113 protein-coding genes and 1 pseudogene (2 of these 114 cut by a window edge) are annotated in these 108,677 nt (G+C 66.7%); 58 read left to right on the top strand and 56 right to left on the bottom strand.

Going from position 1 to position 108,677, the window contains the following annotated elements:
- The 5 genes in view from ACZ5TO_RS03670 to ACZ5TO_RS03650 are tightly spaced (at most 49 nt apart) and all read right to left on the bottom strand, a layout consistent with a single transcriptional unit that may run on beyond the window.
- On the bottom strand, window positions 1-827 hold the 5' portion of the coding sequence (locus ACZ5TO_RS03670) for a substrate-binding domain-containing protein (RefSeq protein ID WP_464799577.1). The gene continues 304 nt to the left of window position 1, outside the view; 827 of the gene's 1,131 nt are visible here — the first part of the coding sequence; the start codon lies at window positions 825-827; the stop codon falls past the left edge of the window.
- Between the two features lie 49 nt (window positions 828-876).
- Window positions 877-1,860, bottom strand: a complete 984-nt coding sequence (locus ACZ5TO_RS03665; RefSeq protein ID WP_464799576.1) for an ABC transporter permease — start codon at window positions 1,858-1,860, stop codon at window positions 877-879.
- Window positions 1,857-2,834 (bottom strand): ABC transporter permease, encoded by a 978-nt coding sequence (locus tag ACZ5TO_RS03660; protein WP_464799575.1) that lies wholly within the window; start codon window positions 2,832-2,834, stop codon window positions 1,857-1,859. The genes ACZ5TO_RS03665 and ACZ5TO_RS03660 overlap by 4 nt, the downstream gene beginning before the upstream one ends.
- On the bottom strand, window positions 2,831-4,348 hold the full coding sequence (locus tag ACZ5TO_RS03655; protein ID WP_464799574.1) for a sugar ABC transporter ATP-binding protein: 1,518 nt from the start codon (window positions 4,346-4,348) through the stop codon (window positions 2,831-2,833). Before ACZ5TO_RS03655 ends, ACZ5TO_RS03660 begins: the two co-directional genes overlap by 4 nt.
- Window positions 4,345-5,205: a sugar phosphate isomerase/epimerase family protein gene (locus ACZ5TO_RS03650; RefSeq protein ID WP_464799573.1), complete on the bottom strand. Its 861-nt coding sequence runs from the start codon at window positions 5,203-5,205 to the stop codon at window positions 4,345-4,347. The genes ACZ5TO_RS03655 and ACZ5TO_RS03650 overlap by 4 nt, the downstream gene beginning before the upstream one ends.
- A gap of 139 nt (window positions 5,206-5,344) precedes the next feature.
- Between ACZ5TO_RS03650 and ACZ5TO_RS03645 the strand changes: the two genes are divergently transcribed.
- Window positions 5,345-6,361 carry an AraC family transcriptional regulator gene (locus tag ACZ5TO_RS03645; RefSeq protein WP_464799572.1) on the top strand — a complete coding sequence of 339 codons (1,017 nt, stop codon included), beginning with the start codon at window positions 5,345-5,347 and terminating at the stop codon, window positions 6,359-6,361.
- Window positions 6,362-6,427: 66 nt separating this feature from the next.
- On the opposite strand, the gene ACZ5TO_RS03640 is transcribed toward ACZ5TO_RS03645, so the two are convergent.
- Window positions 6,428-7,324, bottom strand: coding sequence for a LysR family transcriptional regulator (locus tag ACZ5TO_RS03640; protein ID WP_464799571.1), 897 nt, complete (start codon window positions 7,322-7,324; stop codon window positions 6,428-6,430).
- Between the two features lie 53 nt (window positions 7,325-7,377).
- Between ACZ5TO_RS03640 and ACZ5TO_RS03635 the strand changes: the two genes are divergently transcribed.
- The 3 genes and pseudogenes from ACZ5TO_RS03635 to ACZ5TO_RS03625 form a co-directional block, all read left to right on the top strand.
- Entirely contained in the window at window positions 7,378-8,271 is an 894-nt protein-coding gene (locus ACZ5TO_RS03635) for an NAD(P)H-binding protein (protein ID WP_464799570.1), read from the top strand.
- Between the two features lie 344 nt (window positions 8,272-8,615).
- Window positions 8,616-9,233: a flavodoxin family protein gene (locus tag ACZ5TO_RS03630; RefSeq protein ID WP_464799569.1), complete on the top strand. Its 618-nt coding sequence runs from the start codon at window positions 8,616-8,618 to the stop codon at window positions 9,231-9,233.
- A 237-nt stretch (window positions 9,234-9,470) separates the two neighbouring features.
- A pseudogene (locus tag ACZ5TO_RS03625) lies at window positions 9,471-9,776 on the top strand (molybdopterin cofactor-binding domain-containing protein); the annotation flags it as partial.
- A 50-nt stretch (window positions 9,777-9,826) separates the two neighbouring features.
- Here the strand turns inward: ACZ5TO_RS03625 and ACZ5TO_RS03620 are convergent.
- The 5 genes from ACZ5TO_RS03620 to ACZ5TO_RS03600 form a co-directional block, all read right to left on the bottom strand.
- Window positions 9,827-10,525 (bottom strand): ABC transporter ATP-binding protein, encoded by a 699-nt coding sequence (locus ACZ5TO_RS03620; protein WP_184144973.1) that lies wholly within the window; start codon window positions 10,523-10,525, stop codon window positions 9,827-9,829.
- The gene (locus tag ACZ5TO_RS03615; RefSeq protein ID WP_464799568.1) at window positions 10,522-12,378 is read right to left on the bottom strand and encodes a branched-chain amino acid ABC transporter ATP-binding protein/permease; all 1,857 of its coding nucleotides are present in this window, start codon (window positions 12,376-12,378) and stop codon (window positions 10,522-10,524) included. The genes ACZ5TO_RS03620 and ACZ5TO_RS03615 overlap by 4 nt, the downstream gene beginning before the upstream one ends.
- An 11-nt stretch (window positions 12,379-12,389) precedes the next feature.
- On the bottom strand, window positions 12,390-13,265 hold the full coding sequence (locus ACZ5TO_RS03610) for an ABC transporter permease subunit (RefSeq protein WP_184144971.1): 876 nt from the start codon (window positions 13,263-13,265) through the stop codon (window positions 12,390-12,392).
- Between the two features lie 118 nt (window positions 13,266-13,383).
- Complete coding sequence (locus ACZ5TO_RS03605; RefSeq protein WP_184144970.1) at window positions 13,384-14,727, bottom strand: substrate-binding protein; 1,344 nt, start codon at window positions 14,725-14,727, stop codon at window positions 13,384-13,386.
- A 210-nt stretch (window positions 14,728-14,937) separates the two neighbouring features.
- Window positions 14,938-16,041: a response regulator gene (locus ACZ5TO_RS03600; RefSeq protein ID WP_464799567.1), complete on the bottom strand. Its 1,104-nt coding sequence runs from the start codon at window positions 16,039-16,041 to the stop codon at window positions 14,938-14,940.
- Window positions 16,042-16,196: 155 nt separating this feature from the next.
- Between ACZ5TO_RS03600 and ACZ5TO_RS03595 the strand changes: the two genes are divergently transcribed.
- The 7 genes from ACZ5TO_RS03595 to ACZ5TO_RS03565 all read left to right on the top strand — a co-directional run bounded on the left by ACZ5TO_RS03595 (window position 16,197) and on the right by ACZ5TO_RS03565 (window position 22,450).
- The gene (locus ACZ5TO_RS03595; protein WP_464799566.1) at window positions 16,197-16,577 is read left to right on the top strand and encodes a response regulator transcription factor; all 381 of its coding nucleotides are present in this window, start codon (window positions 16,197-16,199) and stop codon (window positions 16,575-16,577) included.
- 14 nt (window positions 16,578-16,591) lie between these two features.
- Window positions 16,592-16,822, top strand: a complete 231-nt coding sequence (locus tag ACZ5TO_RS03590) for a hypothetical protein (protein WP_464799565.1) — start codon at window positions 16,592-16,594, stop codon at window positions 16,820-16,822.
- Window positions 16,819-19,554, top strand: coding sequence for an ATP-binding protein (locus ACZ5TO_RS03585; protein ID WP_464799564.1), 2,736 nt, complete (start codon window positions 16,819-16,821; stop codon window positions 19,552-19,554). Before ACZ5TO_RS03590 ends, ACZ5TO_RS03585 begins: the two co-directional genes overlap by 4 nt.
- Window positions 19,555-19,957: 403 nt before the next feature.
- Entirely contained in the window at window positions 19,958-20,299 is a 342-nt protein-coding gene (locus tag ACZ5TO_RS03580) for a hypothetical protein (RefSeq protein ID WP_464799563.1), read from the top strand.
- A 70-nt stretch (window positions 20,300-20,369) separates the two neighbouring features.
- Window positions 20,370-21,116 carry a class I SAM-dependent methyltransferase gene (locus tag ACZ5TO_RS03575; RefSeq protein WP_464799562.1) on the top strand — a complete coding sequence of 249 codons (747 nt, stop codon included), beginning with the start codon at window positions 20,370-20,372 and terminating at the stop codon, window positions 21,114-21,116.
- A 93-nt stretch (window positions 21,117-21,209) separates the two neighbouring features.
- On the top strand, window positions 21,210-21,506 hold the full coding sequence (locus tag ACZ5TO_RS03570) for a cupin domain-containing protein (RefSeq protein ID WP_464799561.1): 297 nt from the start codon (window positions 21,210-21,212) through the stop codon (window positions 21,504-21,506).
- An 8-nt stretch (window positions 21,507-21,514) separates the two neighbouring features.
- Window positions 21,515-22,450 carry an MBL fold metallo-hydrolase gene (locus tag ACZ5TO_RS03565; protein WP_464799560.1) on the top strand — a complete coding sequence of 312 codons (936 nt, stop codon included), beginning with the start codon at window positions 21,515-21,517 and terminating at the stop codon, window positions 22,448-22,450.
- Window positions 22,451-22,520: 70 nt separating this feature from the next.
- Here ACZ5TO_RS03565 and ACZ5TO_RS03560 read toward each other — a convergent pair whose 3' ends face one another.
- Window positions 22,521-23,426, bottom strand: a complete 906-nt coding sequence (locus tag ACZ5TO_RS03560) for a DUF1499 domain-containing protein (protein WP_464800326.1) — start codon at window positions 23,424-23,426, stop codon at window positions 22,521-22,523.
- Between the two features lie 362 nt (window positions 23,427-23,788).
- On the opposite strand from ACZ5TO_RS03560, the gene ACZ5TO_RS03555 reads away from it, so the two are divergent.
- Complete coding sequence (locus ACZ5TO_RS03555) at window positions 23,789-24,169, top strand: hypothetical protein (RefSeq protein ID WP_184147116.1); 381 nt, start codon at window positions 23,789-23,791, stop codon at window positions 24,167-24,169.
- Between the two features lie 62 nt (window positions 24,170-24,231).
- Window positions 24,232-24,495 (top strand): hypothetical protein, encoded by a 264-nt coding sequence (locus tag ACZ5TO_RS03550; RefSeq protein WP_464799559.1) that lies wholly within the window; start codon window positions 24,232-24,234, stop codon window positions 24,493-24,495.
- A gap of 9 nt (window positions 24,496-24,504) precedes the next feature.
- Here ACZ5TO_RS03550 and ppdK read toward each other — a convergent pair whose 3' ends face one another.
- The 7 genes from ppdK to ACZ5TO_RS03515 form a co-directional block, all read right to left on the bottom strand.
- Window positions 24,505-27,174 (bottom strand): pyruvate, phosphate dikinase, encoded by a 2,670-nt coding sequence (gene ppdK, locus ACZ5TO_RS03545; RefSeq protein WP_464799558.1) that lies wholly within the window; start codon window positions 27,172-27,174, stop codon window positions 24,505-24,507.
- 180 nt (window positions 27,175-27,354) lie between these two features.
- The gene (locus tag ACZ5TO_RS03540) at window positions 27,355-27,501 is read right to left on the bottom strand and encodes a hypothetical protein (RefSeq protein WP_184147120.1); all 147 of its coding nucleotides are present in this window, start codon (window positions 27,499-27,501) and stop codon (window positions 27,355-27,357) included.
- Window positions 27,502-27,578: 77 nt separating this feature from the next.
- Window positions 27,579-27,881, bottom strand: a complete 303-nt coding sequence (locus tag ACZ5TO_RS03535; RefSeq protein WP_464799557.1) for a type II toxin-antitoxin system RelE/ParE family toxin — start codon at window positions 27,879-27,881, stop codon at window positions 27,579-27,581.
- Window positions 27,881-28,111, bottom strand: a complete 231-nt coding sequence (locus ACZ5TO_RS03530; protein ID WP_464799556.1) for a ribbon-helix-helix domain-containing protein — start codon at window positions 28,109-28,111, stop codon at window positions 27,881-27,883. The genes ACZ5TO_RS03535 and ACZ5TO_RS03530 overlap by 1 nt, the downstream gene beginning before the upstream one ends.
- A gap of 48 nt (window positions 28,112-28,159) precedes the next feature.
- Window positions 28,160-31,624, bottom strand: coding sequence for a chromosome segregation SMC family protein (locus ACZ5TO_RS03525; protein WP_464799555.1), 3,465 nt, complete (start codon window positions 31,622-31,624; stop codon window positions 28,160-28,162).
- A gap of 234 nt (window positions 31,625-31,858) precedes the next feature.
- Window positions 31,859-32,674 (bottom strand): DsbA family protein, encoded by an 816-nt coding sequence (locus ACZ5TO_RS03520; RefSeq protein WP_464799554.1) that lies wholly within the window; start codon window positions 32,672-32,674, stop codon window positions 31,859-31,861.
- Between the two features lie 110 nt (window positions 32,675-32,784).
- Window positions 32,785-33,291, bottom strand: coding sequence for a DciA family protein (locus tag ACZ5TO_RS03515; RefSeq protein ID WP_184147130.1), 507 nt, complete (start codon window positions 33,289-33,291; stop codon window positions 32,785-32,787).
- A gap of 125 nt (window positions 33,292-33,416) precedes the next feature.
- Between ACZ5TO_RS03515 and mutY the strand changes: the two genes are divergently transcribed.
- Both mutY and ACZ5TO_RS03505 read left to right on the top strand, forming a co-directional pair.
- The gene (gene mutY / locus ACZ5TO_RS03510) at window positions 33,417-34,511 is read left to right on the top strand and encodes an A/G-specific adenine glycosylase (protein WP_464799553.1); all 1,095 of its coding nucleotides are present in this window, start codon (window positions 33,417-33,419) and stop codon (window positions 34,509-34,511) included.
- Complete coding sequence (locus tag ACZ5TO_RS03505) at window positions 34,508-35,125, top strand: HAD family hydrolase (RefSeq protein WP_184147134.1); 618 nt, start codon at window positions 34,508-34,510, stop codon at window positions 35,123-35,125. Before mutY ends, ACZ5TO_RS03505 begins: the two co-directional genes overlap by 4 nt.
- 314 nt (window positions 35,126-35,439) lie before the next feature.
- Here ACZ5TO_RS03505 and ACZ5TO_RS03500 read toward each other — a convergent pair whose 3' ends face one another.
- From ACZ5TO_RS03500 to ACZ5TO_RS03490, 3 genes are all read right to left on the bottom strand, one after another.
- On the bottom strand, window positions 35,440-36,570 hold the full coding sequence (locus tag ACZ5TO_RS03500) for a DNA methyltransferase (RefSeq protein ID WP_464799552.1): 1,131 nt from the start codon (window positions 36,568-36,570) through the stop codon (window positions 35,440-35,442).
- A 278-nt stretch (window positions 36,571-36,848) separates the two neighbouring features.
- Window positions 36,849-37,196 (bottom strand): antibiotic biosynthesis monooxygenase family protein, encoded by a 348-nt coding sequence (locus ACZ5TO_RS03495; protein ID WP_184147138.1) that lies wholly within the window; start codon window positions 37,194-37,196, stop codon window positions 36,849-36,851.
- The gene (locus ACZ5TO_RS03490; protein WP_464799551.1) at window positions 37,193-37,498 is read right to left on the bottom strand and encodes an NIPSNAP family protein; all 306 of its coding nucleotides are present in this window, start codon (window positions 37,496-37,498) and stop codon (window positions 37,193-37,195) included. The genes ACZ5TO_RS03495 and ACZ5TO_RS03490 overlap by 4 nt, the downstream gene beginning before the upstream one ends.
- Before the next feature lie 71 nt (window positions 37,499-37,569).
- Here ACZ5TO_RS03490 and ACZ5TO_RS03485 point away from each other — a divergent pair, with 71 nt between their 5' ends.
- Both ACZ5TO_RS03485 and ACZ5TO_RS03480 read left to right on the top strand, forming a co-directional pair.
- Window positions 37,570-38,247, top strand: coding sequence for an ArsR/SmtB family transcription factor (locus ACZ5TO_RS03485; protein WP_464799550.1), 678 nt, complete (start codon window positions 37,570-37,572; stop codon window positions 38,245-38,247).
- Window positions 38,248-38,529: 282 nt separating this feature from the next.
- Entirely contained in the window at window positions 38,530-39,219 is a 690-nt protein-coding gene (locus ACZ5TO_RS03480; RefSeq protein ID WP_464799549.1) for an HAD family hydrolase, read from the top strand.
- A 175-nt stretch (window positions 39,220-39,394) separates the two neighbouring features.
- Here ACZ5TO_RS03480 and ACZ5TO_RS03475 read toward each other — a convergent pair whose 3' ends face one another.
- The gene (locus ACZ5TO_RS03475; RefSeq protein ID WP_464799548.1) at window positions 39,395-39,973 is read right to left on the bottom strand and encodes a hypothetical protein; all 579 of its coding nucleotides are present in this window, start codon (window positions 39,971-39,973) and stop codon (window positions 39,395-39,397) included.
- 178 nt (window positions 39,974-40,151) lie between these two features.
- Between ACZ5TO_RS03475 and thrC the strand changes: the two genes are divergently transcribed.
- Complete coding sequence (gene thrC, locus ACZ5TO_RS03470) at window positions 40,152-41,588, top strand: threonine synthase (RefSeq protein WP_184146335.1); 1,437 nt, start codon at window positions 40,152-40,154, stop codon at window positions 41,586-41,588.
- Window positions 41,589-41,686: 98 nt separating this feature from the next.
- Window positions 41,687-42,982, top strand: coding sequence for a M16 family metallopeptidase (locus tag ACZ5TO_RS03465; protein ID WP_464799547.1), 1,296 nt, complete (start codon window positions 41,687-41,689; stop codon window positions 42,980-42,982).
- 117 nt (window positions 42,983-43,099) lie between these two features.
- Here ACZ5TO_RS03465 and ACZ5TO_RS03460 read toward each other — a convergent pair whose 3' ends face one another.
- Entirely contained in the window at window positions 43,100-43,249 is a 150-nt protein-coding gene (locus ACZ5TO_RS03460; RefSeq protein ID WP_184146331.1) for a DUF1127 domain-containing protein, read from the bottom strand.
- A gap of 175 nt (window positions 43,250-43,424) precedes the next feature.
- Here ACZ5TO_RS03460 and ACZ5TO_RS03455 point away from each other — a divergent pair, with 175 nt between their 5' ends.
- Window positions 43,425-44,018, top strand: coding sequence for a GNAT family N-acetyltransferase (locus ACZ5TO_RS03455; RefSeq protein ID WP_464799546.1), 594 nt, complete (start codon window positions 43,425-43,427; stop codon window positions 44,016-44,018).
- A gap of 121 nt (window positions 44,019-44,139) precedes the next feature.
- A complete protein-coding gene (locus ACZ5TO_RS03450; protein ID WP_246434369.1) occupies window positions 44,140-46,983 on the top strand; it encodes an EAL domain-containing protein in 2,844 nt (947 codons plus the stop codon).
- 3 nt (window positions 46,984-46,986) lie between these two features.
- Here ACZ5TO_RS03450 and ACZ5TO_RS03445 read toward each other — a convergent pair whose 3' ends face one another.
- The 5 genes from ACZ5TO_RS03445 to ACZ5TO_RS03425 form a co-directional block, all read right to left on the bottom strand.
- Entirely contained in the window at window positions 46,987-47,295 is a 309-nt protein-coding gene (locus ACZ5TO_RS03445) for a helix-turn-helix domain-containing protein (protein WP_184146325.1), read from the bottom strand.
- A gap of 1 nt (window position 47,296) precedes the next feature.
- Window positions 47,297-47,632 (bottom strand): type II toxin-antitoxin system RelE/ParE family toxin, encoded by a 336-nt coding sequence (locus ACZ5TO_RS03440; RefSeq protein WP_464799545.1) that lies wholly within the window; start codon window positions 47,630-47,632, stop codon window positions 47,297-47,299.
- Window positions 47,633-47,661: 29 nt separating this feature from the next.
- Window positions 47,662-48,717: a zinc-binding metallopeptidase family protein gene (locus ACZ5TO_RS03435; protein WP_464800325.1), complete on the bottom strand. Its 1,056-nt coding sequence runs from the start codon at window positions 48,715-48,717 to the stop codon at window positions 47,662-47,664.
- A gap of 75 nt (window positions 48,718-48,792) precedes the next feature.
- Entirely contained in the window at window positions 48,793-48,984 is a 192-nt protein-coding gene (locus tag ACZ5TO_RS03430; protein WP_184146321.1) for a CsbD family protein, read from the bottom strand.
- Window positions 48,985-49,076: 92 nt separating this feature from the next.
- Window positions 49,077-49,682, bottom strand: a complete 606-nt coding sequence (locus ACZ5TO_RS03425) for a YqgE/AlgH family protein (RefSeq protein WP_464799544.1) — start codon at window positions 49,680-49,682, stop codon at window positions 49,077-49,079.
- Window positions 49,683-49,853: 171 nt separating this feature from the next.
- Here ACZ5TO_RS03425 and ACZ5TO_RS03420 point away from each other — a divergent pair, with 171 nt between their 5' ends.
- The 3 genes from ACZ5TO_RS03420 to ACZ5TO_RS03410 all read left to right on the top strand — a co-directional run bounded on the left by ACZ5TO_RS03420 (window position 49,854) and on the right by ACZ5TO_RS03410 (window position 52,393).
- Complete coding sequence (locus ACZ5TO_RS03420) at window positions 49,854-50,645, top strand: protein-disulfide reductase DsbD domain-containing protein (RefSeq protein ID WP_464799543.1); 792 nt, start codon at window positions 49,854-49,856, stop codon at window positions 50,643-50,645.
- A gap of 97 nt (window positions 50,646-50,742) precedes the next feature.
- A complete protein-coding gene (locus tag ACZ5TO_RS03415) occupies window positions 50,743-51,228 on the top strand; it encodes a redoxin family protein (RefSeq protein ID WP_464799542.1) in 486 nt (161 codons plus the stop codon).
- A 235-nt stretch (window positions 51,229-51,463) separates the two neighbouring features.
- On the top strand, window positions 51,464-52,393 hold the full coding sequence (locus ACZ5TO_RS03410) for an IS110 family RNA-guided transposase (RefSeq protein WP_464799541.1): 930 nt from the start codon (window positions 51,464-51,466) through the stop codon (window positions 52,391-52,393).
- Between the two features lie 116 nt (window positions 52,394-52,509).
- On the opposite strand, the gene rnhA is transcribed toward ACZ5TO_RS03410, so the two are convergent.
- From rnhA to coxB, 11 genes are all read right to left on the bottom strand, one after another.
- A complete protein-coding gene (gene rnhA, locus ACZ5TO_RS03405) occupies window positions 52,510-52,950 on the bottom strand; it encodes a ribonuclease HI (RefSeq protein ID WP_464799540.1) in 441 nt (146 codons plus the stop codon).
- On the bottom strand, window positions 52,947-53,912 hold the full coding sequence (locus ACZ5TO_RS03400) for a homoserine kinase (RefSeq protein ID WP_464799539.1): 966 nt from the start codon (window positions 53,910-53,912) through the stop codon (window positions 52,947-52,949). The genes rnhA and ACZ5TO_RS03400 overlap by 4 nt, the downstream gene beginning before the upstream one ends.
- A gap of 220 nt (window positions 53,913-54,132) precedes the next feature.
- Window positions 54,133-55,134 carry a 4-hydroxy-3-methylbut-2-enyl diphosphate reductase gene (gene ispH / locus ACZ5TO_RS03395; RefSeq protein WP_380780753.1) on the bottom strand — a complete coding sequence of 334 codons (1,002 nt, stop codon included), beginning with the start codon at window positions 55,132-55,134 and terminating at the stop codon, window positions 54,133-54,135.
- Window positions 55,135-55,227: 93 nt separating this feature from the next.
- Window positions 55,228-56,010 (bottom strand): SURF1 family protein, encoded by a 783-nt coding sequence (locus ACZ5TO_RS03390; protein WP_464799538.1) that lies wholly within the window; start codon window positions 56,008-56,010, stop codon window positions 55,228-55,230.
- Entirely contained in the window at window positions 55,979-56,362 is a 384-nt protein-coding gene (locus ACZ5TO_RS03385) for a DUF983 domain-containing protein (protein ID WP_464799537.1), read from the bottom strand. The genes ACZ5TO_RS03390 and ACZ5TO_RS03385 overlap by 32 nt, the downstream gene beginning before the upstream one ends.
- Window positions 56,363-56,641: 279 nt before the next feature.
- Window positions 56,642-57,520: a cytochrome c oxidase subunit 3 gene (locus ACZ5TO_RS03380; protein ID WP_184146303.1), complete on the bottom strand. Its 879-nt coding sequence runs from the start codon at window positions 57,518-57,520 to the stop codon at window positions 56,642-56,644.
- 58 nt (window positions 57,521-57,578) lie between these two features.
- A complete protein-coding gene (locus tag ACZ5TO_RS03375; protein ID WP_464799536.1) occupies window positions 57,579-58,184 on the bottom strand; it encodes a cytochrome c oxidase assembly protein in 606 nt (201 codons plus the stop codon).
- Between the two features lies 1 nt (window position 58,185).
- Window positions 58,186-58,326: a hypothetical protein gene (locus ACZ5TO_RS03370; RefSeq protein ID WP_184146300.1), complete on the bottom strand. Its 141-nt coding sequence runs from the start codon at window positions 58,324-58,326 to the stop codon at window positions 58,186-58,188.
- A complete protein-coding gene (locus ACZ5TO_RS03365) occupies window positions 58,326-59,306 on the bottom strand; it encodes a heme o synthase (RefSeq protein WP_380780746.1) in 981 nt (326 codons plus the stop codon). The genes ACZ5TO_RS03370 and ACZ5TO_RS03365 overlap by 1 nt, the downstream gene beginning before the upstream one ends.
- Window positions 59,307-59,520: 214 nt before the next feature.
- Window positions 59,521-61,188 carry a cytochrome c oxidase subunit I gene (gene ctaD, locus ACZ5TO_RS03360; RefSeq protein ID WP_184146298.1) on the bottom strand — a complete coding sequence of 556 codons (1,668 nt, stop codon included), beginning with the start codon at window positions 61,186-61,188 and terminating at the stop codon, window positions 59,521-59,523.
- A 20-nt stretch (window positions 61,189-61,208) separates the two neighbouring features.
- Window positions 61,209-62,093, bottom strand: coding sequence for a cytochrome c oxidase subunit II (coxB, locus tag ACZ5TO_RS03355; RefSeq protein WP_184146296.1), 885 nt, complete (start codon window positions 62,091-62,093; stop codon window positions 61,209-61,211).
- Window positions 62,094-62,468: 375 nt separating this feature from the next.
- On the opposite strand from coxB, the gene ACZ5TO_RS03350 reads away from it, so the two are divergent.
- From ACZ5TO_RS03350 to ACZ5TO_RS03330, 5 genes are all read left to right on the top strand, one after another.
- Window positions 62,469-62,999 carry an invasion associated locus B family protein gene (locus tag ACZ5TO_RS03350; RefSeq protein ID WP_184146294.1) on the top strand — a complete coding sequence of 177 codons (531 nt, stop codon included), beginning with the start codon at window positions 62,469-62,471 and terminating at the stop codon, window positions 62,997-62,999.
- Window positions 63,000-63,071: 72 nt separating this feature from the next.
- A complete protein-coding gene (gene tldD, locus ACZ5TO_RS03345; protein ID WP_464799535.1) occupies window positions 63,072-64,487 on the top strand; it encodes a metalloprotease TldD in 1,416 nt (471 codons plus the stop codon).
- 274 nt (window positions 64,488-64,761) lie between these two features.
- A complete protein-coding gene (locus tag ACZ5TO_RS03340) occupies window positions 64,762-65,817 on the top strand; it encodes a polysaccharide deacetylase family protein (RefSeq protein WP_464799534.1) in 1,056 nt (351 codons plus the stop codon).
- A 49-nt stretch (window positions 65,818-65,866) separates the two neighbouring features.
- On the top strand, window positions 65,867-66,091 hold the full coding sequence (gene relB, locus ACZ5TO_RS03335) for a type II toxin-antitoxin system RelB family antitoxin (protein WP_184146288.1): 225 nt from the start codon (window positions 65,867-65,869) through the stop codon (window positions 66,089-66,091).
- On the top strand, window positions 66,075-66,347 hold the full coding sequence (locus tag ACZ5TO_RS03330; protein ID WP_464799533.1) for a type II toxin-antitoxin system RelE family toxin: 273 nt from the start codon (window positions 66,075-66,077) through the stop codon (window positions 66,345-66,347). The genes relB and ACZ5TO_RS03330 overlap by 17 nt, the downstream gene beginning before the upstream one ends.
- 4 nt (window positions 66,348-66,351) lie before the next feature.
- On the opposite strand, the gene pdxH is transcribed toward ACZ5TO_RS03330, so the two are convergent.
- Entirely contained in the window at window positions 66,352-66,972 is a 621-nt protein-coding gene (gene pdxH / locus ACZ5TO_RS03325) for a pyridoxamine 5'-phosphate oxidase (RefSeq protein WP_464799532.1), read from the bottom strand.
- A gap of 118 nt (window positions 66,973-67,090) precedes the next feature.
- Here pdxH and ACZ5TO_RS03320 point away from each other — a divergent pair, with 118 nt between their 5' ends.
- From ACZ5TO_RS03320 to ACZ5TO_RS03305, 4 genes are all read left to right on the top strand, one after another.
- Window positions 67,091-67,471 (top strand): RT0821/Lpp0805 family surface protein, encoded by a 381-nt coding sequence (locus tag ACZ5TO_RS03320; RefSeq protein WP_246434367.1) that lies wholly within the window; start codon window positions 67,091-67,093, stop codon window positions 67,469-67,471.
- 82 nt (window positions 67,472-67,553) lie between these two features.
- Window positions 67,554-68,615 carry a DnaJ C-terminal domain-containing protein gene (locus tag ACZ5TO_RS03315; protein WP_464799531.1) on the top strand — a complete coding sequence of 354 codons (1,062 nt, stop codon included), beginning with the start codon at window positions 67,554-67,556 and terminating at the stop codon, window positions 68,613-68,615.
- Window positions 68,616-68,799: 184 nt separating this feature from the next.
- A complete protein-coding gene (gene fabI, locus ACZ5TO_RS03310; RefSeq protein ID WP_184146279.1) occupies window positions 68,800-69,618 on the top strand; it encodes an enoyl-ACP reductase FabI in 819 nt (272 codons plus the stop codon).
- A gap of 17 nt (window positions 69,619-69,635) precedes the next feature.
- Window positions 69,636-70,217 carry a histidine phosphatase family protein gene (locus ACZ5TO_RS03305; RefSeq protein ID WP_464799530.1) on the top strand — a complete coding sequence of 194 codons (582 nt, stop codon included), beginning with the start codon at window positions 69,636-69,638 and terminating at the stop codon, window positions 70,215-70,217.
- Window positions 70,218-70,234: 17 nt separating this feature from the next.
- Here ACZ5TO_RS03305 and ACZ5TO_RS03300 read toward each other — a convergent pair whose 3' ends face one another.
- Window positions 70,235-70,498, bottom strand: a complete 264-nt coding sequence (locus tag ACZ5TO_RS03300; protein WP_184146275.1) for a DUF1344 domain-containing protein — start codon at window positions 70,496-70,498, stop codon at window positions 70,235-70,237.
- 276 nt (window positions 70,499-70,774) lie between these two features.
- Here ACZ5TO_RS03300 and ACZ5TO_RS03295 point away from each other — a divergent pair, with 276 nt between their 5' ends.
- From ACZ5TO_RS03295 to ribB, 5 genes are all read left to right on the top strand, one after another.
- Window positions 70,775-73,906, top strand: coding sequence for a bifunctional diguanylate cyclase/phosphodiesterase (locus tag ACZ5TO_RS03295; RefSeq protein ID WP_464799529.1), 3,132 nt, complete (start codon window positions 70,775-70,777; stop codon window positions 73,904-73,906).
- A gap of 122 nt (window positions 73,907-74,028) precedes the next feature.
- Window positions 74,029-74,379, top strand: coding sequence for an IS1 family transposase (locus ACZ5TO_RS03290; protein ID WP_184140593.1), 351 nt, complete (start codon window positions 74,029-74,031; stop codon window positions 74,377-74,379).
- Entirely contained in the window at window positions 74,376-74,735 is a 360-nt protein-coding gene (locus tag ACZ5TO_RS03285; RefSeq protein ID WP_464799528.1) for an IS1 family transposase, read from the top strand. Before ACZ5TO_RS03290 ends, ACZ5TO_RS03285 begins: the two co-directional genes overlap by 4 nt.
- Before the next feature lie 231 nt (window positions 74,736-74,966).
- Window positions 74,967-76,064 carry a chorismate synthase gene (aroC, locus tag ACZ5TO_RS03280; protein WP_464799527.1) on the top strand — a complete coding sequence of 366 codons (1,098 nt, stop codon included), beginning with the start codon at window positions 74,967-74,969 and terminating at the stop codon, window positions 76,062-76,064.
- 9 nt (window positions 76,065-76,073) lie between these two features.
- Window positions 76,074-77,174, top strand: coding sequence for a 3,4-dihydroxy-2-butanone-4-phosphate synthase (gene ribB, locus ACZ5TO_RS03275; RefSeq protein ID WP_464799526.1), 1,101 nt, complete (start codon window positions 76,074-76,076; stop codon window positions 77,172-77,174).
- 176 nt (window positions 77,175-77,350) lie between these two features.
- Here ribB and ACZ5TO_RS03270 read toward each other — a convergent pair whose 3' ends face one another.
- Window positions 77,351-78,535 (bottom strand): winged helix-turn-helix domain-containing protein, encoded by a 1,185-nt coding sequence (locus tag ACZ5TO_RS03270; protein WP_464799525.1) that lies wholly within the window; start codon window positions 78,533-78,535, stop codon window positions 77,351-77,353.
- Between the two features lie 399 nt (window positions 78,536-78,934).
- On the opposite strand from ACZ5TO_RS03270, the gene ACZ5TO_RS03265 reads away from it, so the two are divergent.
- From ACZ5TO_RS03265 to ACZ5TO_RS03245, 5 genes are read left to right on the top strand one after another with little or no spacing between them, the layout of a single operon-like run.
- Entirely contained in the window at window positions 78,935-79,615 is a 681-nt protein-coding gene (locus tag ACZ5TO_RS03265) for an energy-coupling factor ABC transporter ATP-binding protein (RefSeq protein WP_464799524.1), read from the top strand.
- Window positions 79,609-80,214, top strand: a complete 606-nt coding sequence (locus ACZ5TO_RS03260) for an energy-coupling factor transporter transmembrane component T family protein (RefSeq protein ID WP_464799523.1) — start codon at window positions 79,609-79,611, stop codon at window positions 80,212-80,214. Before ACZ5TO_RS03265 ends, ACZ5TO_RS03260 begins: the two co-directional genes overlap by 7 nt.
- A 38-nt stretch (window positions 80,215-80,252) precedes the next feature.
- Complete coding sequence (locus ACZ5TO_RS03255; RefSeq protein WP_464799522.1) at window positions 80,253-80,816, top strand: biotin transporter BioY; 564 nt, start codon at window positions 80,253-80,255, stop codon at window positions 80,814-80,816.
- Between the two features lie 4 nt (window positions 80,817-80,820).
- Complete coding sequence (locus ACZ5TO_RS03250) at window positions 80,821-82,503, top strand: class I adenylate-forming enzyme family protein (RefSeq protein WP_464799521.1); 1,683 nt, start codon at window positions 80,821-80,823, stop codon at window positions 82,501-82,503.
- Window positions 82,481-83,650, top strand: coding sequence for a thiolase family protein (locus ACZ5TO_RS03245; protein WP_464799520.1), 1,170 nt, complete (start codon window positions 82,481-82,483; stop codon window positions 83,648-83,650). Before ACZ5TO_RS03250 ends, ACZ5TO_RS03245 begins: the two co-directional genes overlap by 23 nt.
- A gap of 6 nt (window positions 83,651-83,656) precedes the next feature.
- On the opposite strand, the gene ACZ5TO_RS03240 is transcribed toward ACZ5TO_RS03245, so the two are convergent.
- A complete protein-coding gene (locus tag ACZ5TO_RS03240; RefSeq protein WP_464799519.1) occupies window positions 83,657-84,058 on the bottom strand; it encodes an acyl-CoA thioesterase in 402 nt (133 codons plus the stop codon).
- Window positions 84,059-84,079: 21 nt separating this feature from the next.
- Here ACZ5TO_RS03240 and ACZ5TO_RS03235 point away from each other — a divergent pair, with 21 nt between their 5' ends.
- The 13 genes from ACZ5TO_RS03235 (at window position 84,080) to ACZ5TO_RS03175 (ending at window position 94,219) form a co-directional block, all read left to right on the top strand.
- Complete coding sequence (locus ACZ5TO_RS03235) at window positions 84,080-85,210, top strand: zinc-dependent alcohol dehydrogenase family protein (RefSeq protein WP_464799518.1); 1,131 nt, start codon at window positions 84,080-84,082, stop codon at window positions 85,208-85,210.
- 70 nt (window positions 85,211-85,280) lie between these two features.
- Complete coding sequence (locus ACZ5TO_RS03230; RefSeq protein WP_464799517.1) at window positions 85,281-86,207, top strand: histone deacetylase family protein; 927 nt, start codon at window positions 85,281-85,283, stop codon at window positions 86,205-86,207.
- Between the two features lie 4 nt (window positions 86,208-86,211).
- Window positions 86,212-86,457: an exodeoxyribonuclease VII small subunit gene (locus ACZ5TO_RS03225; protein WP_184146247.1), complete on the top strand. Its 246-nt coding sequence runs from the start codon at window positions 86,212-86,214 to the stop codon at window positions 86,455-86,457.
- 24 nt (window positions 86,458-86,481) lie between these two features.
- Window positions 86,482-86,790, top strand: coding sequence for a nucleotidyltransferase family protein (locus ACZ5TO_RS03220; RefSeq protein WP_464799516.1), 309 nt, complete (start codon window positions 86,482-86,484; stop codon window positions 86,788-86,790).
- 67 nt (window positions 86,791-86,857) lie between these two features.
- The gene (locus tag ACZ5TO_RS03215; RefSeq protein ID WP_464800324.1) at window positions 86,858-87,130 is read left to right on the top strand and encodes a HepT-like ribonuclease domain-containing protein; all 273 of its coding nucleotides are present in this window, start codon (window positions 86,858-86,860) and stop codon (window positions 87,128-87,130) included.
- Window positions 87,131-87,253: 123 nt separating this feature from the next.
- Complete coding sequence (locus ACZ5TO_RS03210) at window positions 87,254-88,177, top strand: pirin family protein (protein WP_464799515.1); 924 nt, start codon at window positions 87,254-87,256, stop codon at window positions 88,175-88,177.
- A gap of 284 nt (window positions 88,178-88,461) precedes the next feature.
- On the top strand, window positions 88,462-88,785 hold the full coding sequence (locus ACZ5TO_RS03205; RefSeq protein ID WP_184146239.1) for an ArsR/SmtB family transcription factor: 324 nt from the start codon (window positions 88,462-88,464) through the stop codon (window positions 88,783-88,785).
- Entirely contained in the window at window positions 88,782-89,219 is a 438-nt protein-coding gene (locus ACZ5TO_RS03200) for an SRPBCC family protein (RefSeq protein ID WP_464799514.1), read from the top strand. Before ACZ5TO_RS03205 ends, ACZ5TO_RS03200 begins: the two co-directional genes overlap by 4 nt.
- A complete protein-coding gene (locus ACZ5TO_RS03195) occupies window positions 89,216-89,422 on the top strand; it encodes a hypothetical protein (RefSeq protein WP_464799513.1) in 207 nt (68 codons plus the stop codon). Before ACZ5TO_RS03200 ends, ACZ5TO_RS03195 begins: the two co-directional genes overlap by 4 nt.
- 40 nt (window positions 89,423-89,462) lie before the next feature.
- The gene (locus ACZ5TO_RS03190) at window positions 89,463-89,855 is read left to right on the top strand and encodes a DUF1801 domain-containing protein (RefSeq protein WP_464799512.1); all 393 of its coding nucleotides are present in this window, start codon (window positions 89,463-89,465) and stop codon (window positions 89,853-89,855) included.
- 228 nt (window positions 89,856-90,083) lie between these two features.
- Window positions 90,084-92,003 (top strand): 1-deoxy-D-xylulose-5-phosphate synthase, encoded by a 1,920-nt coding sequence (dxs, locus tag ACZ5TO_RS03185; protein WP_464799511.1) that lies wholly within the window; start codon window positions 90,084-90,086, stop codon window positions 92,001-92,003.
- Window positions 92,004-92,228: 225 nt separating this feature from the next.
- Window positions 92,229-92,972, top strand: coding sequence for a TlyA family RNA methyltransferase (locus tag ACZ5TO_RS03180; protein WP_464799510.1), 744 nt, complete (start codon window positions 92,229-92,231; stop codon window positions 92,970-92,972).
- On the top strand, window positions 92,969-94,219 hold the full coding sequence (locus ACZ5TO_RS03175) for a class I SAM-dependent RNA methyltransferase (RefSeq protein ID WP_464799509.1): 1,251 nt from the start codon (window positions 92,969-92,971) through the stop codon (window positions 94,217-94,219). The genes ACZ5TO_RS03180 and ACZ5TO_RS03175 overlap by 4 nt, the downstream gene beginning before the upstream one ends.
- Window positions 94,220-94,223: 4 nt before the next feature.
- On the opposite strand, the gene ACZ5TO_RS03170 is transcribed toward ACZ5TO_RS03175, so the two are convergent.
- From ACZ5TO_RS03170 to ACZ5TO_RS03145, 6 genes are all read right to left on the bottom strand, one after another.
- Window positions 94,224-94,649, bottom strand: a complete 426-nt coding sequence (locus ACZ5TO_RS03170; protein WP_464800323.1) for a PIN domain-containing protein — start codon at window positions 94,647-94,649, stop codon at window positions 94,224-94,226.
- The gene (locus tag ACZ5TO_RS03165) at window positions 94,646-94,900 is read right to left on the bottom strand and encodes a type II toxin-antitoxin system Phd/YefM family antitoxin (protein ID WP_464799508.1); all 255 of its coding nucleotides are present in this window, start codon (window positions 94,898-94,900) and stop codon (window positions 94,646-94,648) included. Before ACZ5TO_RS03165 ends, ACZ5TO_RS03170 begins: the two co-directional genes overlap by 4 nt.
- Before the next feature lie 116 nt (window positions 94,901-95,016).
- Window positions 95,017-97,101: a methyl-accepting chemotaxis protein McpU gene (mcpU, locus tag ACZ5TO_RS03160; RefSeq protein ID WP_464799507.1), complete on the bottom strand. Its 2,085-nt coding sequence runs from the start codon at window positions 97,099-97,101 to the stop codon at window positions 95,017-95,019.
- Between the two features lie 176 nt (window positions 97,102-97,277).
- Window positions 97,278-98,033: a crotonase/enoyl-CoA hydratase family protein gene (locus ACZ5TO_RS03155; RefSeq protein ID WP_184146218.1), complete on the bottom strand. Its 756-nt coding sequence runs from the start codon at window positions 98,031-98,033 to the stop codon at window positions 97,278-97,280.
- Between the two features lie 159 nt (window positions 98,034-98,192).
- Window positions 98,193-99,965: an acyl-CoA dehydrogenase gene (locus tag ACZ5TO_RS03150; RefSeq protein WP_464799506.1), complete on the bottom strand. Its 1,773-nt coding sequence runs from the start codon at window positions 99,963-99,965 to the stop codon at window positions 98,193-98,195.
- A gap of 142 nt (window positions 99,966-100,107) precedes the next feature.
- Window positions 100,108-100,647 carry a BA14K family protein gene (locus tag ACZ5TO_RS03145; RefSeq protein WP_464799505.1) on the bottom strand — a complete coding sequence of 180 codons (540 nt, stop codon included), beginning with the start codon at window positions 100,645-100,647 and terminating at the stop codon, window positions 100,108-100,110.
- Between the two features lie 181 nt (window positions 100,648-100,828).
- Between ACZ5TO_RS03145 and ACZ5TO_RS03140 the strand changes: the two genes are divergently transcribed.
- Window positions 100,829-101,923, top strand: coding sequence for a glycoside hydrolase family 25 protein (locus ACZ5TO_RS03140; protein WP_464799504.1), 1,095 nt, complete (start codon window positions 100,829-100,831; stop codon window positions 101,921-101,923).
- Window positions 101,924-102,089: 166 nt separating this feature from the next.
- On the opposite strand, the gene ACZ5TO_RS03135 is transcribed toward ACZ5TO_RS03140, so the two are convergent.
- Together ACZ5TO_RS03135 and ACZ5TO_RS03130 are read right to left on the bottom strand one after the other, a co-directional pair.
- Window positions 102,090-104,024, bottom strand: a complete 1,935-nt coding sequence (locus ACZ5TO_RS03135; RefSeq protein ID WP_464799503.1) for a DUF2207 domain-containing protein — start codon at window positions 104,022-104,024, stop codon at window positions 102,090-102,092.
- A gap of 14 nt (window positions 104,025-104,038) precedes the next feature.
- A complete protein-coding gene (locus ACZ5TO_RS03130; RefSeq protein WP_184146203.1) occupies window positions 104,039-104,587 on the bottom strand; it encodes a LemA family protein in 549 nt (182 codons plus the stop codon).
- Between the two features lie 168 nt (window positions 104,588-104,755).
- Here ACZ5TO_RS03130 and ACZ5TO_RS03125 point away from each other — a divergent pair, with 168 nt between their 5' ends.
- The gene (locus ACZ5TO_RS03125) at window positions 104,756-104,953 is read left to right on the top strand and encodes a hypothetical protein (RefSeq protein WP_464799502.1); all 198 of its coding nucleotides are present in this window, start codon (window positions 104,756-104,758) and stop codon (window positions 104,951-104,953) included.
- 223 nt (window positions 104,954-105,176) lie between these two features.
- Here the strand turns inward: ACZ5TO_RS03125 and ACZ5TO_RS03120 are convergent, their stop codons facing one another.
- From ACZ5TO_RS03120 to ACZ5TO_RS03105, 4 genes are all read right to left on the bottom strand, one after another.
- Window positions 105,177-106,133 carry a glycine--tRNA ligase subunit alpha gene (locus ACZ5TO_RS03120; RefSeq protein WP_464799501.1) on the bottom strand — a complete coding sequence of 319 codons (957 nt, stop codon included), beginning with the start codon at window positions 106,131-106,133 and terminating at the stop codon, window positions 105,177-105,179.
- A gap of 261 nt (window positions 106,134-106,394) precedes the next feature.
- Window positions 106,395-107,465, bottom strand: coding sequence for a dTDP-glucose 4,6-dehydratase (locus tag ACZ5TO_RS03115; RefSeq protein ID WP_184146195.1), 1,071 nt, complete (start codon window positions 107,463-107,465; stop codon window positions 106,395-106,397).
- 204 nt (window positions 107,466-107,669) lie between these two features.
- Complete coding sequence (locus ACZ5TO_RS03110) at window positions 107,670-107,861, bottom strand: hypothetical protein (RefSeq protein WP_184146192.1); 192 nt, start codon at window positions 107,859-107,861, stop codon at window positions 107,670-107,672.
- 27 nt (window positions 107,862-107,888) lie between these two features.
- Window positions 107,889-108,677 carry the 3' portion of a S49 family peptidase gene (locus ACZ5TO_RS03105; protein ID WP_464799500.1) on the bottom strand. It continues 87 nt past the right edge of the window, so the window shows 789 of its 876 coding nt (coding positions 88-876); its start codon lies beyond the right edge, outside the window; it ends in the stop codon at window positions 107,889-107,891.

Raw genomic sequence — 108,677 nt, 5'->3', positions numbered from 1 at the left:
CCCGCGTCCTCGAAGGCTTCGAGCGCGGCCGTTGCGGTATCGCCGGCGTCCATCCAGACCGCGTCGATCTTCTCGCCGCGGTTGATGTAGTCCTCGACGACGGACTTGGTCTTCGCCCGGTCGCTGCCGGTGAACTCCGAGCCGATCACGTTGATGCCGGCCTCGTCGAAGATGGTCTTGGCGGCGGAATAGCGGGTCTCCAGCACGTCGACGCCCGGCATGATGCGCAGCGCCAGCACGTTGTCGCCCTTCTTCAGCTTGCTGGCGATGAACTCGCCCGAGGTGATGCCGAAGCCGTAGCCGCCGACCGGGTGGATATAGGTCACCGGGCAGGACGTGTTGACGCCGCGGTCGAAGACGATGACCGGAAGCTTGCCGCAGGCCGCCTCGACGGCCGGCGTCAGCGCCGCCGTCGTGTTCGGCGAGACGATCAGCGCGTCGCACTTGCCGCCGCTGACCAGCGCCTCGATGTCGGAGATCTGCTTGTCGTCCTTGCCCTCGGCATCGACGACGACCAGCTCCTTGAGGCGGTCCTTGTGCAGCTCGGCCTCGGCGTTGAGGTTGTTGAGGCCGACCACGCGCCAGGGGTTGAAGACGCCGGCGTTGGAGAAGCAGAGCGTCACCTGCCCGTCCTTCTTGTACTTGGCCGTATCGACCATGCCGTCGCCGAGATGCTGCGCCCAGGGCTGGCCTTCCGGCCCCTGCGGCGTCATCGAAAGCTGCTCGCGCTGCTTCTTGAACTCGGCCGGGTCGTTGAAGTCCTGCGCCAGCGCCTGACCGGCGAATGTCAGCGCCACCGTCGTCGCCAGAAGTGTCCTCAGTGTCATGTCTTCCTCCTCCAGAAAGCCGGCCGCGCCGGCGGTTGATGATGGTCGGTCAGGTCCGCCGCCGGGTGCGCCACAGGCTGGCGCCCACCGCGGCGATCAGGATCACGCCCTGGATGCTGTCGCGCAGCGCCTGCGGCAGGCCGATGAGATTGAGCAGGGTGAAGAGCGCGAAGAGGCTGAGCGCCCCGAACACCGCGCTCCAGATGGAGCCGCGCCCGCCGAGAAGCTGCGCGCCGCCGATGACGCAGGCGGCGATCGCCTGCAATTCCAGCCCCTCGCCCGCATTGACGGAGACGCCGGAAAAGCCGCCGATCAGGATGCCGGCCGTCACCGCCGAGACAGCGGAGACCACGAAGGCGAGGATGCGCGTTGCCGCCACCGGCGTCCCGGCAAGCTCCGCCGCCCGCGGATTGTCGCCGACGGCGAGCGCCCGCTTGCCGTAGACCGTGCCGTTGAGCCCCCACCAGGCGAGCGCCACGAAGCCGGCAAGGACGATGGCCGCCAGCGGCAGCGTGCCGACGAGGGGAACGCCGCGCCAGACGAGCCGGCCGAGATTGCGGAAGTTGTCGGGCAGGTCGCCGCGCGCCGCCCCGCCGGACCAAGCGAGCGCCAGCCCGTTGACGGAGAGCATCGCGCCGAGCGTCGCGATGATCGAGGGCACCTTGAGGAAGGCGACGACGAGGCCGTTCATAAGGCCGACCGCGATGCCCATGACGTAGAGCGTGCCGATGACCGCCCAGGTCGTCTCCGGATCGCCGTTGATGAGGATCGAGGCGGCGAGCACCGCCAGCGTCGCGACCGCCCCCATGGAAAGGTCGAAGCCGCCCGTCAGGATGACGTAGAGCTGCCCGCAGGCGAGGATGACGAGGGGCGCCGCCCGCCGCAGAAAGTTCATGAAGAGGCCCGGCTCGAGATAGTTCGGCTGGAGGAAGGCGATGGCCGCATAGAGCGCGAGGAAGATCACGAGGCCGGCATTGACGGCAAGGCGCGCCGGACGGCGAACGGGAGACGAGGTCTGCGGGAGCGGGCTCATGCGACGTGCCCCTTCGTGCGGACGGCATGGATGGCGACGGCGGCGACCACGATGGCCCCGCGCAGCACCTGTTTCAGGAAGGCGTCGATGCCCAGCATGTTGAAGGCCGCGTCGAGGCTGGCGAAGAGCAGGACGCCCGCCAGCGTTCCCGCGACGCCGCCCTTGCCGCCGGCAAGGATCGTGCCGCCGATGACCGTGACGGCGATGGATTCGAGGTCGTAGATGCCGTCGCGGCCGATCCACGGCGTGCCCGATTGCAGCCGGGCGGCGAGGTAGAGCCCCGACGCGCCGGCGAACAGGCTGGCGACCACATGGGCCGAGAGCGTGACGCGCTCCGTGCGGATGCCGGCGAGCCGCGCCCCCTCCGGATTGCCGCCGACGGCGTAGACGCGCGCGCCGAACAAGGTGCGGTCGAGCACGAAGGCGGCCGCGAGCGACAGGACGGCGAGCAGCAGGATGGAATAGGGCACGCCGAGGACGCCGCCATAGGCAAGGACCTGGAATTCCCGCGCCACCGCGCCCTGCAGCGCGCCGAAGGAGGCGGCGAGCACGCCCTGGACGATGAGCCCCGTGCCGAGCGTCGCGATCAGCGGATTGATGCCGCCATAGGCGACGAGCACGCCGTTGACGAGGCCGACCGCAAGGCAGAGGCCGAGGCAGAGCAGGATGGCCGGCAGGATCATCGCCGGATCGCCCTGCATGACATGCGAGGCGAGGACGGCGACGGCGCTGATGAGCGCGGCGACCGAAAGGTCGATCGAGCCGACGAGGATCACGAAGGTCTGGCCGAGCGCGACGAGCCCGAGCGCCACCATGCGCTGGAGAAGGCCGACGATGCCCTGCCCGCCGAGCTGCGCCACCTCGCCGGTGGCAAGCGCGACCGCGACGAAGAAGCAGATGGAAAGGCCCGCGAGCAGCACGGCGACGGGCAGGCCCCGGGCGGCCGGCTTGTTCTTTGCGATATCCGCCGTCATGCCCGCGCCTCCCGCTGCGGCGTGTCCGCAAGGCCGAGGGCGAGATGCATGACCTCCTCCTCGCCGGCGCCCCGCGGCAACTGGCCGGAGATTCCGCCCTGGTGCATGACGAGGATGCGGTCGGCGACGCCGATCAGCTCCGGCATGTCGGAGGAGACGACGACGATGCCGCGGCCGGAATCGGCGAAGGCGCGCATCGTCCGGTAGATCGCCGCCTTGGCCGCGATGTCGATGCCGCGGGTCGGCTCGACGAAGACGAGGATGTCGCAGGCCCGCGCCAGCCAGCGCACGATGATCGCCTTCTGCTGGTTGCCGCCGGAGAGCGTGCCGATCTCCTGGCCGAAATCCGCCGCGCGCACATCCATGTCGCGCAGCTTCCCGTCGATGGCGCGGGGCGCGAACGCGCCGCGCCCCGGCCGCGTGAAGAGGCCGGCCATCGAGCGCAGGGTCAGAAGCGCGTTGTCGCGCACCGACTGGCGCAGCGCGAGCCCTTCCCGCTTGCGGTCGCCCGGCAGGTAGCCGATGCCGGCGGCCGTCGCCTGGCGCGGCGTGCGCAGGGCGACCGGCCTGCCACGCAGCGCGACCGTGCCGCCGGAAAACGGCGCGTCGCCGACCAGCGCCTGCGCCAGCGCCCCCTTGCCGGAATCCTCGAGGCCCGCCACGCCGACGATCTCGCCGGCCCGCACGTCGAAGGCGATGTCGCGCAGCGCGGCATTGGCGCCGTCCTTCACGGCAAGCAGCACCGCGCCCGGCGGGGGCGCCGGCGGCGCCGGGTAGAAATCCTCAAGGTCGCGGCCGACCATCGCCCGCACGATCTCGCCGATCGGGGCGGCCTCGCGCGGCCGCGTCCAGACCTTCCGTCCGTCCTTGAGGATGGTGATGCGGTCGGCGATGGCGGTGACCTCCGGCATGCGGTGCGAGATGTAGACGATCGAGACACCCTCCCCACGAAGGGTCCCGACCAGCTCCAGCAGCGCCCGGCTGTCGCGCTCGTCCAGCGCCGCCGTCGGCTCGTCCATGACGAGGATGCGCGCGTCGAGCAGCAGCGCCTTGGCGATCTCGACGAGTTGCTGCATGGCGATGGAAAGCGAGGAGACGGGCGCCTGCGGATCGATCTGCTCGCCGATGCGGTAGAGCAGCGCCGCGGCCGTCTCGCGCATTGCCGCCCGGTCGAGGATGCCGCGCCGGGCGATCTCGCGCCCCATGAAGATGTTCTCCGCCACGGTGCGGTGCGGCAGCAGGCTGAGTTCCTGGTGGATGATCGAGATGCCCGCCTCGGCGGCCTGCCGGGGATGGGTGAAATGCACGTTTGCGCCGGCGAGGCGGATCTCGCCGGCATCCGGCCGGTAGCTGCCGCCGAGGATCTTCATCAGCGTCGACTTGCCGGCGCCGTTCTCCCCGCAGATCGCGTGGACCTCGCCGGGCAGGCAGTCGAAATCGACGCCATCGAGCGCGCGCACGCCCGGAAAGGCCTTGCTGATGCCGGACATGCTGAGGGCGGGAGCGGCCGTCATGCCAGCCGCTCTCCCGCCGCCGCCCATTCGCGGCGGATGAAGGCGATGCTCTGGGAAAAGAGGCCGTCGAGATCGTCGAAGAGATCGCGCCACACGCGGGTCGCCCCGGCGAGCTCCGGCAGCGCCCGGCCGAAGGATTCGACCGTCAGCCAGCCGTCGTAGCCGCAGCGGCGCAGCGCGTCGAAATGGGCGGCGAAGGGCACATGGCCGCTGCCGGGAACGCCGCGGTCGTTTTCGGAGACGTGGAAATGGTTGATCTCGCCGTGGTAGCGCTCGAAGGTCGCCGGCGGATCCTTCTCCTCGATATTGGCGTGGAACGTATCGAACATGTAGCCATAGTTGGGATGGTTGACGGCGCGGTGGATGGCCGACGCCTCAGCGATGGTCGACATCATGTAGCATTCGAAACGGTTGACCGCTTCCGCCGAAATGCGCACGCCCGCCGGGGCCGCATATTCCGCCATCGCCCGCATCGCCTCCACGCAGCGGTCCGTTTCCGCCGCCGTCGGCCCGAAGCCGGTGAAGACGCCGACGGGCGAATGCAGCGGCCCCGCGACGATCTCGCCGCCCATCGCCGCCGTGCAATCGACGATCCAGCGATGATGGTCGCGCGCTTTCGCGCGCACCGCCGGATCGGGGCTGACGGGGTTCGCCTCGGGCGTCGCGACGGCCGCCGCGCCCGCCGTCAGGCCGATATCGGCAAGGAGCCGGCCGAGCGCCGCATAGTGCTCCTGCCTGCCGGAGAAGACCGGAACCTCCACCGCGTCGTAGCCGAGCGCCTTCAGCCGCTCGAGCTGGCGCGCGTGCTGCATGCCGATATCCGCGCCGATGACGAGCAGGTTGAATGCGACTTTCACGGATGTCCTCCCCTTCGCCGCGCCGGCCTCTTCCACCGGCATCCGCGACACGAGCCACAATGGCAGGCTTGACTCGGCAATTCTTGCGGACGACAACAGTGGTAGATTTCTTAAGTCGTTTTGTGTTGGGAGGCGCGACGTGAACAGACATGCGGTGATTTCGCCGGCCGGTTGCCGGCCTTCCGTCTTCCGCCAGCCGGACTCCGTCATGTATGCCGACAACTGCAGGGAGCTGCAGGCCGCCGCCCGGCGCGGCGAGGTCGAGCTGCACGCCTGGACGCGCGGCAGCTATCCCGGCACCTCGCTCGGCGAGCGCCTGCCGGGCATCCGCACCGTCGGCTTCTGGGATGCGCGCCACGGCCAGTCCTGGGGTCTCGGCCGGCATTGCAACGAGGGTTTCAAGATCGCCTATCTCGCCCGCGGCAGCCTCGACCTCGTGGTGGACGAGCGGACCTACGCGCTCAAGCAGGGCCAGTTCATCGTCATCCGCCCCTGGCAGCTCCATGCCATCGGCAATCCGAATGTCGGGCCGAGCCGGCTCCTGTGGATCATCCTCGACGCGGGCCTGCGCCGGCCGAGCGAGACGCCCGACTGGCCGGACTGGCTCGTCTTCTCCAGAGACGAGGCGGCGCGGCTCGGCGAGATCCTGACGCAGAACAACCAGCCCGTCTGGGACGGCGGCGCCGAGCTCTGCCGCGCCTTCGAGGCGATCCCCTCCATCCTGCTGGATCGTAGTCCGGAGGACGGCGAGACGCGCCTGAAGGTGGCGATCAACGCGATGATGCTGAGCCTGATCGACCGGATGAGCGAGCAGGTGCCGACCCTCGATCCCGACCTTTCGACCTCGCAGCACACCGTCGCCATCTTTCTGCGCCGCCTCGCGCTGGCGCTGGAGGAGGACTGGTCGCTGGAGGGGATGGCCGAGGAATGCGGCCTCTCGCGCACCCGCTTTGCCGACCATTGCAAGAAGCTCACCAACATGGCGCCGCGCCAGTACCTCCAGCACCTGCGCCTCGAGCAGGCCTCGCGCCTGCTGCAAGACCCGCGCAAGACCAGCGTAACGGAGATCGCACTGAGCTGCGGCTTCAATTCGAGCCAGTATTTCTCGAACGCCTTCAAGAGGAGATACGGCCACTCCCCGAGCAGCTACAGATAGAGACCGGCCGGCCTTGAGATGAAGGCGCCATAACCCGAGGCACTCGGGCTGGATAAAGCGCTCGTGTTATTGTGTACGGCAGACCTCGATGAAGGCGCGTAGCGGCGCTGACGTCATGCGGCTGGGGTAGTAGAGACGAGGGCCATCGAGGGTCGTCCAGCATTCCGGCAGGACTGGAAGCAGGGTGCCGACCCGGAAATCGTCTTCGAGCCAGTTGCGGAACACGCCGATGATGCCCGTTCCCGTCCGGGCGTAGCCGAGCGCCGCATTCATCGCGTTCGCGCTCAGCACCAGGCGCGTCGTCGGCTCTACAGCTATAGCCTCGTCCGCATGATGCAGTTTCCAGACAAGGAGGCCACCCTCGGAAAGCCGAAAGCGGATCGCGTCGTGCTCTGCCAGGTCCTTGGGAACGCGTGGCCGGCCGCGAGCCTCGAGGTAAGCTGGAGAAGCGGCAAGGGCAAACGTCTGGGCACGGGGGCCGATGGGAACCGACACCACGTCTTTGGCAAGGCTCGCACCGTAGCGAATGCCGGCATCGCAACCCGACGCGATGATATCTACAAGATCGTTGTCGATCACGATCTCCACTTCGACATTCGGATGCCGGCTCTGAAATGCAGCGAGAATGGGCGGCAGGATGTCGGGTACGACCGCCCCGGGGACATTGAGCTTGAGCCGCCCGCGAACCTGACCCGCGGAATTGGACAGTTCGCTCACCGCGGCGTTTATGTCCGCAAGATGAGGCCTCAGCTTCGCAGCGAACCTGAGGCCCTCCTCCGTCGCGCGAACGCTTCTGGTCGAGCGCAACAACAGCGGCACGCCGAGATCCGATTCAATCCGCGTTACCGTCGTGCTCACATGCGATGGCGCGACGCCCAGGCGCTTTGCTGCCGCCCGGAAACCGCCTTCTTCCAGCACCGCAAGAAAATAACGGAGGTCATCTATGGAAACATTGTTCTTCATCGAGAACGCCTTGTTCAAAATTCAGCCGATTATCCCCGCAAGCGAGAACAGTCATGGTGTTCGTAGCAATCGCGCGGGTGACCGACCAGACGCTCGCGCCCAATTTTTGGAGCACGAATATGATCATCGTAACGGGTGGCTCGGGTCAGCTTGGCCGAAAGGTCGTCGATAACCTCCTGCACCTCGTGCCTGCAGAACGCATTGGCGTCAGCGTTCGCATTCCCGATAGGCTCGCGGCCGTCGCCGCCCGCGGTGTGCGCGTGCGGCACGGCGATTTTGAAGACGCCGAAAGCCTTCGGCACGCTTGGGAGGGCGCAGAGCGGCTCCTCCTGATCTCCTCGAACGCCGCTGCGACCGGTGGCGACATGCTCAAGCAGCATGCAACGGCGATCGAAGTGGCGCGAGACCTAGGCGTCGATCGGATATTCTACACGAGCCAGGTCTCCAGCTCGGAGAATTCATGCTTTCCACCCGGCAGAAACCATGCCGCCACCGAGAGAATGCTTGCCCAATCCGGGCTCGCATGGACGTCTTTGCGGCACGGTTTCTATGCGGACAGCGCCCTATCGATGAACGCAACCGCATTCGAGAAGGGTGTTCTCGCTGCGCCTGCCGATGGCAAGGTTGCCTGGACCACTCACGACGATCTGGCCGCCGCCGATGCTGCGTTTCTGACCGGCAAGATCGTCATCGACGGCCCTACCCCGCCGCTGACTGGCGGCGAGGCACTGGATCTTGCAGATCTGGCAGACCTTGCCGGGGAGATCATGGGAAGGACGATCCGCCGGACCGTTCTTCCGGACGAAGACATGAAGAACAGCTTTTTGATGGGTTACTATCTTGCGGCCCGGGCTGGCGAATTCGCGAGCGTAGATCCCACCCTGACCGAGATACTCGGCCGCGCGCCCGAGACCATGCGCTCATACATGACGGCGAATTTGCGTTGAGCCTACGCCAAGCGCAGACGCTGCGACAGCACCAAGGCCGTGAATGCCCCGGCGAAGTGTCGACTGACGCCTTTCCGGGGCAGGGCATGCTCGCGATGAGCGATCCAAGAGCCTGTTCAGCGCCGCATGACCATCAAGACAACCAAGCACCTCGACTTCCGCAGCCGGGCCCGCGATCAGGATCGCACCGGCTGTCGATGCGCCTTGATCAGACGCGAAGCAATCTCACGCTGCCGGGAACATCGCCTCTCGAAGGGAGTTCGGTTGATTGGGCCAAAGACAGGCACCGAACAGGCCATTGGATGCACGCGCACCGGCCTTCGATTTGAACGAGCGAGGCAATCATGACCCTGACTGCGTTGGCCCTTAACTGCACCCTCAAGACGAAAACCGCCAGTGAGTCCTCCTCCACCGAGCGCATGTTGAAGCTGCTCGCCGCCAGCATGGAACCGCTGGGCGTAAGCACCACGTTCCTGCAGCTTGCCGATTACGACATCAAGCCGGGCGTCACCTCCGACGAAGGCAATGGGGACGACTGGCCGGGCATCCGCCGCAAGATTCTGGACGCCGATATCCTCGTCATGGGCACGCCGATCTGGATGGGCCAGCCGTCAAGCGTCTGCAAGCGGGCGCTCGAGCGCATGGACGCCTTCCTCGAGGAGAAGGACGACGCGGGCCGGATGGTTTCCTACGGCCGGGTCGCCGCGGTTGCGGTCGTCGGCAACGAGGACGGCGCGCACCATGTTTCGGCCGAGCTTTTCCAGGCGCTGAACGATGTCGGCTTCACCATTCCCGCCAATGCCGTGACCTATTGGGTGGGCGAAGCGATGGGCTCGGTCAATTTCGTCGATCTCGAAGAAATCCCCGAGGTCGTGCGCTCCACGCTCGACCTCGTCGCCCGCAACACGGCGCATGCCGCCCGCCTCTTCAAGGCGCAGCCTTATCCCGGCGAAGGAGACTGACCATCACGGGCCTTAAGGCATCGAGACGACAAAGGAAGCGAAAGCCACGTCTGTCGCCTGCGCGAGGAACAATGCCCATCGCCTCTCGTTAGCGATCCATCCTCGCAATGAAAGGCAGCACCATGGACACCGCGCTTGAAGGTCGTCTCCCGACCTGTTCCCTCTCCCTGGCGATCAACGGCAACCACCACTCACTCGATGTCCACCCATGGACGACGCTGCTGGACTTGCTGCGCGGTGATGGGTATCGGCATGGCCCTGCACGAGGAGGGCATGATCGACCACCGCACCGGCCGCATCATGAACCATAATCTGGCTGAATATCATGTGCCCGCCCATGCGGACATTCATGACATCGACGTGATCTTCGTGGAGGAAGACGACGACAAGGCAAGCCCGATCGGCGTGAAGGGACTTGGCGAGATCGGCATCGTCGGCGTTGCGGCCGCCGTCTCGAACGCGATCTTCCACGCGACCGGCAAGCGCATCCGCGACCTGCCGATCACCATCGACAAGATACTGGAAAGCGAGGGCGTTCACTGACCAGCCGGGGTTCACGCTCCTTCGTTGGAAGGTTGATCGACGTCTCCGTCCTAGACGCCGAGATAGCGTTGCAGCAGTTCCGGCTGCTTCTTCAGTTCGCTTGCCGGCCCTTCATGGGCGATATGGCCGTTGTTGATGATATAGACGCGATCGGCCAATGCGAGCGTCGCCGCGAGGTTCTGCTCGACCAGCACGATCGTCTGGCCAGCCCTGGCCAGATCCTGGCAGGCGCGCATGAGGTCGCGGACGATCACCGGCGCAAGCCCTTCGAACGGCTCGTCGAGCAGGACGACCCTGGGGTCGCGAACGAGGGCGCGTGCGATTGCCAGCATCTGCTGCTCGCCGCCGGAAAGGTCGGTGCCGCGGCTGGTGCGGCGCTCCTTCAGGCGCGGAAACATCTCGTAGATGCGGTCGAGCGGCCACCTGTTCTCGGCGGTCAGGCCGGCGAGGATGATATTTTCCTCGACATTGAGGCTGCCGAAGATGCGCCGGTCCTCATGGACGAGCTGCATGCCCCGGCGCGCGACGGCATGGGCCTTCCGGCCCGCCAGTTCCTCGCCCTCAAGCCTGATGCTGCCGGTGCGCGGCCGCACCACGCCCATCAGGCTTTTCAGCGTGGTCGACTTGCCGGCGCCGTTGCGGCCGATGAGCGCGACGACCTCGTTCTTCTCCACGCGCATGGAGACGTCAAACAGGATGTGACTGTCGCCGTAATAGCTGTTCAGCCCTTCGACTTCGAGCAGGCTCATGCCATCTCCTCGTCAACGCCGCCAAGATAGGCTTCCTGGACCTTGGGGTTGTTCTTGATTTCTTCAGGCGTGCCCTCGACAAGGACCCTGCCCTCCTGGAGCACCGTGACTTTTCCGACGAGTTCGAACAGCGCATCCATGTCGTGGTCGATGATGATCATGGTGCGGCCGATCGCAATCGACTTCAGCAGGGCAACGGTGGTCACGCGTTCCTGCGGGCTCATGCCGGCCAATGGCTCGTCAAGCAGCAGCAGGCTGGGCGAGGTCGCCAGCGCCAACCCGATCTCGAGGCGCCGCTTCTCGCCATAGGCGAGTTCGGAAACGGGCGTATCGAGGCGGCGGGTCAGGTTGACCAGTGCGGCGGCGCCCTCGACCTGGTGATCGAGGCCCGGCACGCCCGACAGGCTTCTGTAGAGGTCGAGCTTGAACTTGCCGCGCAGCAGGCCGAGCGCCGCGATGGACAGGTTCTCGCGCACCGTCAGCCGCTCGAACAACTGGTTGATCTGATAGCTCTTAGTCAGGCCGAACTGGCACACGTCGGTCACGCTGAGGCCGGTGATGTCGCGGCCTTCGAACACGATCTTGCCCGATGTCGGCGACACTTCGCAGGTGAGCATCTTGAAGAAGGTCGACTTGCCGGCGCCGTTCGGCCCGATGATGCCGCGCATCTCGCCATAGTCGACCGAGAAGTCGATGTCGCTGTTTGCAACGACGCCGCCATAGCTCTTGGTCAGGCCCGTTGCCTTCAGGATGGCACCGACATTCTCGCTCGACGGCTTGCGGGCGAGCATTTCGGCGCTGCGGTTTGCAATCGCGGCCATGTTCTCGACTTCGGCGCCCGTCCCGGCGGCCGTTTCGTCGACCGGCTCGTGCTTGCGCTTTTCGCCGGCCGCGAGGTGATAGAGATCGACGAACGCGCCGACGAGGCCGCGGCGCAGGAAGCAGACCAGGAGCACGAAGACGATCCCGAGGACGAGCTTCCAGCTGGCGCCGAGGTTGAGCGTGGTCTGGAAGAAATCGCTCATGAAAAGCCATGCGCCTGCGCCGAGCAACGGGCCGAACAGCGTGCCGGCGCCGCCGATCGCCGTCTGCATGACGATCTCGCCCGATGTTGCGAACATGAACGCATCGGGCGGCATGAAGCCCTGGAACATGCCGAGCAGGCCGCCGGCAAAGCCCGTGTAGATGGCGGCGATGACAAAGACCGACAGCTTGTATCCGTGAATGTTGTGGCCGAGCGCCTCGGCCCTCAGCGGATTGTCGCGGATGGCGCGCAGCAGCAGGCCGAACGGCGAGCGCACGATGCGCAACGCAATTGCCAGCCCGACGAAATACCAGAAGGCAAAGAAGATATACATCGTCCAGTTCGAATCGAACTCGATCGTCGTGAACCCGAGCGAAAGGTTCGGCGTGGGAACACCCGGCAGCCCGTTTTCGCCGCCGGTATATTCAGACAGCGGATTGAACTCGACGAAGAAGAAGACCTCGGCGATCGCCACGGTGATCATGGCGAAATAGATGCCGGTGCGCCTCAGCGCGATCAGGCCGACGAGATAGCCCACGACGCCGGCGGCGGCCGCGCCCAGGAACAGCGCCAGGATGGTGTTTTCCATCGGCGTCTCCGTCAGCATGTAGGCGGCGAACATGCCGCCGGTGCCGAAGAAGGCCGCCTGGCCGAAGGAGAGCAGCCCGGTATAGCCGAACAGCAGGTCGAAGCCGATGCCGAGCAATCCCCAGATGAGGATGCGGTTGATGGTGCTCGGCGTAAAGCCGAGATAGGGGAGCACGAACGGCGCCAGGCACAGGCCGATGACGACGAACAGTTCGATGAGGTAGGGGCGTTGTCTGATCATGGGGACCGCGTCTATTCGCGGCCCGCCGTGCCGAGCAGTCCGTGAGGACGAAGCACGAGCACCAGCGTCATCGCCACGAAAAGCATGACATAGGAATAGGCCGGGTTGAACATGGAGGTGATCGAGATGATCTCTCCTGCGATGAGGCCGCCAATGATGGCGCCGGGGAACGACCCGACGCCTCCTATCACGACGACCACGAAGGTCTGGACGAGGATCGCCTCCCCGACATCGGGCGCGATCGAAACCACCGGCGCATTGACGATGCCGGCAAAGCCGGCCGCCATCGCGCCGATGCCGAAGACGAGCATGAACACCTTGTAGACATCGATGCCCAGCGAATCGACCATGACCGAATCCTCGATGCCGGCGCGCACGATCATGCCGAGACGCGTCTTGTAGAGGACGAAGTAGAGGACGAGCAGCGCGATCGCGACGATGCCGAGCGCAGCGAGGCGATAGGTCGGATAGACCATGAAACCGAGATTGGTGATGCCCTGGAACATCGCCGGCGGCGGGGTCGTACGCGACAGGCTGCCGAAGAAGAAGCGGACCAGTTCGACGAAGACGATGCCGAGGCCGAAGGTGACGAGCAACTGGTCTTCAGGCGGCCGCGCATAGAAATGCCGGATGATCAACCGCTCGGTGACGACGCCGGCAAGCATGACGAACAGCGATCCGACGACCATCGCGGCTATGAAGGAATCGGTATAGGTGTAGGCGAGCCAGCCGGCATAGCCGCCGAGCATGAACATCGCGCCATGCGCGAGATTGAGCACGCCGAGCGTGCCGTAGATGATCGTCAGGCCCGATGCGATCAGCGCCAGCAGCGCGCCCAGCACAAGCCCGTTGAAGCATTGCGAGATAAAATTCGCCCAGTTGACCACGCCGCCCCACCTTTGTAATGGCCCGCCCGGACTTTTGCGGGGCTCGCCCCCGCGCCGCCGTTGGGCCGGATATAAACGGACCCCCCGCGGCTTTGGGCCGCGGGGAGACTGTCGCGCCTCAGGTATAGTCGCCCGGCTGGCAGCCGAAGGCGTCCGGCGCCTGGATGACCGTGTCGCCCGCGACCATTTCGAGCACTTCCCAGAAGTCCTCGTCGTTCTTCATTTCGGACTGGGCCTTGCCCTTGACGATGACGACCGGGCGCACGCACTGATGGTCTTCGGGGCGATAATGGACATCGCCGAGCAGCGAGGGGATCGTCTCGCCCTTTTCGTACTGCTTGATGACATCCGGCGGATAGAAGCTGCCGGCTTCCGTCACCATGCGCGCCCAGTGGGCGAAGCTGACATAGCTGTTCTCCGCACCCCATTCCGGCCGGTAGCCGTATTTCTGCTGGAACACCTCGACGAACTGCTTGGCCAGCGGGAACTTGTCCTCCAGCGTCCACCAGAAGTCGGTCGCCGCGAAGACGCCGGCGGTGATGTCCGGGCCGACTTCCTTGGCGAGGAACGGGATCTGGTAGGGAATGACCAGCGTCATCGTCGGCAGGATGCCGAACTGCTTGGCCTGCTGGGTCGACAACACGGCGTCGCGACCCCAGTTGACGTTGATCAGGAACTCGGCGCCCGAATTGGCGATGTTCGTCAGATACTGGCTGAAGTCCTGCGTGCCGAGCGGCGACACCTGATTGGTGACCATCTCCCAGCCGGCCTTCTGCGTCAGGTAGTCGTTGACGGACTTCGTGGTGGTGTGGCCGTAGGTGTAGTCGGGCGTCATGAACGCCGCCTTGCGCTTCTCCCCGAAATTCTTCACCAGCACCGGGCCGATCGCGTTGGCGGCCATTTCCCCGTAGAAGCCCTGGCGGAAGCCGTAGCGCACGCAGTCCTTGCCGGTGGTGTCGTTGGAACCGGAGATGCCGGCGAGGTAGAGAATCTTTTCGCGCTGGGCGAACTTGTTGAGCGCCACCGCGACGGCCGAGGAGGTCGACCCGGTCATCAGGACGATCTTGTTCTGGTTGATGAACGTCTGTTCGGCCTGCACCGCATTGTTGGGCTTGGCGGCGGAGTCGGCCGAAAGAAGCTGGACCTTCTTACCCAAAAGGCCGTTGTCGATCTTCGGCGCGATCGCCTTCATGAGCTCGTGATTGGTGTTGATGTGCTCGACGGCGAGCTCCCATCCCTTCAGCTCGTCGGCGCCCTGCACCGCATAGGTGCCAGTCAACGGAACGGCCGCGCCGACATAGATGCTGTCGCCTTCGGAGCCGGCCGGCCATGTGCCGATCGGCGGCTTGTCGTCCGCCCATGCAAGGATCGGCATTGACGGCAGCATTGCCGCACCCGCCGCGCCCGCGCCGGCAAGCAAGGCCTGGCGGCGCGTCCACGCGCTATTCAAAATTCGAGACATAGACTTCCTCCCGTTTCAGACGCCGGCCCTCCCGGCCGCCCTGAGAACTCGATGGAGGAAAATTCCCTCGACAAATCCCGCAACAGGGCGTACGGCGTGCGCCGGCGACCCGGAATGAGCAGGATCAGCTCCTCCACTGAATCCAGGCTTCAATAAACGGCAGCAAACTGATCGAAACCTGACACAAAGCTGACGCGAAACTGAATTTTGTTAGTTTTTCGTGATTTGCCGTGTCGGTGGAACCGCCGCGTCAATCGCACCGATCAGCACATCGAGGGACGGCGCGGCAGCCACATGCGCGGACGAGCGCGCCGCATGCACGCCGTTCTCCAGCGCCAGCGCCGCCTCGCTGATCTCGGGATACCCGAACGTGCCGGCGGCGCCCACAAGCCTGTGCGCCAGGCTCTCGAGGTCCGCCAGCACATCGTCATCGGTCGGGTTGTAGCCGAGAAGGTCCGCGAAACGCGCGAGCGCAAGACGATCTTCGGCAAGACGCGCGGCAAACGCCCCGTCCGGGTCGAGACGTGCGAGATCCGCCGGGCCCGGCCGCTTCATCATTTGGTTGCAGCGGGTCGTTTCCACCAGCCGGTAGCCGATGCCGCGGCGGGTCTCGACCTTGGCCTCGGCGCCGACGGAGTGCAAAACCTGCCTCAGTTTGGAGATATGGGCCTCGATCGCATTGCCGGACACCTCGTCGCTGAACGAATAGAGCGCCTCTTCGATCATCCGTTTCGGCGTCATGTGGTTCTTGCGCCGGGCCAGCAGCTCAAGCAGCTGGAATTGCTTGCGGGTCAGCGGCGCGCTGACGCCGCCGACGATCGCCTCGAGCGCATCGCGGTCGACGACGATGTTGGCCACGACCAGCCGATTGTCCTTCATCGACGACGGCCGGCGCAAGAGGGCGGCAATCCGGGCGCGAAGCTCGGGAACGGCGAACGGCTTCACCAGATAGTCGTCGGCGCCGTTGGCGAGCCCGCTGACCTTGTCCTCCACCTTGCCGCGCGCCGTCACCATCAAAATGGGGGCGGCAATCGAGCGTTTGCGCATTTCGCGGACAAGCTCGAGCCCGTCACGGTCGGGCAGGCCGATGTCGACGACCATCAGGGAGTATTCCGTCTCGCGCGCGGCAGCGAGCGCGTCCTCGGCAAAACCCATGACGTCGACCGTGAAGCCAAGCGCGCGCAGCTCCCGCCCGACAAGCCCGGCGACGTCGCGATCATCTTCCACGACCAGAACGCGTGGCGACGCGGACACCATTCCATCATCGAATGCAGCGTTTTTTCCCGGCTCCGCCGTGGAAGCGCGGTTCACCATCTCACTCGCCCGATTGTTTCACCCCCCGGTTGTCTTGGGATTTTGGAAGGCTTGTGAGGCAAAAGCAAGAGGTTTACATATTTCGCCAGGGACCAGGAGCGTTCGTCGAACCGACATCCGGCACGCGGCAACGATTTCCTGGCCGAGGAGGAGGCATGTCGGCTTCGGTCCTGATCGCCGATGACGATCCGAACATATCGCGCGCCCTGGGTTTCCTGATGCGCCAGGAAGGCTATGACGTGCGCATCGTCGCCGATGGCGAGCAGGCGCTGGCTGCCGTCAGCAGCGATCCGCCCGACGTCATCCTGCTCGACGTCATGATGCCCAAGGGCAACGGATATGACGTGTGCCGCGCGTTGCGTGCAAACGGGTCGTACGGAAATATCCGCATCATTATGCTGACGGCCAAGGGTGGCGAGGCTGACCAGAAGGTCGGCATGGAGCTGGGCGCGAACGCCTATATCACCAAGCCGTTTGCCATCATCGATGTGGTCTCGTGTGTGCAATCGGTGCTGTCCACCCGGATGCCCGAGTAGCGGCGGATGCAAGGATGCTGAGAAAAACGGCAAGACGGGATCGCGTACTGGCACTGTTCGGCGCCGGGGTGCTGCTGCTCAACCCGCCGATCGTCAATCTCTTCTCCGGATACGTCTTCGGCGTACCGGCGCTCTATCTCTACTTCTTCGGCGTCTGGGCGCTGGTGATCGGCGCCGTCGCCCTGATTTGCGAACGCGGCGCAGGCCAGGCGGCCGACGGCGGCAGGGACACGCCGCCGCAATGAGCCAGCCGGTCCTCGTCGCGATCGCCGTCGCCTATCTGCTGTTGCTGTTCGCGATCGCCTGGGCGGTGGAGCGCGGATCGGACCGGCTGTCGCGGCTCACCGGCTCCAGCGTCGTCTACACGCTGTCGCTCGCCGTCTATTGCAGCTCGTGGACGTTCAACGGCGGCGTCGGCAAAGCCTCGCAGACGGGCCTCGACTTCCTGCCGATCTATCTCGGGCCGACGCTGGTCTTCTGCCTGGGGCCGCTGGTGCTGCGCCGCATCCTGCGCATCAGCCGCGCCAACCGCATCACCTCGATCGCAGACCTCATCGGCGCGCGCTTCGGCAAGCGCGCCAGCCTCGCCGCGCTGGTGACCACGATCGCGGTGATCGGCCTCGTTCCCTACATCGCGCTGCAGCTCAAATCGATTTCCAACGGGCTCGCGGCGCTGAGCAGCAGCGGCTCGGCAGCCGGCATAGACGGACCGGTGCTGGCGGACGGCGCCCTGTGGGCCGCCATCGTGCTGACCATCTTCGCAATGCTGTTCGGCAGCCGCAGCATCCGGCCGGGCGAACACCATCCCGGCATGGTCGTGGCGGTCGCGGTCGAATCGATCCTGAAGCTGATCATCCTGACGGTGATCGGGCTCTTCGTCGTCTATTGGCTGTTCGACGGATTCGGCGACCTGTTCGCACAGGCCTCGCAGGTGCCGGACATCGGCGCCGTTTTCGACGGGTCGTCGCAGCCCTACGGCTATAGCTGGATCAGCATGACGCTGCTCGCCGCACTCGCCATCTTCTGCCTTCCGCGGCAATTTCAGGTGATGGTGGTCGAAAACGTCGACGAACGCCATCTCAACCGGGCGCTCTGGCTGTTTCCGCTCTATCTGCTTGCGATCAACCTGTTCGTGCTGCCGATCGCCATCGCCGGCCGGCTCATACTGTCGCCCGACACCGATCCGGACAGCCTCGTGCTGGCCCTGCCCTATCTGACCGGACATCCGTGGCTTGCGCTGATTGCCTTTCTCGGCGGCCTGTCCGCCGCGGCGAGCATGGTGGTGGTCGAGGCCACCGCGCTGAGCCTGATGGTCTGCAACGATGTCGTGATGCCGGCGCTGCTGCGGGTCAAACGGCTCGGCCTTGCCGAGAAATCCGACCTCACGCGACTGCTTCTGTGGATCCGCCGCGCGGCAATGGCCGCGATCATGGCGCTCGGCTACCTCTACATGCGTCACGACAGCGCCCAGTTCGCGCTGGTGTCGATCGGGTTGATGTCGTTCGTTGCGGTCGCGCAGTTTGCGCCGGCCATCCTCGGCGGCATATATTGGCGCAACGCCACCTGGGCCGGCGCCTTTGCCGGCATTTCACTGGGGTTTGGCATCTGGTGCTACACTTTGCTGCTGCCGTCCTTCGCGCGGTCCGGCGCGCTGGGCATGGAGTTCATCGCGCACGGCCCCGCCGGCATTGCGCTCCTGAAGCCCTATGAACTGTTTGGGCTGCGAGGCCTCGATCCCGTCACCCACGCCACCTTCTGGTCGCTGCTCGCCAATATAGGCGCCTTCGTGGCGGTCTCGCTCGTCGGCAACCAGCGGCCGATGGAAAGGGCGCGCGCGACGATGTTCGTCGATGCCGTCGATTCCGGCGAGGTGGCGCAGATCATGCGCCGCACGGCGCTGGTTCCCGATCTGATGACCGTGACCGCACGGTTCGTCGGCCGCGAGAAGGCCGTCGAAGCCTATGCGAATTTCGCCCGCACCCGCGGCGTCGATCCGGACACGACGATGCGGGCCGACGCCGAGACGGTGCTGTTTTACGAACGGCTGCTGGCAGGCGTCATCGGCGCGGCGTCCGCGCGCGTCCTCGTAGGCGCCGTCGTCGAGGAGGAACCGCTCGGCATGGACGAGGTCATGCGGATTCTCGACGAGACGTCGAAGGTGTTCGAGGCCAACCGGCAGCTCCAGGAAAAATCGTACGAGCTGGAGAACGCGACCGCCGAGTTGCGGGCTGCCAATGCACGGCTGAAGGTGCTGGACCGCCTGAAGGACGATTTCGTCGTCACGGTGAACCACGAGCTGCGGACCCCGCTCGCCTCGATCCGCGCCTTCTCGGAAATCCTTCGCGACCACGCCGGCATCACCGATGGCGAGCGGCGGGAATTCCTGCAGATCGTCGTCAACGAATCGGAACGGCTGACGCGCCTTATCAATCAACTGCTCGATCTGTCGAAGATCGAGGCCAACGGATCGATGCCCGTCGCCAACAGCAAGGTCGATCTGGCCGAGGTCGCCCGCGAATCGGTCGCCGCCGTGCGGCAGGTCTTTGCCGAGAACCGGGTCGGCCTGTCGCTCGACATCGCGGTGGAACCGGCTCACGTCCTCGGCGATCACGACCGGCTCGTGCAGGTGACCATCAACCTGCTGGGCAATGCGGTAAAGTTCTCGCCGCCGGAAACAGGCAAGGCTCACCTTTCGCTCCGCCGTGAGAGGGAGTTCTTCGAGATCGCGGTGTCCGACAATGGCAAGGGCATCCGGGCCGAAGACCGGGAAGTCGTGTTCGAGCGCTTCCGGCAACTCGGGGATACGATGACCGACAAGCCGCACGGCGCCGGGCTCGGACTTGCCATCTCGCAACGCATCGTCGCCCAGCACGGCGGCGACATATGGGTGGAGGGCGCCGAGAACAAAGGCGCGATCTTCAAGATCAGGCTGAAGGCAATGCCTTCGAAGATCTCCGGTGCAAAACGAGCTCGATAAGACTGATCTCTCAAGGTCGTGGCTGTCCGATCCCAGGCTTTGGCGATGCGGTCCCTTTCGCAGCGATGGAGGGATGCGCCAGAGTCTGCATGGGAGATCGCCGTCAAACGTCAATCCCCTGCGGGATTGTGGAAACCCCGCCTGTTCGGGACGTGGGGGCCGAGTGTTCGAACCACTCCGACCAGCCGAAAAGTTTCCCGGCTTTTCCCTTTCCGTAACCCGGTTTCATTCTTCCCGCGGCACCCGGTACTGTTGCAATTCCGCACGGTCCTTGCGCGTTGTGCGGGGAGGACGGCAAAGTTGGGGCGGGGGCGATTTTCCTTTTGCGTGCGCTGCGCTATGGCGGGAAACGAGGCTGCGGCCCGACTCGCGGGACCGCACGGAGTCCGAGGAAATGGCACACATGAAATCCCGCATCGCAATCCTGGCAGGCCTTGGCCTTGCCCTCGCCGGCTGCACCACGGCGACCATCGCGTCCAACCCGCTGCAGGCCCGCTGGAACGGCAAGGCCGCCGGCGCCTTCTTCGCGGCCTACGGCCCGCCGCTGTCCGATACGGCCGGCGCCGGCGGCACGACGCTCTACAAGTGGCGCGGCGGCTTCGTGAAGGGCAAGTCCTGCACCGTCGAGCTGACGGTCAACGACGGCTACAAGATCAACAATATCCGCGCCATCGGCGACCGCGTCGATCCGAAGGGCGGCCCCTCGCATTGCGAAAAGGTCCTCGACGCCGCCGACGCGAAGTAACGCCGGCCGGCATCGAACCGATCCGGGGCCGCGCGGCAACACGCGGCCCTTTTCTTTCCCGGAGGAACGCATGGACGAAGATCGCCTCTACCACGATCCGGACCTTGCCGATTTCTACGACCTGGAGAACGGCTGGGAACGCTCGCCGGATTTCGCCTTCTGCCGGGCGCTGGCGGACGGCGCGGCAAGCGTGCTGGACCTCGGCTGCGGCACCGGGGAGCTTGCCGTGGCGCTCTCGTCCGGCCGCACGGTCACGGGCGTCGATCCCGCGCCCGCCATGCTGGCGATCGCCCGCGCCAAGCCGGGCGCGGACGGCGTCAGCTTCGTCGAGGGGGATGCGCGCAGCGTCCGGCTCGGCCGGCGCTTCGATCTCGTCCTCCTCACCGGCCATGCCTTCCAGGTGTTCCTGACGAAGGACGACCGGCGCGCGGTGCTCGCCACCATCGCGGCGCATCTAGCGCCCGGCGGCCGCTTCGTCTTCGACAGCCGTAACCCCGCCTGCCGGGAATGGGAGGAATGGGGGCCGGAGGCCTCGATGCGGACGGTCGACCATCCCCGCTTCGGCGCCGTCTCCGCCTGGAACGACGCCGCCCTCGATCCTGCGACCGGCATCGTCACCTACGAGACGCATTACGAGATCCGCGCCACCGGCAAACGCCTCTCCGCCACCTCCCGCATCGCCTTTCCGGCCAGGGAGGAGCTGGAATCGCTGATCGCCGAAGCCGGCCTTCGCACCGAGCGCTGGCTCGGGGACTGGCAGGGCAATGCCTGGCATCCCGGCGCCGCCGAGCTCATTCCCCTCGGCACGCTCGCCTGACGATGCTTCAGGTCCGCCTTGGCAGGCGGGCGGCGGGAAGATAGGGTTTGGCCGATGCCCGCCTTCCCGGGCAGCCCGCTTCGAGGAACCGCCATGTCCCAGTTCCGCGCCCGGCCGCCGGCCGTACCCACCCTGCTCCTCGACGACGCCATGGTGCGCGTCACGCGCTGGGATTTCGAGCCGGGGGCCGATACGGGCCATCATGTGCACGGGCTCGGCTATGTCGTGGTGCCGATGACCGATTGCCACTTCCTCATCGAGGAGGAGACGGGCGAGCGGCGCGTGTTCACCGTGGCGGGCGCCGTCTACCGGCGCGAGGCGGGCGTGGCGCACAATGTCGTCAATGGCGGCGAGGCGCCCATGAGCTTCATCGAGATCGAGTACAAGTGACCCTGCCCGTGAGCGACGACAAAGAGGAAAGCCCGCATTTCGACCTCGCCTTCCGCCCGGCCCATGGCGAAGCCGTGCCGGTGGCGCCGCGGGTGCAGCGCATCACCGTCAACAATCCCGGCCCCTTCACCTTTCACGGCACGAACAGCTATATCGTCGGCGACCGCTCGGTGGCGGTGATCGATCCGGGGCCGCAGGACGAGGCGCATTTCCGGGCGCTGATGGCCGCGCTTGCCGGGCGCGAGGTGACGCACATCGCCGTCAGCCATACGCACCGCGACCATTCCCCGCTTGCCCGCCGGCTGAAGGCCGAGACCGGGGCGGTCGTCGTCGCCGAGGGCCCTCACCGGGCGGCGCGCCCGCTCCATGCCGGCGAGGCCAATCCCTTCGCCGAGAGCGCCGACACGGATTTCGTGCCGGACATCGCGCTTTCCCACGGCGACAGGGTGGAGGGCGACGGCTGGGCGCTGACGGCGCTGCTGACGCCCGGCCACACCGCCAACCATGCCGCCTTCGCGCTCGACGGGCCGGAAGGCATCCTCTTTTCCGCGGACCATGTCATGGCCTGGGCGACGACCATCGTCGCCCCGCCGGACGGGGCCATGGCGGACTACATGGCCTCGCTGGAAACGCTGCTGGCGCGCGAGGACCGCATCTACCTTCCCGGCCATGGCGGGCCGGTGACGGAGCCCGCCTCGTTCCTGCGGGGGCTGCGCACCCACCGGCGCATGCGCGAGCGGGCGGTCCGCGAGCGCATCCGCGCCGGCGACCGACTGATCGCCGACATGGTCAAGGCGATCTACCGCGACACCGACCCGCGCCTGCATGGAGCGGCGGCGCTTTCGGTGCTGGCGCATCTGGAGGACCTCGTCGGGCGCGGCGAGGTGGTGACGGAAGGACCGCCTTCGCTGAACGGGCTTTATTTCCCCGCTCCGGGGCTTTGATCCCGCGCCGGCAATGCCGGGTGATCCCTCGCCGGCATGCCGGTGATCTCTTGCCGGCAATGCCGGGCGATCAGTCGCCGGCGATGCCGAGCAGTTCGGCGTCGAGCGCCTTCAGGTAGCCTTCCACGAGATCGGCGCCCATGCCGAGATCGTGCGGCCCGTAGCGCGAGGCGGCGCGCATGTCGACCAGTGTCGTTTCCGCCTCTTCGCGCAGGCGAATGACCACGTCGAAGCGGAAGCCGAAGACGGGCGAGCGCCATTCGCCCTGCAGCAGCACATCCCCCGACCCGCCGACATGCGGCACCAGCGGCGTTTCCAGCGGACGCGCCTCGGGGATCGGCACGTCGCCGAGCGCGTCGACGCCCTTGGCCGCCTTGTTCGGATCGATGACGAGGTCCTCGAGATCGGCGAGGATGTTGTCGAGCCCGTCCTCGGCGACGATCTGGATGCCGTAGGCGGTCGCGACATTGCGCACGCCCTGGTAGACGCGGTCGAGCGCACCTTCGTAGCGCCGGCCGGAAAGGCCCGGATAGGCCTCCATCTGCTTTGCCCTGTCCTCCGCCGTCACCGTGCCGGCGCGCGACAGGAAATCCTGCGCGGCATGCGGCTCGGCAAGCCAGGGCGGCGGGGCGGCCGTATCCGTCGTCACGTCGTAGAGCGCGGGCTTGTAGAGATAGGAATAGGCGGCCGCCCCCGCCGTGCCGAGCGGCAGCAGCGAGAGGAGCAGCGCCATGAACGAGGCCTTGCCGCCGCGCGCGCCGACCTGCCAGAGGCGCGCAAGGCCGATGACGGCAAGCAGCACGGCGAGCGCGGCCATGGCCGCGGCAAAGCCGGCAAGCACGAGGAAATGCGGCGTCGTCAGCGGGCCGAAGCGGTGGGAGAGCACGACGGCGAGAAAGAGCAGGCAGGACAGGAGCGCCAGGCGGCGCGCCCAATGGGCCGCATGGGAAACGGGCCGTTCGTACTGGATCGTGATCGCCATGGCCTCACCGGATGCGCGCGGCGCCGCTGCCGCCATCGTTTCCTAGCGCAGGGCGACGGTTTTTTCCATCGGCAAGAAGACCCCCTCTGCCTGCCGGCAATCGCCATGGCTTGAAGGCCCCTCCCCAACCCCTCCCCACAAGGGGGAGGGACTTACTGCGCGGCACTCTCCGCGTGAAAATTGAAGGGAAAAGCAGTCGTCTGGCGTTCTCCCCCCTTGTGGGGGAGATGTCGGCAGGCAGAGAGGGCCTTCACATGCGCCCCTCTGCTCGCGGGAAACGGCTTTCGCGGCGTGCCGTAAATTCGCCACGCTCGTTAACGAATTTTGCGAGGTACGGGGGAGAACAGGAGAAGACGATGTTGCCGACGCAGGCTTCCGCCGACACCCCTCTTGCCACGCCCACGGGCGAGCCTTCCCTTCCCCTCGAACTTCTGGAACTCGAACTCTCGCTCGACGGCTTTGCCGGCGGCGCGGAGGCCTTCGCCACGGCCGTGCGCGCGTCGGCCGACCGGCTTGGCGGCGATTTCCTCTTCGAGCTGCCGGCTTCCGGCCTTGCAGAAGATTGCCAGCGTATCGCGGCGCTCCGCGTGCCGAAAGGCGAGGACGGCGCGCTGAAGGTGGTCTTCGCCCTGCTCGATGCGGAAGGCGCGGCGATAAGGGTGGAGAACCCCGACGAGAGGACCGCCGACCTCAAGCGCTTCGCCGAGGCCTTCGTCGACGTCCTCCAGCGCATCTGAGGCCTTGCCGAGGTGCCCCGGCAGGCCTATCTGCCGGGTATAACGCATCGCCGGGAGCTTCCATGTCCAAGCCCATTGCCAGAGCGGCCGCCCTTGCCGCCACCCTTCTTCTCCTCGCCGGCTGCCAGACGGCGGAGGAGATGCGCGCGGCGGACGAGAACCGCTGTATCTCCTACGGGTTCCGCCCGCGCACCGATGCCTTCGCCGAATGCCTGCAGCGCATCGACATCGACCGCCGCATGAGCCTGCGCGAGGCGAGCCGCGATGCGCTCTTCATGCCGCCGGTCGTCGTGGTGCGCGAGCACCGGCATCACCACCGCCACTGAGGCGGCGCTTTACGCCTTGCCGCCGTTGAAGGCGGCCTGCGCTGCCGCAAGCCTTGCGATCGGCACGCGGAAGGGCGAGCAGGAGACATAGTCGAGCCCGGCATCCTCGCAGAAATGGATGGAGGCCGGGTCGCCGCCGTGCTCGCCGCAGATGCCGAGCTTCAGGTCGCCGCGCGTGCGCCGGCCGCGCTCGGCGGCGATGCGGATGAGCTCCCCCACCCCGTCGAAATCGAGCTGCACGAACGGGTCGCGCTCGACGATGCCCTTCTGGATGTAGGTCGACAGGAACGCGGAGGCGTCGTCGCGCGAGATGCCGAAGGTCGTCTGCGTCAGGTCGTTGGTGCCGAAGGAGAAGAATTCGGCCGATTCAGCGATGACATGGGCACGAAGGGCCGCGCGCGGCAGCTCGATCATCGTGCCGACGAGATAGTCGATGGGAATGCCGCTTTCGGCGATCACCGCTTTTGCGACGCCCTCGATGCGCGCCTTGACGTAGTCCAGTTCCTCCTTGAGGCCGACGAGCGGCACCATGACCTCCGGCACGACGGCCGCGCCGGTCTTCCTTGCCGCGTCCGCCGCCGCCTCGAAGATGGCGCGCGCCTGCATTTCCGCGATCTCCGGATAGGAGATGGCAAGCCGGCAGCCGCGATGGCCGAGCATGGGGTTGAACTCGTGCAGCGTCTCGACCCGGCGACGCAGCACCGCCTCGTCGATGGCAAGCGCGCCCGCCACCTCGGCGATCTCCTCGTCGCTCTTGGGCAGGAACTCGTGCAGCGGCGGGTCGAGCAGGCGGATCGTCACCGGCAGGCCGTGCATGATCTCGAAGAGCTCGGCGAAATCCGAGCGCTGCATGGGAAGCAGCTTTGCCAGCGCAGCTCTACGGCCGGCCTCGTCCTCGGCAAGGATCATCTCGCGCATCACATTGATGCGGCTGCCCTCGAAGAACATGTGCTCGGTGCGGCAAAGGCCGATGCCCTCCGCGCCGAAGGAGCGGGCCGCACGGGCATCCGCCGGCGTCTCGGCATTGGTGCGCACCTTCATGCGGCGCGTGCGGTCGGCCCATTCCATGATGCGGCCAAAATCGCCGGAAAGCTCCGGCTGGAGCATGGGGATCCTGCCCTTCAGCACCTGGCCGGACGAGCCGTCGATGGTGATGACGTCGCCCTTCCTCAGCGTCACGCCATGGGCGATCAGCAATTCGTTGCGCAGGTCGACGCGCAGCGTGCCGGCACCGGAAACGCAAGGCGTGCCCATGCCGCGCGCGACGACGGCCGCATGGCTCGTCATGCCGCCGCGGGTCGTCAGGATGCCTTCGGCGGCGTGCATGCCGTGGATGTCCTCGGGGCTCGTCTCGATGCGCACGAGGATGACCTTGCGGCCCTCCTCCTCGGCATGGACGGCGTCCTCCGAGGTGAAGACGATCTCGCCCGTGGCCGCCCCCGGCGAGGCCGGCAGGCCCGAGCCGATGACGTCGCGGCGGGCCTGCGGGTCGATGGTCGGGTGGAGGAGCTGGTCGAGCGAGGCGGGATCGATGCGCGCCACGGCCTCGCCCTCGCTGATGAGGCCTTCGGTCGCCATGTCGACGGCGATCTTCAGCGCGGCCTTGGCCGTGCGCTTGCCCGAGCGGGTCTGCAGCATCCAGAGCTTGCCGCGCTCGATGGTGAATTCGAGGTCCTGCATGTCGCGGTAGTGCCGCTCCAGCCGGTCGCAGATCTCGCGGAAGGCGGCGAAGGCCTCCGGCATCAGCTTTTCCAGCGACGGCCGGTCGGAGCCCGAGGCGATGCGCGCCTCCTCCGTGATGTTCTGCGGCGTGCGGATGCCGGCGACGACATCCTCGCCCTGCGCGTTGACGAGGAATTCGCCGTAGAGCTTGTTCTCGCCGGTGGAAGGGTTGCGCGTGAAGGCGACGCCCGTGGCGGACGAATTGCCGAGATTGCCGAAGACCATGGCCTGCACGTTGACCGCCGTGCCCCAGATCGCGGGGATATTGTGCAGCGTGCGGTAGGTGACGGCGCGGGCGTTCATCCAGCTTGCGAAGACGGCGCCGATGGCGCCCCAGAGCTGGACTTCCGGATCCTGCGGGAACTCCTCGTCCAGTTCCTCGCGGATCACCTCCTTGTAGCGGGCGATGACGTGCTGCCATTCGACGGCGGAGAGCTCGGTGTCCTGCTCGTGACCGAGCCGGCCCTTCTCGTCCTCCAGGATCTCCTCGAAGACCTCGTGGTCGAGGCCCATGACGACGTCGCCGTACATCTGGATGAAGCGGCGGTAGCTGTCCCAGGCAAAGCGCGCATCGCCCGCATCGTGGCCGAGGGCTTCGACCGTCCGGTCGTTGAGGCCGAGGTTCAGCACCGTGTCCATCATGCCGGGCATGGAGGCGCGCGCGCCGGAGCGGACGGAGAGGAGCAGCGGCTTTGCCGTATCGCCGAAGGTACGGCCGGTGATGGCCTCCATGCGGCGGAGCCCGGCGCGGACCTCGTCCTTCAGGCCCGGCGGCAGCGTGCGGCCGTTCTCATAGTAATAGGTGCAGGCGGAGGTGGCGATGGTGAGCCCGGGCGGCACCGGCAGGCCGAGATTGCACATCTCGGCAAGGTTCGCGCCCTTGCCGCCGAGAAGGTTGCGATCGCCCGCGCCCCCCTCCGCACGGCCGTCCCCAAAGGTGTAGACCCACTTGTCCATCGACGCCTCCCCAAATGCGCCCCTGCAATCTACAGGAACTCCGGTTCTTTGAAAACGCGAGGGCGACAGGATTTTGTTGCGTTGCGGCAAAATTACGACGGCAACGCAACATCATGGAAGCTGCACAGGGAAAAGCCGCGCTCCCGGCCGGGAACACGGCTTGCGTTCGAGCCCGGCGGCTCAGTTCTCCTGAACGGAAAGCCCCTGCTTGTCCAACCGGATCTCGACGCCGTCCGGCTTCTTCTCCTGCTGGTAGGCATAGTAGGAAAACCCGGCCACCACGACGATGAGGGCGCCGATGATCATGTAAAGTGCGTTTCTGCTCACGTTTCATCCCCGATTGCACAAGCGCCCGCGGCAGGGCAGGCGCTCCTCAATGCGCAAGGGCGCGTTTTGTTCCGATTTCACCGCTTGAAGCGGCCGGATTCGATCTCCTGCCGCGCTCCGAGTACCCGGACAACCACGACCTCTCCTTCAAGGGACACATAGAAGACGAGGTGCTTCCGATAAGGAAAGCTGCGCAGCCCCGGCGCAAGTTCGGGGCGCAGGCGGCCGGCCGCCGGATTTTCCGAAACGAGATCGAGAAGGTCGTAGAGGCCGAGAATGTAGGCTTGCGCCTGCGCCTCTCCCCAGGTCGTCAGCGTATAGGAAAGAATGGCATCGACGTCCTTCTCCGCCTTCTCGGTGAAGCGGAAGGCTCGTGCCATCAGGATGCCGTAGCGCGGGCTTTTGCCAGGAATTCCTCCGCCGTTACCGGCCGGTGCCGCCCCCTTGCCAAATCCTCCAGCCCTGCGCGGATATCCTCGCGCGTGGCGGCAAGGTAGGTTTCATGCAGGCGAAGGGCGTCGTTGACCACGGCGCTGGCATCGGCAAAGCGGCCGCTGCCGACCTCCTGCGCGATATAGTCTTCGAGTTCCTTGGCGATAGAGAGTTTCATTCATCGTCTCCGATTGCCGGCAAGTCTATCACAACCGGTTGGCGATCGCTACGACGCCTCGCGTAGCTGCTCCGCCGCCTGCAGGTCGACGGAGACGAGCTGGGAGACGCCCTGCTCGGCCATGGTGACGCCGAAGAGGCGGTTCATGCGGGCCATGGTGATGGGGTTGTGGGTGATGATGACGAAGCGGGTCTCGGTGGAAGCCGCCATCTCGTCCATCAGGTTGCAGTAGCGCTCGACATTGTGGTCGTCGAGCGGTGCGTCCACTTCGTCCAAAACGCAGATCGGCGCCGGGTTGGTGAGGAAGACGGCGAAGATGAGGGCCATGGCCGTCAGCGCCTGCTCGCCGCCCGAAAGCAGCGTCATGGTCTGCGGCTTCTTGCCGGGCGGGCGGGCGAGGATTTCGAGGCCGGCATCGAGCGGGTCGTCGCTCTCGATCAGTTGCAGCTCCGCCGTGCCGCCGCCGAAGAGGTGGGTGAAAAGCCGCTGGAACTGCACGTTGACGACGTCGAAGGCGGCCAGCAGCCGCTCGCGGCCCTCGCGGTTGAGGCTCTGGATCGCCGAGCGCAGCTTGCGGATCGCCTCGATGATATCCTCGCGCTCGGCGACGAGGGCGTCGAGCTTTTCGGTGAGCTCCTTCTGCTCCTCCTCCGCGCGCAGGTTCACCGCGCCGAGGCGCTCGCGCTCGATCTTCAGCCGGTCGAGCTCGCGTTCGCGCTCGCGTGGATCGGGCAGCGGCGCATCGACGGGATGGCCCGTCAGCCGCAACGCCTCGTGCGGGGCGCAGGACAGCGCCTCGCGGATGCGCGCCTCGCCCTCGACGCGGCGTTCGCGGGCGGAGACGAGGCGCTCTTCGGCGCGCCCGCGCGTCTCACGGGATTCGGCAAGCTGCGAAAGCGCGGTGGCGGCGCTGCGGTCGGCCTCGCGCTGGCGGTTCTCCGCCTCCTGGAGCGCATCGGCGGCCTCGCGGCGCGCGGCCTCGGCATTGGAAAGGCCGGTCAGGAGCTCACGGCGCTTCTCCTCGATCTCGTCCGGCGCCTCGGCAAGCTCTTCCATCTCCTCGCCGGCTTCGGCCTCGCGCTCGCGGAGCGTCGCGATATGGCTCTCGGCATTGGCGGCGCGGCTCTTCCACGTCTCGCGCTCGGCGGAAATCGCCATCAGCCGGCGGCGGCGCTCGGCCATCTCGCGGGCTAGGCCGTCATGGGCAGCGCGGGCCTCGGCGAGGGTCGCGCGGTCGGTCGCGACCTCCATCGTGTGCGTGCGAAGGCGCAGGTCGAGATCGGCGAGGTCCGGCGCGTCTTCCAGCGCGGCGCGGGCATCCTCCAGCGATTCTGCCGCCTCCTCCACCTGCGCCTCGATCTGCGCGCGCGTCTCGGAAAGCACGGCGCGGCGGCGGATGAGATCGCCGGCGGCACGCTCGGCAGCTTCCAGTGCCTCGCGGGCTTCGGCAAGCGTGCGGGCCGCATTCCGCTGCGCTTCGCGCGCGGCCTGCTGGCGCTGCGTCTCGGCGCGGATCGTCTCGCCGGCGCGGGCAAGGTCGGCCTCCGCTTCCGCGAGCGCAGAGCGGGCCCCCTCCAGTTCGGTTTCGAGCTCGGCGAGGCGGTTCTTCTGTTCAAGCCGGAGCGCAGCGGCGCTCGGCGCATCGGCGCCGGTGACGTGGCCGTCCCAGCGGAAGACGGCGCCTTCGCGCGTGACGAGCCGCTGGCCGGGCTTCAGCGCCGGCAGAAGCGATAGCGCCGCCTCGGCGCTCCCGGCGATGCCGATCTGGGCGAGCCGGCGATGCAACACTTTCGGCGCACGGACATGGGTGATCAACGCCGGAATGCCGGGCGGCAGGGCCGCATCGTCCGCGCTGTCGCCAGCAAGGCGCCAATGAACGGGCGCGGCCGGGTCGGCCGGCGAATCGAGATCGTCGCCGAGCGCCGCGCCAAGCGCGGTCTCATAGCCGCGGTCGACCTCCACCTCCTCGACCACCGGCGCGAAGGCGCCGCCGGCGCTGCCGGCCTCCAGCATCCGGCGGATGGTGCGCGCTTCCGTCTCGATGCCGGCAAGGCGCGCGCGGGCGGTATCGACCGGGCCGCGCAGGGTGGATTCGTTGAAGCGGGCTTCCTCCAGCGCCTCCTCGACGGCGACGAGCATCTCGCCGGCCGCCTCCAGCGCCTCCTCGGCGGATTGCACGGCGGCGCGGCGTTCCTCCGGGTCCGGCAGCGCGGCGATGCGGGCGTCCATCTCCTCCAGTTCGCGGGCCTGCGCGTCGCGCTGCTGGCCGAGGCGCAGGTGCCGTTCGGCAAGGTCGCGGATCGCCTTTTCGAGCTGGTTGCGGACGGCCTGCGCCTCGGCGCGCTCGGCAGTGACGGCGGCAAGCGCGCCTTCGCTTTCGGAAAGTTTTGCGGCGGCCTCGTCCATCGTCGCGCGCGCGCCCTCTGCGCGCTCGTCGGCCTCGGCAAGGATCTCGCCGATCTCCTCCTCCTCCGCCGTCAGCCGCTCCAGCACGGCGGCGTTGTCGGCCACCATGCGCTCCTCGCGGGAAATGTCCTCGGCAAGCTGGGCCATGCGGCGGGCGAGCTCGTCGCGGCGGCGCAAGAGCCGGGCGGAATCCTCTTCGAGCTGCGCGCGAGCGATCTGGAGGCGCTGGAGGACGGCGGCGAGCTTGGCTTCGTTCTCGCGCAGCTCCGGCAGCTTGAGGCTGGCGACGGCCTGGTCCTTCGCGGCCTGCATCTGGGCGTTCGCCCGCTCGGCGACGAGCGAGGTCGCCTGGTTGAGCTGGCTTTCCGCCTCGCCTTCCGCCTCCTTCGCCTGCACCCAGCGGATATGCAGCAGCATCGCCTCGTGGCGGCGGATATCGGCGGAGAGCGCCTTGAAGCGGTTCGCCTGCCGCGACTGGCGCTTCAGGCTCTCGATCTGGCTTTCGAGCTGCGAGGTGACGTCGTCGAGCCGTTCGAGATTGGTTTCGGCCGCGCGCAGGCGCAGTTCCGCCTCGTGGCGGCGGGAATGAAGGCCGGAAATGCCGGCCGCCTCTTCCAGAAGCTGGCGGCGGGCCTGCGGCTTTGCCTGGATGAGCTCGCCGATACGCCCCTGCCCGACCATCGATGGCGAGCGCGCGCCGGTCGAGGCGTCGGCGAAGAGGAGCTGCACGTCCTTGGCGCGCGCCTCCTTGCCGTTGATGCGGTAGATCGAGCCGTTCTCGCGCTCGATGCGGCGCGTCACCTGGATCTCGTCGGCATCGTTGAAGGCGGCGGGCGCGGTGCGGTCGGAATTGTCGAGGTAGAGGCCGACCTCGGCGGTGTTCCTCGCCGGGCGGTTGCCGGAGCCGGAGAAGATGACGTCGTCCATGCCGGACGCGCGCATGTTCTTGTAGGAGTTCTCCCCCATCACCCAGCGCAGCGCCTCGACGAGGTTCGACTTGCCGCAGCCGTTCGGCCCGACGACACCGGTCAGGCCCCGCTCGATGACGAATTCGGTGGGCTCGACGAAGGACTTGAAGCCGAGGAGGCGGAGCTTGGTGAATTTCATGCGGCAGCCTTGGGGGCGGGGTACCCTCGCTCGCCGTGGTGAAGCATGCCCCTCACCTGCCTGCCGGCATCCTCTCTCCGCAAGCGGGGAGAGGAACGATGGGCGCGCCGTTTTCCTCCTTCTCCCCGCTTGCGGGGAGAAGGTCCCGGCAGGGGGATGAGGGGCAGCGCCACCACCCAATAAAAAGCGGGCGCACGGCTTCCGCCGTCGCCCGCCGAAAATCCGGTCGAAGGATCAGAGCTTGCTGTCGATGAGGGCCGACATGGTGTCAACCGACATGTCTCCCGAGTAGCGCTGGCCGTTGATGAGGAAGGTCGGGGTCGCCGCGACACCGAATTCCTTGGCGCCGCGTTCGCGGACCGCGTTCACATCATCCAGAAGTTTCTGGTTCGTCAAGCAGGCCTTGAAAGTTTCCTCGGTAAAACCGGCAAGCTTCGACATCTGCATCAGCGCCTCGCGGCCGTCCTGGGCGGCGGCCCAGGTCTCCTGCTGCTTCATCAGCATGGAGAGCATCGGGAAATACTGCGCAGCTTCCGTGAGCTTGGAGGGGTCCTGCGGGTTGCAGCGCGCCAGCATGAAGGCGGCGGCAGCACGCGGATCGAAGGGAAATTCGCGCACGATGAAGCGCACCTTGCCGCTATCCACATACTTCGCCTTGATGGCGTCGAAGGTGTTGTTGTGGAAGGCCGCGCAGTGCGGGCAGGTCGTCGACATGTATTCGACGATGGTGACCGGCGCATTCGCCTCGCCGAGCGCCATGTCCGGCAGCGCGCCGGGCTTGAGCACCTCGGCCATGTCGACGTCGCCCTCGGCGGCGGGCACCTCGGCGGCGGCGGACGGCGTGGCGGCGGTCGTCTCGCTGGAGGTGGCGGTGCCCGAAGAGGTCGCCGGCGTCGAGCTTGCGCTTTCGCCGGTCGTCGTCTGGCTGGTCTCGGGAGCCTTGGCGGTCTCCTTCTTCTCGTCGCTGCATGCAGCCAGCGTCACGGCGAGCGCCGCGACGGCGACGCCGGAGAAGAGGCGCTTCATCAGGCTCATTTCGGAAAGGGACATGGTCTCTCCTGTCGGAAGGGATGGGAATTCTGTCGCGATCCCCGTTATACCTGCTTTCGGGCGGGAACAAGCGGCGTCGCTGCGAGTAACTTCAAAGAATTGTGACCGTTTTAGCGGCGCCGGCCGAGCACCGCCGTGCCGAGCCGCGTCAGGGCCGCCTTCAGCGCATCGCCCTCGATGCCCTCGACGAGCCCGTCGAGATGGCGGGCGGCCTCGCCGGTGAGCGGGCGCGGTTTCGGGCGATGGCGCGCCTGCGGCGTCACCGGCTTCTGCACGATCTTCACCTGGTTGATGGCCGGGAAGCCGAAGAAGCCGTTGATGCGCTGGACGATCTCGCCCTGCTGGTGGCTGAGGAAGAGCGCGCGCGCGCCCTCGCAGGCGATCGTCAGCACGCCCGGCTGGTACTTCTCCCCCTCGCCCGCCATTTCGGAGGCGCGGCGCGGCCAGGTGATGCGCTCCGGCCGGGTGCATTCGGCAAAGTCCATGCCGGCGATCTCGTCCCACGAGCCGAGCAGCATCGTGTTGATGCCGGCGCGGCGCGCCAGAACGGGGTCGATGAGGCCGTTCGCCACTTCGCTGATCTGGACGATGCCGCGCCGGGGCGCCTTCCTATTCACAATCCTGCTCCCGTTCGGGAAAATATTCCTGCATTCGCCGTGCTCGACCTTGAAGATCGCGGCGCGCTCGGCCAGTTATAGAGCATTCCAGCGAAGTGTGCAGCCGTTTCCCGTTCAGGCAAGACATGACCAAGCCCCACCGGACCACGGCGTCCGCCGACCTCGTTCTCGCCTGGTACGACCGGCACCATCGCGACCTGCCCTGGCGGGTGAGCCCGCCGATGGCCGCGCGCGGCGAACGGGCCGATCCCTACCGGGTCTGGCTTTCCGAAGTCATGCTGCAACAGACGACCGTGCAGGCGGTCAAATCCTATTTCGCGCTCTTCACCTCGCGCTGGCCGACCGTGACGGACCTTGCGAAGGCCGATACCGAGGACGTCATGAAGTCCTGGGCGGGGCTCGGCTATTATGCGCGCGCCCGCAACCTGAAAAAATGCGCCGAGGCCGTCGCCTTCGGGCACGGCGGCGTCTTTCCCGACACCGAGGAGGGGCTGAAGGCCCTGCCCGGCATCGGCGACTATACGGCCGCGGCCATCGCCGCCATCGCCTTCAACCGCAAGAGCGCCGTGCTCGACGGCAATGTCGAGCGGGTCATCTCGCGCCTCCACGCCGTCGAGACGCCCCTGCCGGCGGCAAAGCCGGACATGCGCGCGCTCGTCGCCGCCATGACGCCGGAGGACCGGCCGGGCGATTTTGCGCAAGCCATGATGGACCTCGGCGCGACGATCTGCACGCCGCGCCGGCCGGCCTGCGCGCTCTGTCCGCTCAATGCCGCCTGCCGCGTGCTCGGCCGGGAGGATCCCGAGCTCTACCCGCGCAAGGCGGCGAAGAAGGAAAAGCCGGTGCGGCTCGGCGCGGCCTTCGTGGCCGAGGACGAGACGGGCGCCGTGTTCCTGCGCAAGCGGGGGGAAAGCGGGCTTCTCGGCGGCATGACGGAGGTGCCGGGCAGCGCCTGGACGGCGCGCACCGACGGCGAGAGCGGCCCCGCCGCCGCGCCCTTTGCCGCCGACTGGCAGGCCTGCGGCACCGTTATCCATGTCTTCACGCATTTCGAGTTGCGCCTTGCGGTCTACCGTTCCAAGGTATTGCGGAATGCGGCCACGGACGGCGGCTGGTGGCAGCCGAAGGAGACGCTCGACGGCGAGGCGCTGCCGACCGTCATGAAGAAGGCCATAAGACAGGCAATACCCGACGCATTCGAAAAGGCGAGGAAAGCATGAGCAGCATCGACATCCGACACATCGTTTTCGACATCGGCAGGGTGCTGATCCACTACGATCCGCATATCCCCTTCAGCCGCCTCATCCCGGACGATGCGGAGCGCAACTGGTTCTTCGCCAATGTCTGCACGCATGACTGGAACCTGGAGCAGGACCGCGGGCGCAAGTGGGAAGAGGCCGAGGCGCTCTTGATCGAGGCGCATCCCGACCGCACGGAGCATATCCGCGCCTTCCGCAAATACTGGCACGAGATGGTCTCGCACGCCTATGTGGAGAGCGTGGCGATCATGGAGACGCTGATCCAGCAGGGCCACGACGTGACCATGCTCACCAATTTCGCGGCCGATACGTTCAAGGAGGCGAGGAAGCTCTACCCCTTCCTCGACATGCCGCGCGGCGTGACGGTGTCCGGCGAGGTCTGCCTTCTCAAGCCGGACCTAGCAATCTACGAGAAGCATGCCAACGATTTCGGCCTGACGCCGGCCCACACGCTCTTCATCGACGATTCCGCCGCCAATGTCGAAGGCGCGCGGATGGCCGGCTGGAACGCGGTGCAGTTCACCGATCCGGAAAAGCTGAAGAGCGACCTTGCCGCCCATGGCATCGCGCTTTGAGCAAGCCCCCGAAACCGAAACGCCCGGAGCCTTGCGGGCTCCGGGCGTTTTCGCATTTCCGGGACTGAAGGTACAAAAACCGGAAAAGCGATATCCGGCCTGCCCGGCCGGTTGATCGGCCCTGGCTTTCCGCAACGATTTCCGTTGCTTGGCCCGACGTGTTTGCCAGGGAACACTAAGCCTTCGATGGTTAAGATCACCTGAATGGCGCATACGGAAGTTGGGGAGAGCGCGCCTTTCCAAAAAGCCACAGCCCCCGGTGCAGGGAACACCGGAGGCCGCAGCTGGAGAAACTGTTATGAGGGTGGGCCGGCCTATTCGAGGCCGGCTATGCCGGCGCGCACGACGGCGCGCAGCGCGTCGATCGGCTTCAACTCCGCCCCGTCCGCATAATGCCAGAAGGTCCAGCCGTTGCAGGCGTCGAGCCCCTGCACCTTGGCGCCGAGCCGGTGGATGGAGCCGGCATCGCTGCCCGAGGCGAGCGTGCCGTCGGCGCGCACGATGGCGCTGTGGCGGCGGCGCGCATCCGTCAGAACGGTGCCGGGCGCAATCAGGCCGCTCTCGATGAGCGTGTTGAAGGCGACGCGCGGCTCGGCCTTCTTGCCGCTCATCACGGAAAGCGTGCCCGAGCCCAGCGGCTCGACCGCATCGATGCGCGCGCGGGCCGCGTCGATATAGTCCTGCTCGCGCTCGATGCCGACGAAATGGCGGCCGAGGCGCTTTGCCACCGCGCCGGTCGTGCCGGAGCCGAAGAACGGGTCGAGCACCACGTCGCCGGGCTTTGTGGAGGCCATCAGGATGCGGGCGAGCAGGGCTTCCGGCTTCTGCGTCGGATGCACCTTCTTGCCGTCGGCATCCTTCAGCCGCTCGCCGCCGTTGCAGATCGGGAACAGCCAGTCCGAGCGCATCTGCACGTCGTCGTTGGCGGCCTTCATGGCGTCGTAGTTGAAGGTGTAGCCCTTGGCCTTGGGATCGCGCGTCGCCCAGATCAGCGTCTCGTGCGCGTTCTGGAACCGGCGGCCCTTGAAGTTCGGCATCGGGTTCGTCTTGCGCCAGATGACGTCGTTGAGGATCCAGAAATTGAGGTCCTGCAGGGTCGCGCCGACGCGGAAGATATTGTGGTAGGAGCCGATGACCCAGATCGTGCCGGAGGGCTTCAGCACGCGGCGGCAGGCGAGCAGCCAGGCGCGCGTGAAGGCGTCGTAGGCCTCGAAGGAGGCGAACTGGTCCCATTCGTCGTCGACGGCGTCGACGAGGCTCTGGTCCGGCCGCGTGAGCATGCCGCCGAGCTGGAGGTTGTACGGGGGATCGGCGAAGATGACGTCGACGGACTGGTCCGGCAGCGCTTCGAGCGCGGCGACGCAGTCTCCCTTGATGATGGTGTCGAGCCAGCCGCTCTTGCGGGGCGAACGGGAGACGTCTGCAAGCGAAAGAACAGATGGCATTTGATACTCGCTGATACGCTTACTCGGAACGGAACTTGATGGGGCTTATGGTTACCGAAGATGGTTACCAAAGGCTGAAGGTTCCGGAGAAAAAGCGAAATGCGCGAGTGCGAGGCAAAGACCCTCTCTGCCTGCCGTCATCTCCCCCACAAGGGGGGAGAAAGCAGAAGGCTTGCTCATCGTTCAAAATGGAACGCCAAGAGGGAGGCACGTTAAGTCCCTCCCCCTTGTGGGGAGGGATTTAGGGAGGGGTCTTCAATTCCTATGCGATCTCCCCGCTACGCCGCGTGGAACGCCCGGCTGTCCGCCGGCGCCTCGTCGCGGTCGTTGAGGCCGTAGTCGCGGACGACGCTGGCGATGCGCAGGCGGTAGGCGTCGAAGACGCCGTTGCGGCCGGCGGCCTGGGCGGCGCGGTGTTCCTCGGTCGTGCGCCAGGCCCTGACCGCCTCCTCGTCGCGCCAGAAGGAGAGCGAGAGCAGCCGCGTCGGATCGGTGAGGCTGCGGAAGCGCTCGATGGAGAGGAAGCCGTCCACCTCGTCGAGCAGGGGACGCAGGTCCCGCGCCGTGTCGAGATAGGCGTCCATCCGGCCGGGCGCCGGCACCACTTCGAAGATGACCGCGATCATGACGACACCTTCTTCAGGAAGATGCGGTCCTCCTTGAGGATGAAGCGCTCCTTGCGGGCGAAGGCGTAGTTCTCCCGGCCGAGCGGATCGGCGGCAAGGCGCGCGCGGTAGGCCTCGTAGGCGGCGAGGTTCTCGATGGAATAGACGCCGTAGGCGGTGGTGGCCGAGCCCTCGTGCGGGCCGAAATAGCCGATGAGGTTCGCCCCGCAGCGCGGGATCGCCTCGCCCCAGTTGCGGGCGTAGGCGGCGAAGGCGTCCTTGCCGAACGGGTCGATCTCGTAGCGGATGAAGCAGGTGATCATCGTCGTCTCCTTGTTGCGATGCCCCCTTTTCCCATATTGCCGGACGCGAATGCTTCGGTTACCATCGAAGTATGAAAGAAGGACCGGACATTTCCCAGATCGGCGCGCTGATCGGCGATCCCGCCCGCGCCAACATGCTGACCGCGCTGATGGGCGGACAGGCGCTGACGGCGAGCGAGCTTGCCGGCGCGGCCGGCATCACGCTGCCGACCGCCAGCTCCCACCTTTCCAAGCTGGAGGCCGGCGGGCTCGTCACCCAGCGCAAGCAGGGCCGGCACCGCTATTTCACGCTCGCCGACAACGAGGTGGGCCTGCTCCTGGAAAACATCATGGGCTTTGCCGCGGGGCGCGGCCACCTTCGCACCCGCCCCGGCCCCAAGGACCCGGCGCTGAGGAAGGCGCGCGTCTGCTACAATCACCTTGCCGGCGATTTCGGCGTGCGCATGCTCGACCGGCTGATCGCCGACGGCGACGTGACGCTCGACGGCGAGGAGGCCGCGCTGACACCCTCCGGCGAAGCCCGCATCGCCGCCCTCGGCATCGATGTTCCCGCGCTGAAGGCGCAGCGCCGCCCCGTCTGCCGCACCTGCCTCGACTGGAGCGAGCGCCGCTCGCACCTTGCCGGCTCGCTCGGCGAGGCCCTGCTTGCCCGCTTCATCGCCGACGGCTGGGCGAGGCGCGAAAAGGACAGCCGCGCCGTGCGCTTCACCGCCGAGGGCGAGCGGCGGTTCACGGCGGCTTTCGGGTAGGAAAGGCCCCTCCCCAACCCCTCCCCACAAGGGGGAGGGACTTACAGCGCGGCACTCTCAGCGGACAATTTCAAGGGAAAAGCGGGCTGCCGGCTTTTCTCCCCCTTGTGGGGGAGATGCCCGGCAGGGCAGAGAGGGTCTTGAACCCGCATAGCTCTCTTCCCCAATCGGCAATTGTCCCCGCACCCCCTTTCGTGTAGGGAACCGGCGGCTTTCCGGGCGAAACGCGCCCTTTCCCTCTCCCCTTGCGGCGACAAGCGCATTCTTGAAAGACAACAGGCCATGAACGGTTTCGATCTCATCATCTTCGATTGCGACGGCGTGCTCGTCGATTCGGAAATCATCGCGGCGGAAGTGGAATCGGGCCTGCTCACCGAGGCGGGCTATCCGATCGGCGTGGAAGAGATGGGCGAGCGCTTCGCCGGCATGACCTGGCACAACATCCTGCTCACCATCGAGCGCGAGGCCTCCATTCCGCTCTCCGCCTCGCTGCTCGACAAGTCGGAAAAGCTGCTCGACGCGCGCCTTGCCCGGGACGTTCAGGTCATCGACGGCGTCAAGGCGATGCTGTCGCGCCTTCGCAAGCCCTATTGCATCTGCTCCAACTCCGCCTCGCACCGGCTCGACATGATGCTCGGCAAGGTCGGGCTGCGGGAAATCTTCACCCCGCACATCTATTCGGCCAAGGATCTCGGCCCGGACCGCGTGAAGCCGAAGCCGGACATCTTCCTGCACGGCGCAAAGCAGTTCGGCGCCGACCCGGCCCGCACGCTGGTCGTCGAGGATTCCGTGCACGGAATCGCCGGCGCACGCGCCGCCGGCATGCGCGTCGTCGGCTTCACCGGCGCCTCGCACACCTACCCCTCCCACGCCGACCGCCTGACGGAAGCCGGCGCCGAGACCGTGGTCTCCCGCATGACCGAATTGCCGGACGTCATCGCCGCGCTGGCGGAATGGAGCGAGGCGATCTGAGGCCTTGCGCCAAACCTCTCCTTCGTCGTGCTCGGGCTTGACCCGAGCATCCATGCCCCGCGCTCAGCGCGTGCCGTGAAGCGTGGATCCTCGGGTCAAGCCCGAGGATGACGGCGGTGGGGTGGCCGCGGAAGCATCTTCCGCGGCCTTCGTGTTTGCAGAGCCGGAAAAACCGTTACTTGCGCTTTTTCTTCTTCGCCGGACCGTCCTCGAAGCCGACATAGACCTTGGTGAAGCCGCCGGAGCCGCCGGGGATGGCGACGTTGGCCTGGGTGAAGATGAACTGGCCGGAGCCGGTGTCGGCCGGGATGGTCACGGGATATTGCACGGTCTGCGAATAAAGCTCGTTCGGCCCGTCGAGGACGGCGACGCGGATCGGCAGGTTGACCGAGCCGCTGCCGCCGGCCGGCCCGCTGACGATGCGGCCCTGCACCATGACGGTCATGACGAGCTGGTTCTCGTTGATGACGCACTGGCGCGTCGTGTCGGCGAGCGTCGCCTGGTAGAGCAGGTTCTGCGGATCGTCCTTGGCGCCCTTGCCGTAGCGCTCCAGCACGGCGGTGCCGTCGCGCAGGTAGACCTGCGGGCACGAGCCCTGCACGACGGCGACCTGCGTCTGCTGCTGGGCGGCGGCCTGAACGCCCGACGGATCGCTGGTCACGCCGAGATTGACGGGCTTGTCCGTCTGGTTGCAGCCGGCGACGACGGCGAGAAGGGAAATGCCGAGAAAGCGGCGGATGGTCATTCCATACACGTTACGTCTACCCCTGCGATCAGGCTCCGCCTCCGGCGCGCAAGCCTTTCGGAACTCGTTTCACGGGCCTTTTCACGACCCCAGGCGATGGTCTATAGCAGCGACGCGGCGAAAAATCGATTGTCGAATGAAACCGCCCGCAGAATTTCGGAGAGGCCGTTTCGGGAGCCGGCAGGCCATGCCTTCGCAAGCCCGACCATTCCAAGGACGTGTGAACGTGGATTATGTTTCGACCCGGGGCGAGGCCCCTTCCCTCGGTTTTTCCGACGCGCTCCTGGCAGGCCTTGCCCGCGACGGCGGCCTCTACGTGCCGCGGCAATGGCCGACCTTCTCGAAGCGGGAGATCCGGGCGCTGCGCGGCAAGTCCTATGAGGAGATCGCCTTCACGGTGCTCACCCCGTTCGTGGAGGGCGACATCCCGGCCGACACGTTCCGCGCGATGATCGACGAGGCCTATGCCACCTTCCGCCACCCGGCCGTCGCGCCGCTGGTGCAGACCGGGCCGAACGCCTTTGTCATGGAGCTCTTCCACGGCACGACGCTCGCCTTCAAGGACGTGGCGATGCAGCTTCTCGCCCGGCTGATGGACCATGCGCTGGCCGCCCGCAACGAGCGCGCCACCATCGTCGGCGCCACCTCGGGCGACACCGGCGGGGCGGCCATCGACGCCTTTGCAGGGCGCGAGCGCACCGACATCTTCATCCTCTTCCCCGAAGGCAAGGTCTCGCCGGTTCAGCAGCGCCAGATGACGACCTCGACGGCGAAGAACGTCCACGCGCTCGCCATCAAGGGCAATTTCGACGATTGCCAGAACCTCGTCAAAGCGATGTTCAACGATACGAAGTTCCGCGACGGGATGAAGCTTTCCGGCGTCAACTCGATCAACTGGGCGCGCATCATGGCCCAGATCGTCTATTACTTCACCACCGCCGTCACGCTCGGCGCGCCGGACCGGAAAATCTCCTTCACCGTGCCGACCGGCAATTTCGGCGACATCTTCGCAGGCTATGCGGCAAAGCGCATGGGCCTGCCGATCGACAAGCTCGTCATCGCCACCAACGAGAACGACATTCTCGTGCGCACGCTGAAGACCGGGCGCTACGAGATGAAGGAGGCGAAGGCCACCACCTCGCCCTCCATGGACATCCAGATCTCGTCCAACTTCGAGCGCCTCCTGTTCGAGGCCCACGGCCGCGATGCCGGCGCAGTGCGCCGCGCCATGGCGAGCCTCAAGCAGGCGGGCGCCTTCGACATCGAGCCGGGCGCGCTGAAGGCGATCCGCAAGGAGTTCCGCGCCGGCCGCGCCTCGCAAAAGCAGGTCGCCGAGACGATCCGCAAGACGCTCGCCGAGACCGGCTACCTGCTCGACCCGCATTCGGCCATCGGCGTCTTCGTCGCGGCCAGGCACGAGAAGGCAAACGCGCCGATGGTGACGCTGGCGACGGCCCATCCGGCCAAGTTCCCCGCGGCAGTAAAATCGGCCTGCGGTATTGACCCGGCGCTTCCGACGTGGCTTGCTGACCTCATGCAAAGGCAGGAGCGGTTCGACGTCCTGAGCGCAGAACTCGACGTCGTGGAAGCCTATATCGGCGACCATTCGCGAATCCGGGGCTAGGCAATTCCAGGGGCAGGCTTGCGCCCGGGATTGCGGGATCACAGGGAGGACCTTTCCGATCCCCCGGGAGCGGAAAGGCTGGAACGCAGAAAGTGCGCATGATGAAAGTTGAGTGCACCCGGCTTGCATCCGGGTTGACCGTGGTAACGGAAAACATGCCCCATCTCGAGAGCGTGGCTCTCGGCGTCTGGATCAAGTCCGGCTCGCGCAACGAAACCACGGACGAGCACGGCATCGCCCATCTTCTCGAACACATGGCCTTCAAGGGCACCGAGCGCCGCTCGGCCCGGCAGATCGCCGAGGAGATCGAGAATGTCGGCGGCGAGGTCAACGCCGCCACCTCCACGGAAACCACCTCCTACTACGCCCGCGTCCTCAAGGACCATGTGCCGCTCGCGGTCGACATCCTCGCCGACATCCTGACGGAATCCGCCTTCGACGAGGACGAGCTGCGCCGCGAGAAGCAGGTCATCCTGCAGGAGATCGGCGCGGCGAACGACACGCCCGACGACGTGGTCTTCGACCGCTTCTCCGAGGTCGCCTACCGCGACCAGATCATCGGCCGCGCCATCCTCGGCACGCCGGAGACCCTGCTGTCCTTCACGCCGGGCGAAATCCGCCATTATCTCGACCGCAACTACACCACGGACCGCATGTTCGTGGTGGCCGCCGGCGCGGTCAATCATGAGGAATTCGTGCGCCAGGTCGAGACGCGCTTCTCCTCGCTGCCGACGGCGCCCAAGCTCTCCCCCGTCTTCGAGCCGGCCCGCTATACCGGCGGGGACGTGCGCGAGACGCGCGACCTCATGGACGCGCAGGTGCTTCTCGGCTTCGAGGGCAAGGCCTACCACGCGCGCGACTTCTACTGTTCGCAGATCCTCGCCAACATCCTCGGCGGCGGCATGTCCTCCCGCCTCTTCCAGGAAGTGCGCGAGCACCGCGGCCTCTGTTACTCGATCTACGCCTTCCACTGGGGCTTTTCGGATACCGGCATCTTCGGCATCCATGCGGCGACGGGCGGGGAGAACCTGCCGGAGCTGATGCCGGTCATCTTCGACGAGTTGAAGAAATCCTCCGAGACGATCGAGCAGCAGGAAATCGAGCGCGCCCGCGCGCAGATCCGCGCGCAGCTCCTGATGGGCCAGGAAAGCCCGGCCGCCCGCGCCGGCCAGATCGCCCGCCAGATGATGCTCTACGGCCGCCCGATCCCCAACGAGGAACTGATGGAGCGCCTTGCCGGCATCACCATCGAGCGCCTGACGGACCTTGCCGGCCGGCTGTTCTTCGACACGGTCCCGACGCTCTCGGCCATCGGCCCGCTGGAACAGCTCGTCTCGGCCGGCGACATCACGCGCTCGCTGACGCGCGGCACCATCGATCGCGCCGCAAGCTGAGGGCTTCGCCCTCTTTCCAGCCGGATGCCCATAACAAAAAACGCCCGGGAACCGGGCGTTTGGCAGATGGGTTCGTCGTTGTCGCGGCGGGTTCTGGCGCCCCGCGCGAGGCCGGCTTCAGCCGAAGACGACCAGGCCCTTGACGGCGGACTGGATGTTCGAGCGGGAGATGCCGAGGTCCTGGAGGGCGCGGTCATCGAGGGCGCTGAGTTCGCGCATGGCGCGGCGGTCGGCTACATTCTTCTTGAGCTTTGCGAAAACGTTCATGATCAACTCCTTTGTGTTGCCCAATAGATAGGCGCTTTCCTGCCCGGAAAAAATGCATATGTTCGCAGCAGAGGCATGCGAATATTGCATAGGCCGCGGGCGGCGTTCTCCGCTCCATTTGACGCCGGCGAGCCTCTCGGCATAGTGTCCCCGCAACGGCATGGCGGAGGACTGAATGGCACGGTCGGTATTTCGGTTTCTGTCCCGGCAGTCCGACGCCGTCGAGCTTGCCGGCGAGAGGCATTTCCTCCGCCTGCCCCGCTTCCAGGACTATCGCCAATGGTATGCGCTGCGCTCGGAAAGCCGCCGCTTCCTCGAGCCATGGGAGCCCGTCTGGCGCGCGGACGAGCTGACGGAAGGCGCCTTCCGCGCCCGGGTCATCCGAAATGAACAGGAATTTTCATCCGGCCAGGCCGTGCCGCTTTTCCTCTTCTCCCGCGAGGAAAAGACGCTGCTGGGCGGGCTGACCATCGGCTATATCCGGCGCGGGGCCGCGCAATGCTGCATGATCGGCTACTGGATGGGCGAGCGGCACGCCGGCCAGGGGCACATGCTGGCCGCACTGAAACTCGCCATTCCCTATATCTTTTCCAGCCTTCAGTTGCACCGTATCGAGGCAGCCTGTATTCCAGACAATACAAGAAGCATTCGTCTCCTTGAAAAGGCCGGCTTTCAACGGGAAGGCTACCTTCGGGAGTATCTGAAGATAAACGGGGAGTGGCGCGACCACGTGATGTTCTCGCTTCTGGCTGCCGACAGGCGACCCTGAGCGAACACGGGAACGCGGCAGGACTGGGCAGACTAAGGACAATGCGCTTTCAATGACGTCTTCTTTCGTGCCGCACATGCAGCGTGCCAGCCGGTTGCTCGCTTTCCTTCTCCTGGCGGCGATGCTTTTCGTCGGCCTGTCCTGCGGCCGGGCCTTCGCCGTCGAGCCCGTCAAGATCTCCCGTGACGACACGGCGCTGGACCTTACCGCCACGACCGAGATCTATACCGGCCGGGGCGAGGCCTTCCAGGTCTCCACCGCGCCCGGCACCGACGGCATCGTGCGCCGCATCGAGGTGCGCGCCACCTCGGACGAGCATCAGGGCGACTGGGCCGTCTTCGCGCTCGCCAACGTCTCGGACGAGCAGATCGACCGGCTGATCGTCGCCCCGCATTTCCGCCTCGTGCAGTCCAAGCTCTTCTGGCCGGATCTCGGCGCCAAGCGCATCATCTCGATCACGCCGAGCCAGGGCTTCGCGCTCGACCGCCAGCCGAGCGAGGAGGCCGACGTCTTCCGCATCACGCTCGATCCCGGCTCCGTCGTCACCTTCGTCGCGGAGCTCGCCACGCCCGACCTGCCGCAGATCTATCTCTGGCAGCCGGACGCCTACAAGGACACGGTCAACGCCTTCACGCTCTACCGCGGCATCGTGCTCGGGATTGCGGGCCTGCTCGCCGTCTTCCTCACCATCCTCTTCGTGGTGAAGGGCACCTCCATGCTGCCGGCGACGGCCGCGCTCGCCTGGGCGGTGCTCGGCTATATCTGCGTCGATTTCGGGTTCCTGTCGAAGCTCATCTCGATCACGGCGGGCGACGAGCGGATATGGCGCGCGGGAACGGAGGTGTTCCTTGCCGCCGGCCTCGTCGTCTTCCTCTACACTTATCTCAACCTCAACCGCTGGCACGCGCATCTTTCCTATGCGACGCTCGCGTGGATCCTCGGGCTCGGCCTTCTCTTCGGCGTCGCGATCTACGATCCGCCGATCGCCGCCGGCATCGCCCGCCTGTCCTTCGCGCTCACCGGCACCGTCGGCATCGTGCTCATCGCCTATCTCGGCTTCAACCGCTACGACCGCGCCATCCTGCTGGTTCCGGCCTGGTCGCTGATCCTCGTCTGGCTGTTCGGCGCCTGGCTGACGGTGACGGGCCAGCTCAACAACGACATCATCCAGCCCGCGCTCGGCGGCGGCCTCGTGCTGATCGTTCTCCTCATCGGCTTCACGGTGATGCAGCACGCCTTTGCCGGCGGCGCCTATAGCCAGGGCCTCTTCTCCGACCTCGAGCGCCAGTCGCTGGCGCTGACGGGCTCGGGCGATACCGTCTGGGACTGGGACGTGGCGCGCGACCGCGTCGTCACCATTCCCGACATCTCCATCCAGCTCGGCCTCGCCCCCGGCGTCATGCACGGCCCGGCCCGCAACTGGCTGCCGCGCCTTCACCCGGACGACCGCGACCGCTTCCGCGCCACGCTCGACGTGCTGCTGGAGCATCGCAAGGGCCGGCTGAACCATCAGTTCCGCGTGCGCGCCGAGGACGGCCACTACCACTGGCTCTCCATCCGCGCCCGGCCGGTGCTGGGCGCCAACGGAGAGATCATCCGCTGCGTCGGCACGATCATCGACATCACCGAGCAGCGCAATTCCGTCGACCGCCTCCTGCAGGACGCCCTGCACGACAACCTCACGGGCCTGCCGAACCGCCAGGTCTTCCTCGACCGGCTGCAATCGATCCTCTCGCTGACGGCAAGCTCCGACACGGTGCGCCCGACGGTGCTGACCATCGACATCGACCGCTACAAGCAGGTCAACGACGCGCTCGGCATTGCCGCGGGCGACAACATCCTCATCGCGCTGACGCGGCGCCTGCGCCGTCTCCTGAAGCCGCAGGATACCTTGGCGCGGCTTTCCGGCGACCAGTTCGGCCTGATCCTGATGTCCGAGCGCGACCCCGCCAAGGTCGCCGATTTCGCCGACGCCGTCAGCAAGGCGATCATGGTTCCGATCAATTTCGGCGGGCGCGAGATCATCCTGACGGCCTCCATCGGCCTCGTCTCCTGGGTCGACCAGCAGGAGGACGCGGCCGGCCTGCTCAACGACGCGGAACTGGCCATGTACCGCGCCAAGAAGGCGGGCGGCAACCGCGTCGAGCCCTTCCGCCCGGCCTTCCGCACCTTCGGCGCCGACCGCCTCCAGATTGAGACGGACCTTCGCCGCGCCATCGAGCGCAAGGAGCTCTCCCTCGTCTACCAGCCGATCGTCCGCCTCTCGGATGCGGAGATCGCCGGCTTCGAGGCGCTGATGCGCTGGGACCATCCCAAGCGCGGCAACATCTCGCCCACCGAGTTCATCCCCATCGCGGAAGCCTCGGACCTCATCAACCAGCTCGGCCTCTTCGCCTTCGACAAGGCGGCGAGCGACCTGATGGACTGGCAGCTCCAGACCGGCGACCTGCCGATCTTCGTCTCGGTCAACCTGTCGAGCGCGCAGCTCCTCAACAACGAGCTCTACAACGACGTGCGCGCCGCACTCACCAAGACGCGCTGCGAGCCGCAGAAGATGAAGCTCGAGCTCACCGAATCCGTCGTGATGGAGAACCCGGAACAGGCCCGCCTCATCCTCGCCAAGCTGAAGGACGTGGGCCTTGGCCTCGCGCTCGACGATTTCGGCACCGGCCATTCCTCCCTCTCCTACCTCACGCGCTTCCCCTTCGACACGATCAAGATCGACAAGGCGCTGGTGCGCGACGGCTCGGACAAGCGCACCGTGCTCCTGCGCTCCGTCATCTCCATGGCGCGCGAACTCGACATGCAGGTCGTGGCGGAAGGCATCGAGTCGGAGGAAGACGCCATCGAGCTCGGCGCCATGGGCTGCGAATTCGGCCAGAGCTACCTCTTCGGCCCCCCCATCGGCTTCGATTCCGTGCTGCGCCTGCTGAAAGAACGGTTTCCGCTGATGAAGCGGGCGTAGGCGTCAAGCGGCCGTAAGGACGCGAAGGACCGCTTCCGGCTCCTTCTCCATGACGCGCAGGAGCGTGCGAGCCGCGCCGCTCGGCTGCCGCTGCCCCTGCTCCCATTTGCGGTAGCCCGAAACGCTCGTGCCGAGAAACTGCGCCATCTGCGCCTGGGTAAGCTTGAGATGGCGCCGGACGGCCCTCGGATCGACGCTGTCCGTATCGACGGCGTGAACCCGCGTGCCTTCGACGGGTGCGCCGGAGGCATGGGCGAGCGCCTCGGACATGGCGGCGGCAAGGTCGCTCCCGAATGCGGTTTTCTTCGCCATGTCACTTGCTCCTTTGATGCTGCTTGATCGCCTTCGCGATGGCCGCAACGGTCTTCTTTTCCGCAGGGGAAAGATCGGTCCGAACGTTCTTGGCATAGACGAGCAGCGCGTAGATCGGCGCGTCCTCGCTGTACCAATAGTAGATCACCCGCGCGCCACCGCGCTTTCCCCTGCCGCTGGCGGCGAAGCGCAGCTTGCGCACGCCGCCGGCGCCGGGGATTTCGTCCCCAAGCATGGGGTGGGCCGCCAGATAATCGATGAGCGGCGTGCGTTCCTCCGGCGAGAAGATCGCCTCGGCCTGCCGGATGAACGTGGGAAGCTCAACGACCGTCTGCATGCCCGAATATAACCCATTGGGTTATATTTTCAAGCGCACCGCACCAACCCGTTGATGAAATCGAGCTTCTCCACCACGGGCGGGGAGAGGACGAAGGGGTAGCTGTCGGGCTGGCCCATGGAGCGCTGGATGGCGTTCATGGCGACGGAGAGCGGGACCCAGGCCTCGACGAGGCGGCCGGCATCAGGCGCGCGGTAGGGATCGAAGGTGACTTCGGCCTCCAGTTCCTCGTGGCCCTTCGGATCGGTGTTGAGGCCGAAGGCGCGGGCGGTCTCCAGCGTATCGGCGATATGGAAGAAATGCGCCCAGCATTCGGCAAAATCCTCCGCGGGATGGGCGCTTGCATAGGCGCTGATGAAGCGGTCCTGCCAATCGGGCGGCGGGCCCTGCTCGTAGTTGCGCCTGAGGGCCGCCGCGTAGTCCTCGCGCTCGTCGCCGAAGAGGCGGCGGGCTTCCGTAAGGCTCGCCTCGTCGCGGACGAGCTGCCCCCAGTAGAAATGGCCGATCTCGTGGCGGAAATGGCCGAGCAGCGAGCGGTAGGGCTCGCCCATGGAAACGCGCACGCTCTCGCGCACCGCATCGTCCGCCTCGGCCGCGCGCAGGCTGACGACGCCGGCCTCGTGGCCCGTCATGGCCGCGGCGACGACCGTGCCGTCCGCGCCCACCGTATCGGCCAGGAAATCGAAGACGAGGCCGCCCGCCGGATCCTCCTCGCGCGTCGGATGCGGCAGCTTCCAGCGCAGGATGGAATAGAAGAGGTGACGCTGCGCCGCGCCGATGCGCCGCCAGCGCTCCAGCCCCTGCGGGTCGATGGTCGGCACGATGCGGTTGTGCCGGCAGGCCTCGCAATAGGCGTGAGGGCCTTGCGCCGGCACCAGCCAGTTGCAGACGTCCTGCACGGCGTTCGCGCAGAATCGATAGGCGCCCTCTCCCGGCGCGAGCGCCCAAAGGCCTTCGCCTTCCGGCACCAGCGCGTGGAGCGCCATGTCGTCCACGCAGAAGCCGAGCGTCGCCCCGCAGCGCACGCAGACGCGGTTGTCGAAATGGATGGTCTGGCCGCAGGTGCTGCAGGTGAAGAGCTTCATGACGTCCCCGGCTTCAGGCGAGACGCCCGCATCGGGCGGCGATGCGGGCATCCTCGTTCGTTCGGCGGCTTGGGCTCAGAGCCGGTCGACGGCGCCCTTGACCGCGTCCTTGGCCTTGCCGACGGCCTTCTGCGTCTTGCCCTTGGCTTCCTGTGCGGCGCCTTCCGCGCGCAGCTTCGGGCTGCCTGCCGCCTTGCCGGCGGCCTGCTTGGCCTTGCCCGTCACTTCGTTCGCCGTGCCCTTGATCTTGTCGGTCGTGCTGCTCACCGTCATGCTCCCTTGTTCGAAGCGTCCACATCGACGCGGCCCGTTAACGGCGAACCGCGCGACAAGTTCCGGGGAACCCGTGAAAATCGCACTCAGGCGTGGCCGGCCTCGGCCGAGAGCATGGCGGGCGTGACACCCATCAAAGCGAGCGCACGCTCGTACTTGCTGTCGAGATTGGTGTCGAAGATCAGCTCTTCCTGCGCCGGGCAGCTCAGCCAGCCGTTGGCGCCGATCTCGTTCTCGATCTGGCCGGCGCCCCAGCCGGCATAGCCGAGCATCATCAGGCCGCGCTCGGGCCCGCGCCCGCGCGAGATGGCGCGCACGATGTCGAGCGTCGCCGTCAGGCAGATGTCGTCGCTGACGGGGATGGAGGATTCCGACATGTAGTCGTCCGAATGCAGCACGAAGCCGCGGCCGCTTTCCACCGGCCCGCCGCAGCGGATGGGAAAGTCGCGCGAGGCGCCCGGCATGCGGATCAGCTCGTCCTCGCCGGCAAGGTCGAGATGCAGGAGCACGTCGGAGAAGCTCAACTGCTGCGGCCGGTTGATGACGAAGCCCATGGCCCCGTCATCCGAATGGGCGCAGATATAGACGACCGTGCGGGCGAAATTGGCGTCCAGCATGCCCGGCATGGCGATCAGGAACTGACCGTCAAGGAAGCCTCGCTCTCGTCTGTTTTTCAGAACCGACATAGCCATGATGCCTCAGCCTATCAATTCATCGCCAAATGAAAAGCGCTCTTTTTGCCCGGACGACGCCCAAGCCTTGCAGAAAAGCTAAGGTCCGCGCGCCGAAGATCAAGCATTTATGATCGGCCGGCCCGGTTTTGCCGCTGGAAAGGCCCGGCGGGCGGCGGTAGATGTCGCAGCATGAAACATGTCAAAGCCGCAGCGCTCGCCCTGCTCCTCCTTCCCTCCGCCGCACCGGCCGCGACCTCCGGCTGGGTCGAGACGCCCGGCGGCAGCGTGCGGCTCATCGCGCTTCCCGCCGATGCCGGCGGAAAGGCGAGCGCCCTTCTCGATATCCGCCTCAACGAAGGCTGGAAGACCTATTGGCGCGATCCGGGCGGCAGCGGCATTCCGCCGTCCATCGCCGTCTCGGGCGCCACGCTCGATACCATCGGCTTTCCCGCGCCGCAGCGACTCGGCGGCGATGACGGCCACTATATCGGCTATAATGCGCCCGTGCAGTTCCCCCTGACGCTGGAAAAGGCGAAAGGCGGGCCGGTCACCGCGGCGATCTTCCTCGGCATGTGCAAGGACATCTGCATTCCCGTGCAGGCCGAGCTGACGGCGGACGCGAGCGGCGAAGCCTTCGCCAGCCCGCTGGAACAGGCCGCCCTTGCGGATGCCGAGGCGAAGCTGCCGCAGGCCGCGACGGAGGGCTTCCGGCCGCTTTCGGGGCATTTTGCGGCGGACGGCAAGAGCATCGCCGTGCGCTTCGAGGCGCCGGCGGACGGCCCCGTGCCGGAGGTCTTCGTCTCGGGCGATTCCGCGCTCGAATTCGGCGCTTCGGCGCCCGCGCGGCGGGAGGGCGACGCCTTCGTCGCCGACGTGCCGGTGCTGCACATGCCGAAGGCGTTCGATGCGGCAAAGGCGGCGATCCGCCTGACGGTGCGGGCGGGAACGCGGACGATGGAAGCCCCGCTTCCGCTCGATTGAGGCCCCTTCCGTTTTCGGCGCGAAAGCGCTTCGCAGCCCCGCCGCCTTTGCTATAGTGCGGCCGAACCATCCCCCAGGACAGACGAGGAGAGACACCGTGACCATTGCCGTTGGAGACAAGCTGCCCGATCTCAAGCTGAAGGAGCGCACGCCGGACGGCCCGGCCGACATCTCGACCAGCGACCTCTTTTCCGGCAAGCGCGTCGTGCTCTTCGCCGTGCCGGGCGCCTTCACCCCCACCTGCTCGCTGAACCACCTGCCGGGCTATCTGGAGAACCGCGACGCGATCCTCGCCAAGGGCGTGGACGACATCGTCGTCGTGGCGGTCAACGACCATCACGTCATGGGCGCCTGGGCCACGTCCACCGGCGGGGCCGGCAAGCTGCGCTTCATCGCCGACTGGGACGCCGCCTTCACCAGGGCGCTCGGGATGGATATCGACCTTTCCGCCGGCACACTCGGCGTCCGCTCCAAGCGCTATTCCATGCTCGTCGAGGACGGCGTGGTGAAATCGCTCAACATCGAGGAAAGCCCCGGCCAGGCCACCGTCTCCGGCGCGGCGGCGATGATCGAGCAGCTTTGAGCTGACGATTCCGGTGAGGCTCGCCCCTCACCTGCCTGCCGGCCACCTTTGTAACTTCCCTTTGCCCGGGATTGGCGTTGTACTGCCGATTGCGGTGGCGGATGAGAGACCGCAGCACCTTTGGGACACCAAGCCCGTGGGAGAGCCTGGGTCTTCATCCGCCGTTCCATCGAACCCGAACAGTCGCCAGGGCCGCTCGCGCATGCGAAGCCCGCTTAGGCAAGGATGGGACAGGATGGACGTGATCGTTGGCATTGATGTTTCGAAGGACCGGCTGGATGTGCATGTTCTTCCGGCCGGTGACAGTTTCCTTGTCGGCAACGACCATGCCGGCGTGGATGGACTGATCACCCGGCTGCGAGAGGCAAAGGCCGATGTCGTGGCGCTGGAAGCGACCGGCGGTTACGAGATGCTTGCGGCTGCGGGCCTGTCATCGGCCGGCCTTGCCGTTGTCGTGGTCAATCCGGCGCAGGTTCGTTCCTATGCCAATGCGCTGGGCAAACGTGCCAAGACCGACCCGATCGACGCGGCGGTGATCGCAGCCTTCGTGGCGGCGACGAAACCGGATATCCGGCCGTTGCGCGATGAGGAGAGTGAAGCCTTCTCGGCCATCGTGTCGCGCCGCCGCCAGATCGTGCAGATGATCACGGCGGAAGAGAACCGGGCGCGGATGGCGCAGACGAAGGAGACACAGAAGAGCATCAAGCGCCTGCTTGCCGCGCTCCGGCACGAACTTGCAAGCCTGGACGACGAGCTCGACGGCCGTATTCGCAAGTCGCCCTTGTGGCGGGTGCGCGAGGCGCTTCTGACGTCTGTGCCGGGTGTCGGGCCGACCACCGCCCGCACGCTGATTGCCGAGATGCCCGAGCTCGGCACGCTCGATCGGCGCCAGATCGCCTCACTGGCGGGGATCGCGCCGTTCACGCGGCAATCGGGCAAATGGCGAGGCAGGAGCTTCATCGGCGGCGGTCGCGGCAAGATGCGCGCCGTGCTCTTTATGGCCGCCCTCGTGGCGTCCCGTCACAACCCGGTCCTCAAGGCTTTCCGCGACAGGCTCGTGGCTGCCGGCAAGCCGAAGATCGTCGCCATTGTCGCGACAATGCGAAAACTCCTCACCATCCTCAACGCAATCATTCGCGACGGTAAACCATGGAAAAACGCTTGACCACAAAGACAGTCGCTCTCCCCGCAAGCGGGGCGAGGAACGATGGGCTCACCGCTTTCCTCCTTCTCCCCGCTTGCGGGGAGAAGGTCCCGGCAGGGGGATGAGGGGCGATCGCTCTATCCCTTCTTGAACGGCGCCATGCCTTTCCGAGCCAGCTCGTCTGCCCGTTCGTTCTCCGGGTGGCCGGCGTGGCCCTTGACCCAGTGCCATTCGACCTTGTGGCGCAGGCGCGCCTCGTCGAGCAGTTGCCAGAGGTCGCCGTTCTTCACGGGCTTCTTGTCGGCGGTCTTCCAGCCGTTCTTCTTCCAGCCGAAGATCCACTTCGAAATGCCGTCCATGACGTATTTCGAATCCGTGTAGAGATCGACCTCGCAAGGGCTCTTGAGGGCGGCAAGCGCCGAGGCGGCGGCCGTCAGCTCCATGCGGTTGTTGGTGGTCTCCGCCTCGCCGCCGCACATTTCCTTCTCGACCTCGCCGTAGCGCAGAACCGCGCCCCAGCCGCCGGGGCCGGGATTGCCCGAGCAGGCCCCGTCCGTGAAGATATCGACATGCTTCATCGCGAAAGCCCGTACTCGGCCGGGCCCTGCACCTGCCGGTGGAAGCGCGATTTGCGCAGGTATTCGAGCGGGTCCTTCTTGACGACCAGCGCGCCGGGCGGCGTCGTCAGCCAGTCGTAGAGGCGCGTCAGGAAGAAGCGCAGCGCCGCGCCGCGCGAGAGGAGCGGCAGGGCGGCGGCCTCCGCGTCCGAGAGCGGGCGCACGCTCTCGTAGCCGGCAAGCAGAGCCATGCCCTTGGTGAGGTTGAAGGAACCATCCTTCTCGAAGCACCAGGCATTGAGGCAGATGGCGACGTCGTAGGCGAGGAGGTCGTTGCAGGCGAAGTAGAAATCGATGAGGCCGGAGAGCTCGTCGCCGATGAAGAAGACGTTGTCCGGGAAAAGATCGGCATGGATGACGCCGGTCGGAAGCGCCTTCAGCCAGCCGGCCTCCAGCGCGGCAAGCTCGCCGGCGATCTCGTTCTCCAGCCCCTGTTCCACCTCGTCGGCACGGGCGGCCGATTTCTCCCACAGCGGCCGCCAGCCGCCGACGGAGAGCGCATTGGGCCGCGTGATGGCGAAGCCCTCGCCGGCAAGATGCATCTCGGCCAGCGCGCGGCCGACCTCGCGGCAATGCTTCGCCGCGGGCTTCCTCAGCCACATGCCTTCGAGGAACGAGATGACGGCGGCGGGGCGGCCGGAGAGCTCGCCCAGTAGCGCGCCGTCGCTGCGCGGCAGCGGCAGCGGGCAGGACAGGCCGCGCTCGGCCAGATGGTGCATCAGGCCGAGGAAGAAGGGCAGGTCGTTCGGGTCGACGCGCTTTTCGTAGAGCGTCAGGATGAGCGCGCCCTTCGTGGTGTGCAGCAGGAAATTGGAATTCTCCACGCCCTCGGCGATGCCCTTGTAGGAGAGCAGCGTGCCGGCATCGTAGGCGGCGAGGAAACGGGAGAGATCGTCTTCGGTGATATCGGTATAGACGGCCACGGGCGGGTCTCAGGCTTGGGGGGATGGGGATGACCGGGGGATACCCCCCTCTGCCCTGCCGGGCATCTCCCCCTCAAGGGGGGAGATCGTATGGGAAAGCGTCTCGCCCACTTGAGCTGTTGCAGAATGGGCAATGCCCTCACGCCCTGCCGATCTCCCCCCTTGAGGGGGAGATGGCCGGCAGGCCAGAGGGGGGTGCGCCGCGAAAGTCATGCTTCCGTCACTCCCCGTTCACAAAGGCCATGTCGGCGGGGGTGAGTTCGATGGCGCGCAGTTCGCGGTTGACGAGGAAGTGTTCGTTCTCCTCGACCGTATCGGCAAGTTCCACGGCGGCATCGTACCGCGTTCGGAAGGCCTCGATGATCTCGTTGACGATGACCTCGGGCGCGGAGGCGCCGGCCGAAAGGCCGATGGTGCGGATGTCGCCGATGGTCTGCCAGTCGATCTCGGAGGCGCGTTGCACGAGGACCGACCGTTTCGCCCCCGCGCGCAATGCCACCTCGACGAGGCGCTTGGAGTTGGAGGAGTTCGGCGCGCCGACGATGAGGAAGAGGTCGCAGCCGGGTGCGGCCTGCTTGACGGCCTCCTGCCGGTTGGTCGTCGCATAGCAGATGGAATCGGCGGCGGGGGCCGTGAGGTTCGGGAAACGCTCGTGCAGGCGCTTGATGACGCCGGCCGTGTCGTCCACCGAGAGCGTCGTCTGGGTGACGTAGCCGAGATTGTCGGGATCGGCCGGCACGTATCTGTCGGCGTCCTCGACGGTCTCGATCAGCGAGACGGAGCCTTCCGGCAACTGGCCCATCGTGCCGATGACCTCCGGATGGCCGGCATGGCCGATCAGCACGACATGGCGGCCGAGGCGCTGGTGGCGCATCGCCTGCTTGTGCACCTTGGAGACCAGCGGGCAGGTGGCGTCGAGATAGAAGAGGTTGCGCGCCATGGCGTCCGCCGGCACGGATTTCGGCACGCCATGGGCGGAGAAGACGACGGGCTGCCGGCGGTGCTCTTCCGGGATCTCGTCGAGCTCCTCGACGAAGATCGCGCCCTTGGCCTCCAGCCCTTCCACGACATAGCGGTTGTGGACGATCTCGTGGCGGACATAGACCGGCGCGCCATAGGCCTTCAGCGCCAGCACGACGATCTGGATCGCGCGGTCGACGCCGGCGCAGAAGCCGCGCGGGCCGCACAGCCTGATGGTCAAGTCCGGTCGGGTTTCACTCATGCTCATCGCTTATCCGGTGGTCTCAGACGCCTTGCGCCCATATAGGCCGCCCGAGGCCGGCCCGCCAAGGAAAAACCGCCCCGTCCCGTACTTTCAATCGCCCTTGCGGCGGAACAGCGCGTAGAGGCCGACGCCGGCAAGCGCTGCGGCAAGGCCGTACCAGGTCATGGCATATTGCAGGTGGTTGTTCGGCAGGTCGAACTGCGTGACGGCGCCGATCGGCAGGCCCTTGGGATTGGGCGCATCGCCCGCATCGACGAAGAAGGGCACCAGCGCATCGGCGGCGATGCCGGTGCTGGCGGCCATCGCGTCGAGGTCCTTCCAGTAGAAGATGTTCTTGGCGATGTCGTTGTCCGGCACGAGGTAGGAGGGCTTTCCGGCAAGGCGGGACCGGGCAAGGCCCGTCACGGTCTGCGTTCCCGTGAGCTGGCCCTGCTTGCGCATTTCCCGCTCCTTCGCCTCGTAGGGCACGAAGCCGCGGTTGACGAAGAGGAAGCGGCCGTCGGCAAGGCGGAGCGGCGTATAGATGTAATAGCCCGTCTGGCCGTGCCAGGTGGCGAAGAAGTGGCGCTCCCTGTTGTTGGCGAAGACGCCGGTGGCGGTGACGGGGCGGTATTCGATATCCTCGCCCTTTGCCGCCATCGCCTCGATATCGGCGAGCGGCACGGGCGCGGCGGTGCGGCGCCCGGCCATGTCGGCTAGCAGCGCCTCCTTCCACTGCAGGCGCTCGACCTGCCAGGTGCCGAGCGCAAGGAGGATGGCGAGCGCGACGAAGAAGGCGATCGTGGCAAGGACCGTCCGGCCCCTGCCCTTCGCCTTGCCCGGGGCATGCCCTGCCGGCACCTCAGCCACGGTCGATCTCGCCGGGCCTTGCATTGTTGCGGTACTGCAGGGAGATCAGCAGGCCCTTGGCGAGGCGCGTGAGCCACAGGCCGAGGACGATGACCAGCGGGATCCACAGCATGAAGTGCACCCAGAGCGGCGGATTGTAGTTGATATCCGTCCAGAGCGCCGCGCCGACGACGAGGAAGCCGACGATGAACAGCACGAAGACGACCGGGCCGTCGCCCGAATCGGCGAAGGAATAATCGAGCCCGCAATTGCTGCAGGCCGGCCGCACCTTCAGCAGCCCGTCGAACAGCTTGCCCTGCCCGCAGCGCGGGCAGCAGCCGCGCAGGCCCGCGCTGAAGGGATCGATCGGGGGATAGAGTGCCTTGTCGTCTTCCATGGTCGTTTCCGTATTTCCGCCCGGCAGCAAACCGAGGCAATTGCATCCGAGGCGCAGGCCGGGCCCCTCACCTGCCTGCCGGCATCCTCTCCCCGCAAGCGGGGCGAGGAACGATGGCCTCACCGTTTTCCTCCTTCTCCCCGTTCATGGGGAGAAAGTCCCGGCAGGGGGATGAGGGGCCGTTACGGCCGCATCCTATATCGCCCTTCCGTCCAACCGAAAGCCCCAAAAACGAACGGCCGCATCGCTGCGGCCGTTCGGAAGGTCGTTTCTGCCGGGTCAGCCGTGGGCGACCGGCGCACCCCAACCGCCCCAGATGTAGATGGCGAAGAAGAGGAAGAGCCAGACGACGTCGACGAAGTGCCAGTACCAGGCGGCGGCCTCGAAGCCGAAGTGCTGCTTGGGCGTGAAGTCGCCGCGCACGGCGCGCACGAGGCAGACGATCAGGAAGATCGTGCCGACCAGGACGTGGAAGCCGTGGAAGCCCGTCGCCATGAAGAAGGTCGCGCCGTAGATCGAGTCCTTGAAGGCGAAGGGAGCGTGGGCGTACTCGTAAGCCTGCACGAAGGAGAACAGCATGCCGAGCAGCACGGTGAGCGCGAGGCCGTTTACGAGGCCCTTGCGGTCGTTGTGCAGCAGCGCATGGTGCGCCCAGGTCACGCAGGTGCCCGACAGGAGCAGGATGACCGTGTTGTAGAGCGGCAGGTGCCAGGGATCGAGCACCTCGATGCCCTTCGGCGGCCAGACGCCGCCGGTGAACTGGGTGCGCGCGGCCTGGATGGCCTCGCCCGGGAAGAGGCTGGCATCGAAGAAGGCCCAGAACCAGGCGACGAAGAACATCACTTCCGAAGCGATGAACATGATCATGCCGTAGCGCAGGTGCAGCGAGACGACGCGGGTGTGGTGGCCCTCATGGGCTTCCTTCACCGTGTCCGACCACCAGCCGAACATCGTGTAGAGGACGATGAGCAGGCCGATGAAGAAGACCCACGGCGTGGCAAGGTCCGCACCGAACAGGTGGAACGAGCCGCCCGAAAGGTAGCGCATGTAGGCGACGCCGCCGAAGGCCATGATGAAGGCGCCGATGGAGGCGAGCAGCGGCCACGGGCTAGGGTCGATGATGTGGTAGTCGTGTTTCTTCTGATGCGCATCGGCCATGTGACTTATCCCCGAATGTATCGCGTTCCGTTCCGGCATAGCCGGAAACGCATGTCTTTCAAAGTTTCTTCGCGTCGTCCGCCTTGCCATCCGCAGTCGAAGCCACCGGCTTCGACGCCTCATGCGGATAGAAGGTATAGGACAGCGTGATCGTATGGATATCCTTCGTCTCCACGGCATCGACGATCTCGGGATCGACGAAGAAGACGACGGGCATTTCCAGTTCCTCACCGGGCTTCAGCGTCGTTTCGGTGAAGCAGAAGCACTCGATCTTGTTGAAGTAGGCGCCGGCCGATTCGGGCGTGACGTTGAATACCGCCTGCCCCGTGGTGGCGACCGACGAATTGTTGCGCGCCTTGTAGAAGATCTGCGTCGTCTCGCCGATGCGCATCTCCACCTCGCGCTGCACGGGCGCGAAGGTCCAGGGCAGGCCCGGGCCGACATTGGCGTCGAAGCGCACCTTGATCGTCTTGTCCAGGATGACGTCGGAAGCCTGCTCGACGCGCTGCGTCGTGCCGCCGTAGCCCGTCACCTGGCAGAACATGCGGTAGAGCGGCACGGCGGCATAGGCCATGCCGACCATGCCGATGACGAAGGCGCAACAGATGGCGACGATGGTGCCGTTGCCGAGGCCGCCCTTTCCGGTCTTCTGCGTCTTGCTCATGTCAGCCTGCCATTCCGCCGGCGAGCTTGACCAGCGTGATGATGTAGAAGAGGACGACGAGGCCGAGGAGCACGGCGCCGAGCGCGATGTTGCGGTTGCGGCGCGCCTTCTTCTGGTTTTCGGTAAGGTTCACGGTTTCCATCACAGCCCCCATCCAAGCGATGCGATCAGGTGGTCGAGCATGAGCCCGGAGAAGACCGCGAACAGGTAGACGATGGAGAAGGCGAAGAGCTTCTTGGCCGGCACCATCGCGCGGTCGCCCTCCGGCATGCGCAACACGCCGACAGAGTACCACACGAAGCCCGCGCCGAGGGCTGCGGCAAAGAGACCGTAGCCGAAGCTGGCGAAGCCGAGGACGGCCGGCACGACGGCGATCACCGCGGTCAGCACGGCATAGACGAGGATCTGCACCTTGGTGGTGGCCTCGCCGGCGACGTTCGGCAGCATCGGCACGCCGACGGCGTCGTAGTCGCGCATCTTGAAGAGCGCGAGCGCCCAGAAATGGGCCGGGGTCCACAGGAAGGTGATGAGGAAGAGGACGACGCTCTCGATGGAGACGCCGCCGGTCACGCACGCCCAGCCGATCATCGGCGGGAAGGCGCCGGCCGCGCCGCCGATGACGATGTTCTGCGGCGTCGAGCGCTTCAGCCACATCGTGTAGACGACGGCGTAGAAGAAGATGGTGAAGGCGAGCAGCGCGGCCGAAAGCCAGTTGACCGCAAGGCCGAGGATGACGACCGAGAAGGCCGAGAGCGTCAGGCCGAAGGCGAGCGCCTCTTCCGGGCGCACGCGGCCGGACGGGATGGGGCGCTTAGCCGTGCGCGACATGACCGCGTCGATATCGGCGTCGTACCACATGTTGAGGGCACCGGACGCGCCGGCGCCCACGGCGATACAGAGGATGGCGATGGCGCCGATGAACGGATTGATGGTGCCCGGCGCGACGACGAGGCCGGCAAAGGCCGTGAAGACGACGAGCGACATGACGCGCGGCTTCAGAAGCTCGAAGAAATCACGCGGGGACGCTTCGGAAAGGTAGACCTCTCCGCCCGGAACCGTTTCGTGATGCTCGATGACCGCCATGTTCTTTCCGTTCTTCTGTCCGGGAGCGAGGGGCCTCATGCCCTTCCCTCTCCTTCGTCATCCTCGGGCTTGACCCGAGGATCCATGCCACATCCTCCGGCGTGCCGCGGGTGTGGATCCTCGGGTCAAGCCCGAGGATGACGGAGGATGGGGTGCGGGCTGCCGGTTATGCTGGCGCCCTTGCCCCGGCCTCCGCCGGTATTCCGTATGTTCGGAAGCCGCCGTTGCCGGCGGCCCCGATCTTTCGAAGACCTTACTTGATCTTCGGGAGCTGTTCCCACTGGTGGAACGGCGGCGGCGAGGAGAGCTGCCATTCCAGGGTATTCGCACCCTCGCCCCACGGATTGTCGCCGGCGACGCGCTTCTTGGCGAAGGCTTCGGCGACACCGAAGAGGAAGATCAGCACCGCGACGGCCGAGATGTAGGAGCCGTAGGAGGAAACCGCGTTCCAGCCGGCAAAGGCATCCGGATAGTCGATGTAGCGGCGCGGCATGCCGGCAAGGCCGAGGAAGTGCTGCGGGAAGAAGATCAGGTTCACGCCGATGAACATGATCCAGAAGTGCAGCTTGCCGATGAACTCGGAATACATGTAGCCGGTCATCTTCGGGAACCAGTAGTACCAGGCGGCGAAGATGGCGAAGACGGCGCCGAGCGACAGGACGTAGTGGAAGTGGGCCACGACGTAGTAGGTGTCGTGCATGGCGCGGTCGAGGCCGGCATTGGCGAGCTGGACGCCCGTGACGCCGCCGATGGTGAAGAGCAGGATGAAGCCGATCGCCCAGAGCATCGGCGTCGTGAAGCGGATCGAGCCGCCCCACATCGTTGCGATCCACGAGAAGATCTTCACGCCCGTCGGAACCGCGATGACCATCGTGGCGAAGACGAAGTAGCGCTGCGAGTCGAGCGACATGCCGACCGTGTACATGTGGTGCGCCCACACGATGAAGCCGACGACGCCGATGGCGACCATGGCATAGGCCATGCCGAGGTAGCCGAAGATCGGCTTGCGCGAGAAGGTGGACACGATGTGGCTGATGATGCCGAAGCCGGGAAGGATGAGGATGTAGACTTCCGGGTGGGCGAAGAACCAGAACAGGTGCTGGAAGAGGATCGGGTCACCGCCGTTTTCCGGCGCGAAGAAGGCCGTGCCGAAGTTGCGGTCCGTCAGCAGCATGGTGATGCCGCCTGCCAGAACCGGCAGCGAGAGCAGCAGCAGGAACGCGGTGACGAGAACCGACCAGGCGAAGAGCGGCATCTTGTGCAGCGTCATGCCCGGGGCGCGCATGTTGAGGATCGTGGTGATGAAGTTGATCGCGCCGAGGATCGACGAGGCGCCGGCGATGTGCAGGCCGAGGATCACGAGGTCCATGGCCGGGCCCGGCTGGCCCGAGGTCGAGAAGGGCGGGTAGATCGTCCAGCCGCCGCCGGAGCCGTAGGCGCCTGCGGGGCCCTCGACGAACATCGAGAGCAGCACCAGCGCGAAGGCCGGCACGAGCAGCCAGAAGGAGATGTTGTTCATGCGCGGGAACGCCATGTCCGGCGCGCCGATCATGATCGGCACCATCCAGTTGGCGAAGCCGCCGATCAGCGCGGGCATCACCATGAAGAAGATCATGATGAGGGCGTGCGCCGTCGTGAAGACGTTGAACATCTGCTTGCCGCCGTCGATGGCGGCATCGCCCTGGTAGCCGTAGACCATTTGGGCGAGACCGTGGAAGATCTGGATGCCCGGCTCGTGCAGCTCCATGCGCATGACGACGGAGAGCGAGCCGCCGATGAGGCCGGCGATGATCGCGAAGATCAGGTAGAGGGTGCCGATGTCCTTGTGGTTGGTCGACAGGAACCAACGCTGGAAGAAGCTAAGCGGCTTGTGTTCATGGTGATCATGGTGATCGCCGTGGGCAACGGATGTTCCGGCCATGGTCTCAATCTCCCTAGGTATTACTGCGCGGCGTTTGCAGCGACGGCGACGGACTTGTCCGCACCATCGATGGACGCGATCAGGGCCTTGTTCGCTTCGCCGACATTCGTTGCGGCGGCGGCGAGCCAGGTATCGAACTTGTCCTGCGAGACGACCCGGACAGCGATGGGCATGAACGCATGGTCCTTGCCGCACAGCTCGGAACACTGGCCGTAGAACAGGCCTTCGCGGTCCGCCTTGAACCAGGTCTCGTTGAGACGGCCCGGCACGGCGTCGATCTTCACGCCGAAGGAGGGCATCGCGAAGGCGTGGATCACGTCGGCGCCGGTGACGAGCACGCGGACGTGCTTGCCGACCGGGATGACGAGTTCGTTGTCGACGGTCAGAAGGCGCGGATAGACGGCCTTGTCTTCCTTGCCGGCGGCCGCGCGGTCCGCATCGGCCAGCAGCAGGCTGTCGAAGGAGACCGGATTGTCGCCGACCTGGTATTCATAACCCCAGTACCACTGGTAGCCGGTCGCCTTGACCGTCAGCTCGGGCTCTTCCGTGGGTGCAAGCTGCTTGGTCAGAAGCTGGAAGGACGGAACGGCCAGGAACAGGAGGATGATGACCGGGCCGAGCGTCCAGACGACCTCGATGGCCGTGTTGTGGCTGGTCTTGGAGGGAACCGGATGCGCGCCCTCGCGGAACTTCACCATGACGACGATGAGCAGGCCCAGAACGAGGAGAGTGATCGGGACGATGAACCAGAGTGTGTACTGCTCGAACCAGCGGACCTCTTCCATGATCGAGGTCGCAGCGGGCTGAAACCCCGTCTGCCACGGCATCGGCTGGTCCGCGAAAGCGGTCGAAGCAAAGAGCAGACAGCCGAGAGCGGCCAGACCTGCAAAAGCTTTGTTTTTCACAACGTATCTCCCCAAGGCGTTTGATCGGGATCAAACAGACGCGCAGAATCCCTGCTATACTGAGAGCTTAAAACCACAGTTTCATGCTCGCCGCAACCGCCATGGGGGACACCCCATGCGGCATTTTTGCGCAAAGGCAAAAGCGCGCAGCCGCTCCACACACTTTCTTCATAATTTCCTATAGCACGAAAGGTTTGACCGTGCGCCCTCCCCTTCGCGCCGCCCGGCGGGCGCTTCCAAAGCGCCTCTATTTATAAAGCGCGCCGGCTTGTCCAATTTCCGCCGTCAATCAATCGGAAAGGAGCCCTTGGGGCTTTTCATTTCGCTGCCGCCTATTCAAAGATACCGCGACTGATTCGAGATTCCGAGGTTTTCATGGGTTTTTCCTCCCTTTCCCGGCTGTCCCGGGCGGCCCTTGGCCTTGCCGCTCTGGGTTTCGGCACCGCCGCGCTCGCCCCCCTTGCGGCAGCCCAGCAGCCCGGCACGGTGAAATCGAACCATGGCGCCTGGTCGATCGTCTGCGACCAGCCGGCGGGCGCCTCGGGCGAACAGTGCGCGCTGATGCAGAACGTGCTGGCCGAGGACAGGCCGGAGCTCGGCCTTTCCGTCGTCGTCCTGAAGACCGCGGACCGCAAGGCGAAGATCCTGCGCGTGCTCGCCCCGCTCGGCGTTCTCCTGCCGAACGGCCTCGGCCTCAATGTCGACGGCAAGGATATCGGCCGGGCCTATTTCGTGCGCTGCTTTGCCGACGGCTGCTATGCCGAGGTCGTGCTGGAGGACGAGCTGCTGAAGACCTTCCGCTCGGGCGCGACGGCGACCTTCATCGTCTTCCAGTCGCCGGAGGAAGGCATCGGCATTCCCGTCGACCTCAAGGGCTTCGGCGAAGGCTACGACGCATTGCCGTAAGCACGGCGGGCTTGCCGCCCGCCGCCGGGGGACTTACATGAGCCCCAGATTATGACGCTTGCGGAGCCCGCCATGAACACCGACCTCCTCTCCCTCTTCGACGCCGACGAGGCGACCGTGCAGGCGGTGCTGCGGGAAACGCTGAAGGACGCCGACGACGGCGAGCTCTTCCTCGAACACGCGCAGGCCGAATCGCTCTCCTTCGACAACGGCCGCCTCAAGGGCGGCAGCTTCAACACCGACCAGGGCTTTGGCCTGCGGGCCGTGGCGGGCGAGGCCGTCGGCTACGCCCATTCCGGCGAGATGACGCTTTCGGCCTTGAAGCGCGCGGCCGATGCGGCCGGCGCCGTCACGCGCGGCTATTCCGGCGACTATTCGGCCGCCCCGCAGGGCACCAACCGCCGGCTCTATACCGAGGACAACCCGATCGGGTCTCCGACCTTCGAGGAGAAGGTGGCGCTCTTGACCGGGATCGACGCCTATCTGCGCGGCAAGGACCCGAAGGTGCGGCAGGTGACGGCCTCGATCGCCGCGAGCTGGCAGGTCGTCAACATCCTGCGCGCCGACGGCCACCGCGTCACCGACGTGCGCCCGATGACCCGCATCAACATCTCCGTCGTCGTCGGCGAGGGCGACCGGCAGGAAACGGGCAGCTACGGCATCGGCGGGCGCACCACCTTCGACGCCTTCCTCACGGAGGAAAGCTGGCGCTCGGGCGCCGACGAGGCGCTGCGCCAGGCGCTCGTCAACCTGGAAGCCGTCGAGGCCCCGGCGGGCACCATGGACGTGGTGCTTGCCAACGGCTGGCCGGGCGTGATGCTGCACGAAGCGGTCGGCCACGGCCTCGAAGGCGACTTCAACCGCAAGAAGACCTCCGCCTTCGCCGGGCTGATGGGCGAGCAGGTGGCGGCAAAGGGCGTCACCGTCGTGGACGACGGCACCATCGACAACCGCCGCGGCTCGATCACCGTCGACGACGAGGGCACGCCTTCGGCCTATAACGTGCTGATCGAGGACGGCAAGCTCGTCGGCTACATGCAGGATAGGCAGAACGCCCGCCTGATGGGCATGCGCGCGACCGGCAACGGCCGGCGGCAGGGCTATGCCCACCGCCCCATGCCGCGCATGACCAACACCTACATGCTCTCCGGCGACAGGACGCCGGAGGAGATCATCGCCTCGGTGAAGAACGGCCTCTACGCCGTCTCCTTCGGCGGCGGGCAGGTGGACATCACCTCAGGAAAATTCGTCTTCGGCTGCACGGAAGCCTATCTCATCGAGAACGGCAAGGTAACGGCCCCCGTCAAGGGCGCCATGCTGATCGGCAACGGCCCGGACGCCATGCGCCGCGTCTCGATGATCGGCAACGACACCAGGCTCGACACCGGCATCGGCAATTGCGGCAAGGCCGGCCAATGGGTCCCCGTCGGGGTGGGCCAGCCGCATCTTCGGATGGACCAGATCACGGTGGGCGGGACGAAGGCTTAAGGCAAGGCCGCCAATTGCCCCTCATCCGGCCTGCCGGCCACCTTCTCCCCGCAAGCGGGGTGAAGGGGATTGCCGCATCGTTTTCCCATCACAAAGTTCCGCTGGGCGCAGGGAGCAAGCATCCTTTCCTTCTCCCCGCTTGCGGGGAGAAGGTCCCGGCAGGGGGATGAGGGGCTGATTTCCTCCAATCGCCACAGGAAAGTCGCCGTTAACCCCTCGGATACCGCCCGGGTGCGATAACGGCCGCCTGAAAGACGAAGGATAACAACGCCACATGCCGATCCGCAGCGTCATGAGACAGGGGCTGAAGCGCGCCGTGATCACCGGCGGGCTGGAGGTCGCCCATCTGGCCGGACGGGCCGGGCTCATGGCCGGCGCGCGCGGCATGGGCGCGATCTTCACGCTGCACCACGTCCGCCCGAAGACGCCACAGGCCTTCGATCCCAATGCGCATCTGGAGATCACGCCGGACTTCCTCGACGCTGCGATCCGGCACCTTGCGGACGAGGGCTACCAGTTCGTGGCGCTTTCCGACATGCCGGCGCGCCTTGCCATCGCGCGGACGGGCGAGCGCTTTGCGGCCTTCACGCTCGACGACGGCTATCGCAACAATGCCGTCCACGCCCAGCCGGTTTTCACGCAGCACCGGGTTCCCTTCACCGTGTTCGTCGCGCCGGGCTTTGCCGCGCGCACGCACGGCATCTGGTGGGAGACGCTGGCCGAACTTTTGCGCGCCGTCCCGCATCTCGAATTCGATTTCGGCTCCGGCCCCGTGACCCTGCCGCTCGCCACGCCCTTCCAGAAACAGGCGGCCTTTTCCCGCTTCGCCCGCTTCATCCAGGCCGAGATGGACGAGGCCGCCGCGATCGAGCGGCTCGACGCGGCCGCCCGCGCGCACGGGATCGATCCGCTGATGATCACCGAGAAGCTCGTCATGCGCGAGCCGGAGCTGAAGAGCCTCGTCCTCAATCCGCTCGCCGCAATCGGCGCCCACACCGTGAGCCACCGCGCGCTGGCGCGGCTGGACGACGGCGAGGCGCGCCGCGAAATGGCCGAATCGGCCGAGCGCATCGCCGCGATCACCGGCCGGCGCCCGGAAACCTTCGCCTATCCCTATGGCGATGCCCCCGCCGTCTCGGCGCGCGAGCACCGGCTTGCCAAAGACCTCGGCTTCCGCGCCGCCGTGACGACGGAGCCCGGCACGCTCTCGCCGCGCTCCTTCGATGCGTCCATGGCGCTTCCCCGCATCTCGCTGAACGGCCTCTACCAGAAACCGAAATATGTCGGCGCACTGGCCTCCGGCATCCCCTTCCGGCTGATGCGGCGCTAGGCTTTGGCGGCGCTTCCCGACGTGCTATATAAGCCGTGGAGACCGAACGATGCTTGACCTTCACCTGCCCGCCGATATCGAGAAACGCCTCGACGAGCTCGCCCGGAAAACCGGGCGCAGCAAGAGCGACCATGTCCGCGACGCCATCATCGAACATCTCGACGACCTCGAAGACCTGCAGCTTGCCGAAGAGCGCCTGCGCGAATTGCGGGACGGATCGAGCAAGGCCATCGCGATTGGCGAACTGATGAAGGCCCATGGCCTGGAAAATTGAGTTCCATCCGGGCGCGGAGAAGGAACTTGCCAAGATCGGCCCTGTCGCCGCGCAGCGCATCCTGCGCTTTCTCCACGACCGCATCGCGCAACTCGACAATCCCCGTGCCGTCGGCCAGGCCCTGAAAGGGTCCGAACTCGGGGAATTCTGGAAATACCGGGTCGGCGACTATCGCGTCATCGCGCGGATAGAGGATTCCGTCGTCACGATCTTCATCGTTCGCATCGGCGGCCGGAAATCCGTCTACCGCCGCTAGCCGCTCACGGATACATCCGCACCTTCTCCCAGCCCTTGCCGTCCGCGGTGCGGCGGAATTCGACGCGGTCGTGCAGGCGGAAAGGGCGGTCGTGCCAGAACTCGATGGAGACGGGCCTGATGCGGAAGCCGGACCAGTGGGCCGGGCGGGGGATGGTGCCGACGGCGTAGCGCGCGGTGTATTCGGCGACCGCCTTTTCCAGCGCGAAACGGCTTTCGAGCGGACGGGACTGCTTGGAGGCCCACGCGCCGATGCGGCTGCCGCGCGGGCGCGAGGCATAATATTCGTCGGCCTCCGCGTCGCTGACGATCTCGACCTCGCCGCGGATGCGCACCTGGCGGCGCAGCGATTTCCAGTGGAAGCACATGGCGGCCTTGCGGGCGGCGAGGATCTCCGTGCCCTTGCGGCTCTCGAAATTCGTGTAGAAGACGAAGCCCCGCTCGTCGAAGCCCTTCAGCAGCACCATGCGCACGTTCGGCAGGCCATCCTCGTCGACGGTCGCGAGCGCCACGGCGTTCGGATCGTTCGGTTCGCTCCCGCCGGCATCCGCCAGCCACGCCGCGAACAGGCCATAGGGTTGGTTTTCCTCGGTAAAGTCACCGCTTGTTAACGCATTTTCGCTCATATTCTACTCAAATGCCGATCTATCTAGCTGTATGAGGCAGTCTGGAGTGAAAGACATAGCAAAAACGCGACCGGACACAAAGCGATACTGGACGCGCAGCCACGGGATCCTAGCCGTCATGATGGGCGGCTTCATCCTCTCCGGCTGCATGAGCGGTCTCGACCTTTTTTCCGACAGCGGCGTCGACAAGACCGTGCACACGGGAACGGTGCAGAACGGCAATGCCGAGCGGCTGACCGACGAGATCACCGTGCGCAACGCCGTCTCCTCGGCCGACCTCCTGCGTACCGGCGGCAACCCCATTCCATGGGCCAATTCCGCCTCGGGCAGCGCCGGCGTCATCAGCCGGATCGCGGAGAACCGGGACCGGGACGGCCGCCCCTGCCGCGATTTCGTGACGACGAAGCACTCCTACCAGGGCATCGCCAATTTCACCGGCCGGACCTGCCTCGGCAATACCGGCGAATGGCTGCTGCTCGCCTTCGACAAGCAAGGATAACACTTTCTCAACCCTGATCCGTAACAGGCGATTAGGACGTTCATCGCTATTTTGAACGGTACAACGGAGACGGGTGGAAATTATGCGTGATCCCTATTCGGTCCTCGGCGTGAAGCGCAGCGCGGGACAGGAAGAAATCAAGGCGGCCTGGCGCTCGCTGGCAAAGGCCGTGCACCCGGATCAGAATCACGACGACCCGCTCGCCACCGTCCGCTTCACCGAGGCCGGCCGCGCCTACGACCTCCTGCGCGACCCGGACAAACGCAGCCGCTACGACCGCCAGCAGCGCGAGGCCGAGTTCCGCCGCATGGAGCAGATGCGCCGCCGCGAGGCCGAGCGCAAGGCAAAGGCCGAGGCCCCGCCCCTTTCCGGCGAGGACGCGGAGGACATGATCGCCCGCATCTTCGGCGTCGACGCCCGCACCGCGCAGGCCGAGGGTAAGCCGCAGGCCCGTCCCCAGGCACAGGCACAAACACAGGCCCAGCCGCAGGCAGGCGCGGCCCCCGCGCAGGAAGCCCGCAGGCCGGCGGACGACGCAGCGGCCGGCGAGGAAATGCCGGCGAGCCGGAGCGCGCCGTCGGCCGCAACGCTCGTCTCGGCGATCCTTCGCCGCATCCGCGGCAGCCGCGCCAAGGCGGACAAGGCGCCCGACCTCATGGCCGAGGTGACGGTGAGCGTGGAGGATATCCTCGCCCGCACCCGCCCGACCATCGAGACGCCCGAGGGCCAGACGATCCGCGTGCCGATCGGCGCCGGCACCACCGAGGGCCAGGTGATCCGCCTCAAGGAGGCCGGGCACCGCATCGAGAATCTCCGCCGCGGCGACGTGGTCGTGACCGTGCGCGTCGCGCCCGGCCGCTTCCGCATCGACGGCTTCGACCTCAAGATCGACCTTCCGGTGACGATCGAAAATGCCGTGCTCGGCTGCGAGATGACGGTGGAAGGGCCCTCCGGCCCGCTTTCCGTGACGGTGCCGGCCTGGTCCGGCTCGGACCGGGAAATCCGCATCGAGGGCGAAGGGCTGTTGCGGGACACCGGCGAGCGCGGCGACCTCGTCGCGCAGGTCCGCCTCCTGCTCTGGGAAAAGCCCGACGACAAGATGATCGACCTGATGCGCTCGCTGCGCGAGGGGCTCTACCTTTAAATCGGTTTATGACGCTTGCGTGAAAGATGCACCCATTGTTACGGGTGCTAACAGTTCCTGAACCTGTGCGCGCTTGAACCGCATTGCCGCCTATGCCATAGGCAATTCCGACTTATTGCACGCAATTCCAGGGGCAAGGCGCTTCGCGCCTGCCGGGATTGCCCTAGATATCAGGGGACAAACCATGGTTCAGGCATCTGGTCTGATGAAGGGCAAGCGCGGCGTCATCATGGGCGTCGCCAACAACCGCTCCATCGCCTGGGGCATCGCCAAGGCCATCCACGCGCAGGGCGGCGAGATCGCCTTCACCTATCAGGGCGATGCGCTGAAGAAGCGCGTCGAGCCGCTGGCCGCCGAGATCGGTGCTGTGCTGGCCGGCGATTGCGACGTTTCCGACGAAGCCTCCATCGACGCGGTCTTCGACAATGTCGAGAAGATGTGGGGCAAGATCGACTTCATCGTGCACGCCATCGGCTTTTCCGACAAGGACGAATTGACCGGACGCTACGTCGACACGACGCCGGGCAACTTCGCCAAGACCATGCAGATCTCGGTCTATTCCTTCACCTCCGTCGCGCGGCGCGCGGAAAAGCTGATGACGGACGGCGGCGCGATGCTGACGCTGACCTATTACGGCGCTGAGAAGGTCATGCCGAATTACAACGTCATGGGCGTCGCCAAGGCCGCGCTGGAGGCGAGCGTGAAATATCTCGCCGTCGACCTCGGCCCGAAGAACATCCGCGTCAACGCCATCTCGGCCGGCCCGATCAAGACGCTGGCCGCCTCCGGCATCGGCGATTTCCGCTATATCCTCAAGTGGAACGAGTACAACGCGCCGCTGCGCCGCACCGTCACCATCGAGGAAGTGGGCGATGTCGGCCTCTACCTCCTGTCGGACCTGTCGCGCTCGGTCACCGGCGAGACGCACCATGCCGACAGCGGCTACCACGTCATCGGCATGAAGGCCGTCGACGCGCCGGACATTTCCGTGATTAAGGACTGAACCTTCAGGACGCCGCCTTGCTCCTCTACATGATCCGACACGGCCAGACCGCGTGGAATGCAGAAGGCAGGCTGCAGGGCCAGAAGGACATCCCGCTCAACGAGACCGGCCGCAGGCAGGCGGCCGGCAACGGCCTCGCCCTCAGGGGCGTGCTCGGCGACACGGTTTCCGATTTCGATTTCGTGGCAAGCCCGCTCGGGCGCACGCGCGAGACGATGGAGATTTTGCGCGGCGCCATGGACCTCGACCCCCTCGCCTACCGCACCGATCCGCGCCTCGTCGAAGTCTCCTTCGGCGACTGGGAGGGTTTCACGCTGGCCGAACTGGAGGCGCACGCGCCCGAGCGTGTGGAAGAGCGCAGCCATTCCAAGTGGAACTTCATTCCGCCGGGGGAAGCGGCCGAAAGCTACGAGATCCTCTGCTGGCGGATCGGCTCGTTCCTCGCCGACGTGGCGCGACCGACGGTCTGCGTCAGCCACGGCGGCGTCTTCCGCGCCGCCTTCCGCCTCCACGGCATGAGCGAGGAGGAGGCCGCCAACGCCCCCATCCACCAGGACCGCATCCTGCGGCTCGACGGGACGGGGATGAACTGGCTCTGAGGGGCGGCGACCGCCCGTTACTGCTGCAGCACTTCGAGGTCGTTGATGACGCGCTTGCCGTCGACTTCGGTGTAGAACACCAGCACCTTCACACCCGGCTCCAGCCCCTCGAAATTGAACTCTTCCGGCGCCTGGTACTTCTTGCCGTCGTCGAGAGAGAGGCTGAGGTTGGCGGTGTCGACCTTGGTGATCACGGCCTCGACATCCGCGCTTTCGGCAGAGGCGACGAGCGGTGAAAGGAAAGAGGCCGTGGCCATCAGAGCCGCGATGAGCAACCGCATCTTGTGAATCCCTGGGAATGAATCAGTCTTCTTGCCGGTCACGTCAGATGCCCCCCAAATATGGCGAAATTCGCCCGCTTGCGGGAAGGAAAGCCGGAAAGGATGCGCGAATCAAGGCGCGCGGCCGCGTCATCCCCGGGTTTGTCCGACAAATGCGGCGAACCCGCCGCCGCGCACCCCTGCCGTTTCAGGGGAAGCGCAAGTATTTCAGCGAGTTATAAATGCAATTTTAATGAAACATCCCTATGGTCCCTGGCATCATCGGGGACCGCATTCTTGCCTTTGACCGCCGCATTCCGCCGCGCCGTGGCGTCCATCGCAGAATGGGCGAAGCCCTCGCTCGTCCCGGCCGCGATCGCCGGCTGCGTCATCCTGACGGCGGGCATCCTCTACGAGCGCCAGAACGAGGGCGTCTATCGCAACGAATTGCAAAGCCATGTCGCCGGCGACCTCGCGCTGGTCGGCGCCCGGCTGCAGAGCGAGGTGAACGGCAACGTCGCGGCGCTGCGCAGCGTGGCCAATCTCTTTTCCGCCGCGCCCGATCAGGCGGCCTCGCAGTTCTCCGTCTTCGCCCGCAAGCTCCTGCTGCAGAACCCGCACTTCCGCCGCGTCGGCGTGGCGCCGGGCGGAAAGGTCGCGCAGGCCTTCCCGCTCGACCGGAGCCGGCACTATATCGGCACGGATTTCAACCGCTTCGGCTCCTTCCGCATGGCCGCGGAGGCGGACGGCACGCAGGGGCGCCCGCTGATGTCCGGCCCCATCGAGTTCGCCAGGGGCGGGCGCGGCTTCAACCTCTTCATCCCGGTCTTCACCAACATAGACGCGCGGCCCTATCTCTGGGGCTATATCGACGGGCTGATCGACGAAAGGAAGCTCTTCACCGATGCCGGCCTCATCGACGGCGACCGGCATCTTTCGCCAGGCATTGCCGGGCACGCCCGCGATATCCGGCTGGCGATCCGCGACGTCAGCGTGGCGGACAACATCGTCGATCCGTTCTTCGGCGACGTGGAGGTCTTCGAGAGCGAACCCGTCGTGCAGGTGCTCGATTTTCCGGGCGGGCGGTGGGAGCTCGCCGCCATTCCCGCGGAAGGCTGGCATCATCCGCCCGGCAATCTGGCGCGCCTGAGGCTCATCATCGCCGCCGCCGCGCTCATCATCATCCTGCCGATCTTCCTGACCGGCGGCCTCGTCAGCGAGCGCCAGCGCAACATCGCCCGCCTCAAGGCGCGCGAGCGGCAGGTGCAGTCGCTCTCCCAGCGTCTCGACATCGCGCTCGACGCCTCCAAGATCGGCATCTGGGAGATCGAGCTTGCCACCGGCGCGCGCAACTGGGATGCGCAGATGCACCGTCTGCACGGCTTTCCCGAGAACGAGACGCCGCAGGACAGCGCCTGGCGCGCGGCGCTCCACCCCGACGACGCCCCGACGGCCAAGGCGGAGATGGACGTCATCCGCGCCGGCGGCAACGAATACAAGTCGCAGTACCGCGTCCGCATGCCGGACGGGAGCTGGCGCCACATCCGCAATGTCGGCTCCCGCCTCATCGGCCCGAACGGCGAGGAGAAGCTGACCGGCATCAGTTGGGACGTCACCGAGGACGTGCTGCTCAACGAGGCGCTGAAGAGCGCCAAGGAGCACGCCGAGGTGCAGAACGCCGAGCTCGCCCGCCTGACGCAGCGCCTCGACCTCGCGCTCGATTCCTACGAATGCGGCCTGTGGGAAGCCGATCTCGACGTCGGGCGGACCTTCTGGGATCCGCGCATGCACCAGCTCTACGGCCTGACCTTCACGGACGGCATCGTGTCCCACGAGGACTGGCTCGGCACCGTGCATCCGGACGACCGCGCGTCGATCCTGGAGAATGTCGAGCGCTGCACCGCGCAGGACCTGCCCTATGCGCACGAGGCGCGCGTCGTGCTGCCCGACGGCGAAATCCGCCATGTGCGTTCCGTCGGCAAGATCCACTACGGCCACGGCGGCACCCGCAAGCTCGTGGGCCTCGCCTTCGACGTCACGGAGGACGTCGCGCTGCGCGAACACCTCAAGGCGGCGAAGGAGCAGGCGGACGCCAAGAATGTCGAGCTGGAGCAGGCGAAGGTGCGCATCGAGCACAACGCGCTGCACGACCCGCTGACGGGCCTCGGCAACCGGCGCATGCTGGACGACGAGCTGACCGAGATCGCCGGGCTCAGCGAGCTGGTGGACGTGCGCGCCGCCATCCTCCACATCGACCTCGACCGCTTCAAGCAGATCAACGACACGCTCGGCCATGCCGCGGGCGACGCGCTGCTCGTCCACGCCTCCAAGGTGCTGCACGCCTCCACCCGCAAGGGCGACATCGTCGCGCGCATCGGCGGCGACGAATTCGTCGTGGTCGTCACCAACACCACGGACGAAGCCTATCTCAGCACGCTCGCACGCCGCATCATCACGCTGATGCAGCAGCCGGTGGAATATGAGGGGCACCTTTGCCGCTTCGGCGTCTCCATCGGCATCGCGCTCGCCGAGGGGCGGTCGATCGATACGGCGAAACTCCTCGTCAACGCCGATATCGCGCTCTACCGGGCCAAGGCCCTCGGGCGCAACCGGCACGAATTCTTCACCGAGGCACTGCAGGCCGAGATCATCTCGAACAAGCGCATCGCCGACGACATCCTCGCCGGCATCGAGAACAACGAATTCGTGCCCTACTACCAGCCGCAGATCGACGCCGGCACGCTGAAGCTCGCCGGCGCGGAGGCGCTGATCCGCTGGAACCACCCGCGCGACGGCCTGCTTGCCCCCGACCGCTTCCTGAAGATCGCCGAAGACCTCAACGTCATGGCGACGCTCGACCGGATCGTGCTGGAAAAGGCCCTTCTCGACTGCGCCCGCTGGGCCGCTCAGGGGCTCGTCATGCCGAAGATCTCGGTCAACGTCTCGGCCCGGCGCCTGCGCGACGAGAGCCTCGTCGAAAGCCTCACCGGCCTTTCCATCCAGCCCGGCCAGATCGCCTTCGAGCTGGTGGAATCGATCTTCCTCGACGAGAGCGACGACGTGGTGCTCGCCAACCTCGCGCGCATCAAGGCGCTCGGCATCGACATCGAGATCGATGATTTCGGCACCGGCCACACCTCCATCGTCAGCCTGCTGAAGCTGAAGCCGAAGCGCCTGAAGATCGACCGCCAGCTCGTCGCGCCCATCCTGTCCTCGCACAACGAGCAGGCGCTGGTGCGCTCGATCATCGAGATCGGCCGCTCGCTCGGCATCGAGATCGTGGCGGAGGGCGTGGAGACGATGCAGCACGCCGAAATGCTCGGCCTCCTCGGCTGCGACCTCCTGCAGGGCTACGCCTTCGCCAGGCCCCTCTCCCGCGACGCCTTCCTCGCCTTCGGGCAGGAGATGCGCTGGAAGCTGGCGTCGTAGGGAAACTCTGTTCCGGGATACCCCCCTCTGCCCTGCCGGGCATCTCCCCCACAAGGGGGGGACTGTTTACCCGGACCGCTTTTTGGATTCTGTTATAGAGGTGATTTGCGGGGAGGCCCACGATGGATTGCCCAAGCTGTGGCGGCACAGATCTGATCAAGCGCGGCAGCAAGGCCGGGCATCAACGCTACCGATGCCGCGCCTGCGGGCGCTATAGCACCGACAGCCCGCCCAAATTCAGCGCCCAGACCAAGGCCATGGCGATCGAGATGTACATGAACAGCATGGGCATTCGGGCGATCGGCCGGGTGCTTCGTGCTTCGCCCGCGACGGTGCTGAACTGGATCCGCAAGGAGCATGCGGTCCTGCAGCACAAGCTGGCCCAGGCCGAGCCGACCGACACCGGGATACCCGATGTCATCGAGATGGACGAGATCTACACCTATGTCCAAAAAAACAGCGGCGGGCGGTGATCTGGACGGCCTATAGCCGTCGCCAACGCCGGGTCGTCGCATACCATATCGGCGACCAGGGCGTGCGCAGCGCCATCGCCATCTACGATCTGGCCAAGGCCGCCGTCGGCCAGATCGGCGCCATCTTCACCGACGCCAACTCCTGCCATCATCTGGCCTTCGAGCGGATCAAGGCGACCGAGCCGCATCGGCAGACCAAGGCGCAGACCCATCTCATCGAGTCCTCGAACGCCTCGTTCCGCGACATGCTGGCCCGATTCAATCGAAAAACAAAACGGGCCTCCAAGTCACTCGAAATGCTTCAGATCACAATCGACATCTTCATCGCAAGAAAGCGCCTCGCGAGTCCAAGATGAACAATCCCCACAAGGGGGGAGATTGGATGGAGCAATGTTTCGCCCATCATCGGCGTATCAGATGAAGCGATAGGCTTGCATCTTGCCGATCTCCCCCCTTGTGGGGGAGATGCCCGGCAGGGCAGAGGGGGGTTCTATCGCCAAAACCGCTTCGCTTGCGCGAAACCCTTGTCCCTCCCCCGCCTTTTCCACTAAGAGAGGGCGCACTTCCCATCGGGTCCGGGTCCGCTCATGTCGCACAATAGCTTCGGTCATCTTTTCCGCGTCACCACCTGGGGCGAAAGCCACGGGCCAGCGCTCGGCTGCGTGGTGGACGGCTGCCCGCCCGGCATCCGCTTCACGCTCGCCGAAATCCAGGCCTGGCTCGACAAGCGCAAGCCCGGCCAGTCGCGCTTCGTCACGCAGCGCCGCGAGGACGACCTCGTCAAGGTGCTCTCCGGCGTGATGCCGGACGAGGACGGCGAAACGATGATCACCACCGGCACGCCGATCTCCATGCTGATCGAGAACACCGACCAGCGCTCCAAGGACTACGGCGAGATCGCCCGGCGCTACCGCCCCGGCCATGCCGACTACACCTATGACGTCAAATACGGCATCCGCGACTATCGCGGCGGCGGCCGCTCCTCCGCCCGCGAGACGGCCGCGCGCGTCGCGGCCGGCGGCCTTGCCCGCAAGGTCGTGCCCGGCCTTGTCGTGCGCGCCGCGCTGGTGCAGATCGGCAAGCACAGGATCGACCGCAACAACTGGGACTGGGCCGAGGTGAACAACAACCCGTTCTTTGCCCCGGATCCCGCCATCGTGCCCGTCTGGGAAGAGTATCTCGACGGTATCCGCAAGGCCGGCTCCTCCATCGGCGCGGTCGTCGAAGTCGTCGCCGAGGGCGTTCCCGCCGGCATCGGCGCGCCGATCTACGGCAAGCTCGACCAGGATATCGCCGCGCTCCTCATGTCGATCAACGCCGTCAAGGGCGTCGAGATCGGCGAGGGCTTCGCCTCGGCCGAGCTCACCGGCGAGGAGAACGCCGACGAGATGCGCATGGGCAACGACGGCAACCCGATCTTCCTGTCCAACCATGCCGGCGGCATCCTCGGCGGCATCTCCACCGGCCAGCCGATGATCGCGCGCTTCGCCATCAAGCCGACCTCCTCGATCCTCACCGAGCGCCGCTCGATCGACGCCGACGGCAACAATGTCGACGTGCGCACCAAGGGCCGCCACGATCCCTGCGTCGGCATCCGCGCCGTGCCCATCGGCGAGGCCATGGTTGCCTGCGCCGTTGCCGACCATTACCTCCGCGACCGCGGCCAGACCGGCCGCCTGAAATAGGATTCTGCCATGAGCTACGACCAGAAGCGTGTCGTCGACGCCATCCGCGCCTTCGAGGCCGGCGAGATCGTCGTCGTCACCGATGACGACGGCCGCGAGAACGAGGGCGACCTCATCGTCGCCGCCGTGCACTGCACGCCGGAGAAGATGGCCTTCATCGTGCGCCACACCTCCGGCATCGTCTGCACGCCCATGCCGCGCGAGGAGGCCAAGCGCCTCAACCTCAACGCCATGGTGGCGGAGAACGATTCGGCCCACACCACCGCCTTCACCATCTCCGTCGATTTCAAGCACGGCACGACGACCGGCATTTCGGCCGACGACCGCACGCTGACGGTGCGCAACCTCGCCAATCCGAATGTCGGCCCGAGCGACTTCGTGCGCCCCGGCCACGTCTTCCCGCTCGTCGCCCGCGAGGGCGGCGTGCTGATGCGCTCAGGCCATACGGAGGCGGCCGTCGACCTCTGCAAGCTGGCGAGCCTGCCGCCGATCGGCGTCATCTGCGAACTGGTCAACGACGACGGCACCGTGATGCGCGGCCCGCAGGTCTCCAGCTTCGCCGAGAAGAACGGCCTCAAGCAGGTCTCCGTCGCCGACCTCATCGCCTATCGCCAGCGCAAGGAAACGCTGATCGAGCAGGTCGGCAGCTTCGACATCGACACGCCCGGCGGCAAGGCCAGGGCCTATGCCTACACCCTGCCCTGGGACCCGATGCAGCACCTCGCCGTCGTCTTCGGCGACATCCGCGACGGCGTCGACATCCCGGTGCGCCTGCACCTCGAAAATGTCGGCGGCGACGTCTTCGGCGCGGATCGGCAGATCGACGCCATCATGAAGCGCATCGCCGGCGAAGGCCGCGGCGTGATCGTGTACCTGCGCGAAGGCTCGGTCGGCGTCGGCCAGTCCGAAACCGCGCGCAAGGGCAAGCACGACCGCGAGGGCCACGACGAGGCGCAGGCGCGCGAAAGCGAATGGCTGGAAATCGGCCTCGGCGCGCAGATCCTCAAGGACCTCGGCATCAGCTCCATCCGCCTCCTCGCCTCCCGCGAGCGCCACTATGTCGGCCTCGAGGGCTTCGGCATCCGCATCACGTCCACGGATCTCTGCTGAGGCGCATATCCGGCGGCATGGCCGCCCCTCATCCCGCTGCCGCGACCTTCTCCCCGCAAGCGGGGAGAAGGGGATTGCCGGGCCGGCTTCCCGAGTTTCCGAATAGTGTGAGGCGGCGCCGCATGTCCCTTCGCCCCGCTTGCGGGGAGAAGGTGCCGGCAGGCGGATGAGGGGTACTACGCCCCCTCCAGCCAGCGCACGTCCTCGACACCCGTGAACTTCGCAAGCCGGGCCAGTTCCGCCTCCAGCCTCTCCATCCGCCCCGCCGAGGCGCGGACCTTCGGTTCCCACCAGAGGCGCCTGACGTCGAGGGTGCCGGCCTTGCGGTCGGCCTTCATGTCGATGCGGCCGACAAGGCGGTCGCCTTCCAGGAGCGGGAAGACGTAGTAGCCGTATTGCCGCTTCGGCTCCGGCACGAAGACCTCGATGCGGTAGAAATAGCCGAAGAGCCGCTCGGTGCGGTTCCGGTCGCGGATCAGCGGATCGAAGGGCGACAGGACGCGCAGGCGCTGGGGCGGTTCGGGGATGTCGCCGAGACTGTCCGGGAAGCCGGCGAAGGCGTGCGAGGCGCGCGGCTTGCCGCCGTCCGCCGGTTCGACGGAGACGGGGCGCAGCTCGTCGCGGTGCGCCTCCACCCAGGCCTTCGCCTCGTCGGGCGAGATGAGGGCCCAGAAGGCGGCGATCTCGCCGTGCGTGGCAAAGCCTAGCCTTTCGAGCGCGCTGCGGCAGGCCCAGTCGACGAAGGCGTCGTGGTCGACATCGGGCGCATGATGATGCGGCGGCAGCACGCGCTCGACGAGGTCGTAGACCTTCTGGAAATTCTCGCGCCTTGCGATCCCCACCTTGCCGGTGCGCCAGAGATATTCCAGCGCGGTCTTGTTCGGGTGCCAGTTCCACCAGCCGCCGGACTTGTGGTCCTCCGCCTTCAACTCGCGCGACAGCACCGCGCCGCCCGAGGCGATGCGCTCATAGGTCTCCCCGAACGCTTCCTCGAAGCCCGGCTCGCGCCATTTTCGCCAGCGCTCGAGGATCGTTTCGTCCTCGCGGCGGAAGCGGTGCTTCCAGTAGCGGAAGAAGGCGCTCGGGATGATCGAGGCGTCGTGCGTCCAGTTCTCGAAGAGCTCGCCGTCCTCTTCGAGAAGCTCGGCAAGGTGCTCGCGCCGGTAGGTCTGGTTGCGCGAGAAGAGGATCTGGTGATGCGCCCGCTCCACGGTGGCGATGCTGTCGACCTGCACGAAGCCGATATCGTGGATGAGCTGCAACAGGCCCGCCTTGCCGAGCATGCGGCCGGGCGGCGCGCTGAGCCCCTGTCGGGCGAGGAAGATGCGCCGGGCCTCGGCATTGGAAAGGAGAATCGTCATGCCGGATGATAGGCACATATTCCCGGTTTGTTCCACCCGGTTTTCTTTCCATGTTCAAGACCCTCTCTGCCTGCCGGCATCTCCCCCAACACGGGACAGGGCAATCGCATATGGACTTCGACAGGTGCCGCCTGCCCCCTTCTCCCCCTCGGGGAGAAGGTCGCGGCAGCGGGATGAGGGGGCCGCTGGCGCACTACAGCACGCTTGCCCCCTCATCCGACCCTTCGGGCCACCTTCTCCCCGCCGGGGAGAAGGGGAAGAGGCAGCCGCCTGCCATAGGCGATACCCTTTCCCACTGTGAGGAGGGGTCTTCAATCCACATGCAATCGCCCCCGCGGTTTCCTTTACCGCCCGTCGTGTTATAGCTCGCCGCGAATTTCTGCGAACCGGGAACCGCTCTTGGATATCGTCTTTACCGCCGCCACGGTGCGTTATGCCGGGCGTGTCGCGCTCCATCCGCTGGACCTTGCGCTTTCCGAACGGCGCATCGGCATCGTCGGCCTCAACGGGTCCGGCAAGACGACGATGGCGCGCCTGATCAACGGCCTGGTGAAGCCCACCGAGGGCACGGTGACGGTGGACGGGCTCGATACCGTGGCCGACGAGAAGGCCGCGCGGGGAAAGACCGGCTTCATCTTCCAGAACCCGCAGCACCAGATGATCCTGCCGATCCTTGCCGAGGATATCGCCTTCGGCCTGAAGAACCGGGGCCTTGCCAAGACGGAGATCACGGAGCGGACGGAGGCGATCCTTGCCCGCTTCGGCATATCCCATCTCGCCCGCCGCCGCGTCCACGAGCTTTCGGGCGGCGAGACGCAGCTTGCGGCCATCGCCAGCGTGCTCGTCACCGGGCCGGACCTGTTGATCCTCGACGAGCCGACGAACCAGCTCGACCTGAAGAACCGCGCGCTGATCGAGCGCACCGTCGCAGGCCTGCCCGAGCAGGTCATCGTCATCACGCACGACCTCGCCCTCATCGAGGGCTTCGACCGGGTGCTGGTCTTCCACGAGGGCCGGCTTGTGGCGGATTCGCGCCCGGCGGAGGCCATCGGCGCCTACCGGAAGATCGCGGCATGCTGAACGCGCTCGACATCGAAGGCGATTCGCCGCTCCACCGCATGCCGGTGCGCGGCAAGCTGGTCCTGCTCTTTTCCGCCGCCGTCGGGCTCTTCGTCGTTTCGGACCTTCGCCTGCTGGTGCCGGCACTCGCGCTTTCGGCGGGGCTGCTGCTTTCGACGGGCATCGGTGCCGGGCAAGCGTTCCGGCGCACGCGGTTCGTCCTCTTCACCGTGCTTCTCGTCGCCGGCGCCAACTATGTCTTCGTCTCGCCGCACGAGGCCGCCGTCGTCTTCTGCCGCCTTGCCGCGCTGGTGCTGCTTGCCGCCGCCGTCACGGCGACGACCGGCATTTCCGCCTTCATGGACGAGATCGCGCGGCTCCTCACACCGCTGGAGCGCTACGGCTTCGTCCGCGCGGCGGATGTCAGCCTCGCGGTCGGCCTCGTCATCCGCTTCGTGCCGGAAATCCTTTCGCGCTACCGGGATATCGCCGAGGCGCACCGGGCGCGCGGCCTGCCGGTGCGCCCGCTCACCACGCTCGTTCCGCTCATCATCCTGACGCTGAAGGATGCCGATACGATCGCCATGGCGATTGACGCCCGCGGCTTTCGGCGGCACTAAGCACCCACCCGATCCTGTCCATTCGAGGAATTTTCGACATGAGCACCAGAGACATCGTCCTCGTCGCCCTCTTCGCCGCCATCATCGTGGTGCTGGGCCTGCTGCCGCCGATCACGCTCGGCTTCATCCCCGTGCCGATCACCGCGCAGTCGCTCGGCGTCATGCTGGCCGGCTGCATTCTCGGGGCAAGGCGCGGCGCGGCGGCGGTGCTGCTCGTGCTGCTGCTGGGCGCCATCGGCCTGCCGGTGTTTTCCGGCGGGCGCGGCGGTCTTGCCGTCTTCGCCGGCCCAACCGCGGGCTATCTCGTCGGCTTCGTGCCCGGCGCCTATGTCTGCGGCCTGATCGCCGAGCGCCTCGTCAAGGAAGACCAGGCGGACCTTTCGCAGTTCCTTTCCTTCCTTGCGGCCTCCGTCGTCGGCGGCATCGCGGTCGTCTACCTCTTCGGCATTCCGTGGCTCGCCTATATGAGCGGCAAGGCCTTCTTCGGGACGGCCGCCGCCTCGCTCGTCTTCCTGCCAGGCGACCTCATCAAGGCCTTCGTCGCCATGCTGGCCGGCCGGGCGGTGCTCGCCGGCTATCCGCTGCTGCCGCAGCGCGCCTGAGCCGATGCCGCTTTCCGGCGCCCTCGAACGGCACGCCGCGCGCATCCCCGCAAACCCGGCCTTTGAGATCGAGGGCCGGGTTCTTTCCTATGGAAGCCTTGCCGCGACCGCCCGGCAGGCCCATGCCGCCTTCGCGGCGCTCGCCCCGGCGGGCGCAAGCCTTATCGGGCCGCAAACCCGGCTCGTCGCGCTTCTCACCGGCAACCACGCGCTCTTTCCCGCCGCCTTCGCCGCCGCGACGGCCGGCGGCACCTGCGCCGCGCTGATCGACCCACACCTGCCGGAAGCGACACGCGGCCGCCTTCTCGAAAAGCTCGCTCCCGACGTGATCGTCACCGCCGAGGGCCCCGATCTCCTCCTTTCCGCCCCGAGAAGCGGCGAGACGCTGCGGCTTGCCGAAAGCGCGGCACCCGATGCTCCCCCGCTGCCGCAGGGAAATCGCATTGGGCAGGCCATTGCCTCTTTCCCCTTCTCCCCGCCGGGGAGAAGGTGGCCCGAAGGGTCGGATGAGGGGGCAAGGCTTCAGCATTTTGCCAGCGGCTCCCCCTCATCCCGCTGCCGCGACCTTCTCCCCGCTGGGGAGAAGGGGCAGGTGGCACCCGCCGAACGCCATGGGCTATCACCCTGCTCGCTGCCGGAAGGGGACGACGACGGGCCGTTTCTCATCGTCTTCACCTCCGGCACCACCGCCGATCCGAAGCCCATCATCCGCGACCGCCGCTCCTGGCGCGTGAGCCTTGCGAGCGGCGCGCCGTTCTTCGGTATCGATGCCAAGACCGGCACCTATGCCCCCGGCCCCCTCGCCCATGGCCTTGCGCTCTACGCAATGACGGAGACGCTGCTTGCCGGCGCGACCTTCCATTCCGCCCGGCATTTCGATGCCGCGGAAGCACGGACGGCGATCCGGGCGGAGGGCATCCGCCGTCTCGTTCTGGTGCCGACCATGTTGCGGCGGCTGTGCGAAGGCGCGCCGGTCACCACCGTCTCGGCCGTCACCGTTGCCGGCGCCAAGCTGACGGCCGCCGACCATGCGCTTTGCGCGGCGCATTTCCCGAACGCGGCGTTGCGCGAATATTACGGCGCGTCGGAGCTCGGCTTCATAACCGTTACCGCGCCCGGCGATCCCGCCTCCTCCACCGCGGTCGGCAAGGCCTTTCCGGGCGTGCGGCTTTCGGTTCGCGACGATGCGGGCGCGGCGCTGCCGGCCGGCGAGACGGGGACGATCTTCGTCGAAAGCCCGCTCGTCGCCACCGGCTATCTCGGCGCGGAGCCGGCGCGTTTCGGTACGCTCGCCACGGTGGGCGACCTCGGCTTTCTCGAAGCGGGCGGCACGCTGCATCTTCTCGGCCGCTCCGGCGGCATGGTGCTTTCCGGCGGCAACAACATCTATCCCTCCGAGGTGGAGGCGGCGCTGACCGGCCTTGCCGGCGTGCGGGCCGCCCATGTCTTCGGCCTCGACCATGCCGATCTCGGCAGCGAGCTCGTCGCCGTGATCGAGCCTGCGGCGCCCGGCCTCACTGCGGCGGCGCTGAAGACGGCGATGGGCGCCGTGCTGCCGCGCTACAAGCAGCCGCGCCAGCTGTGGCTCTGCCGCGCCCTGCCGGTCACGCCCTCCGGCAAGGTCGAGGCGAAGACGGTGCGGCAATGGGTGGCGGAGGACAGCGATGCGCTCGAACGACTTTATTGATCCCGCGCGCATTCCCGTTATCGCCGCGGCGTTCCGCACGCCCATCGGCCGCAAGGGCGGGTCGCTTGCCGCCGTCGAGCCGGCAAGCCTTGCCGCGCCGCTCATCCGCCGCATCCTCGCCGAGACGGGGCTTGCTCCCGGTGCCGTCGACGACGTGATCCTCGGAAATGCGGCCAACAGTGCCGGAAACCTCGCACGCCTTGCCGCGCTGGAGGCGGGCCTTCCCGTCTCCGTACCCGGCATGACGGTGGACCGGCAATGCGGCTCGGGGCTGGAGGCGATCGCCCTTGCCGCGCGGCTGATCGCGGCCGGGGCCGGCCGCTTCTACCTTGCCGGCGGCACCGAGAGCACCAGCCGGGCGCATCTGCGCTTCCGCCCGCCGGCAGAACCGGGCGGCACGCCGGAGCCCGTGCCCCGCGCCCGCATGGCGCCCGATTCGGTGGGCGACCCGGACATGGGGATCGCGGCGGAAAACGTCGCCGCCCATGCCGGCATCTCCCGCGCGCGGCAGGATGCCTTCGCGCTTGAAAGCCATCGCCGCGCCGTGGCGGCGCAACAGGCCGGGCGATTCGACGGCGAGATGGTGCCTGTCGGGGACATTCGCAGCGATGAGTGCCCGCGCGAAAACACCTCGCTGGAAAGGCTCGCCGCGCTGAAGCCCGTCTTCCGGCCGGACGGCACGGTGACGGCGGGCAATGCCTGCCCGGTCAACGACGGCGCGGCCGTGGTGCTCGTCACCTCGCTGGCCGAAGCGCGCACCCCCGGCCTTTCCCCGCTGCTGGAGGTGGTCGACAGCGCGGTGGCGGGGCTCGATCCCAACCTGCTCGGCCTCGGCCCCGTGCCGGCCATGGAAAAGCTTGCCGTGCGCAACCCCGGGCTCGATGCGGCGAAAATCCCCTTCGTCGAGTTCAACGAGGCCTTCGCGGCGCAGGTGCTCGCCAGCCTCGATGCGCTCGGCATCGATCCCGCAGCCGTCAACCGCGACGGCGGGGCGCTGGCGCTCGGCCATCCCTATGGCGCATCCGGCGCGATCCTCGTCACGCGGCTTTTCGCACAGATGCGGGAAGCTCCGGCGGGCACGGAAGGGCTTGCACTGATGGGCATCGGCGGCGGCATGGGGATCGCCGCGCTCTTCCGGCGCGTGTGAAAGGCGTCAGGAAAGGAAGGCCTTCAACCAGTCGCGCACCGTCTGCGGCACGTTGACGGGCTGGCGCGTTGCGGGATCGACGGCGACCCAGACGATCTCCAGGTCCGCGACCGGCGCGCCTTCCGAGGTGATCGCGACGGCGAAGGTGAGCGAGGTCGCGCCGATGCGCGTGACGGCGACCTTGAAGCGGGCGACATCGTCCAGCCGCAGGCCGCGGTGGAAGGTGCAGCCGGATTTGCGGACGAAATAGACGGGGTCGTTCTCCCCCTGCGGGCGGTGCCGCCAGAGGCCCGCCACCGCCGCCTCGGCATGGGCGTAATAGGCGGCATTGTGCATATGGCCGTGCATGTCTATATCGCGGAAGGGTATCCGGACCTCGCCGACCGTGATGTCTGCCGCCTGTTCCACGTCTTGTCCCAAGGTCAAACCATGCTTCGTGCCGTTGTTAGAGCGTTCGGCGAGCCCCGGCAAGCGGTCGGCATCGAAGAGGCGGAGCGCATCGCGCCCGGACCCGGCGAGGTGGAGATCCGCATCCGCCGCGCGGCGATCAACCCTTCCGACCTCATCCCCGTCACCGGCGCCTATCGCAGCCGCACGACCCTGCCCTTCGTTCCCGGATTCGAGGGCGTGGGGGAGATCGTGCGGATGGGGGATGGGGTGGCGGAAGCCTACCCCCCTCTGGCCTGCCGGCCATCTCCCCCACAAGGGGGGAGATCGGCAGGAGGCGGGAGCCCCACTCAAACTGCAACGCCGGAGAGGGGCGAGACGGAGCTCCATCCAATCTCCCCCCTTGTGGGGGAGATGGCCGGCAGGCCAGAGGGGGGTGAGCGGCAAACCGCCTCCCGCTTCTTCGTCGGCCAGCGCGTCCTGCCCATCGGTGCAAGCGGGCTCTGGCAGGAATATCTCGTCCGCCCCGCCGAATGGTGCTTTGCCGTGCCGGACGATCTTTCGGACGATCAGGCGGCCATGGCCTATGTGAACCCGCTGACGGCCTTCCAGCTGGTCAAGGCCGTCAGCGCGCATTTCGGCGCGGCGGACGGGCGGCGCGTCGGCGTCACCGCCGCCGCCTCGGCCATCGGGAAGATGCTGCTGGTGCTGCTGGCAGACGCCGGGTTCCGGCCGGTCGCGCTGGTGCGCGGCCCCGCCACGGCCGCGCGGCTGCGGGAGGGCTTTTCCGGCGAGATCGCCGTCCAGTCCGCCCCGATGCCCGATGCGGTGCTCGATGCCGTCGGCGGGACCGCCGGGGATGCGCTCTTCCGGCAGGTCCGTCCCGGCGGCGCCTTCATCCAGTACGGCGCGCTCTCCGGCGCACAGCTCGACCCGATGCTGGTTTCGGAGCGGCGAGGCGCGGTCGCCTTCTCGTTCCTCTGGCTGCGCAACTGGGTGCATTCCGCCCCGCGCGCGGCCATCGAGGACGCTTTCGCGCGCAGCTTTTCCGGGATCCGCGCCGGCGTGCTCGGCTCGGCCATAGACGGCACTTTCCCGCTTTCCGACCTTGCAGCGGCCCTTGCGCGGCAGGAGGATCCGGCGCGCAAGGGAAAACTGCTTCTGGCGCCGTGACTGTTGAAAAGGCGGAAGGACCGGCCCATTTCCCGTGGACCTCGCCAACCGCAATGGGTAGCCTTCCGCCATGACGACGTTTCTCTTCGAGAACCCGATCTTCCTTGAGCACCATACGCCGGAGGGTCACCCGGAGCGCTCCGACCGCATCCGCGCGCTGAACCTTGCGCTGGAGCACGAGCGCTTCGCCACGCTGACGCGCAAGACCGCGCCGCAGGCGAACGAGGATTTCGTGCTGCTCGCCCATCCCGAAAGCCACCTGCGCGCCGTGATGGACGTGATCCCCGAAGAGGGCATCAACCATTTCGAGGCCGATACCCATGCGAGCCCCGCCAGCCTCCAGGCGGCGCTGACGGGCATCGGCGGGGCGGTCGCGGCGGTCGATGCGGTCTTTTCGGGCAAGGCGGACAATGCCTTCGTCGCCGCGCGCCCGCCGGGCCACCATGCCGAGCGCGAGAAGGCGATGGGTTTCTGCTTCTTCAACAACGCCGCCATCGCCGCCCGCCACGCGCAGAGGGCCCACGGGGCCGAGCGCGTCGCCATCGTCGACTGGGATGTGCATCACGGCAACGGCACGCAGGACATCTTCCTTGCCGACTCCTCCGTGCTCTTCTGCTCGACGCACCAGATGCCGCTCTATCCCGGCACCGGCGCGAAGGACGAGACGGGCGCGGGCAACATCGTCAACGCGCCGCTTTCGCCCGATACCGGCAGCGACCATTTCCGCGAGGCCTTCCGCTCGCGCGTGCTGCCGCGCGTCGCCGATTTCCGGCCGGACCTCATCATCATTTCCGCCGGCTTCGACGCCCATCACCGCGACCCGCTGGCGCAGATCAACCTCGTCGCCGACGATTTCGACTGGGCGACGGGCAAGCTGATGGACCTTTCCGAAAAATCGGCGAACAACCGGGTGGTCAGCCTGCTGGAAGGCGGCTACGACCTCGAAGGCCTTGCCGAATCCGCCGCCACCCATATCTTCCGCCTGATGAGAGGCTGACCCCATGACTGCACCCGCCCCCGACGTCTCCGCCCTCTCCTTCGAGCAGGCCGTGGAGGAACTGGAAAAGATCGTCGCGGCCCTCGAACGCGGCGATGTGCCGCTCGACCGCTCCATCGAGATCTACGAGCGCGGCGAGGCGCTGAAGAAGCATTGCGAGACGCTTCTCTCGGCCGCCGAGAACCGCATCGAGAAGATTCGCCTCGACCGCGCCGGCAAGCCCCAGGGCACCGAACCGCTCGACGGCTGATGCCCGTCATGGTAGCATGAAGCCATGACGAAGGACGAGATCATCGCGAAACTGCTGGAGCACCGGAGTGAATTCGAGGCTGCCGGCATCATGCATATGTCGCTTTTCGGTTCGGTAGCGCGCGGAGACGACGGCCCCGAATCGGACATCGACGTCGCGATATCGCTGGAGGATCGCGTTATCCAGTCCGGTTTCGGTTATTTCAGCACAATGGAGATCGTCAAGGAGCGGATCGAGGATATCACCGGCCGGAGCGTTGATGTCCTTTCAGAACCGGTACAAAAGGAGCGCCTGCGGCTCGAGCTTGAACGGGATCGGGTCGTTGCCTTCTAAAAGACCGAGCAAACGCCTTGAGGATATCATCGAGAATATCGATGTAATCCGGGAATATACCGTGGACATGGATTTTCACGCGTATCTGGCTGACCGCCGGACGATGGATGCCACCGAGCGCTGCCTGCTCAGAATATCGGAGGCGGCAATAAAACTTGGCGACTTCGCCGAGGAGCAGATGCCAGACGTGGATTGGCGCGGCATCCGTGGGATTGGAAACGCCATACGCCACGCTTACGATCAATTGGAGCCCAAGGCCATTTGGGCTATTGTTACCACCAAGTTGGAGCCCTTGTCAGTCGCGACACGCGAGGCGCTAACACGCCTGGGAGCGGAATAGAAGCAAGGTCCTCTCTCTGCGGCAGTGCTTGAAATTCTGACCACACCGTCAACGCCGGCCGGCCTATCCCTCTCCTCCGCCTGCCGCTAGCATGCCTTCCACGAACCATCACAGGAGGGTGCGATGAGCTTCTTTCCGGGAAAAGACCCCGAGGCCGGCGATGCGGCGGCGTGCGATGCGCTGGACCTTTTGATCATTCCGCGCACCAGCGACATCGGCGGGCTGGAGGTGCGGCGCGCGCTGCCGACGGCAAAGCGCCGGCTGGTCGGCCCGTTCATCTTCTTCGACCGCATGGGCCCCGCGCTGCTGCGGGCGGGCGAGGCGATCGACGTGCGCCCGCATCCCCATATCGGCCTTTCCACGGTCACCTATCTCTTCGACGGCGAGATCAAGCACCGCGACAGCCTCGGCACCGAGATGGTCATCGCCCCCGGCGACGTGAACCTGATGACGGCGGGGCGCGGCATCGTGCATTCCGAGCGCTCGCCGGAAAACCTGCGCGGCCGGCCGCAATCCATCTCCGGCCTCCAGACGTGGCTGGCGCTGCCCGACAGCCAGGAGGAGATGGCGCCCGTCTTCTCGCACACCACGAAGTCGGAGCTTCCGGCCTTTTCGGCGGACGGCATCACCGGGCGCACGATCATCGGCAAATACGAGGGCCACGCCTCGCCCGTCGCCGTGCCGACGGACACGCTCTATACCGACCTGACGCTCGCCCCCGGCGCCGCCGCGCCGCTTGCGGCCGACTGGGAGGAGCGCGCGGTCTACGTGCTCTCCGGCACGCTGGACGTTGCTGGCGATCTCTTCGAGGCGGACCGGCTGCTCGTCTTCCGCCCGGGCGACGCGATCACGCTGAGGGCCGGTCCCGAAGGCTGTCACATCATGCTCTTCGGCGGGGCGGCACTCGGCTCGAAGCGCTACATCTGGTGGAACTTCGTCTCCTCCTCGAAGGAGCGGATCGAGCAGGCCAAGGAAGAATGGCGCACCGGCCGCTTCGACATCGTGCCCGGCGACGAGGAGGAGTTCGTGCCGCTGCCGGAGGGGTGAGGCTCTCCGGCTTCTCGTGTCTCTCCTCTCCCTTCCGTCGCTCCGGCCTCTCCTGTATCTCCGGCCGTCCTGTTCCTCTGTCTTCTCCTGCCTCTCTGCCCTCTCCTCCGTCATGCTCGGGCTTGACCCGAGCATCCATGCCACGGCGACGGCGTGCCGTGGGACGTGGATCCTCGGCTCAAGGCCGAGGATGACGACGGAGAGGGTGGCGGGCTTTCTTGCCGGCTTGACGAACCCATAGCCATTCAGCTATATAAAAATCCATAGCCATTGAGGTATGGATTTTGACAGAGCCCCACGACATCCTCTTCCGCACATTGGCCGATCCGACGCGGCGGGCGCTTTTCGAGCGGCTTTGCCGCGAGGGCGAGAAGACGGTCGGCGCGCTGACGGCGAAGGCGGGCGTCTCGCAGCCGGTCGTCTCGAAACATCTTAGCCTGCTCAAGCAGGCGGGCCTCGTGCGCGACCGCCACGAGGGCCGGCAGACCCATTACAGCGCGCAGCTTGACGCGCTCGCGCCGCTGGTCGACTGGACCGGCCGGATGACCCGGTTCTGGGAGGCGCGGTTCGACGATCTCGAAAATCTGCTGAGGAGAATGGACCAATGAACACGGAGATACGCTCGGTCGTCGTGGAGCGCGAAATCGCCCACCCGCCGGAAAAGCTCTGGCGCGCGCTGACGCAGCCGCATCTCATCGCCGAATGGCTGATGCGCAACGATTTCGCGCCGGTCGTCGGCCACAGGTTCACGCTGAGCGGGGACTGGGGCAGCGTCGAATGCGACGTCCTTGCGGTCGAGCCCGGGAAAACCCTGACCTATACCTGGAACCACCCGCATGCCGACCCGGCTTTCGACCTTAGAAGCGTGGTCAGCTTCACGCTGACGCCCACGGGCTCCGGCACGCTGCTGCGCATGGAGCAGACCGGCTTCCGGCCGGAGCAGAAGCAGGCCTTCGGCGGCGCGCGCCATGGCTGGGAGCAGAACTTCACGAACCTCGAACGGGTTCTGGCGGAACTGGAACAGGAAGGGGAACGAGAATGAACTGGACGCTGAAGATCCGCCAGGTCCATCGCTGGCTCTCGGTTGCCTTCACGCTCGCCGTGCTCGTCAACATCGCGGCGATGACCGGAGGGCAGCCGCCCCTCTGGATCGGCCTCCTCGCCCTCTTCCCCCTCATCCTGCTTCTGGCAAGCGGGCTCTATCTCTTCGCGCTGCCCTATGTCGCGCGATGGCGGCACGGCTGACGGCTGTAGCGAAAGGACCCTGCTAGCGAAAGGACAAGGCATGACGGAAACAGACACCCCTTCCAAACTGATCGACAGGCGCATCGCCGAACTCAACGACTGGCGCGGCGAGACGCTCGCCCGGCTGCGCGCGCTGATCAAGGAAGCCGATCCCGATATCGTCGAGGAATGGAAATGGCGCGGCGTTCCCGTGTGGGAGCATGACGGCATCGTCTGCACCGGCGAGACCTACAAGGCGGCGGTGAAGATGACCTTCGCCAAGGGAGCGTCGCTGGCGGACCCGGCCGGCCTCTTCAATTCCAGTCTCGACGGCAACACGCGCCGCGCCATCGACGTCCACGAGGGTGCGGAAATCGACGAGGAGGCGCTGAAGGCGCTTATCCGCGCCGCCGTGGCGCTGAACCGGTCTGCGCGCGCCCGGAAGAAGAAGTAGGCCGCCGGCCGGAAACCCCGTCCGCAAAATGCCCGAATTGCCCGACACAACGCAGCAATGCGTCGGATTGGGCGGTATCAATCGGGCGAAATACGCTCTAGACTTGTCGAAACGGTTGAAATCGCGCGCCGCATTCTGCATTTGACAGGCAAGCGCGGTTTGGGCCGCATGTCCGGCGCGGGCTTCGCAACGGAGCTTTCGCAACCGGGCGCGACAACGAGGCATAGAGTGACACAGACGCCAGCCACCCCCCTGCTCGACAAGGTCCACGTTCCGGCGGACCTGAAGGCCGTCGAGGACCGCGACCTGCCGCAGTTGGCAAGCGAGCTGCGCGCCGAGATGGTCGACGCCGTCTCGCGCACCGGCGGCCATCTCGGCGCGGGCCTCGGCGTGGTGGAGCTGACCATCGCCATCCACAAGGTGTTCGACACGCCGCACGACCGGCTGATCTTCGACGTCGGCCACCAGTGCTACCCGCACAAGATCCTCACCGGCCGGCGCGAACGCATCCGCACGCTGCGCCAGGAGGACGGCCTTTCCGGCTTCACCCGCCGGGCCGAGAGCGAATACGACCCCTTCGGCGCCGCCCATTCCTCGACCTCGATCTCCGCCGGCCTCGGCATGGCGGTGGCCGCAGACCTTTCCGGCCAGAAGCGCAACGTCATCGCCGTCATCGGCGACGGCGCGCTTTCGGCCGGCATGGCCTACGAGGCGCTGAACAATGCCGGCGCGCTCGATGCGCGGCTCATCGTCATCCTCAACGACAACGACATGTCCATCGCCCCGCCGACCGGCGCGATGAGCGCCTATCTCGCGCGCCTTGCCTCCGGCCGCACCTATATGGGCTTCCGCGACCTCGGCAAGAAGCTGACGGCCTATCTCGGCAAGAAGGTGGACCGGGCGATCACCCGCGCCGTCGAGCATGCGCGCGGCTACGTCACCGGCGGCACGCTCTTCGAGGAGATGGGCTTCTACCATATCGGCCCCATCGACGGGCATTCCTTCGAGCACCTTTTGCCGGTGCTGCGCAACGTGCGCGACAACGCCAAGGGCCCCGTGCTGATCCATGTCGTGACGCAGAAGGGCAAGGGCTATCCGCCGGCGGAAGCGGCCGCCGACAAGTACCACGGCGTCAACACCTTCGACGTCATCACCGGCGCGCAGGCGAAGGCCAAGCCGAACGCGCCCGCCTATACCTCCGTCTTCGCCGAGGCGCTGGTGCAGGAGGCGGGCTTCGACGAGAAGATCGTCGCCATCACCGCCGCCATGCCGGCCGGCACCGGCATCGACAAGTTCAAGACGGCCTATCCCGCCCGCACCTTCGACGTCGGCATCGCCGAGCAGCATGCCGTGACCTTCGCCGCCGGCCTTGCCGCCGAGGGCTACAAGCCGTTCTGCGCGCTCTATTCCACCTTCCTGCAACGCGGCTACGACCAGGTGGTGCACGATGTCGCCATCCAGGGGCTTCCCGTGCGCTTTCCCATCGACCGCGCCGGCTTCGTCGGCGCGGACGGGCCGACCCATGCCGGCTCCTTCGACACGACCTATCTTGCCACCCTGCCCGGCTTCGTGGTGATGGCCGCCGCCGACGAGGCGGAGCTGAAGCACATGGTGCGCACCGCCGCCGCCCATGACGCGGGCCCGATCTCCTTCCGCTATCCGCGCGGCGAGGGCGTCGGCGTCGACATGCCCGCGCGCGGGGAAATCCTTCCGATCGGCAAGGGCCGGATCGTCAAGCAGGGCTCCAAGGTGGCGCTCCTCTCCTTCGGCACCCGCCTTCGCGATTGCCTCCTGGCAGCCGAGGATCTCGATGCGGCGGGGCTTTCCACCACCGTCGCCGACGCGCGCTTCGCCAAGCCGCTCGACCACGACCTCATCCGCCAGCTCGCCCGCCACCACGAGGTGCTGATCACCATCGAGGAAGGCGCCATCGGCGGTTTCGCCAGCCATGTGCTGCAGTTCCTCGCGCTGGAAGGGCTGCTGGAGCAGGGCCTGAAGGTGCGCCCCATGGTGCTGCCGGACATCTGGATGGAGCAGGCCAAGCCCGAGGCCATGTATGTGAAAGCCGGCCTCGACCGCGCCGGCATCGTCGCGACGGTGTTCCAGGCATTGGGGCAGAAGGGCGCAGGTATCGGCGCGGCGGGGTGAACCTCCCGCGAAACCGCCCCTCATCCCCCTGCCGGGACCTTCTCGCCACAAGCGGCGGGGTATGACATAGGGAATGAAGGCCCCTCCCCAACCCCTCCCCACAAGGGGGAGGGACTTACATTGCGGCCCCTCAGAGAGAAAATTTCAAGGAAATGCAGGCTGCCGGCAGGCAGAGAGGGTCTTCATAGCTATTGCCTCTTGTCCTGCAAGGCGTCATGAGAGGCCATGTCTGAAACCACCCGCCTCGACCAGCTTCTCCTCAATGCCGGCCTCGTCGCCAGCCGCTCGCGGGCGCGCGATGCCATCGCGCGCGGCACCGTGAGCGTGGACGGGCGCGTCGTCACCAAGCCGAGCGCCGGCTTTCCCGCCTCCGCCGTGCTCGCCATCAACGATCCGGCGCAGGCCTATGTCTCGCGCGCCGCGCTGAAGCTGACGGCGGCGCTCGACCATTTCGGCCTCGATCCGAGAGGGCTTGCCTGCCTCGACATCGGCGCCTCGACCGGCGGCTTCACCCAAGTGCTGCTGGAGCGGGGTGCGGCGCATGTGGTTGCCGTTGACGTCGGCCATCATCAGCTTCATCCGCTCTTGCGGGACGATCCGCGCGTCAGCAACCGCGAAGGGCTGAACGCGCGCGGCCTTGCGCGTGACGACATCGGCGACGGCGCCATCGGCGCGGTGGTCTCGGACGTCTCCTTCATCTCGCTGAAGCTGGCGCTGCCGCCGGCCCTTGCGCTCGCCGAGCCGGGCGCCTTCTGCGTGCTGCTCGTCAAGCCGCAGTTCGAGGCGGGGCGCGAGGCGATCAGCAAGGCCGGCCTCCTGAAGGACCCGGAGAGCGCGCCCGCGGTCGCCGCCGAGCTGGAGCGCTGGCTCGTCGAGGACATGGGCTGGCGGAGCCTCGGCCTCATCCCCTCGCCCATCACCGGCGGCGACGGCAACCACGAATTCCTTCTTGGAGGGCGAAAGCCATGACGACGGAAACCCTCACCATCGCGCGGCTCGGCTCGGGCGGCGACGGCATTGCCGATACGCCCGGCGGCCCCGTCTACGTGCCCTTCACCCTGCCCGGCGAGGTCGTCGCCGTCGCGCGGGTGAAGAACCACGCCACCGTCATGTCCATGTCGGTGGCTTCGCCCGAGCGCGTGACGCCGCCCTGCGTGCATTTCGGCCCGGACGGCAGGAACGGCACCTGCGGCGGCTGCACGCTGCAACATGCGGGCGATGCGCTCTACCACCCCTTCAAGCGCAACCTCGTCGTCGCGGCGCTGAAATCGAAGGGCCTGACGCCGGAGGTGGCGCCGCTCGTCATCGCCCGGCCCGGCGAGCGCCGCCGTGTCGTCTTCACCGCGCGCAGGACGGAAAAGGGCATGCTGCTCGGCTTCAACCAGGCCGGCAGCCACCACATCGTCTCCATCGACCACTGTCCCATCGCCAGCGACGGCATCGTCTTACGGCTGGAGGACATCCGCCGCGTCGCCGGCGCCATCGCCACCTCCAGCGAGCCCTTCCGCCTCACCGTGCTCGAAACGCTTTCCGGCCTCGACCTCGCCTTCGAGGGCGTGAAGACGGTCGGTGACAGGGAGCGGCGCGCCGTCACCCAATGCGTCCTTTCGCTGCGCGGCATCGCACGGGTATCGAACGACGGCGAGATCCTGATCGAGCCGCAGAAGCCGGAGATCGATTTCGGCGGCGTCCGCGTCTCCCCGCCCGCCGGCGGCTTCACGCAGGCGACGAAGGAGGCCGAGGAGGCGATGGCCGGCCTGGTGCTTTCCGCCATCGGCAAGGCCAAACGCGTCGCCGACCTTTTTGCCGGCTCCGGCACCTTCGCGCTGCGCATCGCCCGGAAGGCCAAGGTGCATGCCGTCGAGGGCGAGGAAAAGGCGGTGAAGGCGCTGGACCACGCCGCGCGCAACACACAAGGGCTCAAGCCCGTGACGGTGGAACGGCGCGACCTCTTCCGCCGCCCGCTGATGGCCTCGGAGCTGAAAGCCTACGACGCCGTGGTCTTCGACCCGCCGCGCGCGGGCGCCGAGGACCAATGCAGGGAACTCGCCCGCTCCGGCGTGAAGACCATCGTCGCCGTCTCCTGCAATCCCGTGAGCCTTGCCCGCGATCTCGCCATCCTCACCGCCGCCGGCTACCGCATCCGCCTCGTGACGCCCATCGACCAGTTCCTCTGGTCGGCCCACGTCGAGGCGGTGGCGGTGCTGGAGAAGTAATCCCTCAGACCGCTTCCCACGGATTGACGACGCCGACGCCCATCGGCGCGAAATCCACGACATTGCGCGTGACGATCGTCATCCCGTGCACGAGAGCGCTCGCGGCGATGAAGGCATCCCGCTCCGGGCGCGGGTCGGGCACATGGAGCCGCGCGCAGGCGAGCGCGACGGCCCTGTCGATCGGTATGGTCCGCTCGGAGAATTCGGGAAGGACATGGTCCTCCATCCAGACGCGCAACCGCGCGCCCTGCGCCGGATCGCGCCGCTCCATCAGCAGGATTCCGAGGTCCAGTTCCATCAGCGTGACGGCGGAGACGTAGCAGGCCGCGGCATCACGGGCGGAGAGCCAGGCGACCACATTCGGGTCCGCCTTGCCCGAGCCCGCCTTGCGCAGCTCGGAAACGACGTTGGTGTCGAGCAGGAACATCAGGAAAGGTCGGCCGGGCGCGGCAGATCCCGCGCGCGGGGAATGTCGAGGTCGATATCGGCAAGGCCGGGCATGGAGAGCGCCTCGACAAGATTGCGGCCGCCGCCGGTGATCCGCTGGTAATCCTCGAAGCTCAACAGGACATGCGCCGTCCGGCCGCGATTGGTGATGAAGACGGGCCCGTTCCGCGCAGCCTTTTGCGCCTGATTGGCATTCTGCTGGAATTCCCGGCTCGACAGGGTCGTGATCGTCATGGCAACACCTCATCGGTCGATATTTGTTGCTACATTAGAACATTTCCCCTGAAATGACAACGCCGGCCCCAGATCAGGAATCTGGAGCCGGCGCGATTCTGTCGGGTCTGGCGCGGTCAGGCCGCCCGGCGCGTAGCCGCTGCGGCCGTTTCCGAGCCCAGGCGGAACTGGGCGAGGAGGGCGTTGAGGGCGGCGGCTTCGGCGGCGAGGCCGTGGCTGGCGGCGGTCTGTTCCTCCACCATCGCGGCGTTCTGCTGGGTGCCCTGGTCCATCGTGTTGACGGCGGTGTTGATCTCCTGAAGGCCCGTCGACTGCTCGCGGGCGGACGTCACGATGGCGTTGACGTGGCCGTTGATCTCCTGCACCTCGCGGACGATCGTCTCAAGGGCCGCACCCGTCTCGTCGACCAGCGCCACGCCGGAGCGGACCTGATCGCCAGAGGTGGTGATGAGCGCCTTGATCTCCTTGGCGGCATTGGCCGAGCGCTGGGCAAGTTCCCGCACTTCCTGCGCGACGACCGCAAAGCCCTTGCCGGCTTCGCCCGCACGGGCGGCTTCCACGCCGGCGTTCAGCGCCAGCAGGTTCGTCTGGAAGGCGATGTCGTCGATGACGCCGATGATGTTGGAAATCTCGTGCGAGGACTTCTCGATGCCCTGCATGGCCGAGACGGCGCGGCGCACCACATCGCCCGACTTTTCCGCACCGAGACGGGTGCGCGAGACGAGCGAGCCGACCTCCTCGGCGCGGCGGGTGGAGTCCTTGACGGTCGTGGTGATCTCCTCCAGCGCGGCGGCGGTCTCCTCGACGGAGGCGGCCTGCTGCTCGGTGCGGCGGGCGAGATCGTCGGCGGCCGAGCGGATTTCCGTTGCGCCGGCATCGATGGCGCGGGCGTTCTGGCCCACCGTCGTCATGGCCTGGTGCAGCCTGGCGACGGAATTGTTGAAGTCCGTGCGCAGGCGGTCGAGATGGCCGGCGAAGGGCGTGCCGATACGATGGGCAAGGTCCCCTTCGGCGAGGCGACCGAGGCCGTCGGCCAGCGCCTCGACCACGTGCCTGATCTCCTCGGCCTCGCGGGCCTTGGCGGCCTCGCGCTCGCGGCGCTCGCTTTCGGAGAGCACGCGGCCCTCCTCGGCGGCGTTTTCGAGGCGCGTGCGCTCGATGGCGTTATCGCGGAAGACGGCGACGGCGGCGGCCATGCGGCCGATCTCGTCCCTGCGCTCCTGGCCGGGAATGTCGGTGCCGACATCACCGGCCGCAAGCTTGTCCATGGCGACGGTCATGTCCTTGACCGGGCGCACGACGAGGCGCGAGAGCACGGTGGCGAGGAAGCCCATCATGACGATGACGGCGAGCACGGTGGCGATCGTCGCCGCGATGCGGAACTCGTCGATGGCAGCGAAGGCCATGCCGCTGTCGATGGTGAAGCCGAGATACCATTCCACCGACGGCAGGCCCGTGACCGGCACGAAGGAGACCAGCACCGGCTTGCCGGCATAGGTGGTGTGCATGATGCCGCCGCCGATGGCGGGCGTCTTCTCGGGGAAGACATCGGCCAGCGTCTTGGTGACGAGCACCTTGTCCTGATGGACGAGGATCTGGCCGTCCTTGCTGACGAGGAAGGCAAAGCCCGCACCGCCGAGATCGACCGAATTGACCATGTCGACGAGGGACTTCAGCGAGAAGTCGCTGCCGGCGACGCCGACGAGCTTGCCGTCGCGCTTGACGGGCGTGGCGGCGCTGATGATGAGGTCGTTGGTGGAGGCGTCGATATAGGGCTCGGTCAGCACGCTGCCGTTCGCCTTGACGGCATCCTGATACCAGGGGCGCTTGCGCGGATCGTAGCCTTCCGGCATCTCCGACTTCGGCCACTGGGTGAAGACGCCCGCCTCGTCGCCGACATAGGTGGTCATGAACTGGCCGACCAGAACGTCGTTCTGCAGCACGGCCTCGATGCCGGCGGGGTTGGCGGCCTTGGCGGCGGCGTTGCCGGCCATCTCGGTCAACGCCACGCGGGCGTTCAGCCAGTTGGCGATGCCCTGGGCCGCCTGCTTGCCGGAGGATTCGATGCTGGATTCGACCGAGCCCGTCAGCACCTTGCGCTGCAGGCTGTCGATATAGACGGAAAAGCCGGTGAAGGCGGCAACGACGACGAGGGACGCGACGACAAGGATGCGCGTCATGAGATTGGTGCGCTTGGACACGGGTGCGGTATTCCTTCGGGGGCCCGCCGGGCGGCGGGCGCGATGCTGAACGGCATGCCGGAGGCGAAAATCAACCGCGTCATGCGGCCGCCGGCAGAACGCCGGAAAGTGACCGCACTATAGGAAAACGTGTTTAAGACCCTGTTAAAATTGGTCGACCACAAATCGCCGAAGGCTCACCGGCGGGCGATGAAGGCCTCGAAGGCGGCGCGGGCTTCGGCGCTCTTCAACTGCGCGGCGAAGTGGGCGGCTTCCTCGTCGATCCGCGCCAGCACGTCGGCACGGTCGCCGCGGATGAGGCTGCGGGCGATGGCGAGCGCCTTCGGCGGCTTGGCGGCAAGGCGGCAGGCGGCGGCGAGCGCCTCCGCCTCCACCGCCCCGGGCTCGACCACGGCATAGACGAGGCCCGCCTCGCGCGCCGCATCGGCCGAAAAGCCGTCCCCTGCCGCGAGCAGCGCGAAGGCGCGCTGGTGGCCCATCAGGCGCGGGGCCAAGAGGCTGGAGGCCGCCTCCGGCACCAGCGCGAGATCGACGAAGGGCGTGCGGAACCGGGTGCGGGCCGAGGCATAGGTGAGGTCGCAATGGAGATGGATCGTCGTGCCGATGCCGATGGCAAGGCCGTCGACGCCCGAGACAAGCGGCTTGCCGTGCGTGGCGAGCGCATGGAGGAAATCGATCACCTCGCGGCCCATCGTGCCGCCCATGGCGAAGGCCATGAAGTCGTTGAGGTCGTTGCCGGCGGAAAAGCAGCCGTCCGAGCCGAGGAAGACGGTGGCCCGCACCGCCTCGTCCGCATCGGCAGCCTTCAGCGCATCGGTCATCGCCTGGTACATGGCGCGGGTGATGGCGTTCTTCTTCTCCGCGCGGTTGAAGCGGATCACCATGACGCCGGGGGCGTCTTGCGGGCGCTCGATCAGGATGTGGTCGGTCATTGTCGTCGCTTTCTCCACTGGAAGACCCTCTCTGCCTGCCGGCATCTCCCCCACAAGGGGGGAGAAAGGCTGGCAGCTTGCTTTTCCATTAATTCTTGAATGCCGAGAGTGCCGCGGGTTAAGTCCCTCCCCCTTGTGGGGAGGGGTTGGGGAGGGGTCTTACCCCAAAGCCACCCGCGCCGCCGCAAGGCTCGCCGCGCCGGTCATCACCCGATCCCGCAAGGCCGCCGTCTCGCCGATCACGTTCTCAGCCGCGAACCGGCAGAGCGCGGCGCGCTCGGCGTTGCGGCCGTCGCCGCCGTCGGCAAGCGCCCCCTTGGCGAGGTAGGCGCCGGTCAGCACGAGGCCGAAGAGGCGCTGATAGGGCGTGGCGCCGGCGAGCGCTTCGGCCTGTTTTCCTTCGGCAAGCGTGGCGAGCAGCCATTCGGTGGCGGCTTCAAGGTCGGCGATGGCGGCTTCGAGGCGGGCGCCGGTCTCGCCAAGCGCGGGGGCGTTGGCGGCGCCGGCCTTTGCGGCGATCTCACGCAATTCGGCGATGAAGCCGCGGACATGGCCTCCATCCGACAGCGGAAGCTTGCGGGTGACGAGGTCGATGGCCTGGATGCCGTTCGTGCCCTCGTAGATCGGCGCGATGCGGGCGTCGCGGTAAAGGCGGGCCGCGCCCGTCTCCTCGATGAAGCCCATGCCGCCATGCACCTGCACGCCGAGCGAGGAGACGTCGACGCCGGCATCGGTGGCAAAGCTCTTGGCGATGGGGGTGAGGAGGCTGGCGCGCTCCGACCAGTGCGTTGCCTCCTCGCCGTGGCTCATGTCGACGGCGTGGGCGCAGGCATAGGTGATGGCGCGCGCACCCTGCGTCAGCACCTTCATGGTCAGCAGCATGCGGGCGACGTCCGGGTGCTCGATGATCGGGCTCATGCCGGAGCCCTGCCAGCCGGGCGCCTTGCCCTGCGTGCGCTCCTTCGCATAGGCGATGGCCTTCTGCGTGGCGGCCTCGGCGATGGCGACGCCCTGCATGCCGACGGCAAGGCGGGCATTGTTCATCATGGTGAACATGCAGGCAAGGCCGCGATTCTCCTCGCCGACCAGCCAGCCGATGGCGCCCGGCTCGCCGCCGAAGCGGCCGTCGCCGTAGATCATCGTGCAGGTGGGCGAGCCGTGGATGCCGAGCTTGTGCTCGATGGAATGGCAATGGGCATCGTTGCGCGCGCCAAGCGACCCGTCTTCGTTGACGAGGAATTTCGGCACGAGGAAGAGCGAGATGCCGCGCGTGCCGGCGGGCGCATCGGGGAGGCGCGCGAGCACCAGGTGCACGATGTTGTCGGTGAAGTCGTGCTCGCCATAGGTGATGAAGATCTTCTGGCCGAAGAGGCGGTAGGTGCCGTCGTCGCGCCGCTCGGCGCGGGTCTTCATCACGCCGAGGTCGGAGCCGGCATGGGGCTCGGTGAGGTTCATCGAGCCCATCCATTCGCCCGAGACCATCTTCGGCAGGTAGGTGGCCTTCAGATGATCCGAGCCGTGCGCCGTCAGCGCCTCGATGGCCCCGATGGTGAGCGTCGGGCCGATGGCGAATGCCATGGAGCCGCTGTTCCACATTTCGAGCGCGGCGACGTGCAGCATGTGGGGAAGCCCCTGCCCGCCGAAGTCCGGCGAGGCCGTCAGCGAGTTCCAGCCGCCCTCCGCCCAGGCTTTGTAAAGGGCGGGCCAGCCGTCCGGCATCTTCACCTTGCCGTCGACGAGGCGCGCGCCCTGCGTATCCCCTATCGCGCCGAGCGGGGCCACCTCCTCGCTGGCGAAGCGCCCGGCTTCGGAAAGGATGGCATCGACGAGGTCGTCCGTCAGGTCCCCGAGATGGCCGCCCTCCAGCGCAGGCGCCAGCCCCGCGACATGCTTCAGCGTGAACGCAATCTCCTCGACCGGCGCCTTGTACATCTCTATCCTCCCCGCAGTCATCCGTTTCACCGGGAGATTATTGATTTTTACGTAAACGTCAATGTTTGCGATACTCTTTCATGCAGCAAAAAGGCCGACCGGTTCGCAACCGGCCGGCCTTTCCGCAAGAGGCATGCGCGTGTCAGCCATAGGGCGAGACGCATTGCCGACGCGGGCCGTTATAGGGCTGGAACGTGTTGTCATAGGCGCGATACGAGCGGTAGCGATTGGCGCACCAGTTCACATGGGCGCTGCTTCCGCCCTGATAGCCGCGGTCGTTGGCGATCGCGCCGCCGATAACCGCACCCGCACCGAAGGCGGCGAGCGGAAACCAGAAGCCGTCGTGGTAGCGGTAGCCGTGCCGGGCGTGACGATATCCGCGATGGCCGCGATACCAGCCGCGACGATCATGGTGGATACGGCGCTCCTGATAGCTGCGCCCGAAGCCGTTGCCGCTCGGCTTGCTGTCGCCGAACCAGTGGGTCTGGTCGTGAAAGATGCCGCGCGCCCGCGACTTGCAGTAGAGGCAGCGGCGGCTGTCGACGAGCTGGATATCGGTTCCGCCGCCGGCCGGCTGCGCCGTCGTGGCCGCGGAAAGCGGCATGGCGGATACCGGCGCGACGGGCATTGCGGCAAACAGCGCGGAAAGGGCGATTGCGAGATACTTGCTGGAACGTCTCATGGCGCTTCTCCCAAATTCATCCGCGGATTTCCACGGAGGACGGTTTGAGCAGACAACGCCACGGAAACCCGATTGTTCCGCGCCAGGGCCTCACCCGGCAATCCCCGATTAGCCCTTCGTTAACCATGCCGGCCGCATCATCGCCGCTTGCGGGGAAGAAGAGATTCGCGAAGGACCGTCCATGAACGTCAAGCAGCTTTCCGGCCTTGCCGCCCTTCTCCTTGCCGCTGCGCTCCCCCTTTCCGGCCTTGCCGCCGACAGGGCGCCGTGGAAGAAGCCGGAAAACGCCATCGTCATCGACGCCTACGAGCTGAACGCCATCGAATGGTCGGACATGCTGACGGACGGGCGCATCGCCGGCTTCATCTCGAAAGCCTCCGACGGCCTGCCGGAAAGCTATAGCTGCAAGGGCGACCATGGCGGCGACACCGTCGCCCATTGCAAGACCATGTGGCGCAAATACGCGGTGAGCCGCGAGCTCTACGAGACGCGCCGGCTGCTCGCCCGCTCGAAAGGCCTGCTCTGGGGCGCCTATCACCTTGCAAGGCCCGGCAATCCCGTCGAGCAGGCCAATCATTTCCTCGACTATGCCAATCCGCAGGACGACGAGATGATCGTGCTCGATATCGAGGGCCGCAATCCCGAGACCGACATGTCGCTGGAGGATGCGCAGGTCTTCGCCGGCCATATCAAGACGCGCACGGGCCGCTATCCGGTGCTCTACACCAACCACGCGACCGCCCGCTACATCGCCGCGAACCGTGACACATACCGCATCCTCTCGCGCCTCCCGCTCTGGTATGCCCGCTACCGGCCGGAGATCGCCGGCACCTTCCCGATGGGCAACTGGGACAATTATGCGCTCTGGCAGTTCTCCGCCGCCGCCAATTGCACCAAGCGCCGCTGCCCCTACCGCGTCAAGGGCGCGGCAAACGACATCGACGTCAACGTCGCGCCGATGACGAAGGCGGCGCTGGCGAAGATCTGGGCCTTCGGCGCCCTCGTGCCGGAAAAGCCCCTCGAGCCGGTGGACGAGATGCTGACGGCCTCCATTCCCGCCGCCGGCGCGCTGAAGGCCAGCGCCGATGCGGACGCCTCGGCCGGGGTAAGCGTGCAGACCGCGGGCGCGGTGACGCTCGCCTCGGGCACGGCGGGCGCCTTTGCCGTCAGCGTGTCCGCGGAGGCCGGTGCCGGCCTTCCCGCCGCCGGGGCGGCAACCGTGATACCGGGCAAGCGGATGGTCGAGATCACGCCGCTGAACTATCGGGATTTCTGAGGGCGCTCGCCCCTCACCCTAACCCTCTCCCCGCAAGCGGGGAGAGGGGACTTGCCTCACGAACCGACATTGCTTGAGGAAACCAGCGCGGCCTATCCCCTTCGCCCCGCTTGCGGGGAGAAGGTGCCGGCAGGCGGATGAGGGGCAATCCCACGCCGGAGGGGTCCTACCACCCCCCGCCGCCACCACCGCCGCCACCGCCGCCGGAAAAGCCGCCGCCTGACGAAAACCCGGAGGACGAGCTTTTCGGCGGGTCGGGGAGCGAGCGGGTCATGGTGTCGGCCATGGAGCCGGCAAAGCCGCCCATGCGGTCTGAGAAGCTGCCGGAGGAGAAGCCGTCGCCGTGATACCAGGCCGGCTGGTAGGCGACGGCAGCGCCGGCCGCCGCGGCGGTGAGCAGCCAGCGGTCGAAGGTCTCCGACCATGGCTTTTCCACGCCCAGCGCCACGGCATAGGGCAGCAGCGTCTCGTAGTGGCGCGGCGACATATCCGGCGCACCGGCCATGTTCATGCGGTCCTTCTCGGCCAGCGTCAGGTATTGCCGCAGGCCGGCGATGCCGTCCATCATCCGCCGGCCGAGCGGCGTCGGCGCGCCCATCAGGAAGAAGAAGACGAGATTGGCGACGACGATGCCGCCCACGGCGGCGAAGATCGGCAGTTGCCCCGTCGCCTCCGCCTCGGCGAAGAGCGAGAGCGCGATGCCGCCGAAGACCGTGAAGAGGACGAAGCCGAAGAAGGCGGCGAAGGCGACCGCGGCGATGCGCGAACCGAGCGATTTCGACCGCCGCACGCTCTGCCCCAGCGTCATGGCGAAGATGGAGACGAAGACCGAGGCGAAGACGGGCAGGATGACGAGCACCACGCCCTCCTCCGGCAGCGAGCCGAACAGCAGGAGGGCGGCAAGGCAGGCAAGCGACAGGAAGACACCGCATATCACCTGCGGCCAGTTGGCGAGGTAGTATTTCTGCCGGTGCTCCTTTTCCATCGCGTCGCGGAAATCGGCGCCGAGCTTCTGCACCCGCTTGCCGTTGGCCTTCTCGATGACGAAGCTGCTGCCCTCGCCCGCCATGGCATTGATGAGGGTGGCTTCCCCCGTCGGCAGCGGCGCCTCGACGGGCTTTGCCGTGCGGGTGACGGCAATCGAGGTCTTCAGGTCCTTCAGCTCCACCAGCCCCTTGACCGCAAGGTTGAGGAAGGAGGCGGACACCGCGGTCCAGCCGCGCCCGCCGAACCCCTTCTCGTCGATATAGTTGACGAGCGCGGGCGATATGCCCTCCGGCGCATCCCAGCGCGGCACGACCACGCCGGCCGGCGGATCGCGCCCCACCGAGACCCAGGCCCAGAGATAGTAGCCGACGACGAGGAAGAGCCCGCCGAAGGCGAGGAGGAGGTTGCGGTTGTCCTTGAGGAAGAGCGCGCGTTCCTCGGCCGCCGTCGGCTTGTCGATGCTGCCGGCCGGCATCTTGATGCCGATGGTCAGGCCCTCCTCGGGCCCGAGCGGCTGCGTCGTCTCGAAGAAGATCGTCTCGCCGCGGTTCTCCGCCCGCGCGTTCTTCTCCGCCGCGCCGTAGGGGCCGGTGAAGAAGGTGAGCTCCTGCGCGCGCACGCCCTCCGGCAGCCGCACCACGGCCGAGGCCTTGCGGATGGGAAAGGCCCATTCCGTGCCGGTGACGTTCCAGAAGAGTTCGTCGTGCGTGTCGAAGAAGCGGATCTGCCGGCTCGTCTCGTAGGTGAGGCGGTATTCGTGGAAGCCGGGCTGGAGCAGCACGTCGGACGAGCCGAAATAGATGCGCACGCCCCGGCTGATGCTCTCGGTGTGATAGGGCTCCGGCCGGCCGTCGCGCTCGACGGCGATGACCTTGAAGCCGACCTCCCGTTCGCGGCCCTTGGCATCGGTGAAGGTCAGCGGGAAATCGCGGTAGACGCCGCGGCGGATCCGGTCGCCCTCGGCATGGACACGGATCGCTTCCGTCACCGTCAGCGTGCCGTTCCGCGCCACCGCGATATCGGAGCGGTAGCTGTCGAAATATTCCTCCGCCCGCGCCGCGCCCCCGACAAGGAGGCAGAAGCACAGCGCCAGAAGGGCGGCGATCCGCGTCATGAGCGCCTCCGGGATCAGAATTTTACGCTGGGCACGGCCCGGTCGGCCGGGTTGTCGATCTCGAAATAGGGCGCCTTGACGAATTTGAAGACCCCGGCAACGAGGTTCGACGGGAAGCTCTCGACCTTGACGTTGAGGTCGCGCGCCGCGCCGTTGTAGTAGCGCCGCGACATCTGGATCTCGCCCTCGATCGTCTCCAGCGTCGCCTGCAACTCGGCGAAATTCTGGTTGGCCTTGAGGTCCGGATAGGCCTCGGCGAGCGCGAAGAGGCGGCCGAGCGCCTGGCTCAGCATGCCTTCCGCCTGCGCCCGGCCGGCAACGTCGCCGGCGGGCAGCGCCTGCGCGCGGTTGCGCAGCTCCACCACCTTCTCCAGCGTCTCCTTCTCGTGCGCGGCGTAGCCCTTCACGGTCTCGATGAGGTTGGGGATGAGGTCGGCGCGGCGCTTCAGCTGCACGTCGATGCCGGACCAGGCCTCTTCCTTCATCTGCCGGGCGCGCACGAGGCCGTTGTAGATGACGATGGCGTAGATGACGACCACCGCCACGATTGCCAGAGCGATCATGACCTTCTCCGTTGCTTTCCTGCGTTGGGCGCGACCTTAGCATTCATGCCGCCGCAGAAAAGCCCCCCTTTGCGCAACGGTCGCGCCTGTCACCGGGGGAACCGCGCCGCCGGTGTCTTTGCCCGATAGTCGCTTCACCAGTGAGATCGGACCCGCAAGGCAACACCCATGAAAACCCTCGCCCTTATCCTCAACGTCATCTGCTTTTCCGCCCTCTTCCTCACCTATACGGCAGGCGACAGGGCCGAGCGTCCGGCCGGCGTGCGGCGGACGCTCCAGATCTATGCCGGCCAGTTGCCGACCGGCGCCCGCCCCACGCTCAAGCCCGTGTGGGAGCTTGGGGTGAAGGTTTCCGCGCCGGGGTGAAGCCCTGCTCCTCCTCTCCGTCGTCATCCTCGGGCTTGACCCGAGGATCCACGCCTCGTCCGCAGCGGGTGCCGCATGGATGCTCGGGTCAAGCCCGAGCATGACGGAGAGGAGGAGAGCAAGTAGGGAATGGCGGTGGGCGAAGAAGCAGACCGGACCGAAAGGTCAAACCGAGCGGAAAACGCAGAGAAAACAGCCACGCTATCGCCCGAAGGGCGGTCGCTCAGGCGGCGTCCCTCGTCCAGTTCGCGCCGCCTGCGTCGGTGAGCAGGAAGGCCTCGCCGCAGGCCTTGGCCAAGGTGCGCACGCGCAGGATGTAGCTCTGGCGCTCGGTCACGGAGATGACGCCGCGCGCGTCGAGCAGGTTGAAGACGTGGGAGGCCTTGATGCACTGGTCGTAGGCCGGCAGCACGCATTTGTGCAGCGCGTTCGTATCGCCCGGCGCGCCGGCGGCGAGCAGCGCCTGGCACTCCTTTTCCGCATCGATGAAGTGGCGGTGCAGCATCGCCGTATCGGCATATTCGAAGTTATGGCGGGAATATTCCTGCTCGGCCTGCAGGAAGACGTCGCCATAGGTGATCTTCTCCGCGCCCTCGCGGCCGTTGAAATTGAGGTCGTAGACGTTGTCGACGCCCTGAACGTACATGGCGAGGCGTTCGAGACCATAGGTCAGCTCGCCGGCCACGGGCGCGCATTCGATGCCGCAGACCTGCTGGAAATAGGTGAACTGCGAGACCTCCATGCCGTCGCACCAGCATTCCCAGCCGAGGCCCCAGGCGCCGAGCGTCGGGCTTTCCCAGTCGTCCTCGACGAAGCGCACGTCGTGCAGCAGCGGATCGAGGCCGATGGCGGCGAGCGAGCCGAGATAGAGTTCCTGCAGGTTCGACGGGTTCGGCTTCAGGATGACCTGGTACTGGTAATAGTGCTGGAGGCGGTTCGGGTTCTCGCCGTAGCGGCCGTCGGAGGGGCGGCGCGAGGGCTGCACATAGGCGGCGCGCCACGGGCGGGGCCCAAGCGCGCGCAGCGTCGTCGCCGGATGGAACGTGCCGGCGCCCACCTCCATGTCGTAGGGCTGCAGCACCGCGCAGCCCTTGTCCGCCCAGTAATTGTGCAGCGTCAGGATCAGAGCCTGGAAGGAACGGGTCGGATTCATGTGGTCAGGCAGGGCGGCAGGGGTCATCGGTTCATGTCCGGCATACTTGGGAAGCTGGCGGACTGGTGCCACGATGCGCCGGAAGGGTCAAGGGTTTCGGGCGCCGGCACGGCCACGAGGGGAGCAACACGCCATACCCCCCTCTGCCCTGCCGGGCATCTCCCCCACAAGGGGGGAGATTGAATCGTGGCACCGCCTTGCCTCAAGCCGATCTCCCCACCTGTGGGGGAGATGCCCGGCAGGGCAGAGGGGGGTAATGAGGGCAAAGCGGTCAGACTCGCATGACACTCAATGCCGCTCGAGCGAGCGGAAGAGGCCCGAGCCCGCCGCCTGCGTGACGGCGTGCACGCGCTGCGGGGCGAGGTCCGGCACGCGGCGGACCTGCCGGCGGGCGCCGCCCGGCACGCGCGCGCCATACCAGGCGGCAAGCATCGGCAGTTCGCCGGCGAGCGTTCCCGACGCCTTCCAGCCGAGCGCTTCCAGCGCCGCCGTATCGAGCGGCGAGCGGCTGGCATTGCCCGGCCGGCCGCCGGTGAAGGCGACGCCGGAAACCGGCTCCTGCACCGCATCGAGCACCATGCGGGCGACGGAGAGCACGTCGAGATGATCGCGGCCCGAAACGTTGTAAGTGCTGTTTTCCGCCCCGCGCGTGACGACCGTGCGCAGCGCCGCGCAGAAATCCCGCACGGTGAGGAAGGCGCGCGCCTGCATGCCGTCGCCATGCACCGGCAGCGGCCGGCCGACGGCGGCAAGCTCCAGGAAGCGCGGCAGCAGCTTTTCCACGTTCTGCCGCGTGCCGACGACGTTCACCGGCCTCAGCACGCGGATGTCGAGATCGAAGGAGCGGGAAAGGCCGGCGATCAGCATTTCGGCGGCCGCCTTGGAGGCGCCGTAGGGATTGTCCGGCAGGAGCGGCGTCGCCTCGCCGAGCGGCAGGCCCTTGCCTGTGCCATAGACCTCGGCGGAGCTGACATGGATCATCAGCGGCACGCGGCGCCGGCCCATCGCCTCCACGAGCACCTGCGTGCCCAGCGCATTGGCGAGCGTGAAGCGCTCCGGCACGGAGAAGGCGCGCTCGACATGGCTTTCGCCGGCCGCATGCACGACGAGGTCGGCATCCTTCAGCATCTCGGTCACGAGGTCGAGATTGCCGACATCGCCCTCCTGCAGCGTCACGCGGCCCGTGCGGAAGGCCGCGTCGAGATGGGCCATGTCCGCGGCATAGGTGAAGGTATCGAGCACGCGGATGCGCGCGTTCGGGCAATGAAGGAGAAGATCGTCGACGATATGCGAGCCGAGGAAGCCCGCGCCGCCCGTCACGACGATGGTGCGGATCCGGTCGAGGTCGAGCGAGGCCATGGTTTACTCCGTTCATTGCAGACATCGGGCGGCCGCATTGAATCGGCCTTGCCCCTAGATCGGCCCGGCCCCGCGCGGGTGCAACGGCTGGGAAAGCCGCAAACGGATAAAACGGGGGTTAACCTTACGCGTCGTGGTTAATGTGCCGGAATGGGGCGGCGCGGCTGTTTTTCCCTTCCCGCCGAGGCACAGAACCGCGCAAAGCTACTCGTCGTCGCGGCGCAGGCGGTATTCGCCGGTCTCGGGATCCTTGACCAGCGTGCCGGTGGCGCCGGTGCGGCGCTCCTGCTCGCTTCGCCGCTGCTGCTTGGCGAGGCGCTCGGCGTCCGAGACGAATTTGCGGTAGCCGTACCAGGCAAGGCCGACGACCAGAAGCAGAAAGATGATCTGGGCCATCGCCCCTCCCCTCGAATGTGACGGCGCCTATCCCGAAAGGCCGAAGCGGCCCCACAGCGCCTTTTCTTCCGCAAGATCGGCCACCGCCGACACGCCGCCCGAGCCTATACGCTCCGCCATGCCGCCGGAAAGCCCCCCGACGCCGGGCATCCTGCGACCAAAGAGCCCCTTGGGCGCGGAAATGAGCTCCAGCCGCGTCTTCGGCCCGTAGCGCCGCTTCAGTTCCGTGCGCATGTCGGAAAGCCCGTCGACGAGGCCGAGCGCGCGCCCGCGCGTGCCCGTCCAGAACAGGCCGGAGAAGAGGTCCGGATCGTCCGCCAGCTTGCCGCCGCGGCGGGCCTTGACCATGTCGATGAAGACCTGGTGGATCTCGAGCTGGAGGGATTTCAGGTATTCGATCTCGTTCTCGCGCTCCGGCTGGAAGGGATCGAGGATCGCCTTGTTGGTGCCGGCGGTATAGACGCGCCGCTCGACGCCGATCTTCTTCAAAAGCTCCGGAAAGCCGAAACCGCCGGAAACGACGCCGATGGAGCCGACGATGGAGGTCGGGTCGGCGAAGATCTCGTCGCCCGCAAGCGCGATCATGTAGCCGCCGGAGGCCGCGACATCCTCGACGAAGACGAGGACATGCTTGCCCTTTTCCGCCGCAAGATCGCGGATGCGCTGGAAGATCAGCCGCGACTGGACGGGCGAGCCGCCCGGCGAATTGATAGAGATCGCCACGGCCGGCGCCTTCTTGTCGCCGAAGGCCTTTTCGAGGACCGGCGCGGCACTGGCAAGGTTCAGCGCGGGGCGGAACTGGCTGCCGTTCGCCAT

Source organism: Shinella sp. Sh6 (assembly GCF_055392685.1).
This window is presented reverse-complemented; position numbering and strand designations above follow the sequence as displayed.

Excerpts from the sequence above, each read along its gene's own strand:
- ACZ5TO_RS03525 (WP_464799555.1), bottom strand. The coding sequence starts at position 31,624 with ATGAAATTCACCAAGCTCCGCCTCCTCGGCTTCAAGTCCTTCGTCGAG.
- aroC (WP_464799527.1), top strand. The coding sequence starts at position 74,967 with ATGTCGCACAATAGCTTCGGTCATCTTTTCCGCGTCACCACCTGGGGC.
- ACZ5TO_RS03575 (WP_464799562.1), top strand. The coding sequence starts at position 20,370 with ATGGACGAAGATCGCCTCTACCACGATCCGGACCTTGCCGATTTCTAC.
- ACZ5TO_RS03520 (WP_464799554.1), bottom strand. The coding sequence starts at position 32,674 with ATGTCCCTTTCCGAAATGAGCCTGATGAAGCGCCTCTTCTCCGGCGTC.
- ACZ5TO_RS03380 (WP_184146303.1), bottom strand. The coding sequence starts at position 57,520 with ATGGCCGATGCGCATCAGAAGAAACACGACTACCACATCATCGACCCT.
- ACZ5TO_RS03635 (WP_464799570.1), top strand. The coding sequence starts at position 7,378 with ATGGTGTTCGTAGCAATCGCGCGGGTGACCGACCAGACGCTCGCGCCC.
- relB (WP_184146288.1), top strand. The coding sequence starts at position 65,867 with ATGCTTGACCTTCACCTGCCCGCCGATATCGAGAAACGCCTCGACGAG.
- ACZ5TO_RS03550 (WP_464799559.1), top strand. The coding sequence starts at position 24,232 with ATGTCCAAGCCCATTGCCAGAGCGGCCGCCCTTGCCGCCACCCTTCTT.
- thrC (WP_184146335.1), top strand. The coding sequence starts at position 40,152 with ATGCCTTCGCAAGCCCGACCATTCCAAGGACGTGTGAACGTGGATTAT.
- ACZ5TO_RS03495 (WP_184147138.1), bottom strand. The coding sequence starts at position 37,196 with ATGATCGCGGTCATCTTCGAAGTGGTGCCGGCGCCCGGCCGGATGGAC.
- ACZ5TO_RS03195 (WP_464799513.1), top strand. The coding sequence starts at position 89,216 with ATGAACTGGACGCTGAAGATCCGCCAGGTCCATCGCTGGCTCTCGGTT.
- ACZ5TO_RS03410 (WP_464799541.1), top strand. The coding sequence starts at position 51,464 with ATGGACGTGATCGTTGGCATTGATGTTTCGAAGGACCGGCTGGATGTG.
- ACZ5TO_RS03600 (WP_464799567.1), bottom strand. The coding sequence starts at position 16,041 with ATGGTGAACCGCGCTTCCACGGCGGAGCCGGGAAAAAACGCTGCATTC.
- ACZ5TO_RS03460 (WP_184146331.1), bottom strand. The coding sequence starts at position 43,249 with ATGAACGTTTTCGCAAAGCTCAAGAAGAATGTAGCCGACCGCCGCGCC.
- ppdK (WP_464799558.1), bottom strand. The coding sequence starts at position 27,174 with ATGGACAAGTGGGTCTACACCTTTGGGGACGGCCGTGCGGAGGGGGGC.
- ACZ5TO_RS03215 (WP_464800324.1), top strand. The coding sequence starts at position 86,858 with ATGGATTTTCACGCGTATCTGGCTGACCGCCGGACGATGGATGCCACC.
- ACZ5TO_RS03235 (WP_464799518.1), top strand. The coding sequence starts at position 84,080 with ATGCTTCGTGCCGTTGTTAGAGCGTTCGGCGAGCCCCGGCAAGCGGTC.
- ACZ5TO_RS03420 (WP_464799543.1), top strand. The coding sequence starts at position 49,854 with ATGAAACATGTCAAAGCCGCAGCGCTCGCCCTGCTCCTCCTTCCCTCC.
- ispH (WP_380780753.1), bottom strand. The coding sequence starts at position 55,134 with ATGAGTGAAACCCGACCGGACTTGACCATCAGGCTGTGCGGCCCGCGC.
- ACZ5TO_RS03125 (WP_464799502.1), top strand. The coding sequence starts at position 104,756 with ATGAAAACCCTCGCCCTTATCCTCAACGTCATCTGCTTTTCCGCCCTC.
- ACZ5TO_RS03130 (WP_184146203.1), bottom strand. The coding sequence starts at position 104,587 with ATGATCGCTCTGGCAATCGTGGCGGTGGTCGTCATCTACGCCATCGTC.
- ACZ5TO_RS03115 (WP_184146195.1), bottom strand. The coding sequence starts at position 107,465 with ATGGCCTCGCTCGACCTCGACCGGATCCGCACCATCGTCGTGACGGGC.
- ACZ5TO_RS03455 (WP_464799546.1), top strand. The coding sequence starts at position 43,425 with ATGGCACGGTCGGTATTTCGGTTTCTGTCCCGGCAGTCCGACGCCGTC.
- ACZ5TO_RS03615 (WP_464799568.1), bottom strand. The coding sequence starts at position 12,378 with ATGATCAGACAACGCCCCTACCTCATCGAACTGTTCGTCGTCATCGGC.
- ACZ5TO_RS03330 (WP_464799533.1), top strand. The coding sequence starts at position 66,075 with ATGGCCTGGAAAATTGAGTTCCATCCGGGCGCGGAGAAGGAACTTGCC.
- ACZ5TO_RS03150 (WP_464799506.1), bottom strand. The coding sequence starts at position 99,965 with ATGTACAAGGCGCCGGTCGAGGAGATTGCGTTCACGCTGAAGCATGTC.
- ACZ5TO_RS03225 (WP_184146247.1), top strand. The coding sequence starts at position 86,212 with ATGACTGCACCCGCCCCCGACGTCTCCGCCCTCTCCTTCGAGCAGGCC.
- ACZ5TO_RS03270 (WP_464799525.1), bottom strand. The coding sequence starts at position 78,535 with ATGACGATTCTCCTTTCCAATGCCGAGGCCCGGCGCATCTTCCTCGCC.
- ACZ5TO_RS03290 (WP_184140593.1), top strand. The coding sequence starts at position 74,029 with ATGGATTGCCCAAGCTGTGGCGGCACAGATCTGATCAAGCGCGGCAGC.
- ACZ5TO_RS03505 (WP_184147134.1), top strand. The coding sequence starts at position 34,508 with ATGAGCAGCATCGACATCCGACACATCGTTTTCGACATCGGCAGGGTG.
- ACZ5TO_RS03480 (WP_464799549.1), top strand. The coding sequence starts at position 38,530 with ATGAACGGTTTCGATCTCATCATCTTCGATTGCGACGGCGTGCTCGTC.
- ACZ5TO_RS03570 (WP_464799561.1), top strand. The coding sequence starts at position 21,210 with ATGTCCCAGTTCCGCGCCCGGCCGCCGGCCGTACCCACCCTGCTCCTC.
- ACZ5TO_RS03500 (WP_464799552.1), bottom strand. The coding sequence starts at position 36,570 with ATGCCATCTGTTCTTTCGCTTGCAGACGTCTCCCGTTCGCCCCGCAAG.
- rnhA (WP_464799540.1), bottom strand. The coding sequence starts at position 52,950 with ATGAAGCATGTCGATATCTTCACGGACGGGGCCTGCTCGGGCAATCCC.
- ACZ5TO_RS03210 (WP_464799515.1), top strand. The coding sequence starts at position 87,254 with ATGAGCTTCTTTCCGGGAAAAGACCCCGAGGCCGGCGATGCGGCGGCG.
- ACZ5TO_RS03370 (WP_184146300.1), bottom strand. The coding sequence starts at position 58,326 with ATGGAAACCGTGAACCTTACCGAAAACCAGAAGAAGGCGCGCCGCAAC.
- ACZ5TO_RS03425 (WP_464799544.1), bottom strand. The coding sequence starts at position 49,682 with ATGGCTATGTCGGTTCTGAAAAACAGACGAGAGCGAGGCTTCCTTGAC.
- ACZ5TO_RS03465 (WP_464799547.1), top strand. The coding sequence starts at position 41,687 with ATGATGAAAGTTGAGTGCACCCGGCTTGCATCCGGGTTGACCGTGGTA.
- ACZ5TO_RS03655 (WP_464799574.1), bottom strand. The coding sequence starts at position 4,348 with ATGACGGCCGCTCCCGCCCTCAGCATGTCCGGCATCAGCAAGGCCTTT.
- ACZ5TO_RS03595 (WP_464799566.1), top strand. The coding sequence starts at position 16,197 with ATGTCGGCTTCGGTCCTGATCGCCGATGACGATCCGAACATATCGCGC.
- ACZ5TO_RS03555 (WP_184147116.1), top strand. The coding sequence starts at position 23,789 with ATGTTGCCGACGCAGGCTTCCGCCGACACCCCTCTTGCCACGCCCACG.
- mutY (WP_464799553.1), top strand. The coding sequence starts at position 33,417 with ATGACCAAGCCCCACCGGACCACGGCGTCCGCCGACCTCGTTCTCGCC.
- ACZ5TO_RS03190 (WP_464799512.1), top strand. The coding sequence starts at position 89,463 with ATGACGGAAACAGACACCCCTTCCAAACTGATCGACAGGCGCATCGCC.
- ACZ5TO_RS03340 (WP_464799534.1), top strand. The coding sequence starts at position 64,762 with ATGCCGATCCGCAGCGTCATGAGACAGGGGCTGAAGCGCGCCGTGATC.
- ACZ5TO_RS03175 (WP_464799509.1), top strand. The coding sequence starts at position 92,969 with ATGACGACGGAAACCCTCACCATCGCGCGGCTCGGCTCGGGCGGCGAC.
- ACZ5TO_RS03580 (WP_464799563.1), top strand. The coding sequence starts at position 19,958 with ATGAAATCCCGCATCGCAATCCTGGCAGGCCTTGGCCTTGCCCTCGCC.
- ACZ5TO_RS03220 (WP_464799516.1), top strand. The coding sequence starts at position 86,482 with ATGACGAAGGACGAGATCATCGCGAAACTGCTGGAGCACCGGAGTGAA.
- ACZ5TO_RS03640 (WP_464799571.1), bottom strand. The coding sequence starts at position 7,324 with ATGAAGAACAATGTTTCCATAGATGACCTCCGTTATTTTCTTGCGGTG.
- ACZ5TO_RS03620 (WP_184144973.1), bottom strand. The coding sequence starts at position 10,525 with ATGAGCCTGCTCGAAGTCGAAGGGCTGAACAGCTATTACGGCGACAGT.
- ACZ5TO_RS03665 (WP_464799576.1), bottom strand. The coding sequence starts at position 1,860 with ATGAGCCCGCTCCCGCAGACCTCGTCTCCCGTTCGCCGTCCGGCGCGC.
- ctaD (WP_184146298.1), bottom strand. The coding sequence starts at position 61,188 with ATGGCCGGAACATCCGTTGCCCACGGCGATCACCATGATCACCATGAA.
- ACZ5TO_RS03440 (WP_464799545.1), bottom strand. The coding sequence starts at position 47,632 with ATGCAGACGGTCGTTGAGCTTCCCACGTTCATCCGGCAGGCCGAGGCG.
- ACZ5TO_RS03140 (WP_464799504.1), top strand. The coding sequence starts at position 100,829 with ATGAACGTCAAGCAGCTTTCCGGCCTTGCCGCCCTTCTCCTTGCCGCT.
- ACZ5TO_RS03230 (WP_464799517.1), top strand. The coding sequence starts at position 85,281 with ATGACGACGTTTCTCTTCGAGAACCCGATCTTCCTTGAGCACCATACG.
- ACZ5TO_RS03165 (WP_464799508.1), bottom strand. The coding sequence starts at position 94,900 with ATGACGATCACGACCCTGTCGAGCCGGGAATTCCAGCAGAATGCCAAT.
- ribB (WP_464799526.1), top strand. The coding sequence starts at position 76,074 with ATGAGCTACGACCAGAAGCGTGTCGTCGACGCCATCCGCGCCTTCGAG.
- ACZ5TO_RS03155 (WP_184146218.1), bottom strand. The coding sequence starts at position 98,033 with ATGACCGACCACATCCTGATCGAGCGCCCGCAAGACGCCCCCGGCGTC.
- ACZ5TO_RS03315 (WP_464799531.1), top strand. The coding sequence starts at position 67,554 with ATGCGTGATCCCTATTCGGTCCTCGGCGTGAAGCGCAGCGCGGGACAG.
- fabI (WP_184146279.1), top strand. The coding sequence starts at position 68,800 with ATGGTTCAGGCATCTGGTCTGATGAAGGGCAAGCGCGGCGTCATCATG.
- ACZ5TO_RS03255 (WP_464799522.1), top strand. The coding sequence starts at position 80,253 with ATGAGCACCAGAGACATCGTCCTCGTCGCCCTCTTCGCCGCCATCATC.
- ACZ5TO_RS03590 (WP_464799565.1), top strand. The coding sequence starts at position 16,592 with ATGCTGAGAAAAACGGCAAGACGGGATCGCGTACTGGCACTGTTCGGC.
- tldD (WP_464799535.1), top strand. The coding sequence starts at position 63,072 with ATGAACACCGACCTCCTCTCCCTCTTCGACGCCGACGAGGCGACCGTG.
- ACZ5TO_RS03180 (WP_464799510.1), top strand. The coding sequence starts at position 92,229 with ATGTCTGAAACCACCCGCCTCGACCAGCTTCTCCTCAATGCCGGCCTC.
- ACZ5TO_RS03605 (WP_184144970.1), bottom strand. The coding sequence starts at position 14,727 with ATGTCTCGAATTTTGAATAGCGCGTGGACGCGCCGCCAGGCCTTGCTT.
- ACZ5TO_RS03300 (WP_184146275.1), bottom strand. The coding sequence starts at position 70,498 with ATGCGGTTGCTCATCGCGGCTCTGATGGCCACGGCCTCTTTCCTTTCA.
- ACZ5TO_RS03375 (WP_464799536.1), bottom strand. The coding sequence starts at position 58,184 with ATGAGCAAGACGCAGAAGACCGGAAAGGGCGGCCTCGGCAACGGCACC.
- ACZ5TO_RS03450 (WP_246434369.1), top strand. The coding sequence starts at position 44,140 with ATGCTTTTCGTCGGCCTGTCCTGCGGCCGGGCCTTCGCCGTCGAGCCC.
- ACZ5TO_RS03260 (WP_464799523.1), top strand. The coding sequence starts at position 79,609 with ATGCTGAACGCGCTCGACATCGAAGGCGATTCGCCGCTCCACCGCATG.
- ACZ5TO_RS03365 (WP_380780746.1), bottom strand. The coding sequence starts at position 59,306 with ATGAGGCCCCTCGCTCCCGGACAGAAGAACGGAAAGAACATGGCGGTC.
- ACZ5TO_RS03585 (WP_464799564.1), top strand. The coding sequence starts at position 16,819 with ATGAGCCAGCCGGTCCTCGTCGCGATCGCCGTCGCCTATCTGCTGTTG.
- ACZ5TO_RS03200 (WP_464799514.1), top strand. The coding sequence starts at position 88,782 with ATGAACACGGAGATACGCTCGGTCGTCGTGGAGCGCGAAATCGCCCAC.
- pdxH (WP_464799532.1), bottom strand. The coding sequence starts at position 66,972 with ATGAGCGAAAATGCGTTAACAAGCGGTGACTTTACCGAGGAAAACCAA.
- ACZ5TO_RS03110 (WP_184146192.1), bottom strand. The coding sequence starts at position 107,861 with ATGGCCCAGATCATCTTTCTGCTTCTGGTCGTCGGCCTTGCCTGGTAC.
- ACZ5TO_RS03535 (WP_464799557.1), bottom strand. The coding sequence starts at position 27,881 with ATGGCACGAGCCTTCCGCTTCACCGAGAAGGCGGAGAAGGACGTCGAT.
- ACZ5TO_RS03485 (WP_464799550.1), top strand. The coding sequence starts at position 37,570 with ATGAAAGAAGGACCGGACATTTCCCAGATCGGCGCGCTGATCGGCGAT.
- ACZ5TO_RS03350 (WP_184146294.1), top strand. The coding sequence starts at position 62,469 with ATGGGTTTTTCCTCCCTTTCCCGGCTGTCCCGGGCGGCCCTTGGCCTT.
- ACZ5TO_RS03320 (WP_246434367.1), top strand. The coding sequence starts at position 67,091 with ATGATGGGCGGCTTCATCCTCTCCGGCTGCATGAGCGGTCTCGACCTT.
- ACZ5TO_RS03120 (WP_464799501.1), bottom strand. The coding sequence starts at position 106,133 with ATGACCCCTGCCGCCCTGCCTGACCACATGAATCCGACCCGTTCCTTC.
- ACZ5TO_RS03135 (WP_464799503.1), bottom strand. The coding sequence starts at position 104,024 with ATGACGCGGATCGCCGCCCTTCTGGCGCTGTGCTTCTGCCTCCTTGTC.
- ACZ5TO_RS03445 (WP_184146325.1), bottom strand. The coding sequence starts at position 47,295 with ATGGCGAAGAAAACCGCATTCGGGAGCGACCTTGCCGCCGCCATGTCC.
- ACZ5TO_RS03490 (WP_464799551.1), bottom strand. The coding sequence starts at position 37,498 with ATGATCACCTGCTTCATCCGCTACGAGATCGACCCGTTCGGCAAGGAC.
- ACZ5TO_RS03145 (WP_464799505.1), bottom strand. The coding sequence starts at position 100,647 with ATGAGACGTTCCAGCAAGTATCTCGCAATCGCCCTTTCCGCGCTGTTT.
- ACZ5TO_RS03385 (WP_464799537.1), bottom strand. The coding sequence starts at position 56,362 with ATGGAAGACGACAAGGCACTCTATCCCCCGATCGATCCCTTCAGCGCG.
- ACZ5TO_RS03250 (WP_464799521.1), top strand. The coding sequence starts at position 80,821 with ATGCCGCTTTCCGGCGCCCTCGAACGGCACGCCGCGCGCATCCCCGCA.
- ACZ5TO_RS03660 (WP_464799575.1), bottom strand. The coding sequence starts at position 2,834 with ATGACGGCGGATATCGCAAAGAACAAGCCGGCCGCCCGGGGCCTGCCC.
- ACZ5TO_RS03435 (WP_464800325.1), bottom strand. The coding sequence starts at position 48,717 with ATGAAGCTCTTCACCTGCAGCACCTGCGGCCAGACCATCCATTTCGAC.
- ACZ5TO_RS03630 (WP_464799569.1), top strand. The coding sequence starts at position 8,616 with ATGACCCTGACTGCGTTGGCCCTTAACTGCACCCTCAAGACGAAAACC.
- ACZ5TO_RS03390 (WP_464799538.1), bottom strand. The coding sequence starts at position 56,010 with ATGCAAGGCCCGGCGAGATCGACCGTGGCTGAGGTGCCGGCAGGGCAT.
- ACZ5TO_RS03245 (WP_464799520.1), top strand. The coding sequence starts at position 82,481 with ATGCGCTCGAACGACTTTATTGATCCCGCGCGCATTCCCGTTATCGCC.
- ACZ5TO_RS03530 (WP_464799556.1), bottom strand. The coding sequence starts at position 28,111 with ATGAAACTCTCTATCGCCAAGGAACTCGAAGACTATATCGCGCAGGAG.